The organism is Pseudoxanthomonas winnipegensis, from assembly GCF_004283755.1.
In the GTDB taxonomy this organism is placed as follows: domain Bacteria; phylum Pseudomonadota; class Gammaproteobacteria; order Xanthomonadales; family Xanthomonadaceae; genus Pseudoxanthomonas_A; species Pseudoxanthomonas_A winnipegensis.
The window spans coordinates 173,015-287,585 of the sequence record NZ_SHMH01000006.1 but is presented as its reverse complement, the minus strand read 5'-3'; the positions used below and the strand labels follow the sequence as shown (position 1 = coordinate 287,585).

The window sequence follows — 114,571 nt, the reverse complement described above, 5'->3', positions numbered from 1 at the left end:
CGTACCGCAGCGCTGATGATCCAGATCGCCACCGGCGATCCACGCCCCATCGTGCGGCAGATCACCGATGCGGTCCGCATGCGGATCGCGACCGGAGAGTTGGCCCACGGGCAGCAGCTGCCCAGCGTGCGCGGGCTGGCGCAGCAGCTGACGATCAATCCCAACACCGTGGCCAAGGCCTATGCCGAGCTGGTGTCCGAAGGCTGGCTCGATTCGCGGCAGGGCATGGGCTTCTACGTCGCACCGCCGCGGCAACGGCTCTCCGATGCCGAGCGCGAACGCCGGCTGGATGAGGCGGTCGCCACGTTCGTCAACGACGTCGTCCCGCTCGGACTGCCGGCCAAGACCGTGCAGCAGCGCATCGCCGACGCGTTCGAGCGCGCGCTTCCGCGCAAGCGTGCGTGATGGAGACTTCCGACACGTTCGGCGCCAGGGACGGCGCGCGCGATCTGGCGATCGAAACCGTGCGGCTGAGCAAGCGCTACGGCGACAAGTTCGCGCTGGACGGGCTGGACCTTCGCATCCAGCGCGGCCAGATCCACGCCATGGTGGGCGCCAACGGCGCAGGCAAGTCCACGTTGTTCCGCATCCTGCTCGGTTTCCTCTCGCCCAGCGGCGGACAGGCGCGCATCCTGGGCCGCGACAGCCAGCGGCTGACGCCCGGCGACCGCGCCCGCATCGGCTTCGTCAACGAAGAACACACGCTGCCGGGCTGGATGCGGGTCGAGCAGATCACCGCGATGCAGCGCCGCCAGTATCCGCAGTGGCGGCAGCCGATCTTCGATGAGGTCATCGGCCACTACCGGCTGCTGCCCACGCAGAAGATCGCCCAGCTCTCGCGCGGCGAACGCGCCGGCTTCAACCTGGCCCTGAGCCTGGCGCAGTGTCCCGAACTGCTGATCCTGGACGAGCCCACCCTGGGACTGGACGTGGTCGCCAAGCGCGCCTTCCTAGAATCGCTGCTGCACAGCAACGCCATGGAAGACCGCACGGTGATCTATTGCTCGCATCAGATGGAAGAGATCGAGCGCGTCGCCGACAACCTCATCCTGCTCGAGGATGGCAGGCTCAGGCATATGTCGGCGCCGGAAGGCTTCTGCGAGCGGGTCACCTACTGGATCGCGGATATCCCGTTCAAGGGTCCGCCGCACGAGACGATTCCCGGCCTGATGGAAGCGCGCCGGCTCGACGGCCTGCATCACTATCTGGTGCTGGATCAGGACGAGACCTTCGCCGACTTCCTGCGCGCCGCGGGCGCCCGCTCGATCGACGCCATGCCGGTCAGCCTGGACCGCGCGGTCAACGCCTTCCTGTCGATGCGCCACGCGGCCCCGCCCGCCCACTGACGCCAGTCCTGGAGACACATCATGTGGAGCCTGTTCAAGGTCGAATGCGTGCGCTTCCGCACCTGGACCGTCATCGCCGCGCTCGTGCACCTGTGCGCGCTGGGCTTCGGCACCCGCCTGATGGATCTGGCGCAGCAGACTCTGCCCATCCATCGCGCCATCGGCGGCGTCTACGCGCTGGCCGGTGCGCTGCTGGGGCTGTATCAGATAGGCGGCTATCGCCGCGGCAGTCACTGGGTCACGCTGCTGCATCGCCCTGTGCCGCCGACGCGCATCGCGCTCACGCTATGCGGCGCGGCAGGCGTGGTCCTGCTGGTCGCGGTGCTGCTGCCAACCTTGCTGCTTGCCGCCTGGCAGCAGGGCACGACCGCGCGCGTGGTCGATCTGCGTCATTGGCTGCTGCCCTGCGCCGCATGGCTGAGCGCGATGGCGGGCTATCTGGCGGGGGCCTTCTGGGCTTTGCGCGGGCCGCGGACCGCGCTGGCGGCCGTGGCGCTGCTGGCCTGGCTCGCGTTCGCCGATGCGACCGGCATCGCGATGCTGGCGGTCGAGCTGCTGGTAGCCGCCTGGCTGCTCGCCCTGTTGCTGTGCGCCTTCAGGCCCGATGTCGAGGCCGCGCCGCGTGGACCGTGGGCGAGCGCGCTGCTGGCACTGCCCCTGAGCGCGGGCGCATATCTGGTCGTGCTGCTGATGCTGTTCGGCGTGGAGTTCCTGTGGATCGCGCAGGGCTCGCATCCCCTCAACACCGCCGTGCCGCCGCCCGGCGGCCACACGGAGGCGGAGAAGATGGAGCCGCGCGCGCGCATGCTGAGGGCGCTGCACGACGCGCGGCCTGCCGATCTGGAGCGGCTGCAGGCTGCGGTCGCGGCGGGCAAGCCGCAGGGCCTGACCGTTCGCTTCCGGCAGCTGCCCCAGCGCAACGCATTGAGCAACCTCACATCCCTGCAGTTCGACGATCCAGAGCGCCACGTCCGCTGGACCTTCAGCCATGACCGAATGCGCCTGCAGGGCGAGAACCTGCTCAACGGGCGCGCCGTCGGCACACTCGGCATCGGACCGCAGCGGGAGGCGTTTCCGTACGTCGCCGTGCCGATCGGTCACATGCCCGGCCTGCCTGATGACGACACGGCGCTGCTTGCTGGCGACACCTTGTACCGTTACGACAGCGCCGACCAGACCATCACGCGCTGGCTCGGTGTGCCCAACGAGGAAAGCATCGCAGGCGTCGGCCGCATCGATGGGCGATGGGCCCTGATGAGCGACAAGGCACTGTACTTCTTCCGTGCCGATCCGGACCTGGATGGGGCGGCTTCGCCGAAACTCCTGACGCGCATCGCGTTACCTACTCCAACCGCACGACTGAGCAGCCTCGACATGATCGCCCTGAGCGACGGCGTCCTGGTCTGCCTGGTGGACTCGGAACTGGCGCATACCGAGGACGGCACGCGACCCGCGCTGTTCCTGCTGCGCGGCTTCGATGACGGGCGCCCCCCCGTGCTGCATTCCACGCCCCTGTCCTTCGACTACCCCGCCCTGCACCGCTATCGACGCTGGTGGCCCTCGCCGGCGCTGCACGCTGCGCTGGAGCAGGCGCGCGCCGTGTTCGCGCCCACCTCGCCATTGTCCGCTGCGACGCCTGCGCCCATGCCCATGCCGATCATGGCGTTCGCAGGGTGCCTCTTGTTGGCTTCCGCCGCGTGCGCCGCCTACTACGCGCATCGCGAAGGTCTTGCAGGACGAGTCCGCCTCGCCTGGATCGTGTTCTGCGGATTCGTCGGTCTGCCGGGGCTGGCCGCCATGATGCTGATGAGGCCGCGCGCGCGGGCCAGCGTCTGACTGTCTGCCAGAGCACTGTGTCGACCGAAGCCGTTGGGGCGCCTGCTGGCGAATGCCCGGTCAGGGCCCACGGTCGCCCGAGGATGCCCAAGCTGCAGTCGTCGCCGGTTCCCGCACCGACGGATCGAGCCTGGTCGTCGTGGGACCTATCGCTCGGCTGCGAACAGGGCGGTGTAGCGTCGCTGCATCTCTTCCGGGGTGACCGACTCAGTCGCATGGCCGATCAGCCAGCGATGTCCGAAGGGATCGCGCACGGTCCCGGAGCGCTCGCCGTAGAAATGGTCCTGCATCGCACGCTCCAGCGTTCCGCCCGCCGCCACGGCACGGGCCACCAGCGCATCGGCATCGTCCACATGCAGATGCAGCGTGACCGGCGTGGCACCAAGATGCTCGGGACTGCGAACCCCCATGTCGGGATACTCCTCGGACAGCATCAGCGTATGCCCATCCAGATCCACCTCGGCATGGCCGATGCGACCGTCCGGTTCGGTGAGGCGGAACAGCTCGCGTGCGCCGAACGCGCGGGCGTAGAAATCCATCGCTGCGACGGCATCGCGCACGCACAGGTAGGCATAGAGTTCTTGGATTGCCATGCGCATTCCTCGTCTGGGTAGGTCCCTATTCTGTGACGCTGCCCTTGCATCGTCTTGCAAGGAATTGACCTGGGCGCGGCTCAGCGCGGCACGTGCCTTGGCGCCGCAGGATCGGCCAGCCGCCGCCAGGCAGAGGGTGTCAACCCGGCCACATCGCGAAAGGTATTGGCCAGATGCGCCTGGTCGGCGAATCCGCACGAGGCGGCGATCTCGGCCCAGCTCGAAGCCTGCCCGCACGCCAGGTCTATCGCATGGGAGAAGCGCTGCAGCCGTAGCCATTGGCTAGGCGCCAAACCGGTCGCCTGCCGGAACATGGCGATGCAATGACGATGGCTGAGCCCGCTGGCGCGCACCAGGTCCTCGACGCGCAGATCCGCGCGCCAAGGCCGCCGCAGCACGACCGCCAGTGCCGGATGCAAGATCGGCCGCTGGCCGCCGGCGCGCCGGATCAGCCAGCCCTCGAACGCCGCCAGTCGCGCTGACCCGTCGCCGCAGGCATGCAACAGCGCAAGCAGTGCGTCGACCTCGCCAGCGGGAAGCAGCAGCTCCAGCGAGGTGTGATGCCCGGCCACGGCGGATTCTGGCGCGCCGAACAGTGCCGCGGTGGCACCCGGGCGCAACATCGCACCGACCGAGATGGACGGCTGCGCGACATCGCGCACGTGGTAAGCCGTGCGCACGCCTCCTACCACCGCGTGGCCCAGAAGATGACCACACCGATCCGAAGCATGATCGAACACCCGCAATGGCGCGCCACCGATGCGCACCGCCAGATGCGTGGCACCGGTCGGCAGCACATGTTCGCGCATCGTGGCCGGCGCATCCGTCCTTGGCGCAGCGGGTTCGTGCGCCCACACCGATGCCACCAGGCCGCGCAGCGCAGGGACGGGGAGCCGCTGGAGGGAAGCCATCGGCGGATCCTACGCCAGGCACGTCGGGTGATGCATGTCCCAGCTCCCGGCGGGCTTAAGAAAAGAGGGGCACCTACGAAAACGCTCGTCGACGACACGCGCCCCGTGCCTTACGGTCACGTCGATACCCAGGGTTACCGCCGACCATTGTTGAGGCACGCATCTTCGCAATATCCGCTTCCAAAACTTCCTGGCGATGCGTGTACGATCGGGCGCGGGGAGGCGGCGCGACACGGACGGGGACACGCAGGATGGATCCAGTACGGTCCAAGACGGCACTGCTGTACAGCACGGTCAGGCGCGCCCTGCAGTCGGGGCGCTATGTCCCGGGCGAACGCATCGACCCGGCATCGCTCGCCCACGAGTTTCATATGAGCCAGACACCCGTGCGATGCGCGCTGTATCGCCTCGCGGGCGAAGGCGTGATCGTCGATCACCCACGCCACGGCTTCCAGGTGCCGCTGCCCACCGAGCTGGGTCTTCGCGACCAGTACGACTGGATGGAGCAACTGCTGGTCATGGCCTGCGCCTCGCCTGTACGCAAGGAATCGGCGCACTTCAATGTGCTGGCCGCCGTCGACGACGACCTGCCGAAGCGGACGTGGAAACTGTTCGACGCGATTGCGCGCAGCAGCGGACAGTGGTCGCTGCATCAGGCCGTGCGCCGCGCCAACGACTGCCTGGCGCCGATCCGCCGCGCCTCGTTGGAGTTGAAGATCGACGTGCCGGAGGAGCTGGATCGACTCAAGCAGCTCTTCGTCGCCCATGACCTCCGACGCCTGGAACAGGCGCTGCGCGACTATCACGCCCATCGCAGGCAACTGGTCCCGCAGATCGTCGCCCTGCTGGCCGAGCGCCGCGACCGGCTGCACTAAGCGAGCGAAAAGAATTCTTCAAATACACAACAGAAATTACTTGAGAACACACCCTCGCCATCCCAGGCTGATCCTGTCATGGAATCGCCATGACACAACCCAAGGAGACAGCGATGGACACCAACGAGAAGGCACGCGACACCGCGTCCACGGACATCATCGAGCTGGGCGTGGCCAGTGTGGAGACCAAGGGGGCGGGCATGACGACCAATGAAATCGTCGGGCACCGCCAGGATGTGGGCATTTCTGACTGAGTGGGGCCGCGAGGCGCACGGAAGTGCGCCTCGCTTCCTCTGCCAAGCACATGTCCGGCTATCAGCTTCGTGAGCACCTCTCGTTCTGCCTGATCGATGGCAGGCCGTTCTTTCTAGACGCCAGAGCAGATCGATACTTCAGGCTATGCAACGAGATGGAGCACCTGTTTCTTTCGCTTCTCAATGACCCGAGCGACTCACACGCCGGTCGGGTGCTAGTCGAATGTGGCGTTCTTAACGATGCCGAGGACGGCTTGCCCTGCACAGCCCAGGCAGAGCTCACGTCGTTCAGCGTGCTGGAAATGCCGTCGATGGAACAGCGCCACGGTGCTTTGCTGTTCTTCGAGGTCGCCGCCATCGTTCACCAGACCAAGCGGCGGCTCAACAAGTACGGCCTTGAGCCCACACTCAGGTGGTGCGTCGCTTGTTCAGCGAATAGGTCCAGCACCCAGGATGCCGCCGTACAGCTGGATATGGCCCGTTGGTCAGGCGCTTTTCTAAAGACCAGGAAGTATGTGGCTACGCCCACCCGGTGCCTTCTCGACTCTTTGGCGATGATGAAGTTCTTAGGCAGACGCGGCTTATACCCAAAGCTCGTATTCGGGGTCACAGGCGAGCCTTTCACCGCGCATTGCTGGCTTCAGGCGGGACAGACCCTCCTGAACGACAACGTCGGCAATACCCGGGCGTACACGCCCATCAAGGTGGTCTGATGGCGATCAAGTACTTCGTCCACGTTGCTTGCGGCCATCAGCATTCGTCTCGTCGGGCAGCAATCCGTGGGAGGCTCCAAACAATGGGCCTACGGGCTCTCGCCGTGTTGGGTGATGGCATCGTCTATGTCTCCGAAGCAGACGATGTCCTGCGATTCGCGAACGGTGACTTGGTGCTGGGTGAACTGTTCTCCCGCGATGGAACGCGAATTACCGACGCGACCAGATTGCTCGGGGCAGCCTCATCCAAGGCGGCTCTTGAGTTTGTACTGACTGCATGTTGGGGAGACTACGTCCTCCTGCAACAAGTCCCGGGTGACGACTACGCGATCACGCTCATGCGCAGCCCCAGCCCAGCGAGCGCCCTACAGTGCGTTTACTCGCTAGGGGAGGCGGAAGGGTTCATCACGTCGGATATCACCCTCGCCATCCGATTGGGGCTATATGAACGGCGTGTCGATCCAGCCGGGATCGTCCGCTCCCTTGCTTATCCCAATCTGAAGTCATCTTCGACCGGGCTGCTGAACGTCTCCGAGCTGCCTCCCGGAAGCGTACTGCGCGCCTCACGCGAAGAACACCGTGTCACATGCGTATGGTCACCTTGGGATTTTGTCGGTGGCGACCAGCGCTGTTCGAACTTCAAAGATGCTGCGCTTCTGGTCAGGCAATCGATTGACATGGTGGTCCGCGCTTATGCGGGGCGGCACAAGAATGTATTACTCGAACTTTCAGGTGGGCTTGACTCCTCCATCGTGGGGATAAGCCTAGCGAAGACCTCTGCCCGAGTCGCGTGTCAATCACTGATCACGCCTCTACCAGGGACTGACGAAACGGACTACGCGCAGTCGGTCGCAGACATGCTTGGCGCTCCGTTGTCCGTGCTTGAGCTTGGTTACGACGAGGCACCCTTCAACTACCCAGTACCTCGTGAATTCTGCGGCCCATGCATCGGGATGCTTCAGTTCGCGGTCAATCGTGTCATGGGCAGAACAGCACAAGCGTGCGGGTGTGACGCCTACTTTTCAGGTGCAGGTGGTGACAGTGTGTTCTGCTTCCTCTCCACCGCATCGCCCGCTGCTGACGCCTTGCGGAGCGCGGGCCTGGGCGAAGGTTTGCGCACCGTGCGCGATCTTGCGGAGTTTCATCAGTGTACTGTCTGGAAGGCAGGCCGCCTTGCGATACGTCGACTTCTCGTTGAGCGGCCGCCGGTTTCCGCAAAGACAGACTTCCTTAAGAAGGGCGTTGAAGTCCGCGATCCGGAAGCGCATCCCTGGAATATCGGGCCCAATGCTGCACTGGTCGGCGATCGCGAGCGCATTGCGGAGCTGGCGTCGACCCAATTGTTTCGGGAGGGCTGCGCTCGCGGCTTAGTCCGCCCGCTTCGTATGCCGCTTCTAGCTCAGCCGGTCGTTGAGGCCTGCCTGCGCGTACCGAGTTGGATGTGGTTTCGCGAAGGACAGAATCGAGCGGTGGCGCGGCAGGCGTTTGCAGATCGATTGCCAGGCAACGTCCTTAACCGGAAGAGCAAGGGCACCTTCACTGCCTACCTGGGAGCAATCTATAGGCGTCGCAGCCCCGACATGCTGCGATTCCTCACCGAAGGTTTCCTGCAGGCTCAAGGGATTCTTGACGCAGATGCATTGCGAGCTCTCGCGACAACAAGCGAGCCTGCCAGCGAAGCCACCTTCATGCGCGTGTTCCACCTTTGCGCGGTCGAGAACTGGGTGCAACAGCAGTCCTGCTCGAAGCAGAGCTAGCGCGAAGGGTGGCGCTGCGCGTCGAGGATTTCTCGCCAGTGAGCGTACTGGCTGGCTTTCGCCGGATCGGGATCTGCCAAGTCAAGCAACCAGAAGCGAAACCAGTCCAGATTGCGCTGGTATACCGCCAACTTGTGCCGCGGCTGGAACTTCTGATGCGGCTCGTTTGGGAAGACATATGCGTCGGCTCGCCTGCTCTTGATCATGGGCACCGCGTAATCCAGTGAGACCCGAAACTCCTGTTCGGACATCTGCATCAGCACGGGCGTCTTGACGCGCGCGGGGTCGTAGGCAGGCGAGAGCTTGCGCCAGCGCTCCGCAGTCTGCTCCGGAGACCCGACCTGCCAGAAGCGTTGCATGCGATCCGCGTTGTTGCCTGCCCAGAGGCCCATGAACGTCCAAAGCGAGGGTGACGCAACCGGCGTACTGATCGAAATGGCGCGGGGAATGTCTGAGTACATGGCGGCCCACATCGAGACCTCTGCGCCAAAGCTCAAGCCTCCAAGCCCCACATGGGATGGATCGATCTCGCGGGCCTTAGCGAGAGACTGCACAATCCTCTCGATTGCGCCGGTGGCCTGGTCGTAGCGAACCAAGGCGTCATCGACGTGCGGCGCGCCATTAACGCAGAGTGCGGCGATTCCTTGCTGGGCCAGCACCGCGAGCGGCCATTCGTCACCCATTCCTCCGCGCAGAAAGCCCGCGCATCGATAGTATGCGATGAACAGCGGCGATGGCCGCGCATCGACTCTCGATGCTGGGTAGAACTGGCCCGAGTATCGGATTCCCTGCGCGTCAGTCCATTGGATCAGGCGAACCCGAGGAGCTTGCGCCAGGTCCCTCGCGAGCAGCTGATTGGGTTCGAACAGAATGTGACGCTGGCCGTTACTCAGATCGACGCGCTCCAGTCGTGGTGGCTGGTCCGCGCTGGCCGCGACACAGATCATGGCAGCCCGTGTCGCCGCGCAAGCGCCGGGATCCAGCCGGTTCCCATCCGAGAGTTCGCCCACCGAGTCGGCGACGCGCCGCACCTCGCCAGTCAGCACATTCCATCGGAAGATTGACTGCGCAAATCCTGCCTCGCGCGAGGTGGTGGTGAACAACACCTCGTCACTCGCGGGACGCCAGGTGATCGCCGTGATCACCCTGCTGATACATGCGCTTGCGTCACACGTGGCGGGATGCCTGTCGCCATCAGTCCGAAGGGCCACCAGATTGGGATGGGCCTCGCGCTCGCCGACAGTGCTCTGCCCCTGTCTTAGCGCCGCAATCCGACCGCCGCCCGGTTCCCGAACAGATGCCGAGAAGCGTTCGTCGCCTGGATTTGGTTCGACAACCACTGCCATCCCGCCCGTAGTAGCGTCTTTCGCCAATGACACCACGTTGCCGTCAGACAGGTTCAACAGCTTCCATCGATCGGCCTGGTCGGCGAGGAGCGGGCGGTACTCTCCACTCCGATCCTGCCGCTGGGTGGCCAGACGACCCTCCTGAAAGCCCGAGCGGAACAGGCCGTCGGCCAGCGATACGCTTCCGTCAAGGTGAATGCCATTGTCGTATTCCGCCATCTCGGCACTGGCTACCTCGTCGCGCGAGGCGCCCACGCTGTAGCGGAGCGACCTCCCGTCAACCCCCAGATCGAAGGCCCTGACGTTGGCCGGATCGTGGGTGATCTGCTCGGTGCGGGATCCATCGGTCGCCGCACGCCACACGTCGATTCTTCCGTCTATCGCCGCGCGATAGAACAGCCACTTGCCATCCGGTGACCACTTGGGCGGCTCCCGCCTTGCATAGCCACCAGTGTCGCGCAGCGCCTCGCCCCCGTCGCCCAGCCTGCGGGGCGGCGACGAGCCGTCGACGGGCTGTACAAACCAGATCGTCTGATAGGTGTTGCGTTCGATTGAGGCCCGCTCGGTGCGGAACGCCACGAGTTGGCCGTCCGGCGAGATCGATAAATTGCCGATGTCCACGACCTCAACCAGCTCGCGGATCGTCGTCGCGTAGGACACTTGTGCGTAGAGGATCAGAGTGATCAGCAGTGCGCCGATTCCATTCCTGACGTTGGCTTGAGGCAATCCAGGCATGACGTCTTCTCTATTCTGTTGACCGACACATGAAGTCCTGGACCGCTCCTACCAGCGCCGCGAAACCGACAGACTGACGAACCGCCCGATGGCCGAGTAGTTGGTCGAGTCGTACGGCGGGCGGTCGGGAGACAGTGCCCTATAGGATGGAGGCGCTCTGTCCAACAGGTTCTGCAGCGCGAGCGCGATTTCGATGCCCGAGATGGGACCGGAACCGCCCAAAGGCACGTACCGCACCGTCGCATCGAAAGTGGTGAACGAAGCGGTCTTTCGGCGACTCGCCGTGTCAGTGACACCACCGGTGTAGTTGGCGAAAGCCGAAAAGCCCAGTTCGGCAAGATCCCAGACGGCCCCTACTCTCGCGTTAAGCTTGGCTGGGTTGAAGAGGCGCCCGGATACGTCATAAGGCGAAGTGGAATCCGAGTTCTGTTGCGTGCTATTCAACCAAGTGCCCGCGCCGCGCAGCGTCACCCGACCTGCGTCCAGATCCATTCGATAGCTTGTCGACAGGTCGACACCCTTGATGCGCTGTCGAGCGACATTGACGTATTGCGCAGCGAGTATCGCCGACACGTTAGAGGAGTCGTAAGGTTGTCCAGTCTCGTTGTAGAACGTGCCGCCAGCAGCCAGGACCTCCGCCTGGCGCTGTGGTGCAGGCGCATACTCGATGAACTGCGCGTAGTCCGGATTCCCCAACGCGTTGCCGTAATCGGTGATGGGCTGGACTACACGCCCGCTGTAATCCACGTCAAACCATGTGAGCTCCGTCTCGAAGCCTGGCCATGACTTGGGGTGGACGGCAAGCGAGAGAGTGCGCGTAAGAGCGCGTTCCGGCCGCAAGTCGACTTCACCCCCGAAGGTCGCGAGGACCGGCGCCGCATCGTCCGCTCCGCCATACCAGGCCGCGGGGTCCAGGAAGACGGTGCGCGACTGGTAGCGCTGGAACAGCGTGGGGGCCTTGAACGACTTGCCCCAGGAGCCCTTGAGCGTGAGCGAGTCGTTGGGATCGTAGATGATGCCGAGCTTGGGCACGGTCACCCGACCGAAGCTGCTGTAGTCCTCAGTGCGCAGTGCGGCCGTCAGGGCCAGCCGACGCACGCCCACGACCCCTTGCGACACTCCGATCAGGGGCACACTCAGTTCCGCATAGGCAAACCGGTTGTGCTCCTCGCCCCGCGCGACATCCGAGTCGTTTATCAGGTCGTGGTAGGTGAATGCGTTCTTTCTGCCGCCGATGCCCAAGGCCAGTCGCGTTTCGCCCGCTTGCGCAAACCACAGTGGGCCTTCCACGTCCGCATCCCATGCACGGACCTCGTTGCAGTAGCACTCGCGCACCACCAGCTGGGACGCGCCGGTCGCGTTATCCACGGTCGATTGATGCTGGACCGTCTCGTCCTTGCCCCAGCCCCCGGATAGGGACGCCGTCCAGCCTCCCGATAAACGGAAGTCGACCGAAGGCGAGAGATACGCAACGCGCGAATCTGGCGTGGTGCGATAGTGGTAGGACGTCAATCCGGTGTTCCACGGGTAGACTTGCTGAGCCCTGTTGGTCCGAAGCGCATCCAGATGAAGCTCAGCCACCCCGTCGAGCGCCTGGTGCAAGGTCACTAGCCCACTGCGCAGATCGCTGCCCGGATACAGCGTGCTGGGATCGAACATCTGCCGCGTGTAGTCACGTTGGCGCGCATAGATCGGATCGACCGAGGTGCTTTGCCCGGCGACGAGCAGCCCGCCGCCGGACCAAGTCATGCCGGCGGTGGCGGTATACTCGCGCGTGTTCAGACCGCCATCGGTCGCGCCACCGTAACGCCAACCAAGCTTGGCACCCTGGTAATCGCGCTTGAGGATGACGTTACCCACACCCCCGACCGCGTCGGAGCCGTAGAGCGCGGACGCGCCATCCGGCACGATCTCGATACGATCGACCGCCTCGAGGGGAATCGCGCTGATATCCACCGCCTGGACGAAGCCACCGTACGACAGACGCCGGCCGTTGAGCAGAGTCAGTGTCGCGTCCGGGCCGAGCCCGCGCAGGTTCAACGCGGAGCCGCCGGTGACATTCTGGTTGGCCAGGCCTCCTGCGCCCGCCGTTGCACCCACCGCTACCCCCGGATTCTGTCCGCCCCCGAAGTTCTGCGGCAGGCTGCGGATCACTTCGCCCAGGTCGGTGAAGCCTTCCTCGCGGATGCGCGTGCTGTCGATGGTGATCACCGGCGAAGGCGTGGTGCCGCCTTTGATGCGGGTGCCGGTGACCTGGACGGTGTCGAGTTGGACGGCAGACTGGGTCGACGGGTCGTCCTGCCCGGAGTCCGTGGGCTGCTTTTCGCTCTTGCGTGTGACTTCCTGTGCGTCGACCGCGCCGCTCAGCGCGACGGCGATCCAGAACAGCATGCTGCGAACGACATGTCGTGATTGCCGCGAATCCATGATGCGTCTTCCCCGTTGGCATCCGACAGGCACGACCTGAGCGTTGCGGCTGTCGGACAGCCGCAAGCGAAGGCGTATTCCCGTCTGTTGACTTGCTTTCCCCACGCCCACGCCGAGCGGCGGCCGCACGCGCCAGCTCTCAAGGCGAAAGGTCCCATGGCTACGATATACGTAGCATCGTGAACACTACGTTTTACGTAGTATCGATGTCAAGCGCCGTTTCTGAAGCTTCCGCATATCGAGGACTGATATGCACGCATGACGCGGAAGCCGCCAGGCAATGTCTACGGCCGACGCCTGCGCGAGGCGCGGGATTTCTACGGGTTCTCCCAGATCCATCTGGCGGTCGCCGCGCGCCTGGATGAGTCCGGTGCCAGTGCGCGGATCAGTCGCTATGAAACCGGCGTCCATCAGCCCAAGCTGGGGCTGCAGAAGCTGTTCGCCGACGTGCTGGCGCTGCCGATCAGCTTCTTCTACATCGAGGATGACGCGGAGGCGCTGAGCGTCCTGGACGCGCATCGGAGTGAGGAGCCCTTCCGCACCCTAGCCAGGGTCATGCGCCAGCTGGGACAGGCCTGATCTTCGAGGAAGTTGATCGCGGGAGAGGTCTGACGACGCGGACTCGACGGCCACGTCGAAGCCATGGGCCGACCGCTTCCCCAAAGAAGCGCTGAAACAGTTCTGCTCTAGCAGAGTCAGCAAGCATCAGGCCACGACATGCGCCTCGGCGCGTGCAGCCGCATCGCGACCGACCAAGACAAACTTGGCTGCACGCCGCGTTCTACTTGCGCAACTTCATCGCCGCGCTCGGTAGGCTACGTTAATCGTAGTATCGAGGCAGCCCGGGCGACCGGAAGCTTTCCTGCATGGAAGGCACACAAGTACGCGCCCGTGGCTGACAAGCCGCCGCTCCCTGTCTACAGCCGCAGGCTACGCCAGGCGCGCGAGGCGCATGCGATCTCGCAGCGCGCCCTCGGCATCGCCGCCGGGCTGGACGAGTTCGTCGCCAGCACCCGCGTGAACCGCTACGAGACCGGCGTCCACCAGCCCGACCTGCAGACCCTGCAGCGGCTCGCCGCCGTGCTCGAGCTGCCTGTTGCCTACTTCTACGCTGAGGACGATGACCTCGCCCAGCTGATTGCCGAGTTCAAGAAGGGGCCGAGGAGCAGGCGCTAGTCCGAAGCTGCGACGCTTGCCGGGCCTCGCGCGTTCCGTCCCGCGCAACGGGCCGCCAGCGGGTGTCGATGAAACGCCCTTCCTGTCGTCCCGATTGCCGCGTGCTTCATGGTCCGGGCTTAGGCGTGTCGTCCCGCCGTTCGAAAACAAAAGCGCCCCGGCGGGGCCGGGGCGCTTGGTGGGTCAGGCTTCCAGGCCCCACTTGTCGGGGTCGGCGGGCTTTTGCTTGTAGATCGTGCCGGCGAAGTCGACATGCAGTTCGGTCCAGTCGCCTTCTCCCTGATAGGCGAGCACTTCGAAGTGCTTCGGCTTGCGTTCCGGCTTGCCGTGGGTGGTCCATCCGGCCTGTTTGACGGCGGCCAGGGCGGCTCGCGGATCGGCGGGCACATCCGGGTGGTGATGGTGGTGATGCTTGGGGCCGTGGTGGGGCTTCTTGTGCTCCACCTCGACGAAGCGTCCACCCTTCTTGCTGATGCGGGTGACCTTGATCTCAGAGGGGCGTTGTTCGCCTTCCAGTCTCACTGCGAGGCCCTGCTGGAGGGGGAAGGCTTCGGCGCCTTTGGGACCCAGGTCGGCCAGGTGAACCTGGTCGCCGGACTGCAGGGTGAAGCGATGCGCGAAGACGTGTTCGATGACGCCGGTCAACGCGACGGTTTCATGGTGCGGCATGCATTTCTCCTAAGAGCGCCCAACCGCGGGCGCGGCAAGGGAATGCGTGCGGGCTGGGGCTGTTTCAAGCGCGGGGCTTGGCGCGGTTGGCGGGCGTGCAGGTTTGTGGTGTGGGCGCGCGGAGATGCTGGAGGCGGAGCTTTTTCTTCACGGCGTTGCGCGAGAAGACGTGCCCGGCCTGGCTACGGGACAGGTGACACGATAGGCCAGGCGCGAGGAAGACTGCGCGGAACACGGTGCCCGTAGATCGCGGGGAGTGAGCGGTACGTCCATGGATTCCCGCTTTCGCGGGAATGACGGGCTGATGGGTCTTGTGGGAGCCGCCATGGCGGCGATGGGGCTCTCAAGGTGATGAGGCCCTCGAGGTGAAGCCTCATCGCCGCCATGGCGGCTCCCACAGTGCGGTCGGCGACCGGATCATCCCGGCGCGGCCGGGCGCTCCGGCTCGGCGCAGGCGCGCGCGACGAGTGGAGACTCGCGACGGGTTATCCGAACCTGCCCCCATGCGGTGGAGGTGGGGCGATGCCTGGGGCCCAGTAGATGCCTGGACCCGGTATACGCCAGGGCCCCGCGTTGCGCGGGGTCCGACCGGCTTACTCGCCCTCGCCGCGGTTGGCCAGTTGCTCGCGGATCTGGGCGTCGACCGCGGCGATGGCGGTCATGTTGAGCAAGCGGCGCGGGGTGGCGCTGGCGGTGAGGATGTGGACCGGCTTGGACACGCCCATCAGGATCGGGCCGATGGCCACGCCCTCGGTGAACACGCGCACCAGGTTGTAGGCGATGTTGGCGGCCTCCAGGTTGGGCAGCACGAACAGATTGGCGCGGCCCTTGAGCGTGCTGTTGGGCATGATCTGCCGGCGCAGGGTCTCATCCCAGGCGGTGTCGCCCTGCATCTCGCCGTCCATGTTGAGGTCGGGCCGGCGCTTGAGCAGCAGTTCGCGCACCGCGCGCATCTTCAGGGCATCGCGCGAGTCGTGGCTGCCGAAGTTGGAGTGCGACAGCAGCGCAACCTTGGGCTCGATGCCGAACAGCTTCAGGCGGAAGGCGGCCTGCAGCGTGGCCTCGGCGATCTGCTCGGCGGTCGGATCTTCCTGCACGTGCGTGTCGACGAAGAAGAACGCGCCCTGCTGGTTGATCACGCCGGTCATGGCCGAGGTGGAACTCACGCGCGGTTCCAGCGGGATGACGCTGCGTGCGTAGCCGAGCTTCTTGTGGAAGCGTCCCACGATGCCGGTGAGCATGGCGTCGGCCTCGCCGCGGGCCACCATCACCGCCGCGATCAGGGTCGGACGCGAGCGCATCAGCTCCTTGGCCGCGGCCACGGTCACGCCGCGGCGTTCGGTCAGGGCGTGGTAGGTCTGCCAGTACTCGTTGAAGCGCGGGTCGTCGTGGATGTTGGTGACTTCGAAGTCCTGGCCGGCCACCAGGCGCAGGCCCATGCGCTTGATGCGCTGGTCGATCACCTCCGGGCGACCGATCAGGATCGGGAAGGCCACGCCTTCATCGACCACGGTCTGCACCGCGCGCAGCACCACTTCCTCCTCGCCTTCGGCGTAGACCACGCGCTTGCGATCGGCGCGGGCGCGGTCGTAGACCGGCTTCATCATCAGGCTGGTGCGGTAGACGAACTGGCTCAGGGTGTTGCGGTAGGCCTCCATGTCCTCGATGGGGCGCTCGGCGATCCCTGAGTCCATCGCCGCCTGCGCCACGGCGCTGGACAGCTCCACCAGCAGGCGCGGGTCGAGCGGGCGCGGGATCAGGTAATCGGGGCCGAAGCTGGGCGTCTCGCCGCCATAGGCCGCGCCCAGGTCGGAGGCCTCACGCCGGGCCAGGGCGGCGATGGCGCGCACGCAGGCGACCTTCATCGCCTCGTTGATGCCGGTGGCGACGCAGTCCAGCGCGCCGCGGAACAGGTAGGGGAAGCACAGCACGTTGTTGATCTGGTTCGGATAGTCCGAACGACCGGTGCCGATGATCGCGTCCGGGCGCGCCTCCTTGGCGACCTCCGGCATGATCTCCGGGTTGGGATTGGCCAGAGCGAAGATGATCGGCTGCGGCGCCATCGACTTGACCATTTCGGGCGTCAGGATGCCCGGGGCCGACAGGCCCAGGAAGATGTCCGCGCCTTCGACGATCTGCGCCAGGGTGCGCTTGTCGGTGTCGCGCGCGTAGCGCTGCTTGTCCGGATCCAGGTCGGTGCGACCGGTGTGGATGACGCCTTCGCGGTCCAGGGCCAGGATGTTCTCGGGCTTGAGGCCCAGCGAGACCAGCATGTTGACGCAGGAGATGCCGGCCGCGCCCATGCCCGTGGTCGCCAGCTTGACCTCCTCGATCTTCTTGCCGGTGACGATCATGGCGTTGAGCACCGCCGCGCCGACGATGATCGCGGTGCCGTGCTGGTCGTCATGGAACACCGGGATGTTCATCTTCTCGCGCAGCGTGCGCTCGACCTTGAAGCACTCCGGTGCCTTGATGTCCTCCAGGTTGATGCCGCCGAAGGACGGTTCCAGCGAGGCGATGATCTCGATCAGCTTGTCCGGGTCGGTCTCGTTGATCTCGATGTCGAACACGTCGATGCCGGCGAACTTCTGGAACAGCACGCCCTTGCCTTCCATCACCGGCTTGGCCGCCAGCGGGCCGATCGCGCCCAGGCCCAGCACCGCGGTGCCGTTGGTGATCACCGCCACCAGGTTGCCACGCGCGGTATAGGTGCTGGCGGCCTTGGGATCGGCGGCGATCTCCTCGCAGGCATAGGCCACGCCGGGCGAATAGGCCAGGGCCAGGTCGCGCTGGGTGATCATCGGCTTGGTGGCGATGACCTTGATCTTCCCGGCGGGCGACTGGCTGTGGTAGTCCAGCGCGGCTTGCTTGAATTCTTCTTTGGACATCGGCGTGGTGGGCATCTTCGATGGGGGTTGGATTCTAGCGCCGCGATCCTGAGTGGACCGGCAGTGGCGGCGGCGGGAGGTCCCACCAGGCGGGAACCGGGCGCTTGCGCTCGGTCATGGCGTCAGACGCAAGAGGCCGGGCTTGTGGGCCCGGCCTCTTGAGGCATCTGGCCCGGCAGGGCCTTACGCGGTGATCGGCAGGCGGTCCGGATCGGACTCCAGCTTGCCGTCCAGGGCCGCGTTGAGCTTGTCGCGGTCCAGCGCGTTCTCCCAGCGCGAGACCACGATGGTGGCCACCGCGTTGCCGGTGAAGTTGGTCAGCGAGCGGCATTCGGACATGAAGCGGTCCACGCCCAGGATCAGCGCCATGCCGGCTACCGGCACCTCAGGCACCACCGACAGCGTGGCGGCCAGGGTGATGAAGCCTGCGCCGGTGACGCCGGCCGCGCCCTTGGAGCTGAGCATCGCCACCAGCAGCAGGGTGATCTGGTGGCCCAGGGTCAGCTCGGTGTTCGTCGCCTGGGCGATGAACAGCGCGGCCAGGGTCATGTAGATGTTGGTGCCGTCCAGGTTGAACGAGTAGCCGGTCGGCACGACCAGGCCCACCACCGACTTCTTGCAGCCGGCCTGCTCCATCTTCTCCATCAGCGAGGGCAGCGCCGACTCGGAGGAGGAGGTGCCCAGCACCAGCAGCAGTTCGGCCTTGAGGTAACGGATCAGCTTGAGGACCGAGAAGCCGCACAGCCGGCAGACGATGCCAAGAATCACCAGCACGAACAGCAGCGAGGTGATGTAGAAGCTGCCCACCAGCCAGGCCAGGTTGGCCAGCACCGCCAGGCCGTACTTGCCGATGGTGAAGGCGATCGCGCCGAAGGCACCGATCGGGGCGGCCTTCATCAGGATGTGCACCAGGCGGAACACCGGGGTGACCAGCGCGTTGAGGAAATCGACGATGGGCCGGCCGCGTTCGCCGGTCATCGCCAGCGCGATGCCGAACAGCACCGCCACGAACAGCACCTGCAGGATGTTGTCGCCCACGAACGGGCTGATCAGCGTCTTGGGGATGATGTCCATCAAGAAGCCAGTGACCGTCATGTCGTGGGTCGCGTTGACGTACTGGTCGACCTTGGTGTGGTCCAGGTCGGCGACGTTGACGTTCATGCCCGCGCCCGGCTGCACGACGTGGGCGACCACCATGCCCACGATCAGCGCCAGCGTGGAGAAGAACAGGAAGTAGATCATCGCCTTGCCGAAGACCCGACCCACGCTGCGCAGATGGGTCATGCCGGCGATGCCGGTGACGATGGTCAGGAAGATCACCGGGCCGATGATCATCTTCACCAGCTTGACGAAGGCATCGCCCAGCGGCTTGAGCGCCTCGCCCAGCTTGGGGTCGAAGTAGCCGACCAGCACGCCGATGATGATGGCCACGATCACCTGGAAGTACAGGTGCCGGTAGAACGGGAGCGGCTTGGACGGCGCCACGCCGGCGCTGGGAATGTGCATGGTCGGTGGACTCCTGAGGAGAGAGGCGCGGGCGGACGGTACGACCCACGGAACGAGGCGCACGGTAGCCCCTGCCGCGGCGGCGGGCATTAGCACATTGGTACTAAGCGCTACCAGGGAAATGTCCACGGTCTGATCCAAGGAGCGAAGACCCATCCCCCATGCGGGAGATGCCCGACGGCCGTCCTTCAACGCTGGCGACCGCGGCCGGACTCGTTGCAGCGCGTCGCGCCGGTCGCGCGAGCCAGCGCGATCGGCGGACGCAGGATCTCGCCGCCGGTCGCGGCGGCAGCGACGGTACGTCGCGGCAGTCGACGTGCATTCTGCCGCCGGCCCCTTGGTACCCCCTCGAGCTGGGGTCGTGAAGCTGGACAGCCGGCTGACGGCATGCGTGGACTCGATGTAGACGCGCTTCGTCCATGGCGCTCGACGGTTCGCCGATGCGTATCACGGCCCGACATCGTGGCTTGGCAATGCCCGGATATGGGCTGCTGGTCGCTTGAAGCGTCGCCGCTATCAACTCTCGCAGTGCACACCAGGCCGCCGAGTGGCGGGCATAACACGGCGTGATTGTGCAGGGCAGCAGGCCGACCGCGTGGCCCGGTTCTTGCACGCCCACTGCAGGCAAGGCGAAAGGCGGGCTGCACCCCCGGCTTGAACAGCGTCGGGACTCGCCCCGACTTCCGTTTTGCTGACGTTAAACTTCGTTAATCTTCCCGTTCTTCCCCAGGCCTTTAACCCATGACGATTTCCCGCCGCCCGCGCTGCTGCGCGCTGGCGCCTCTGTTGTTCGTATTTCCCTGCGTCGCGGCTCAGGTGCTGGCCACTCCCTCGGTGTCCGCACAGGCGATTGATACCCCGGCCGCGCAACCGACCGTTGCAGCCTCCATTACGGTCCAGGCGATACGAGTGACAGGCGCGGGCACGCATGCCCGCCAGGGCATTGACACGCAGCACCTGCAGGCACTGGCCGATGCGCAGCTTCGCGCACTTGGCGGCGACCGCCTGCCCGCTCACGTCAGCTTCGCACAACTGCAGCAGATCGCCGACACGCTGACCCAGGCCTATCGCAAGGCCGGCTTCCTGGTCGCCCGTGCGTATCTGCCGGTGCAGACCTTGGGGCCGGACCAGGTGGTCGAGATCCGCGTGGTCGAAGGCCGGGTCGGCAAGATCACCGTCGAGGGCGCACACCGCTACGACGACCGCCTGATCGCCAGCCCTGCCCAGGCCCTGCAGGGCCAGATCCTGCGCCAGCAGGATCTGCAGTCGGCGCTGCTGTATACCCGCGACCTGCCGGGCGTGTCCGCCACGTCCGTGCTCAAGCCCGGCGCCAACCCCGGCGAGACCGACGTGGTGATCCAGGCCAGCGAGGAGCGTCCGCTGCACAGGTCAGCGTCGGCGCCAGCAACTACGGCACTCCCAGCATCGGCCGCTACCGCGCCCAAGTCGGCGTGGACTGGAACAACCCGCTGGGCCTGGGCGACCACCTGTCCGCCAGCTACGCCTATGCGCTGGATCCGGCCAATACCTGGCAGGGCAGCTTCGGGTACCAGGTGCCGATCGCCGGCGTCGATGGCCTCAGCGCCAGCGCGTCCTACACGCGCAGCGTGGTGAACCTCGACAGCGGCGCGTTCGCCGCGCTCGATATCCAGGGGCCGACCGAGCAGACGGCGCTGGGCCTGGACTGGAAGTTCGTCAATTCCGACGCCTGGCGCGTGCAGAGCTGGCTGCATCTTGTCAAGGAAAGCTCGCGCCTGCAGGGCCTGGGCGTGCTGCTGTCCAAGCAGAAGTTCGACGTGGCCGAGCTCGGCACCAGCGTGCGCCACGACGACCGCCAGCGCCACGCCATCGACCTGCTGCAGCTCAGCGTGCGCGGCGCGCTCGACGACGATTCGCCGCAGACCGACTACCTGTACGCCCGCCACGACCGGCACTTCACCGTCGCGCGCCTGGGCTACACCCGGCTGCAGGGGCTGACCGCCACGCAGCGTCTGCAGTTGCGCGTCAACGGCCAGTACAGCGACGACACCCTGACCCCGCTGGAGCAGTTCTCGCTGGGCGGACCGACCAGCGTGCGCGCCTTCCCGCTCGGAGGGGCGCTAGGCGACCGTGGCTTCGACTCCGGTCTGGAGTACCAAGTGGACGCACCGGGCTTCGCGACCGCAGCCTCGCCGTTCGGTGGTCGCACCTGGGGCCAACTGCTGACCGCCAGCGTGTTCTACGACTACGGCCGGGTCTACCCCAACGGCGCCAACCGCGCCGTGTACGACAGCGTCACCACCTTCGAAGGCGCGGGCGTCGGCATCGGCTTCCGGCTGCCCGACTGGCACGGGCTCTCGTTCGATCTGGCCGCGGCCAAGCCCACCGGCACCACCAAGCCGGGCGAAGGCAAGGATGTGCGCTACTGGGCCCGCTTCGGCCTGACCTTCTGACCTGGGGATCACCATGAACCGCATCTACCGCCTCGTCTTCAATCGCCATCTCGGCGTGCTCCAGGTCGCCTCCGAAGTCGCCGCCGGCCACGCCGGCGGAACCGGAGCCGGCGCCGGCGCTGCGCGCCTCGCCGCGCCGCTGCTGCCCTTCGCCTTGGCCTGCGCCCTGGCCGCGCCGGCCTACGCCAGCGGCGTGCCGTCGCTGGCCAGCGCCACAGGCGCCACCGTGTCGCAGAACGGCAGCACGCTGCACATCGACCAGAACGCCGCCAAGGCCGTGCTGAACTGGAACAGCTTCAACGTCGGCAAGGACGCCAGCGTGGTGTTCGTGCAGCCCTCCAGTTCGGCGGTGGCGCTCAACCTGATCGACGCCAGCCGCGGCGCCAGCGTCATCGACGGCAGCCTGCGCGCCAACGGCAATGTGTTCCTGATCAACTCCGCCGGCATCCTGTTCGGCAACCACGCGCAGGTGAACGTCGGCGGCCTGGTCGCCAGTTCGCTGGGCCTGGCCTGCGACGATGACCACGGCTACCTGCTCGCGCGCGGCGACCATGGCGCTGCCAGCGTGGTCAACCGGGGCAGCATCAACGCCGGCAACGGCGGCTCGGTGAACCTGGTCGGCAACCATGTCGACAACCGCGGCAGCATCACCGCCGATGGCGGCGCCATCCGCCTGCTCTCCGCCGACCAGGTCAAGGTGACCATGGACGCGGCCGGCGCGATCGGCATGCAGATGGTCGCGGCCGCCAGCCAGTCGGTGGACGGCGCGGCGGCGGCGGTGGAGAACAGCGGCACCCTGCGCGCCAACGGCGGGCAGATCCTGCTGCAGGCGGGCAGCACCGGATTGTCACAGTTGCTGGTCAACAACACCGGCACGCTCGAAGCCACCGGCATCGACACCTCCGGCGGCAGCGTGCGCCTGATCGGCAGCGGCGGCGACGTGGCCAGCAGCGGCCGCATCGATGTCTCCGGCACCCAAGGCGGCAGCGTGCAGTTGCTGACCGATGGCGCGGTGAACGTCGATGGTCGCATCGATGCCCGCGGCAGCGCGGCCGGCGGCATCATCCGCGTCGTCGGCGGCTACCAGGGCGGCGAGCAGTTGCAACACGCCAGCGCGGCCACCGTCGCCAGCGGCGCGACGCTCAACGCCAGCGCGACCGGCCAGGGCAACGGCGGCTCCATCGTGGTCTGGTCCGACGGCCACACCGCGGTGCATGGCGCACTGCGCGCCGACGCGGCCGGCAGCGGCAACGGCGGCCTGCTCGAAACCAGCGGCCACACCGTCGACTTCTCCGGTATCGCCGTCGGCGCCAAGGGCGCCGGCCCCGGCAGCGCCGGCACCTGGCTGGTCGACCCGGAAGACCTGACCGTGGACAGCGCGGCGGCCAGCACCATCAGCGGCGCGTTGAACGGCGGCACCAATGTCACCCTGCTCGCCACCCTGACCAACGCCAGCGGTCCGGGCAACGTGAGCAGCGGCGCCGGCGACATCAACGTCAATGCGGCGATCGGCTGGAGCGGCAACTCCACGCTGACCCTGGACGCGTACCACAGCATCTATCTCAACGCGCCCATCACCGCGACCGGCGCCAACGCCGGCCTGGTGCTGAACTACGCCGGCTATACCGACAACGGCAGCGTCGGTGCAGGCGACTACTACGTCAACACGCCGGTCTCGCTCGGCGGCGCACACGCCAGCCTGGCGATCAACGGCCAGGCGTACACGCTGATCCACTCGCTGGCCGACGCGGCCACCTATTTCAACAGCCCTGGTTCCTACGCGCTGGCGCAGGACATCGACCTGGCCGGCGTCACCCGCAGCAGCGCCCTGGTGTCCTCCTTCCAGAGCAAGCTAGCCGGCCTGGGCCACAGCATCAACAACCTGACCATCTCCGGCGCCAGCGGCTACGTCGGCCTGTTCGGCACCACCAGCAGCAACAGTGTCATCCGCGACCTGCACCTGGGCAATGTCTCCATCTCCGGCGGCTATTACGTCGGCGGCCTGATCGGCTACGGCCAGGGCGCGATCAAGAACGTCACCGTCGACGGCAGCGTGACCGGGAGCTCCGGCGGCGTCGGCGGATTGGCCGGCTACAACCTGGGCTTGATCGACGGCAGCGCGTTCGCCGGCAGCGTCAACGGGCAAAGCGCCGTCGGCGGCGTGGCAGGCAACAACGTCAGCGGCACGATCAGCAACACCCACAGCACCGGCAGCGTGACCGGCAGTTCCTCCAACACCGGCGGCCTGGTCGGCTACAACGACGGCGGCAGCCTCACCAACACGTATTCCACCAGCAACGTGAGCGGCACCTACTATGTCGGCGGCCTGGTCGGAACCAACCAGAACGCCGGCACGATCAAGAACAGCTATGCCAGCGGCAGCGTCATCGGCACCAGCTCCATGGTCGGCGGACTGGTCGGCATGAACTACCAGAGCGCCATCGCCAATACCTACGCCACCGGCAGCGTCACCGCGCCGACCTCGGTGGGCGGGCTGGTGGGCGTCAACAACCCGGGCGGCGCGGCTGTCACCTCCGCCAGCGTCAGCACCAGCTACGCCACCGGCGCGGTCAACGGCACCAACAACGTCGGCGGGCTGATCGGCGCCAATCAAGGCAGCGTCAGCAATGCGTCCTGGGACGTCGGCAGCACCGGCCAGGCCAATGCCATCAGCAACAGCGGCAGCGGCAGCGTCACCAACCTGACCAGCTTCGGCAGCGGCAACCGCTACAACCACGCCACGTACGGCAATCTCGGCACCTGGTCGCTGCTCGCCGGTAGCAGCAACGTCTACGTCGCCAGCGATGGCGTCGGCAGCCCGGCCTGGATCATGATCGAGGGGCAGACGCGCCCGTTCCTGGCCAGCGAGTACAGCACCACCATCGGCAACGCGCACCAGTTGCAATTGATGGCGTACAACCTGGCAGCCAACTACAGCCTGTCCGCCGACATCGATGCCAGTCAGACCGCAGGCAGCAATGCCAGTAGTATGTGGAGCAGTGCGGGCTTCAGCCCAGTCGGCGACAGCAACAGCGCCTTCGCCGGCAGCCTGAGCGGCGCGAACCATACGATTTCCGGGCTGACCATCGCCCGCGGCAGCGCGTCCTATGTCGGCCTGTTCGGCAACACCGGCGCCGCCAGCCGGATCGGCAATCTCGCCCTGACCGGCGCCACCGTCACCGGCACCGCGTACGTGGGCGGCATCGCCGGCTTCAATGCCGGCACCCTCAGCGGCATCCGCGTCAACGGCAGCATGAGCGGCACCGGCAACTTCATCGGCGGCCTGGCCGGCTACAACAACGCCGGGACGATCGCCGGCGTGCAGACCAGCGGCAGCGTGGTCGGCAGCGGCGGCGCCTACAGCGGCAACTATGTCGGCGGGCTGATCGGCAGCAACGCCAACGGCACGATCGGCACCTCGTCCTCGTCGAGCACGGTCTCCGGCGGCAGCAGCGTCGGCGGCCTGGTCGGCAACGACTACCAGGGCAGCTATAGCGACGCCTTCGCCACCGGCAACGTCAGCAGCACCAGCGCGACCACCGGCAACAACGTCGGCGGACTGATCGGCAACGCCATCCAGAGCACCCTACAGAACGTCCACGCCACCGGCAATGTCACCGCGACCACCTCGAGCGCTGGCGGCCTGGTCGGCATGGCCGGCGCCGGCAGCATCCAGAACGCGTATGCCAGCGGCAACGTGTCGGGAACCCGGAGCGTCGGTGGCCTGGTCGGACGCGGTTCCGCCACGATCACCACGGCATATGCGACCGGCGCGGTGACTGGCAGCTCGTCCGAGATCGGCGGGCTGATCGGTACCCTGGACCACGGCAGCCTCGCGTCGACCCATGCCACCGGCAACGTCTCCGGCAGCCGCTTTGCCGGCGGACTGGTCGGCTACAGCAACACCGGCAGCGTGGGCGCGTCCTATGCCACCGGCACCGTGTCCGGGACCGACTATCTCGGCGGGCTGGTGGGCTACAACGACGGCGGCAGCATCGGCAATGCCTACGCCACCGGCAACGTCTCCGGCAGCATGTATGTCGCCGGGCTGGCCGGCTACAACGACAACGGCACCATCGCCAACACCTACGCCAGCGGCGATGCCACCGGCACGGCGTATGTCGGCGGACTGGTCGGCGTCAACTACAACAACACCGTGCGCAACTCCTACGCCACCGGCAACGTTTCCGGCACTGGCGCGGTCGGCGGCCTGGTCGGCTCCAATTCCAACGGCAGCATCGTCGCCAGCTTCTTCGCCACCGACATCGGCGGCAATCCGCGGAACGTGGGTCTGAACACCGTCGGCAACAGCGGCGGTACCATTGATTCGATCAGCGGCGGCAGGTCCTGGAGCGCGCTGAACACGCTGTCCACCTTCACCGATGCCGGCTGGGCGATCGACGACCGCGGCGGCACAGGCCTGACCTGGCGCCTGTACGAAAACATGGGCACGCCGCTGCTGCGCAGCTTCCTGACCCCGCTCACGGTCAGCACCAGCCTGTCCGGCCTCGACAAGGTCTACGACGGCAGCGGCGCCAACGGCACGCTCGCGTCCTACACGGTCGGCGGCACCTTCGACCCCAGCCTGCTGTTCGGATCGTCGCTGCGCTACGCGACCGCCGGCAATGGCGTCGGCAGCTACACCACCGGCAACGGCACGCTGCAGATCGGTGGCCTGGCGTCCTCGCAGCAGGGCTACGACATCGGCTACGTGGTCTCCGGCGGCATCGCCATCACCCCGGCAGCATTGACGGTGACGGCCTCGGCGGCCTCCAAGACCTACGGCAACAGCGCCACGCTCACCGGCTACAGCGTCTTCGGCCTGGTCAGTGGCGACAATGTGTCGGGCGTGACCCTGGACAGCAGGGGCGCATCCGCCACGGCAGGCGTCGGTCAATACGCGATCAACGCCTCCGGCGCCATCGGCAGCGGCTTGGGCAACTACGCGATCACCTATGTCGACGGCACGCTCACGGTGGACCCGGCCTCGCTGCGCATCGTCGCCAGCGATACCAGCAAGATCTATGGCAACAGCGCCACGCTCACCGACTACAGCGTGTCCGGCCTGGTCAATGGCGACAGTGTGTCTGGCGTGACCCTGGGCAGCAGCGGCGCATCCGCCACCGCGGGCGTCGGTCGTTATGCGATCAACGCCTCCAATGCACTCGGCAGCGGCCTGGGCAACTACACGATCGCCTACGGCGACGGCACGCTCACGGTGGACCCGGCGACGCTGCGCATCGTCGCCAGCGATGCCAGCAAGACCTATGGCAACAGCGCCACGCTCACCGGCTACAGCGTCTACGGCCTGGTCAGTGGCGACAATGTGTCGGGCGTGACCCTGTACAGCAGCGGCGCATCCGCCACGGCAGCCGTCGGCGGTTATGCGATTAACGCCTCCAACGCGCTCGGCAGCGGCCTGGGCAATTACACGATCACCTATGTTGACGGCACGCTCACGGTGGACCCGGCCTCGCTGCGCATCGTCGCCAGCGATGCCAGCAAGACCTATGGCAACAACGCCGCGCTCACGGGCTACAGCGTGTCCGGCCTGGTCAATGGCGACAGTGTGTCCGGAGTCACGCTGAGCAGCAGTGGCGCATCCGCCACCGCGGGCGTGGGTCGCTACGCGATCAATTCCTCCGGCGCCATCGGCAGCGGCCTGGGCAACTACACGATCGCCTACAGCGCCGGCGCCCTTACCGTGGACCCGGCGACGCTGCGCATCGTCGCCAGCGATGCCAGCAAGACCTACGGCAACGTCGCCACGCTCACGGGCTACAGCGTCTCCGGCCTGGTCAATGCTGACAGTGTGTCCGGCGTGACCCTGGGCAGCAGCGGCGCATCCACCACCGCGGATGTCGGCCGTTATGCGATCAACGCCTCCAATGCCATCGGCAGCGGCTTGGGCAACTACACGATCGCCTATGTCGACGGTGTGTTGACCGTGCTGCCCGCAGAGGACGGCGTCCAGTTGCCGGCGTCGACCGTCCAGGCGATCAACCAGGCGGTCGCCGTCACGAGCACAGGGCAGGAGGCCGACAGCGTGCATGGCGACGACCAAAGTGAGGACCACATTGCCCGCGAGCTGGCCGCCGCCGCGCAGGCCGAGGCGAACGATGACGGCGTCACAGCCTTCGGTATCCAGGTCATCGACGGCGGCGTGCGCGTCCCGACGCCGGCCTGCACGGCAAGCGGCACCTCGGCCATTTCTTCGGCAGCGTGCCTCCGACAGTGAACCGCGGTGACCTGGAGATTGCATTGCGTACATTTGCGGCTCTGGTGGTCTGGTGCGTGTACCGGGGAAGGACCAGCTACGGCACGCTGACCTGAGCGTCCTCCCCTGACCGCAACGCGGATAGGGGAAGGTTGGCTTGGGATGCCAGGTGCGCGGGGCCAGAGAAGGAACGCAAAAGCACCTTTCCCTTCTCCGTCGCTAGCTGCGACTACGAGCTCTCGTTCGCCTGCAGCAAACGGGACGCGGCAGTTCATTGGCCCTCGATGGCTTTTTCGCCTGCGGCGGGGGGCGCCGCACCCCTGTGTTTGGCCGATGAGGTCCCGCCGAGGTCGGCACGACCTCCGCGATACAACCGGTCCGCGTCGGTGTGCGACCATGCCGCGCCCGTGCCCTGCGCGTTCGCCCCCATGCCTCAGCCGTGCCCCGCCTCTCTCCACGCCTGATCCGGATCGCCGGCTGGTCGCTGCTGGCCGTGGCGATCGCTTCCACCGCCATCGGCGCGGCGGTGCTGGCGCGCAAGGCCGCGCTGGAGAGCGAGCAGCGGGCGCTGGCCGACCAACTGCACCTGCGCGCGCAGTCGCTGCAGCGGCTGATCGAACGCTATCGGGTGATGCCCACGGTGCTGGCGCTGGATCCGGAGCTGCGCACGGCGCTGCAGCAGCCGCAGCAGGCGCGCGATGTGGCCGCGCTCAACCGCAAGCTGGTGGTGGCCAACGGCGCCACGCACGTGTCCACGCTGACCCTGATCGACCGCGACGGCATCGCCGTGGCGGCCAGCAACTGGGACGACCCCAGCAGCAACGTCGGCCAGGACTATGCCTTCCGCCCGTATTTTCGCAACGCGATGCGCGATGGCACCGGCACCTTCTACGGCATCGGCGTCACCACCGGCGTGGCCGGCTACTTCATCTCCGAGGCGATCCGCGATGCGCACGGGCGCCGGCTCGGCGTGATCGCGGTGAAGATCACCCTGGACGCGCTGGAGACCGAATGGCGCGACAGCCGCGACCTGCTGTTGCTCAGCGACAGCCACGACATCGTGTTCCTGGCCAGCCAGCCGCGCTGGCGTTACAGCGAGCTGCGCCCGCTGACCGAGCGCGACAACGAGGACCTGAACGCCACGCGCCAGTACGCGGGCCAGCCGCTGCATCTGGCCGGCCTGCAGGTGGTGGATACCCTGCCCGGCGGCGACCGCCGCGTGCAGCTGCGCAACCCCAGCGCACGCGGGCTGTGGCTGTGGAAGTCGCTGCCGCTGGACGGGCCCGCCTGGACCCTGCACGCGCTGCGCCGCGATCGCAGCGTCGCCGCGGCCTGGAGCGCGGTCGCGGTGGCGGTGGCGTGCTGGCTGCCGCTGATCCTGCTGGGGCTGTTCGTGCGCCAGCGCGTGCGCCTGGCCGAGCACCGCCGCCGCAGCCGCGAGGAACTCGAACGCATGGTCGCCCACCACGCCGAGGCGCTGCGCTCGGCCCAGGACGGGCTGGTGGATGCCGCGCGCGCGGCGGCCTCGGGCCAGTCCAGCCTGGAACACCTGCCGCAGGGCGTGAGCGTGGTCGATGCGCAACTGCGCCTGATCGCCTGGAACAGCCGCTACCAGGAGATGTTCCAGTTCCCGGCCGAGATGATGCAGGTGGGCCGGCCGATCGAGGACTTCTTCCGCCACAACGCGCGCAAGGGCTGGCTGGGGCCAGGCCAGGTCGAGGAGGCGATCCAGCGCCGCCTGGACCATCTGCGCAGCGGCGGGGCGCACATGCACGAGCGCGAGCTGCCCAACGGCCGCGTGCTGGAGATCCGCGGCAATCCGATGCCCGACGGCGGCTTCGTCACCAGCTTCGCCGATATCACCACCTACGTGGCCGCCGCGCGCGACCTGCGCACGCTGGCCAGCACGCTGGAGCGGCGCGTGGAGGAGAGCACGGCCGACCTGCGCGCGGCCACCGCGCTGGCGGAGAACGCCAACCGCTACAAGGCGCGCTTCGTCGCCTCGGCCGTGCACGATCTGCTGCAGCCGCTCAACGCCGCGCGCATGTTCCTGGGCGCACTGCGGGGCAAGCTGCACGGCGAGGAGGAGCGCGACCTCATGCAGCGCGCGCAGACTGCGCTGGCCGCGCAGGACGACCTGCTGGCCTCGATGCTGGAGGTGTCGCGACTGGAGGCCGGCGTGCTGCAGCCCAAGCTGGAGGACGTGGCGCTGGGCCCGCTGCTGGCCGGGTTGGCCGAGCAGTTCGGCATCCTGGCCCAGGCGCAGGGCCTGGTCCTGCACACGGTCGGCACCCGCGCGCGGGTGCGCACCGACCCGACCCTGCTGCGCCGGGTGCTGCAGAACCTGCTGTCCAACGCGTTGCACTACACCCCGCACGGCAAGGTGCTGCTGGGCTGCCGCCGCGTGCCCGGCGCGGTGCGCGTGGAAGTGTGGGACACCGGCGTGGGCATCCCGGAGAACAAGCACGCGGCAATCTTCGAGGAGTTCGCGCGGCTGGACAACGGCCTGCGCCACGACCGCCGCAGCGCCGGGCTGGGCCTGTCGATCGTCGAGCGCACCGCGCGGCTGCTGGAGCATCCGCTGTCGCTGCGCTCCTGGCCCGGACGCGGCAGCGTGTTCGCGATCACCGTACCGCTGGCGGCGGCGACCCCTGCGGCGACCGTCCCACGCGTTCCGGTGCCGGGCGCGCTGGCCGCACAGCCGCTGCAGGGCACGCGGGTGTGGTGCCTGGATGCCGATGCGCAGGCCTGCGAGGCGCTGACGGCGCTGCTGCGCAGTTGGGGCTGTCAGGTCGCCTGCGGCAGCGCGCCGCAGGCGCTGGAGGCGCTGGCCGGCCAGGAGGCGCCACCCGACCTGGTGCTGATGGATCTGCGCTGGCGCGACGGGCACGGTGCGGCGGCCGTGGCTACGCTGGAGCCGGTGCCGCCGCTAGTGCTGATCGGCGCGCCCGGCGAGCGCGCCGAGGCGCTCGAGCACGGCCACGGCTTTCTCGCGCGGCCGATCACGCCGGCCGCGCTGCGTGCGGTGCTGACCCAGCGCCTGATGGCGAGTGGGAGGCTGCGCTGAGGCTGGGGGAGCTGGTCTTGTCGCCGGGGATGATCAAGCTTTCCCGGTAAAGCCTCATCGCTGCCATTGGCCGAAAAGGCCACAAGGGCGGCACCCTCTGTAGAGCGGAGCTTGCTCCGCTGCGCTTCGTTCGGTTCGTAGGGAAGGCCCCAGCGGAGCAAGCTCCGCTCTACAGGCAGGATGCTGCGAGATTTGAGGACACAGTTGCCCCCACCAAGGCCCTACAAGGCGTCGTCGGGGCTGGGGACGTCGTCCAGCTCGAGGGAGCGCGCCATGACGGCGGCCTGGGTGCGCGAGCGGCAGCCGAGCTTGGACAGCACGGCGCCGACGTGGATCTTGACCGTGTTCTCGGCCAGCCCCAGCGCGGCGGCGATCTGCTTGTTGAGCAGGCCCTCGGCCACCAGCATCAGCACGCGGAACTGCTGCGGCGTCAGCTGCGCCAGGCGCGCGGCCAGCTGGGCGTCGGCCTCCGAGCGCGCGGCGGTCAGCGGCGGGAACCAGGTGCCGCCCTCGAGCACCGTGGCCACCGCCTCGCCGATGGTTTCCACCTGCGAGGACTTGGGGATGAAGCCGGCCGCGCCGAACTGCTGGGCGCGGCGGATCACGCGCGGATCGTCGTTGGAGGAGATCACCACCACCGGCAGCTCGGGGCGCTCGCCGCGCAGCAGCGCCAGCGCCGACAGGCCGCGCGCGCCGGGCATGGCCAGGTCCAGCAGCACCAGGGCCACGTCCGGATGCTGCTCCAGGGCCACGCCCAGGGTGGAGACGCTGGAGGCCTCGACGGTGGACACGCCCGGGAAGCGCGAAGCCAGCGCGTGCAGGACCGCGGCGCGGAACAGCGGATGGTCGTCGGCGACGAGCAGGGTCGGTGGCGTCATCCGCACAGTCTAGGACACCGCGGGCGGGCGGCGCTCAGGCCGGCGTCGCGCGCAGATGTCGGATTCGCCATGTGGCCGGACCCACGAGTGCGGCTTGTTGTGGATTCGTAAAACGCGCCGGACATGCGCAGGCATCCCGTGGACAAATTTTCGCCACGCCGAAGTTGCTCGCACTTGCTGCAGTAACGCTTCGCGTCGTTGAAGCCGATGTAAAGAATCCATGAAGCGTCGCCAGCGTGATCGTCGCGATGGACTGCGCTTGTCATGCAACGTTCATGCATCGCTTGTCGACCCTAGAAATTCGTGGCTAGTCTCGGGATGTCGCTTGTACGGAAAGACACCCAACGCATGACCTCGTTCGTCCTGACCCTTGCCCTGCTAGCGATGGCCTGTCTGTTGTTGATGTCCGGCCGCGGGCGAGTGTGGAAGGCGTGCGTGCTCTCGCTCCTGGGCGTGCTGCTGAGCACGTGGTGGTTCATCGACCGGCTCAGCGGCGATGGCCTCAACGCGGCCACGCTGTATCACCTCAGGGCCGGGATGGAAGGCGCGGGCGTCTCGGATTTCGCGGGCGACATCGCCGCCTATGTCGCGTTGCTGCTGGCCTCGCTGCTGCCGCTGGGTCTGGCGCGCGTGCGGCGCTGGCGCCTGCATGACCAGGCGCGCGCCACGTCCGCTGCCTTCCTCGCCGCTGCCGCGATCGCCGTCACCGCCAGTCCGCTGCCGCGCGATGGCATGCGCCTGTATCGCCTCGGTCAGCCGGTCGATGGCAGCGTGGTGGCCGGCGAGTACCGCGTCCCGCGCGCACCGCTGCCTACGCGCAAGAACATCGTGTGGATCTATGGCGAGAGCCTGGAGCGCACCTACTTCGATCGGAAGGCCTTCGGAGGGATCACGCCGCACCTGCAGCAGCTGGCCAGCGAAGGGCTGGACTTCCGCAACGTGACCTCGGCCGACGGCGGCGGCTGGACCATCGCCGGCATGGTGTCCTCGCAGTGCGGCGTGCCGCTGACCGCCGCGCCGGGCGATGAGAACAGCTTCGGCCGCATGCACAGCTTCCTGCCCGAGGCGCAGTGCCTGGGCGACTATCTGCGCACGCAGGGCTATCGCAACGATTTCATCGGCGGCGCCGATGGCGCGTTCGCCGGCAAGGGCAGCTTCCTGGCCAGCCATGGCTACGACGATGTGCGCGATCTGGCCTGGTTCGAGCGCCAGGGCATCGATCGCCGCCACTTCTCGGCCTGGGGCGTGCACGACGACGTGCTGCTGGATCAGGTGTGGGACAGGTTCCAGGCGCTGTCGCGCGCGGGCCGGCCCTTCATGCTGACCACGCTGACCATGGACACCCACCATCCGGCCGGGCACCTGCCGGTGGCGTGTCAGCGCCAGGGCCAGGACGCGGTGAGCATGCGCGAGGCGATCGCCTGTTCGGACCGATTGATCGGCGAGCTGGTCGCCAGGATCCGCAGCAGCCGCTGGGCCGACAATACGGTGGTGGTGGTCGCCTCCGATCACCTGGCCCTGCCCAACGAGCTGGCCGACACGCTGCGCACGCTGCACCGCGAGAACCTGCTGCTGATGCTGGGCCCGGGCATCGCGCCCAAGCAGGTGGATACGCGCGGCGGCAGCACGCTGGATTCCGGTGCCACGCTGCTGTCGCTGCTGGATCCGGCGCTGGGCGCGATCGGCTTCGGCCGCTCGCTGCTCGACCCGCACGCCAAGCCCAGCGCCAGCGCCGCCTTCGCGCAGGCCGACGGCCGCGACTATCGCCGCTATCTGGCCTACGCCAACCAGCTGTGGACCGGGCGGCAGACGCGCACGCTGCGTGTGGACGACGATCGCCTGGTCGTCGGCGTGCAGGAGCTGCGCCCGCCCGTGCTGCTGGATTACGACAGCAGCTGGAACCTGAAGAACATCACCCTGGAAGACACGCCGCGCCGCTTCCGCAAGGCCAGCCCGGAAAACACCCTGGCCTATGTCGACCGCTGCACCGCCTTCGACAACGACTCACCCGACAGCGGCTGGTGCGCGCTGCTGATCAACAACGCCCGCGATGCGCGGCTGTACCGCAGCGGCGAGCTGGCGCACGGCGTGCGCGTGGACGCGCCGCTGCAGCGCATGGCCGGCGCGCGGCTGGAGCCGCGCCAGCCGGTGATGGTCGGCTCGGCGCTGCGCCAGACCGCGCCCGGCCACTACCAGGTCACGCTGACCACCTCGCACCGGCCCAGCCACGCGTTCTGGATCGAGGCCATGGATGCGCAGGGCAAAGTGCTGGCCCAGCACTGGGCGCTGCCCGATCCTTCCGGCCGCATCGAGATGAGCCTGGACCTGGACCGCGAAGTGGACGACATGCAGATCCGCGCCTGGCTGGGTTCGCCCGACGACATCGGCGTGGACCACGATGTGGCCCTGGTGCCGGCGCCGACGCGCAGCAAGCGCTCGTAACCGCACTCAGTAGGTATAGGTGATCGCCCAGACCGCGCCGGGCTCGGTGCGGCGCACCAGCAGCGGGCTGCTCTGCACCTGGCCCCCGTAGCGCGTGGAGGTGAGCTGGGTCGTGGAGGTCCAGTGCGTGTCGAACTTGTGTTCCCAACCCAGGCCTAACGAACCAGCGTACAGCCCGGCATCGGCCTGGAACGGCGCGAAGTCCGAGTGCGCGGCCTGGGCCGGCGTCACGCCGAACCAGGCCTGGTTGTAATGCGCATCGCCCCACCAGGCATCTACGTCCACGGCCATGCCGTCGTGCGCGGTCTGGAACAGCCCCAGCTCGGTGCCCAGGTGGAACTGGGTGCGCGGCGCGGACTGGCGCAAGGTGCGCTCGGCCTCGGCGCTGACCGACAGCCAGGGCGTGAACTGCGCCTCCAGCATGGTGTGCGAGGTGAAGGCGTCGGGCACCTGGCCCATGCCGGCCAGGCGCGTGCTGCCGGAGCGCCAGCGGCTGTCGTGATCGACGCGGCCGAAGTCGTAGGCCACCGACTGCGACAGGGTGAACACCGGCCCGAGCTGGAACTGCAGGCCGGCGCCGTGCTCCTGATCGGCGAACAGCACGCCGTGCTGCAGCGAGAACACCGGCATGGGCGCGAAGCGACTGCCGCCGCCGCCCGGATAGCGCGACTCGAGCTGGGCGGCCATGCCGATCACCTGTTCGTTATCGCTGGTCGGCTGGGTGACGGTCGCGTCCTGCGCTCTGGCGGGCAAGACCGCCAGCGCGCCGAGGGCCGGCACCGCCAGCAGGAGAGGAATCAAGCGCACATGCATGGTCTAAGGTCCTAGGCGGCCAGGCCTCGCCGGCGGCCTCCCGCCGGGCGAGGCGTGGGTCGGCGCGGCGCGAATCCGCTGGCGAGCCCAGGCCTATCGGTGACCATTTTCTGGCAGAAGATGTCGGGACGATGTCGTACTTGCCGGAGCCGGAACGGTTCCGTTCATGCCCCGCGCGCGTCCGCTGCGGCGCGCGATCGGCCTCAAGGCGCCTGCGGCTGGACCAGCGCGCGCCAGTTCTCCAGGAACTGGCGGCGCTTGAGCGTATCCAGGTACACCAGCAGGCCGGGCCCCAGCGCGATCGGCCGCAGCGCCTCGCCGGCCGGCAGGACCGAGCCCAGGCGCGCCTGCTCGGTCAGCACGCGCTGGCCGCGCGGCGAGAGCAGATAGTCCAGGAAGGATTGCGCCTGCGCGGGGTGCTGCGCCGTGCGCGGGATCACCGCGGTGCGCAGCGCCAGCAGCGTGTAGTCCTCCGGCTGCACCAGACCCAGCGGCGCGCCGGCGTCGATGCGCGCCTGCGCATAGGAGCCCAGCACGTTGTAGGCCAGCAGCAGCTGGCCGCGCGAGACCCGGTCCAGCAGCGGGCCGGTGCGCTCCTCCAGCTGCACCGCGTTGCGGCCCAGCGCGGCCAGCAGCGCGGTGGACACGCTGCCGCGCTGCGCGTCCTGGGTCGCGAACAGATAGCCCACGCCGCTGCGCGCGATGTCGTAGGTGCCCACCCGGCCGCGCAGCGGCGCGTCGGGATCGCGCAGCAGGTCAAGCAGCTGGCGGCGCGTGCGCGGCACCTGGTCCGGCTTGAGCAGGCGTGTGTTGTAGACGATGGCCACCGGCTCGGTGCTGACCGCGAAGACCTCGTGCCGCCACTGCGCCCAGTCGGGCAGCGCCTCGGTCTGCGGCGAGCGATAGGCCAGCGCATGGCCGTCGTTGGCCAGCTTGGTCTGCAGGTCCATGCTGGCGCTGATCATCAGGTCCGGGCCTTGCGCGTCGTTCGGGGCGCGCAGGTAGCGCGCGTACATCTCCCAGGAGACCACCTCCTCGTACAGCACCTCGACGTCCGGATGCAGGCGCTGGTAGTCGGCGATGACGCTGGCGAACACCGGCAGATCGGTCGAGCCCTGCACGCGCAGCTGCGCCCCGGCCTTGCCGGAGGGCGCGGGGAAGCGGCGTGCCTTGTCCGACTGCGCCCAGGCCAGGGGCACCACGCACAGCAACAGCAGCACGGCGAACAGACGCATCGGGCGCATCAGGCGATTCTCGGCAGGCGCAGCGTCACCACCAGCCCGCCCTCGGGCCGGTTGGACAGGTCGATGTGCGCGCCATGGCTGTCGGCCACGCGCTTGACGATGGCCAGGCCCAGGCCGGCGCCGCCCCGGGCGGCCTGCGCGCCGCGGGCGAAGCGTGCGAACACGGTGTTGGCCTCGGCCGCCGGGATTCCGGGCCCACGATCGGCGATGGTCACCACGCACTGCGCCGGCTCCACGCGCAGCGCGATCTCCAGCGGCCCTTGCGCGCCGCCGTGCTTGAGCGCGTTGTCGATCAGGTTCTTCAGGGCCTCACGCAGCAGCAGCGCATCGCCGCGCACGTACGCTGGCGCCGGGTCCATCTCCAGCACCAGGACCGGCTGCGGGCCGACCGCCGGCAGCGCGTCGTGCAAGGCCTGGCGCAGCGCCTCGGCCAGGTCGCAGCGCGTGAAGTCCTGCAGGTTGGAGCGGTGCAGCACGCTGGCATCGCTGAGCAGCTGGTTGAGCAGGCGGCTCATGTGGGTCGCATTGCGCTCTACCGCGATCAGGCTGCGGCGCATGTCGGCCGGATCGTCCTCGTCCAGGCCCAGCTGCGCCTGCGCGCGCAGCGCGGCCAGCGGCGTGCGCATCTGGTGCGCGGCCTCGGCCATGAAGGCGCGCAGGTTCTCGTTGCTGGCCTGCAGGCGCTGCATGAAGCGGTTGAGCGCACCGACCATCTGCTGCATCTCCTGCGGCGCGCCCTCGGGCAGCGGGCGCAGGTCGGAGGGCTCGCGCCGCGACAGGTCGCCCTCCAGCCGCGCCAGCGGCCGCAGCGCGCGCTGCACGCCCAGCCAGACCAGCGCAGCACTGAGCAGCGAGAGCAGCGCCAGCGCGGCCAGCGCGCGCAGCACCAGCTCGCCGGCCAGCGCCTCGCGCGCGCGGCGGGTGTGCCCCACCTCCACCAGGACCTGCGCCTGCGCGGCCGGCGTGGTGATGCGCCGCGCCACCGCCGCCACGCGCACCGGCTCGCCGCTGTAGCGCGTGTCGAACAGCACCGGCTGCCCGTCGCGCGGCGGCCGGCGCGGCATCGGCAGGTCGCCATAGCCGGTGATGGTGCGGCCGCTGCCGTCGAGCACGCGGTAGAAGACGCGGTCCTCCGGCGCCATCGACAGCATGTCCAGCGCCGCGTACGGCAGATCCACCTGCCACTGGCCATCGGCCAGGGCGACGCTGTCCAGGATCGACAGCGCCGAGGACACCAGCAGGTGGTCGTAGGACTGGTTGGCGGCGCGGTTGCCATAGGCGCGTGCGGCGAAGAACAGCACGGCGATGGCCAGCGCCGAAAGCGCGCCCAGATACAGCAGCAGCGTGCGCCGCAGCGAAGGCGCGGCGCGGCTCATGGCGCGGCGGCCTCTGCCTTGTAGCCCACGCCGCGCACGGTGGTGATGCGCAGCGGGCCGTGTTCGCCCAGCTTGCGGCGCAGGCGGCCGATGTACAGCTCGATGGCGTTGGGCCCGGCCTCGTCGTCGAAACCGAACAGGCCCTTGGCGATCTCGTCCTTGCTCACCACCTGCTCCAGCCGGCCCAGCAGGATCTCCAGCAGGCGGAACTCGCGGTTGGGCAGCTCCAGCGCCACGCCATCCACGTGCACCGTGTGCGCGGCGGCGTCGAACACCAGCGTGCCCACCTGCACCGCGGCGGTGGCCTGGCCGCGGCTGCGCCGCAGCAGCACCCGGCAGCGCGCCTCGAACTCGCGGAAGTCGAACGGCTTGGCCAGGTAGTCGTCGGCGCCCACGTCCAGCGCGTGCACGCGATCCTCGATGCCGTCGCGCGCGGTGAGCATCAGCACCGGCGTGGCGTCGCCGCGCTCGCGCAGCTCGCCCAGCACGGTCAGGCCGTCCATGCGCGGCAGGCCGATGTCCAGCACCACCAGGTCGAAGGCCTGGTAGCGCAGCACGCTGGCCGCGCCCAAGCCGTCGCGCTGCCAGTCCACCGCGTGGCCGCTGCGCCGCATGCGTCGCACGATGGCATCGGCCAGGTCCTCGTTGTCTTCGACCAGCAGCAGGCGCATCGGCACGGCCAGCACGGCATGGGGCGCCGCAGGACTCCATCTGCGCGCGGCCGCGTCCATCCCACCTTTGCTGCGCCGCAGCGACAGGACCATGACAGCTTGCGGCCCCTAGCCTGCCTCGCAACCTCGGCGCCCGGGCTCGATCCGCGGCGTCCGATCCGAACCTGGGAGGGTCCGTGTCCACCACCACCAACACCATCGCCGCGCTGGCCGCGGTCCTGGGCGCCTGCGTCGCCGCACCGGCCTTGGCCGCGGACGAGGACACGCGCCCGATCACCGCCGAACTGGGCGGCCGCCTGCACTGGGACTTCGCCGTGTTCGACAACGACGAGCGCGGCGTGCCCAACCGCAACGACACCCAGTTCCGCCGGGTCTGGCTGGATGTCTCCGGGCGCTTCTACGGCTTCATCTACAAGGCCGAGGTCGATCTGGCCGGCCTGCAGGATGCCCCGGGCAGCGCCGGCATCGTCGCGCGCGATGTGTACATCGCCAGAGCGTTCGACGCCGGCACGCTGACGGTGGGCCAGTTCAAGCAGTACTTCAGCCTGGACGATCGCACCGGCTCCAACTACGGCGCGTTCCTGGAGCGCGGCATGGGCCCCAGCACGCTGGCGCCGATCTACCGCAAGGCGGTGTCCTGGCAGGCCACCCTGCCGCATGGCACCTGGGCGGCGAGCGCCTACAGCCTGGAGAGCATCGACAACAGCGCGACCAAGGGCGCGGCGGTCGGCGGGCGCGCCACCTAGCTGCCGCTGGATGCGGGCAGCACGCTGCGGCACCTGGGCCTGTCGCTGGCGCACGAGGCCTACGACCATCCGGGCACGCGCCGGGCCGCCGCGTTGGTGCTGCGGCCGCGCCCGGCCAACGACCTGGCCGACAACAGCCGCCTGACCCTGGCGCGCTTCGACGCCGGCCGCGACACCGACGTGGACAAGTGGTCGCTGGAATACGCCGAGGTCCACGGCCCGCTGTCCTGGCAGGGCGAATACAGCGGCGCGGTGCTGGACGACGGCGCGCAACAGGCGAAGGTGCAGGCCGCCTACGGCTTCGTCAGCTGGTTCGTCACCGGCGAGTCGCGCGGCTACGACCGCAAGACCGGGCGCTTCTCGCGCGTCAAGGCCATGCGCCACCGCACCGGCGCGCTGGAACTGGCGCTGCGCTACGACCGCATGTGGGGTCGGCAGCATCCCGACGGCATGGCCGACACGATCGATGCCTCGATGCGGGCGGTGGCGCTGGGCGCCAACTGGTACTTCCAGCCCAACCTGCGGGTGATGTTCGACGTGATCGACAGCCGCAACCGCGACCACCGCACCGGCACCAGGCTGGACCACACCCTGGCCTACACCGGACGCTTCCAGTACCGCCGTACCGCCGGTGCGGCCTTCAACCCTTGAGGAAACGCGAATGCTGACGCTGCTCGGCTTCGGGATGGTCATCGCCTTCATGTACCTGATCATGTCCAAGCGGCTCTCGCCGTTGGTGGCGCTGATCACGGTGCCGATCGTGTTCGCGCTGCTGGGCGGCTTCGGCGGCGGCATCAACGAGATGATGCTGGAGGGCATCAAGAAGATCGCGCCGACCGGCGTGATGCTGATGTTCGCCATCCTCTATTTCGGCGTGATGATCGATGCGGGGCTGTTCGACCCGTTGGTCGGACGCATCCTGCGCCTGGTAAAGGGCGATCCGCTGAAGATCGTGATGGGCACGGCGATCCTGGCGATGCTGATCTCGCTGGACGGCGACGGCTCGACCACCTACATGATCACCGCCTCGGCCATGCTGCCGCTGTACCACCGGCTGGGCATGAACGCGCTGCGCATGACCTGCGTGACCATGCTCGCCAGCGGCGTGATGAACCTCACCCCGTGGGGCGGGCCGACCGCGCGCGCGGCCACCGCGCTGCACGTGGACCCGGCCGATGTGTTCGTGCCGCTGGTGCCGGCGATGGTCATCGCGCTGCTCAGCATCCTGGCGCTGGCGTGGTGGCTGGGCCTGCAGGAGCGCCGCCGCCTGGGCGTGATCCAGCTGCCGCCGGGCCAGGACTGGATGGACGCCTCGGTGGCCGAGGACGGCAGCGACGCCCTGCCCACGGTCGAGGATGTCGAGCACATCAAGCGGCCCAAGCTGCTGTGGGTCAACTTCGCCCTGACCTGCGCGCTGATGGCGGCGCTGGTGGTGGGCGTGCTGCCGATGCCGGTGCTGTTCATGATCGGCTTCGCCATCGCGCTGGTGATCAACTACCCGGACCTGGCCGAGCAGCGACGCCGCCTGGTCAACCACGCCGGCAACGTGCTGTCGGTGGTGTCGCTGATCTTCGCCGCCGGCATCTTCACCGGCATCCTATCCAACACCGGCATGGTCGAGGCGATGTCGCGCAGCTTCCTGGCGGTGATCCCCGATGCCTGCGGCCCGTACCTGGCGGTGATCACCGCACTGGCCAGCATGCCCTTCACCTTCTTCATGTCCAACGACGCCTTCTACTTCGGCGTGCTGCCGATCCTGTCGCAGGCCGCGGGCGAATACGGCATCACGCCGGTGGAGATGGCGCGCGCCTCGCTGGCCGGCCAGCCGGTGCATCTGCTCAGCCCGCTGGTGCCTTCGACCTATCTGCTGGTGGGCCTGGCCAAGGTGGAGTTCGCCGACCACCAGAAGTTCACCCTCAAGTGGGCGGTGCTGGTCTCGCTGGTGCTGATGGCGGCGGGGTTGGTGTTTGGGTTGTTTCCGTTGGTGGCTTAAGGGGTGGGATTCGGGATTCGGGATTCGGGATTCGGGATTCGGGATTCGGGATTCGGGATTCGGGATTCGGGAATCGGGATTCGGGAATCGGGAATCGGGAATCGGGAAAGCAAACGCCACTGACGCTTCACAGGCCACGCTCGCTTTTTACGGGGCCCGGTTTCCGGGTTCCGACACCTCTTCGAATACTTCCAAGGTCCATCCAATGACACTTCGCATCGCTTACGTCACCAGCGGCATGGGCAGCCTCGGCACGGCCATCTGCCAGAAGCTGGCCCATAGTGGACACACCGTGGTGGTCGGCTGCGGGCCAGACTCGCCGCGCAAGGCCGGCTGGCTGCGCGAGCAGCGCGCGCTGGGCTTCGACTTCATCGTCTCGGAGGGCAATGCGGCCGACTGGGACTCGACCGTGGCCGCCTTCGACCAGGTGCGCTCGGAGGTCGGCGAGATCGACGTGCTGGTCAACAACGCCGGCGGCCACCGCGACCAGCTGTTCCGGCAGATGCAGCGCGCGGACTGGCAGGCGGTGATCAACGGCAACCTCAACGCGCTGTTCAACGTCACCAAGCAGGTGATCGACGGCATGACCACGCGCGGCTGGGGACGCATCGTCAACATCGGCTCGGTCAGCGCGCACCGCGGGCAAATCGGCCAGGTCAACTACGCCACGGCCAAGGCGGCGATGGGCGGCTTCACCCGTGCGCTGGCGCAGGAAGTGGCCACACGCGGGGTGACGGTCAACACGCTCTCGCCCGGTTACATCGCCAGCGCGGCGATCAGCGGCTTCCCGCCCGACATGCTGGAGCGCCTGGCCTCCAGCGTGCCGGTCCGCCGCCTTGGCCAGCCGGCCGAAGTCGCCGGCCTGTGCGCCTGGCTGGTCTCCGACGAAGCCGCCTACGTCACCGGCGCCGACTACGCCGTCAACGGCGGCCTGCATATGGACTGAGCGCGACTCCTGCTCGGTGGGAGCAACTGTCTTCTCAAGTCCCGCAGCGGTCCTCCTGTAGAGCGGAGCTTGCTCCGCTGAGGCCTTCCCCACGAACCGAACGAAGAGCAGCGGAGCAAGCTCCGCTCTACAGGTGGGAGCCGCCATGGCGGCTCCCACAGGGTTTGCGAGGACTGTGCGCACGGCATGGCCCATGTTGTGCCATGCCCTGTCGGGTCGAGGCTCTGCGGCTGACAGGTCAGGATTTCTTTCGAGCCGAAGTCATGAGACATGAAGCGCGCCGCAGCGGGCCGGCGGGCAGTGGCCGCGACGAGCGAGGCAGGAGGCCGAGCGCCCGAATCAGGGCAGGATGCCCCGATTGAGGGGAAAGCGGACGCCGCCCGCCGGACCGCTACCCCTTTCCAAGTCGCAATGCCCACGCGCTGCAATCCCTAGCGCGACAAGAACAAAAAAGGACGGCCAGAAGCCGTCCTTTTTCATATCTCCCGCCAGAACTCGGCAGAAAAACCCGCCTCACTTCAGCCCGCGATTCTCCAGCAGCGGCGCGACGCTGGGATCCTTGCCGCGGAAGTCGCGGTACAGCGTGGCCAGGTCGACCGTGTTGCCGCGCGAGAGGATCTTGTCGCGGAAGATGTCGCCGTTCTTGAGGCTCAGCCCGCCATGCTCCTTGAACCACTCGAACGCATCGTCGTCCAGCACCTCGGCCCAGAAGTAAGCGTAGTAGCCGGCCGAATAGCCGCCGCCCCAGATGTGGTCGAAGTAGGTGGTGCGGTAGCGCGGCGGCACTTCGGCCAGATCGACCTTGTACTTCTTCAGCGAATCGGCCTCGAACTTGTCCACGTCCTGCAGCGGCGCGTCGGCCGGCAGGGTGTGCCAGGACAGGTCCAGCAGCGCCGCCGACAGGTACTCGGTGGTGGCATAGCCCTGGTTGAAGGTGCGCGACTTCTTGATTTTCTCCACCAGATCGGCCGGCATCGCCTCGCCGGTCTGGTAGTGCTTGGCGTAATGCGCGAACACCTTCGGATCGGAGGCCCAGTGCTCGTTGAACTGCGAGGGGAACTCGACGAAGTCGCGCGAGGTGGCGGTGCCGGCCAGGGTCGGATACTTCACGTTGGAGAACATGCCGTGCAGCGCATGGCCGAACTCATGGAACATCGTGGTGACGTCGTCGAAGCTCAGCAGCGCCGGCTGGCCTGGTGCGGGCTTGGTGAAGTTGCAGACGTTGTAGACCACCGGCTTGGTGCCGCTCAGCCCGTTCTGGCCGACGAACTCGTCCATCCAGGCGCCGCCGGACTTGCTGTCGCGCTTGAAGTAGTCGGTGTAGAACAGCGCCAGCGACTTGCCGTCCTGGTCGAACACCTCGTAGACCTTCATCCCGTCGTGGTAGGTCGGGATGTCGGTGCGCTCCTTGAAGGTGATGCCGTAGAGCTGGGTGGCGGCGTAAAACACGCCGTTCTTGAGCACGTTGTCCAGCTCGAAGTACGGCTTGATCTGCGCCTCGTCCAGGTCGTACTTGGCCTTGCGCACCTGCTCGGCGTAGAAGTCCCAGTCGGCGGCGGTGAGCTTGAAGCCGCCCTGCTGCGCGTCGATCACCTTCTGCATCTCGACCGCCTCGCTGCGCGCCTTGGCGGTGGCGGCGGGCACGGTGTCGGTGAGCAGCTTCAGCGCGGCATCCGGCGTCTTGGCCATCTGGTCGCTGAGGCTGTAGGCCGCATAGCTGTCGAAGCCGAGCAGCTTGGCCTTCTGCGCGCGCAGCTGGGCCAGGCGCTGCACGGTCTGGCGGGTGTCGTTGGCGTCGCCCTTCTCGGCGCGCGTCTGCGAGGCGCTCATCACCTGCAGGCGCAGGTCGCGATCCTTCAGCGAGGCCAGCACCGGCTGCTGGGTGGTGTTCTGCAGGGCCAGCAGGTACTTGCCGTCGAGCTTGCGCGCGGCCGCGTCCTGCGCGGCCGAGGCGATGTCGCCGTCGGACAGGCCGTCCAGCTTGGCCTTGTCGTCGACCACCACCGCGCCGGCGGCGGCGGCCGCGACCAGCTTGGTGTGGAACTGCGTGGCCAGGGTGGTCTCTTCGATGTTGAGCTTGCGCAGGGTGGCCTTGTCGGCGTCGGACAGCTGCGCACCGGCGCGCACGAACTCCTGGTACTGGTACTCGACCAGGCGCTTCTGCTCCGGGTCCAGGTTCAAGGTGTCGCGCTGGTCGTAGAGGCTCTTGATGCGCGCGAACAGCTTCGGATCCAGGTTGATCTCGTCCTGGTGCGCGGCGAGCTTGGGCGCGATCTCTTCCTGGATCTTCTGGCGCGCATCGTTGGTATCGGCCTGGACCAGGCCGAAGAAGATGCGCGAGACACGGGTCAGGGTCTCGCCGCTGCGCTCCATCGCCTCCAGCGTGTTGGCGAAAGTGGCGGGCTCCGGGTTGTCAGCGATCTTGCGGATCTCGGCCAGGTGCTGCTGCATGCCTTCCTCGAAGGCCGGCAGGTAGTCGCTGTCCTGGATCTTGTCGAAGGGCGGGGCCTGGAAGGGCAGCGTGCTGGCGCTCAGCAGCGGGTTGGCGCGCTGCGGCGCGGCTTCGGCGGCCGGGGTGGACGCGGCGGGTTTCACGGCATCGGCCTCCGTTTGTGCGTGGCAGGCGGCCAGCGCCAGGCTGATGGCGGTGGCAAGAGCGAGGGTGCGGGTCATGCGGGATCCAGCCATTGCGGAAGAGCCGCGCACGCTACCCGATCTGCCGTTCGGTGGCACGTGCCGGACGCTGGCCGATTGGGCCAAAGGTCAGCGTCAGGACGCATCGGCGCCCGGGCCCGGCCTGCCCGGTCCGGGCGCCGGGCCAGCCACGCCTAAGGCGCCGCCTGGCCGGCCGGCAGCGGCAGTGCGTCGTCCTTGTAGATGGCCACGTGCGGCACGCCGTCGGCGCCGATCCAGCCGCGGTACATGCCCTCGGTATTGAACGGGAAGGCGACCACGCCATCGGCGGCCAGCCCGATCGCACCGCCGTCGCCGCCGGCGGCCGGGATCTCGCGGTTGATCACCGTCTGCGCCGCGCGCACCAGCGACTGGCCGGCGTACTTCATCCGCGCGCAGATGTCATAGGCGGCCACCGCGCGGATGTAGAACTCGCCCCAGCCGGTGCCGGACACGGCGCACTGCGCGTTGGCATAGGTGCCGGCGCCGATGATCGGCGAATCGCCGACCCGGCCGTAGCGCTTGTCGGTCATGCCGCCGGTAGAGGTGCCGGCCGCCAGCCGCCCGGCGCCGTCCAGCGCCAGCGCGCCGACGGTGCCGAAGTGCCTGGCCGTGGCCAGGTCCTCGTGGGCCAGGCCCAGGCGATCTTCCTTCAGCGCCTGCTGCAGCTGCTGCCAGCGCTTTTCGGTGCGGAAGTACGACGGATCGACCAGCGTGATGCCCTGCTCGCGGGCGAAGACCTCGGCGCCATCGCCGACCATCATCACGTGCTGGGAGTGGTCCATGACCGCCTTGGCGAGCAGGATCGGATTCTTGACCCGGTGCACACCGGCGATCGCGCCGGCCTTGCCGCTGGCCCCATCCATGATCGCCGCGTCCAACTCGTTCCTGCCGTCGTGGGTGAACACCGCGCCCTTGCCGGCGTTGAACTGCGGCGAGTCTTCCAGCACGGTGATCGCCGCGGCCACCGCTTCCGGCGCCGGCTTGCCCTGGGTCAGCAGCGCATGGCCGGCCTGCAGCGCGGCGGTCATCGCCGCGCGCGCCTCGGCCTCGTCGGCCGGCGTCATCCCCTTGCGCTCCACGCCCGCCCCGCCGTGGATCACCAGCATCGGCGCATCCAGCAGGACCAGCACGCCGTCGCGCACCGCGTAGCGGCGCTGGAAGACCGGCGCGTCCACCGTGCCGGCCGGCAGGTGCAGCACCGAGCCGGCGCCCACGCCCAGCGTGCGCACCTGCGCCAGTTGCATCGGGCTGTCCTCGGCCTGGCGCTCGGTGAAGCCGCCCTGCACCACCGTCGCGCCGGCGCCGGGCGCGGTGGCGTACACGCGGGCGCTGCCGTCGCCTTCCACCGCCACCGCCGCGCTCTCGTCCACGCCCAGGCCGATCAGCGGATGCCCGGCCAGGGTCTCGGCCTTGGCCACGAAGCCGATCAGCCGGCCCAGCCGGTTGCGTTCGCTGAAGTGCGTGTCGGTGACCACGCCCTTGAGCGCGGCCAAGTGCAGGAAGCCGGTCTCTATGGTGTTCTCCGGCCCCAGCGGATCGGCCAGCGCGCGCGGGCTGGTCTGGCTGCCGCCGTCCATGGCGCCGTACAGATACTCGCCCTGCATGGCCAGGCCGGCGCTGGTGCCGCCCAGCGGCTTGCCCGCGGCCACGTGCGCATCCAGCGCGGCGGCCACCGGCGTGTCCTTCCAGAAGCGCACGTAGCGCGACTGGTCGCCGCCGGCGATGAAGATGCCGTCGGCCCGCTTCAGGGCCTGCAGCATCTTCGGGTCGTAGGCCGCCTGGCGGTCGTGGAAGACGAAGGTCTCCACCGACACCGGGCCGCCGACCTCGCGATAGAACTCGTCGCCCACCTCGCCGGCCTGCGAGGCGCGCAGCACCACCAGGTGGCCGTTGCCGGCCTTGGCGAAGAACCAGCGCAGGGCGTCGTGGTTGCGGTCGCCGCCGCCCATCAGCAGCAGGCCCGGCTGGACCTTGCCCGGCGTGGCGGCCCTGGCGTCGCCCAGCAGGTAGTGGTCCAGCGAGGCCGGCGCGGCCATCGCCACACCCGACCACAGCAGCGCGGCCAGCAGCGGCCAGGACTTGCGCGAAACGGACGGCATGGGCAGGGGTTCCTTTGGAGGGCGACAGCCATGCAGGACGAACGAACAGCGCCAATCCCCCCGTGGGCAACAGCGCGCCCGCTCGGCTATGGTGCAGGCCATGCGCACCGCCCTGGACGACTGGTTCATCCGCGAGATCCTGATCCACGAGGCGTCGCTGAGCGCGTATCTGCGCCGCAGCTGGTCGCGGCCCGACGAGGTCCACGACCTGCGCCAGGAGATCTACGTGCGCGTCTACGAGGCCGCCGGCAAGGCGCTGCCGACCGCGCCCAAGTCCTTCCTGTTCGCCACCGCCCGCCACCTGATGACCGACCGGCTGCGCCGCGGGCGGGTGGTGTCGATCGAGGCAGTGGGTGATCTGGACGCCTTGCACGTCTTGGTGGATGAGGCCTGTCCCGAACGCGTGTGCGGCGGACGGCAGGTGCTCAGGCGGCTGGCCGAGGCGTTCGACCGGCTGCCGGACCGCTGCCGGGAAGTTGTGTGGCTGCGGCGGGTGGAGGAACTGTCGCAGAAGGAGGCGGCCATGCGCATGGGCATCAGCGAGAAGACCGTGGAGAAGCACCTGGCCAAGGGCATGCGCCTGCTGGCCGGGGCCTATCACGGCGGCGGCCCGGCGCGCCCCGCCACCACCGCATCGCAACCGACCGGACACCGGCATGTCGACGGACAGCGCCAGGATTGAGTCGCGCGCGGCCGCGTGGCTGGCGCGGCGCGACTGCGGGGACTGGGACACCCAGGCACAGGACGCGCTGGAAGCCTGGCTGGCGCAGGCCACCGCGCACCGCATCGCCTTCCTGCGGCTGGAGGCGGCCTGGGAGCAAAGCGGGCGCCTGGCCGCGCTCGGCGCCGGGGTGGCGCCGGGCACGGTGCCGCCGCGCGGCGCCTGGTCGTCCACGGCGGCACCGCCCACCGCACCCGCCGCGGCCCCCGGCCCGGGCGCCGACCTGTCGCAGGTGGTCTTCGCCCCGCGCCCCGCGCGCTCCCACCGCCGCTGGCCTGCCCTGCTGGCCGGCGCGGCCGTGCTGCTGCTCGCCCTGGGCGTGGCCGGCGCCGGCTGGAGGCACTACGCGGTCACCGAAAGCGCGAGTTATGCCAGCGCGCTGGGCCAGCTGCAGCCGGTGGCGCTGTCCGACGGCTCGCGCGCCACTCTCAGCAGCGACAGCCTGATCGAGGTCGCGCTGTCGGCCGCGCGCCGGCGCATCGCGCTGAAACGCGGCGAGGCCTACTTCGAGGTGGCCAAGGACGCCGACCGGCCGTTCGTGGTCGAGGCCGGCGAACGCCGCGCGGTGGCGGTGGGCACGCGCTTCTCGGTACGCCGCGACGGCGCCACCACCCGCGTGGTCGTCACCGAAGGCACGGTGCGGCTGGAATCGGACGACCACGGCGACCGCCCCGCCCCGACCACGCTGCTGCCGGCCGGCAGCATCGCCATCGCTGGTCCGGACGGGGTGCTGGTGCGCAGCGTGCCGGTGGCCGAGGCCGAGGCCGCGCTGGACTGGCGCGGCGGCCTGCTGAGCTTCCGCGACACAGCCCTGGGCGAGGCGGTGGCCGAATTCAATCGCTACAACGCGCACAAGCTGGTGGTGGCCGACGCCCGCGCCGCCGCGTTGCGGGTGTCGGGCACCTTCCAGTGGGACAACGCCGACGGCTTCGTGCGCCTGCTCGAACGCGGCTTCCCCGTGCACGCCGAACGCCGCCCCGGGACGGTGCTGCTGCACAGCCGCTGAGCACGCCGCGCGTCGATCGCGTGGGGGGAGTGGCGGACTTGTTCGTCCTGAGCCTTGCATGGGCGCGCCCCCCGCACGCCCGCCACTCTGGGGAGAGTCGAATGCATTCCAAGCTGCGAACGCTGCTGTTGAGCGCTGCCTGTGCGGCGGCCCTGTCCGCCCAGGCCCAGGCCGCCAGCCAACTGGACATCCCGGCCGGCAGCCTGGACGGCGCCTTGCAGGCGCTCTCGCGCCAGACCGGCGCGCAGCTGCTCTACCGCCCCGAGCAGCTGGCCGGCCTGCAGACCCGCGGCGTGCGCGGCGAGCTGAGCCCGGCGCAGGCCGCCGAGCGCCTGCTCGAAGGCAGCGGCCTGGTCGCCCGGCGCGACGCCTCCGGCGCCCTGCTGATCGCCCGCCAGGACGCGACCCCGCGGCCTGCGCCCGGCGCGCGCCCGAAGCCCGCGCCCGCGCCGCAGGCCGACAGCGACGCCCCGACCGACCTGGAGCGCCTGCAGGTCACCGGCTCGCGCATCCCGCGCGCCCAGGTCGAGGGTCCTGCGCCGATCACCACCATCACCGCCGAGGACATCAAGGCCAAGGGCTTCACCACCGTGCCCGACGTGCTGCGCGCGATCACCCAGAACGGCGGCGAGACCCAGAGCCAGCAGTCGGCCAACGGCGCGGACTTCTCGCCCGGCGCCCAGCAGGTGGACCTGCGCGGGCTGGGGCCCAACCACACCCTGGTGCTGGTCAACGGCCGCCGCATCGCCGACTTCCCGCTGCCGTTCAAGGGCCGCAGCAACTTCACCGACATCTCCAACATCCCGCTGGGGATGATCGAGCGCATCGAGATCCTCAGCGGCAGCGCCTCGGCGGTGTACGGCTCGGACGCGATCTCCGGCGTGGTCAACTTCATCCTGAAGAAGCACGCCGACGGCACCACCGTGGACTACCGCTTCGGCACCACCAGCCGCGGCGATGCCGACTCGTTCGACCTGAGCATCTCCAGCGGCTTCGAGCGCGGCGCCTTCAGCGCGGTGTACGGACTGGAGTACACCGGACAAAACCCGCTGTGGGCCTATCAGCGCGGCATCCAGGACTCCTCGCAGGATTCCCCCGTGGCCAGCGGCCGGATCGCGCGCCGCGGCTTCCTGCGCACCGACTACTACGACACCTACCTCGACCCGGGCCGGGACACCTGCGAGGCGCTGGCCCGCTTCAACGGCCACTCCACCTACTACGCCTCGCGCCCGCGTTACGGCGACTACGATCCCGCGCTGGACGACTACGGCCCCGGCTACTACTGCGGCAGCGACAAGGCGATCGGCTACGGCACCATCATCAGCAAACGCGAGGGGCTCAACGCCTACGGCAGCTTCAACTACGACTTCGGCGACGGGCTGCGCTGGTTCGCCGACGTGCAGGCCGGCTACCACACCATCGACCTGTTCCGGGACGTGCGCAGTTGGTCCTACCAGCAGCCCAACGGGCAGAAGGACGGCTACTTCTACAACCAGGCCACCGAGCAGGTGGAGTACTGGCAGCGCCAGTTCACGCCCGAGGAAATGGGCGGGCTGAACACCGGCACGGTCCGCAACCGGCAGAAGACCTTCAGCCTCACCACCGGCCTGGCCGGCCGGTTCGGCCAGGCCTGGGACTGGGAGGCCTCGCTGTCGCATTCGCAGTACTCGCTGGCGGTGAGCTGGCCGCAGATCGTGGCGTCCAAGGCCAACGACCTGTTCCTGGGGACGATGCTGGGCATCGACGAGGACTCGGGCTATCCCATCTACAACGCCGATCCGGCGCGCCTGTACACCCCGCTGACCCGCGCCGAGTACGACGGCATCTTCGCGCGCTCCACCTACCACCCCGAGTCGCGCAACGACACGCTGGCCTTCACCCTGACCAACACCGCGCTGTTCGGCCTGCCCGGCGGACCGGCCGGGCTGTCGGCCACCGCCGAGCTCGGCAGCCAGGGCTACGACCTCAAGCCCGATCCGCTGGCCACGCAGGACTACTACTACAGCTGGAAGGACTCCGACGGCCACGGCAGCCGCAACCGCTGGGCGGTGGCCAGCGAACTGCGCCTGCCGCTGCTGGAGCGCCTCAACCTGAGCCTGGCCGGGCGCTTCGACCAGTACCGCTTCGCCGGCCGCAGCATCGACAAGCCGACCTGGAGCGCGGGCGTGGAATGGCGCCCGATCGACGCGCTGCTGCTGCGCGGCTCCTACGGCACCGCCTTCCGCGCGCCGGACCTGCACTACCTGTTCGCCCAGGAAGGCGAGGACGAGACCTCCGGCGTGGACTACTACCGCTGCGACACCGAGGAGGCCGGCACGCCGTACGAGGACTGCAGCTACGGCGACGAGGGCATCGTGCGCACGCGCGTGGGCAACCGCGACCTCAAGCCGGAGACCAGCACCGCGTGGACCGCCGGCCTGGTGTTCTCGCCCACGCCAAGCTTCGACATCTCGCTGGACTGGTTCGACATCGACATGCGCGACCAGGTGCAGGACCTGCGCGTGGACGTGGTCCTGCGCAACGAGCGCGACTGCCTCACCGGCGCGGTCCCGCTCAGCTCGGGTACCTGCGTGGACGCGCTCTCGCGCGTCACCCGGCTGGCGGACGGCAAGCTCTACGGCGTGTCCGTCGAACCGATCAACATCGCCCGCGAACGCACCTCCGGCGCCGACCTGGCCGCGCACTGGAAGCTGGACACCGGCCTGGGCCTGTTCACGCTGGGCCTGGACTACACCTGGGTGCACCGCCACGACATCCAGGTCTATGCCGGCGATCCGATGGTGGACGAGTTCGCCATCAACAGCGGCTACGACATCCCGCGCACCAAGACCAGCGCCAGCCTGGGCTGGAGCAAGGCCGCCTGGTCGGCCACCGTGTACGGCCAGCGCCTGGGCAAGCTGCCCAACTACGCCTCCTACGACCAGGACTTCGACGAGGACTCGGGCCAGAGCCCGTGGGTCGAGGCGACCTGGCGCTACAACCTGTCGCTGTCGCGGCAGTTCGGCGACCGCGCGCGCCTGTCGCTGACGGTCAACAACGTGCTGGACAAGATGCCGCCCAAGGACGCCAGCTACACCGCCTATCCGTACTACGACGTGTCCTGGTTCGATTCGCTGGGGCGCAGCCTGTATCTGGACTTCACCTACAAGTTCGGCGGCAAGGCCTTGTGAGAACCGCGTGCTGAGGAACGAGGAACGCGCGCGCGCGCCAGAGCGCGGGTCGAAGCTCCGCGCTCACTCGCGCCTCGTTCCTCTCCGCCGGTTCCTCAGACAGTGCCGCGCGTCTTGCCCATCCACGGCCGGTACCAGGCGCGGATGGCGGCCATGTCGGCCTCCATGTCGGCGCTGGTGTGGAACACCGGCCCCAGGCCGATGATCTTCTCGGGGTAGTGGAAGTAGGCCATCAGCACCGGCACATCGGCGGCGCGGGCGATCTTCCAGAAGCCCGCCTTCCACTTGTCCACGCGGTTGCGCGTGCCCTCGGGGGTGACCACGAACCAGATGCGCTCGCTGCGGCGGATGGTGTCCACCGCGGTGCTGACCACACCGCCGGCGTTGGCACGATCCACCGGCACCACGCCCAGCTTGTGCAGCAGGATCGACAGCGGCCACCAGAACAGGCTGGCCTTGGCCAGCACCTTGACCTCGAAGCCCATCGCGATCTTGGCCGCCATGCCCCACAGCCCGTCCCAGTTGGACGAATGCGGGGCCACGATCATCACTAGCTTGGGGATGTCCGGCAGCTCGCCGGCGATGCGCCAGCCGCTCAGGCGCAACAGCGTGCGCGCGCACCAGCGGTTGAAGCGGTTGGGCTTCACACGCGGCATGTTGCGGGGGGGGGCCGGCATCTGGCCCGGCGGCCTCGGGGTCGGGTCAGTCCCAGTCACGTGCGGTCCGGTTGCGCTTGATCTGGCCACGGGTCTTCTTCTCATCCAGCCGGCGCAGCTTGGAGGCGCGGCTCGGTCGGGTCGCCACGCGCGCCTTGGGCACCGACAGGCTGGCGGCGATGATGTCGGCCAGGCGCTCGCGTGCGTCCTGGCGGTTGCGGTCCTGGGTGCGGAAGCGCTGCGCGTCGATCACCAGCACCCCCTCGTCGGTCAGGCGCCGGTCGCGACGCGCCAGCAGGCGGCTGCGCAGGGCCTCGGGCAGCGACGGCGAGCCGGCCACGTCGAAACGCAGCTCCACCGCGCTGGACACCTTGTTGACGTTCTGCCCGCCGGCGCCGCTGGCGCGCACGAAACGCTCGACCAGCTCCTCCTCGGGGATCGACAGCGCAGGGGTGATCTGGAGGGAACCGGCCGGCATGGCCGCGATTGTAGGACAAGGCGATGACACGCCGTGCGATGCCGCGACATGCGGGCCGGCGCCCATCGCGGTCCTGAACCCCGGCCCGCGCGCGCACCTGACGAGTCTGTCATCGCGCTTTGCGAGCGAGGCGAACCGACGCAGAATCGCCGCCCTTGCTTAGTGAAATTTTTACACGCACCCCGCGCCGGCTCGGCACCATCGCCGGTCACGTTGCGCGCCTTTTCGAGATCCACATGCCACGCCGTCGATTCACGTCCGTCCTGTTGTTGCTGTCCCTGCTGGCGGCGGTCTGCGCGCCCGCGCTGGCCCGCGTGCCGACCGACGAGGAGATCGACCGACTGCTGGCCGCCTCGCGCGCGCAGAGCATGCTGGCGGCGATCCAGCCCCAGGTCGAGGCCATGCAGCGCGAGCAGTTCGCCCAGCTGACCCAGGGCAAGACGCTGACCCCGCAGCAGCAGGCCGAGATCCAGCAGATCCAGGCCAAGACCTCCGAGATCGTGCGCCAGTCGCTGGCCTGGGAGCAGATGCGCCCGGTCTATCTGGACGTGTACCGCAAGACCTTCGACGACGACGACGTCAAGGCGATGACCAAGTTCTACGAGAGCAAGGCCGGCCAGCGCCTGCTGGACCGCACGCCGGCGGTGATGCAGAGCCTGATGGTCGGCATCCAGCAGAAGATGATCCCGCAGCTCGAGGCGCTGCAGGCCGAGGTCAAGACCGTCTCGGCCGAGCCCCTGCCCGCCCCGCCGGTGTCCCCGCCGGAGGAGCGCCGCAAGTCGGCCACGACCAGCAGCACCCGCAAGAAGGCCACCTCGACCAGCAAGAAGTCGAGCACCAAGTCGAGCACGAAGAAGTCCAGCTCCAGCAAGTCGAGCAGCAGCAAGTCCGGCTCGACCAAGGCCAGCACCACCAAGAAGGCCACCACCAGCAAGACCCCGGCCAAGAAGACCACCACGACCAAGAAGGCCTCGTAGCGCCGCACCCGGCGCAGGGCGGCAGCCCTGAAGACGGCGTCCGCGAGCTTGCCGCCAGCCGCAGCCGCAGCCGCAGCCGCAGCCGCAAAGCCTCACACCTTTCTCGGCACGCAGACGAAGCGGAGCCACCCACAGCCCCCCTCGTCCCCCCGAAGTCCAGAACAGCCCCTCACCTTTCGCGAAGCGAAGGGGGAGGTTGGGAGGGGGTGCTCTTGCTTTTGACTTCCCCGCGAAGAGCACCCCTCCCCATCCCTCCCCTTGGCCTGCGGCCAAAGGGAGGGGGCAGAAGCAGAATGCGAGCGCCTCAGGAAAAGGCTGAGCAAGAAGTCGTTCCCCGCCAAGCGGGAAACAACAGAGGCGCTTCTACCGGAAGCCCTAAAGCGCCAACTGCGCCCGCGGCGGCAGACGCCAGTCCACCGCCCCCAACCCATGCCGATCGAGATACTCGTTGGCCTGCGAGAAATGCCGGCAGCCCAAAAAGCCGCGGTGCGCCGACAGCGGCGAAGGATGCGGCGCCTTCAGCACCCGATGCCGGCGCGGATCGATCACCTTGCCCTTGGCCTGCGCATAGCTGCCCCAGAGCAGGAACACCAGATGCTCGCGCTCCTGCGCCAGCGTCTGGATCACATGGTCGGTGAAACCCTCCCAGCCCTTGCCCTGATGCGCGCCGGCGCGGCCCTCCTCGACCGTCAGCACCGAGTTGAGCAGCAGCACGCCATGGCGCGCCCACGGCATCAGGCAACCGTGATCCGGCGGAGTGAAGCCGATGTCGCTGGCCAGCTCCTTGTAGATGTTCTGCAGCGACGGCGGCACCGGCACGCCCGGCAGCACCGAGAAGCACAGCCCGTGCGCCTGCCCGGCGCCGTGATACGGATCCTGGCCCAGGATCACCACCTTGACCGCCTCGAACGGCGTGGCATCGAACGCCGCGAAGATCCGCGGCCCCGGCGGAAACACATGCGCCCCGGCCTGCTTGCGCTGACGCAGGAACGCCGACAGCGCCTGCATCTCCGGCCGCAGCAGCCAATCGCCCACCCGCGCCTTCCACGAAGGCTCGAGCTGGATGCGGGGATTGGAAGCGTTGTCGTCGGTCATGTGCGAACAGGATCGCCAGATTCAGTCCAGTGGTGCCGAGAGCAGTTTGGCAAGTGAAGAACCGTCGGGATAGAGGATGTCGTCAATGCGCCAACCGTCCGCAGTCTTCGCTACGCGGAAAGACAGGGCGATGTGTTCGCGCGTTGACGGAACCATGTACTGAACCCGCACGGTGTCGCCATCGGCGGACGTGAGCGTGAGCGCTTCTGCGGATGGATCCTGGGAGCCCCAAAGCGGCGCGAAATCCAGGCGGCAGATCTCTCGGCGCCGCGCCGCGCATGCCGCATCCTCCGCGATGAGTCCTGCCAGACGAGCGGTGAAGTAGCGCCGCAGCACGTCTTTTGATTGCTCGGCCAGGCCCGGCGTATCCGATTCCAGGACAGCCTCCCAGGCGAAGTCCTGATACAGCCTTTCCACGACGGCGCGCGGCTGCCGGTCGGGCGTCGCAGCCACCGCTGTCGCGCCGACGAGCATCGGCAAGCTGCTGGCGGCAATGCACATGGCCAATCGTGCGCCTGAAAGACCCGACTTTCGTCTGGTCGGTGTCACGCCACCGCCGGCAGCGTGGCCATGTCCCAGCGCGGGGTGACGTGAACCTGCGCGTCGCTGCACTGGCCGGCTTCCAGGCGCAGGGCGCCGGCGAAGGCGATCATCGCGCCGTTGTCGGTGCACAGCGCCGGGCGCGGGAAGCAGGCGCGGCCGCCGCGCTGTTCGCACATGGCCTGCAGCCTGGCGCGCAGACGCTTGTTGGCGCCCACGCCGCCGGCGATCACCAGCGTGTCGCTGCCGGCCGCCTCCAGCGCGCGCTGGCACTTGATCGCCAGGGTGTCGACCACCGCGTCCTCGAAGCCGCGCGCGATATCCGCGCGCGTGGTCTCGGACTGGTCGCTGTCGCGCCAGGCCAGCAGCACCTGCGTCTTCAGGCCGGAGAAGCTGAAATCCAGGCCCGGGCGGTCGGTCATCGGCCGGGCGAAGGTGTAGGCCCCCGGCGTGCCGGTCTCGGCCAGCCGCGCCAGCTGCGGGCCGCCCGGATACGGCAGGCCCATCAGCTTGGCGGTCTTGTCGAAGGCCTCGCCGGCTGCATCGTCCAGGGTCTCGCCGAGCAGGCGGTACTCACCGATCCGGTCCACCGCCACAAGCTGGGTATGCCCACCGGAGACCAGCAGTGCGACGAACGGCGCCGCGGGCGGGTCGTCCTCCATCAGCGGCGCCAGCAGGTGGCCTTCCATGTGGTGCACGCCGATGGCCGGCAGGTCCAGCGCCCAGGCCAGCGCGCGGGCCACGCCGGCGCCGACCAGCAGCGCGCCGACCAGGCCGGGCCCGGCGGTATAGGCCACGCCGTCCAGATCGCGGGTGGACAGGCCGGCCTCGCCAAGGGTCTGGCGGATCAACGGCAGCAGCTTGCGCACGTGGTCGCGGCTGGCCAGCTCCGGCACCACGCCGCCGTACTGGGCGTGCAGGGCGATCTGGCTGTAGACCGCGTGGGCGCGCAGGCCGGCCGCGCCGCCCAGGGCGGTGTCGTAGACCGCCACGCCGGTCTCGTCGCAGGAGGTTTCGATGCCGAGGACTTTCATGGCCACAGGATGCGCCCGGCGCAGGTCCTTTTCCAGCCCGCGCGCTTGCACGGCACCGGACGAGCCGCTATAGTGCGCGGCTCACCGGGTCAGAGCCCGGTCATTTTGTGTCCCGGAGATTCCATGCCCAGCGTCAAAGTCCGCGAAAACGAGCCGTTCGAGTTTGCGCTCCGTCGTTTCAAGCGCACCTGCGAAAAGGCCGGCGTGCTGGCCGAAACCCGCAAGCGCGAGTTCTACGAAAAGCCGACCCAGGAGCGCAAGCGCAAGGCCGCTGCCGCGGTGAAGCGCCAGCTGCGTCGCTCCTCGCGCGACGTCACCAAGCGCCAGCGCCTGTACTGAGCGAAGGCGGGTCGTTGCGTCGGCCACCGCTTCGCGCGGTGGCTCGGCGGCAAGCCAGACCAAGAGCCGGCACGCGCGAGCGTCGCCGGCTTTTTGTCGTCCCTTAGATTCCTGTTCCCGCGCGGGTCCAACCCGCGCGCCCTGCCCCGGAGGATGGCCATGAGCCTCAAGCAGCAGCTGACCGAAGACATGAAGACCGCCATGAAGGCCGGTGAGAAGGATCGCCTGGGCGTGATCCGCCTGATCAACGCGGCGATCAAGCAGCGCGAAGTCGACGAGCGCATCGAGCTGGACGACGCCGCGGTGCTGGCCGTGCTGGAGAAGATGGTCAAGCAGCGCAAGGACTCGGTCAGCCAGTACGAAGGTGCCGGCCGCGAGGACCTGGCCGCGATCGAGCGCGCAGAGCTGGCCATCATCGACACCTACCTGCCCGCCAAGCTGGACGAGGCCGCCATCGCCGCGGCGATCGATGCGGCCATCGCCCAGACCGGCGCCGCCGGTCCGGCCGACATGGGCAAGCTGATGGGCGTGCTCAAGCCGCAGCTGGCCGGGCAGGCCGACATGGGCCTGGTGTCCAAGCTGGTCAAGCAGAAGCTGGCCGGCTGAGCCCGCGCCCCGGCGCGCCGCCTGCGGGCCGCGCGCCGTCCGCCCGCCCCGCGCGGGCTGCAATCGAAAGCCATTCTCATCTACACTTCCCAGGCTGGGTGCAAGCCTCTCGCCGCGCCCGCCAGCAGGTCCGCCTTGCAAGGACCTCCCGGGGAAGTTCCACATTTCCGCTCCCACCCACCGCGCCGGCCTGCGCCCGACGTTGTTGACCCTGGCCGTGTTGGCGACCCTGCCCGCCGCGGCCCAGCAGGCGCCCACGGCGGCCACCGCCACGGACCTGGACAAGGTCACCGTCAAGGGCGAGAAGACCGACCGCTCGCTGCAGGACACCGCCTCCAGCGTGGCGGTGACCACCAGCGCCAGGATCGAGCAGGAGAACCTGCTCTCGCTGTCGGACCTGATCAACCGCACGCCCAACGTGACGCTGATGTACGGCCAGCGCGGCTTCACCATCCGCGGCATCGCCGACGAATCCGGCGCGCCCAACCCGCTGGCCACCATCTATCTGGACGGCGCGGCGCTGCCCAGCCAGGCCAGCGACAGCCTGCCCACCGACCTGTGGGACCTGTCCCAGGTCGAGATCTTCCGCGGCCCGCAGTCCACCATCCAGGGCCAGAACGCCCTGGCCGGCGCGATCGTGATGCGCAGCGAGGACCCGACCATGGACTGGAGCGGCCGCGCCCGCGTACTGCTGTCCGACCCGTCGGACAAGCGCTACGCCGTCGCCGGTGGCGGCCCGCTGGTGAGCGACGAACTGGCCTTCCGCGTGGCCGCCGAGAAGCGCGATTTCGACGGCTACGTGTGGAACCCGACCCGCCAAACCGGCGAGGACGCGCTGGAGAGCACCAATGCGCGCTTCAAGCTGCTGTGGACGCCCAAGGGGCTGCCGGGCCTGACCGCGCGCCTGACCTGGATCAACGACAACCGCGACGGGCCGTACATGTACACCTACGCGCGCAGCGATGCGCGCGACCCGTTCGACCATCCGATCAACACCTCCGACTTTCCCAACACCACCCGGTCTCACGCGCAGATCGGCACGGCGCAGGTGGACTACGACTTCGGCTACGCCTGGACCCTGTCCTCGGTGACGGCCTGGAGCAAGGTGACGACCGCACGCAGCGCCGACAACGACCTGGGACCGGTCGATTCCGCCCACACCCTCACCGACGGCGACTACCGCGGCCGCTCGCAGGAGCTGCGCGTGCACTACGCCGGCGAGCGCCTGGACGGGCTGCTGGGCGCGTACTGGTCGCGCGCGGAGGATGGCAACATCCAGTCCAGCCGCACCAATGTGACCACGCCGGTGACGACCATCGCCGGGGTGCTGCGCGCCTCGGGCTTCCCGGCGGCCAACGCCACGGCCATCGCCACGCGCTATGCGCAGGCGCTGCCGGTGATCCCGGTGGACTACGACAGCGATGCGCCGACCGAGTCGGAGAACAAGGCGCTGTTCGGCGATGGCCAGCTGCGGCTGGCGCCGGCGTGGACGCTGCTGGGCGGGTTCCGCTACGACCGCCAGGACTACACCTTCTCCAACGACACCAATGCGGTGTTCGCCGGCACCCTGCCCGATCCGGGCGGCTTCGGCGCGGCCGGATCGCTGCTGTACCGGGCGGTGGTGGGCATCAATCAGGCGGTGCTGGGCCTGGTGCGTTCGGCCAGCGGCGGCTACGTGGCGCCGACCACGCGCAGCTTCACCGCCTTCCTGCCCAAGGCCGGGCTGCGCTGGGACTTCGCCGCGGACAAGTCGCTGGCGCTGACGGTGCAGCGCGGCTATCGCTCGGGCGGTTCGAGCTTCAACATCGCCCGCAGCCAGGTGGTCGCCTACGACCCGGAATACACCTGGAACTACGAGGCGGCCCTGCGCACGCAGTGGCTGGACGGGCGCCTGACCTTCAACGCCAACGCCTACTACATCGACTGGAAGGACAAGCAGGTCACCGCCTACTTCGGCCTCAACACCTACGACTACAACACCGTCAACGCCGGCCGCGCGCACCTGTACGGGCTGGAAGCCGAGACGCGCTACCGCGTGAGCGAGGGCTTCGACCTGTACGCCTCGCTGGGCGGCACGCGCACGCGCTACGACGAGTTCCAGACCATCCAGGGCGCGACCATCACCGACTACAGCGGCCAGGAGTTCGCCTATGCGCCGCACTGGACGCTGGCGGCCGGCGGCAACTGGCGCTGGGCGCAGGGCTGGTTCGGCAACCTCAACGCCAACTTCCGCGACAGCGTGAAGTTCAGCGTGGGCAGCGGCGCCGAGGGCGCGCCCTCGCGCACGCTGGTCAACGGCAAGCTGGGCTACGGCAACCTGGACTGGAGCGCCTACGTGTTCGGCAGCAACCTGCTGGACAAGGGCTATGTCCAGTACGCCTGGGCCGATCAGCCCAACATGGTGATCGGCGCGCCGCGGGTGGTCGGGATCGGGTTCGAGGCGTACTGGTGAGGCGATGAAGCGCATGCGCGAGGCAACCCGATGACCGTGCTGTACCTGCTCGGCGGCCTGCTGGCCGCGCTGGCGTTCTACCTGGCCTGCGCGCATCAGCGCCTGCGGCCATCGTTGCGCGCGCATGCGCGCGCCCTGCGCGTGGCCGGCTGGCTGCTGTGCGCGGCCTGCCTGGGACTGGCGATCGCGGTGCTGGGGCCGTGGGCCGGTGCGTTCGCCGCATTGAGCGCGGTGATGCTGGGCCTGGTCGCGCTGCCTTACCTGGATGCCTGGCGCCAGGCGCGCAAGGTGGCGCCATGACCGGCAAGTGGCTGGCGGCGATCCTGCTGGGCCTGCCGCTGTCCACCGGCGTGGTCGGGCTGGCGGCGCTGCTGTGGCCCGGCCGGCTGGAGGTGCACACCTTGCCGCTGTTGCTGCTGTCCTTCCCGGTGTGGATCGGGACGATGTCGGCGGCCTTCGCCTGCCGCAGCGGCGCGCGCGCCTGGCTGTGGCTAGGAGGGGCCACGGTGCTGGCCTACGCCGCGCTGTATGCGGCCAAGGCGCTGGGCTGGGCCGCGGAGCTGCCGGCATGAAGGCCGCGACCCTGCGCAGCTTCCTGTCGCTGCATACCTGGGCCGGGCTGCTGGCCGGGATGGCGCTGTTCATCGCCTTCTATGCCGGCGCCTTCAGCATCTTCACCCACGACTTGAACGACTGGGCGCCGCGCCCGGCCGTGGCCGACGCCAAAGACGCGGACCCGGCGCAGACGCTGGCCCGCGCGCAGGCGCTGGTGGACACCATGCAGCGCCAGCATCTGGATGCGCGCGATGCGATGTTCCTGGTGTTGGCCGGCGACCACGGCCCGGTGCCGCGCGTGTTCCATCAGCCGCCTGGCGGGCGGGAGACCTTCCAGTACCGGCTCGACGAACACGGCGCCCTGCAGCAGCTGCCGCAGCGGGTGGGCTTCGTCGATTTCCTCTACGACCTGCACTTCACCGCCGGCCTGCCGCGCACCTTCGGCACCTACCTGTTCGGCGTGGTGTGCGTGCTGTACGGGCTGGCGCTGGTGTCCGGCGTGGTGGCCTATGCGCCGGTGCTGTTGAAGGACCTGTTCGCGCTGCGCGTGGGCAGCAACCTCAAGCGCCTGTGGCAGGACGCGCACAACGTGATCGGCATGCTTTCGCTGCCCTTCCATGTGATCTTCGCCTGGTCGGGCGCGGTGCTGACGCTGGGCCTGGTGCTGCTGGCGCCGTTCCAGTACCTGGTGTTCGGCGGCAAGCTGATGCAGGTGCTGGCGTCGGACTTCGAAGTCGTCCCACACGTCGCGCCGGCCAAGGTCGCCGCGCCGACGCTGCCGGTGGCCGAGCTGATCCGCCGCGCGCAGCTGGCGCTACCGGGCATGGAGGTGGACTCCATCACCTACCACGACGCCGGCGATGCCAATGCCCAGATCGAGCTGTACGGCGAGATCGACCAGCGCCATCTCAACACGCTGGCAGTGGTCGCGCTCAACGGCGCCAGCGGCCAGGTGCTGCGGGTGGTCGATCCGCGCGCGATGTCGCCGGGCACGGCGATGCTGCGCGGGCTGCAGGCGCTGCATTTCGGCAACTACGGCCACGGCGCGGTGCACTGGCTGTACTTCGTGCTGGGCCTGGGCGGCGCGTTCCTGTTCTACAGCGGCAACCTGCTGTGGATCGAGGCGCGGCGCAAGCGGCGCACGCCGCAGCAGCCGACGCGCACACAGGTGATGGCGCGGCTGACGCTGGGCGTGTGCCTGGGCTGCGTGGGCGGGGTCTCGGCGCTGTTCATCGCCGGTGCCCTGCTGCCCGAGGCGCAGGCGAAGTTCGCCTACTACGCGGTGTTCTTCGCGTTGCTGCTGTGGGCGCTGCTGCGTGCGCCGGCCAGGGCCGGTGCGGAGCTGCTGTTCGCCTGCGCGACGCTGACCGCGCTGGTGCCGGTGGCCGGGTGGATCGGCACCGGCGAGCATCTGTTCGCCGCGCTGTTGCACGGGCACTGGACGCGCTTCGGCGTGGGCGCGATCGCGCTGCTGCTGGCGCTCGCGTACTGGCGCATGGGCCTGGCCGCGCGCCGTCGCGCTCGTGCCGGCGAGGCCAACAGCGTGTGGTCGGCCCAGACACCCGCCAGCGCGGGCTGATCCATTCGATCACCGACTGGTGACACCCCTGCGGGGCATGCTGATCGGCAACCGTCGCAACGCCGATCAATGCCATGCATCTGCCCTCGTCCGACAAACTGAGCCGTCGCCTGCAGAAGCTGCAGGACAGTTTTCCGGTGGCGCTGGCCAAGCGCTTCTCCGAGAGCGACCTGATGACCCAGGCCGCGGCCCTGACCTTCTATGCGCTGCTGTCGCTGGCGCCGCTGCTGGTGCTGCTGCTGTGGATCGTGGCCTCGCTCTATCCGCCGGCGCAGGACGAGCTGCTGCGGCAGATCGCCGGGTTGGCCGGCCCGCAGGCCGGGGCCGTGGCGCGCACCGTGCTGACCAACGCCAAGGCCCAGCCCAGCGTGGGATCGCTGGCCGGGCTGTGGAGCACGCTGCTGCTGTTCGTCGGCGCCACGGCGGTGTTCGCGCGCCTGCAGGCCGCGTTGAACCTGATCTTCTACACCGACCGCACCGCGCTGACGGGCGGTGTATGGGATTTCCTGAAGAAGCGCGTGTTTTCCTTCGGCGTGGTGCTGGGGCTGGGCTTCCTGCTGATCGTCTCGATGATGGCCGCCACCGCGCTGCAGGTGGTGCTGGCCAGCGTGCCCTCGCTGCTGCCGGTGCTGGGCAATGCGCTGACCTTCGTGCTGTACGCGGCCGCGTTCGGCTTCCTCTACCACTATCTGCCGGACCGGCCGGTGGAATGGCGCCAGGCGCTGCTGGGCGGGGTGATCACCGCCGGGCTGTTCATCGCCGGGCGCTATGGCATCGGGCTGTACCTGGCGAGCACCGACCCGGGCAGCGCCTACGGCACGATGGGCGCGATGGTGATCATGCTGGTGTGGCTGTACTACGCCACCGTGGTGTTCTTCGTCGGCGCGCTGTTGACCGCGGTGATCGACGAGCGGATGGACGCCCGGGCCGCGCACCGGGCCGCCGAGCGCGAGGCCGTCTTGCGCCAGAGTTCCACCGAGCGCCCCGAGGCGGTCGATCCCGACGCCCAGGCGCTGCCGGCGCAGGAGCTGCCTTCGCATCAGGATGGGGCGCCGCGGGTCTGAGGGTTGTGGGGCGCGCCTCGGCGCGCTGGCTGCTTTAGGAATCGCTGGGTCTTTGCCTCTTTGCGGAACGCGGGAGAAGGAGGCTGGTTGGGACGGTTTGTCGCGAAGAGCGACCCCTCCCCCTCAGTCGCTGGCTCGCGACTTCGAGCTCCCCTTCGCCTTCGGCGAAAGGGAGGGGGCCGAAAACGGGCTGGCGCGAGGGAGAGGGCACGCGCGACCGGGTACAAGGGAGGGCCGGGGCGGCTTGGCTTGACGGGCGTGGCATCCTAGTCGTCTGCCATGGCCCGTATCCCTGACGCTTTCATCGATGACCTGCTCGCCCGGACGGACATCGTCGAGGTGATCGGCACGCGCGTGCCGCTCAAGCGGCAGGGCAAGGAGTACGCGGCGCGCTGCCCGTTCCACGACGAGCGCTCGGCCAGCTTCACCGTCTCGCCGGTCAAGCAGTTCTATCACTGCTTCGGCTGCGGCGCGCACGGCACGGCGATCAGCTTCCTGATGAACTACGACCGCCTCGAGTTCCTCGATGCGGTCGACGAGCTGGCCAAGCGCGCCGGCATGGAGGTCCCGCGCGAAACCGCCCAACGCAACCAGAGCGACGACAGCCGCGAGCTGTACACGATGCTGGAGGCCAGCGCGCGCTTCTTCCAGCGGCAGCTGGAGGCCAGCGACAAGGCCAGGGCGTACCTGGACGGGCGCGGCGTGGACGCGGCCACGCGCGCGGCGTTCGGCATCGGCTATGCGCCCGACGGCTATTCGGCGCTGAAGGACGCGCTGGGCACCGACGCGCGCAGGATGCAGCTGCTCGAACGCGGCGGCATGTTCTCCAAGAACGACCGCGGCCATGTCTACGACAAGTTCCGCGACCGGGTGATGTTCCCCATCGCCGACCGGCGCGGGCGCACCATCGCCTTCGGCGGGCGCGTGCTGGACAAGGACGACGGGCCCAAGTACCTCAACAGCCCCGAGACCGCGCTGTTCCACAAGGGCCGCGAGCTGTACGGCCTGTGGCAGGTGCGCCAGGCCAACCAGAAGATCGAGAAGCTGGTGGTGGTGGAGGGCTACATGGACGTGGTCAGCCTGTTCCAGTTCGGCGTGAAGTACGCGGTGGCCACGCTGGGCACGGCGACCACGCCGGACCATGCCGAGCTGCTGTTCCGCAATGCGGCCGATGTGTACTTCTGCTTCGACGGCGACGCGGCCGGGCAGCGCGCCGGCTGGCGCGCGCTGGAGTCGGTGCTGCCGCGGATGAAGGACGGGCGGCAGGCGTTCTTCCTGTTCCTGCCCGACGGTGAGGACCCGGACACCATCGTGCGCAAGGAGGGCGCCGAGGGCTTCGCCGCGCGCCTGGCCCAGGCCACGCCGCTGTCGGAATTTTTCTTCGACGAGCTCTCGCGCGAGATCAACCTGGGCACGCTGGACGGCAAGGCGCGCCTGGCCGAACGCGCCAAGCCGCTGCTGGCGCAGATCCCTGACGGTGCCTTCGGCGACCTGATGCGGGCGCAGCTGGCGCGGATCACCGGCGTGGGCGCCAACCCGCCGCCGGCGCCCGCGGCGGCGCGCCCGGTCGCGCGGCGCGCCCCGTCCGGCCCGCAGCAACGGCCCAGCCTGGTGCGCAGCGCGATCCTGCTGCTGCTGCACGCGCCGTCGCTGGCGCTGGAAGTGCCGATGCCCTACACCTTCGCCGGCCTGCGCCTGCCCGGCATCGCGCTGCTGACCGAACTGCTGGACATCATCCAGGCGCGCCCGGAAATCACCCCCGGCGCGCTGCTGGAGCACTTCGCCGAACGCGAGGAGCTGCCCGCGCTGCAGAAGCTGATGATGCAGGCCCTGCCCGGCGAGGAAGCCACCTGGCGCCAGGAGCTGCACGATGCGGTGGTGCAGCTGGAGAAGCAGACCCTGCAGCAGCGCCTGGACGAACTGCTGGCCAAGCAGCGCGCGCAGGGCCTGGACGACACCGACAAGTACGAACTGCGCGAACTGCTCAAGGCGCGCGCATCGGGGCATTGAGCGCCCGCTGCCACCCTCCGTCGTCCTTCCCGCGAAGGCGGGAATGACGAGACTTGGTGTGGAGCAACTGTCTCTCAGGTCGAGTCGCAGCCTCCTTGTAGAGCGGAGCTTGCTCCGCTGCTCTTCGTTCGGTTCGTGGGGAAGGCCCCAGCGGAGCAAGCTCCGCTCTACAGGCGGGCCGCTCCCACCTACAGCTCATGCTCCAAAGCGCTCGGACTCATCGACAGGGCCGGTAGAATCGACGTCCCCACCGCTCCACCGCCCCGCCCGTGAACCTGCTCAAGCGTCTGCGCATCGACACCTTCACGCTTTGCCTGCTGGGCACGGTCCTGCTGGCCTCGCTGCTGCCGGTGCGCGGCACCGCGGCGGGGTGGATGGACGACATCACCGATGTGGCCATCGCCGCGCTGTTCTTCCTGCACGGTGCGCGGCTGTCGCGCGAGGCCATCGTCGCCGGCATGACCCACTGGCGGCTGCATCTGACCATCCTGGCCTGCACCTTCGTGCTGTTCCCGCTGCTGGGCCTGCTGGTGCATCCGCTGGCCGTGCACCTGCTGACGCCGGGGCTGGCGCTGGGCCTGCTGTTCCTGTGCGCGCTGCCGTCCACGGTGCAGTCCTCGATCGCCTTCACCTCGATGGCCGGCGGCAACGTGCCGGCCGCGGTGTGCGCCGCCTCCGCCTCCAGCCTGCTGGGCGTGTTCCTGACGCCGGCGATCATGACCCTGCTCGCCGGCACGCAGGGGCAGATGGCCGATCCGCTGCAGGCGATGTTCAAGATCCTGCTGCAGCTGCTGGTGCCGTTCGTGGCCGGTCACCTGCTGCGCCCGCTGATCGGCGGCTGGGTCGAACGCCGGCGCGCGGTGCTCAAGTACACCGACCAGGGCACGATCCTGCTGGTGGTCTACACCGCCTTCAGCGCGGCGGTGGTCGAGGGCCTGTGGCAGCACACGCCGCTGCTGGCGCTGCTGGGCGTGGTCGGCTTCGCCGCGGCGCTGCTGGGCGTGGCCATGGCCCTGATCACGCTGCTGGCGCGCCGGCTGGGCTTCGCCCGCAGCGACGAGATCGCCATCGTGTTCTGCGGCTCCAAGAAGAGCCTGGCCACCGGCGTGCCGATGGCCAAGGTGATGTTCGCCGGCGGCGCGCTGGGCGCGATCGTGCTGCCGGTGATGATCTACCACCAGGTGCAGCTGATCACCTGCGCGGTGGTGGCCCAGCGCTATGCGCGCGGCAAGGCGCGCACCGACGCGCCGATCGCCGACTGAGCAGGCGCGCCGCCTTTCCCCTGATCCCTGGCCTCCGACCCCTGGCCCCTGCTCCTACTGGCTCAGATTCTCGGGCGTGATCAGGCGGAAGCGCGTGCGCTGCTCCGGGGCGCGCTCGAGTTCCTCGTTGGCGTGCAGCAGATGCTGCAGGCCGGAGAGGATCTGCCCTTCCGGGTCCTGGTCGATCACCGCGGCCAGATCGCCGGCGCGCAGCAGCTCGGCGTGTTCGCGCGTGGCCTCGTGGCCGATCCACACCGGCGCCACCGCCAGCGGATGGCGGCGCAGCGCGCGGCGGATGCCGCCCGAGCACGCGCCGGTGCTGTAGATCGCCACGATGTCGTGGCGCTGGCGCAGGGTGTCGTGCAGCAGGGCGTGAGCGCGCTCGTTGTCGTCGGCCACTTCCACCGGCGGCAGCGGATCCAGGTGCGGGAACTGCTCGGCCAGGATCTGGGTGAAGCCTTCCACGCGATCCAGCTGCGAGCGGAAGTCCAGCGAGGCCACCGGCATCCACACCTTGCCCGCCTGGCGGGTGAAGCGCCCGGCCAGGTAGCCGGCGGTGCGCCCGGCCAGCACGTTGTCGATGCCCACGTAGGCCAGGCGCTGGATCCCGGACACGTCCGAGGTCATGGTCACCACCGGCGTGCCGGCGGCATTCACCGCGCGCAGGGCCTGGCCGATGCGTGCGTTGTCGCGGGCCACGATCAACAGGCCGTGGCGCGGATACGGCGGATTTTCCAGGAACTCGGCCAGGCGTTCGTCGTCGCGTTCGCCCCAGGCGCTGCGATGCACGGTCACGCGCGGGCCGATCAGGTTGGCGTAGCGGTCCAGCGCGTTGTTGAAACGCTGGAACAGCGCGATCTCGCTGTGCACCAGCACCACGTCGAAATGCAGCACGCCATGGCGTACGTCCGGCAGCAGGCGGTTGGTGCCCAGGCGCTTGGCCGCCTCGACCACCTTGCGGCGCAGCGCGTCGGACACGCTGCCGCGCTCGTTGAGCACGCGGTCGACGGTGCTGGGGCTGACCCCCGCCTCGAGGGCGATCTCGGTGAAACGGGGGCTGCGCTTGGTGCGGCGACGCTCGACACTCATGGAATTCAGACGATCACTCGAAGGGACGTGGCGGCGGCGGGACGGCACCGCCGCGCGGCCATCCTCCCGCGCGCATGGCGCCGGCGCAACGGGCTCACAGGCTGCGCCCGGCGATGCCCGGCAGCAGCGGCGCCAGCCAGTGGTCCACCAGCAGGAAGGCGAACAGCGCCATCAGGTACACGATCGAATAGCGGAAGGTGCGCATGGCGAAGAATTCGTCCGGCGGATCCAGCAGCTTCCACGCGTACCACAGGAAGCCCGCGCCCAGCACCAGCGCCCCGCCCAGGTAGAACAGGCCGCTGAGCCCGAACAGCACCGGCAGCAGCGTGGCCTCCACCAGCAGCACGGTGTAGAACAGGATCTGCCAGCGCGTATAGACCACGCCGTGGGTGACCGGCAGCATCGGGATCAGCGCCTTGGCGTAGTCCTCGCGGCGGAAGATCGCCAGCGCCCAGAAGTGCGGCGGCGTCCAGACGAAGATGATCAGTACCAGCAGCAGGCTGTGGCCCCAGTCCCACGGCCCCTCCATGCCGGTGACCGCGGCCCAGCCCAGCATCGGCGGCGTGGCCCCGGCCAGCCCGCCGATGACGATGTTCTGCGGCGTGGCGCGCTTGAGGTAGACGGTGTAGATCACCGCGTAGCCGATCAGCGAGAAGAACGTCAGCACCGCGGTGATCACGTTGACCCACAGCACCAGGATGGCCATCGAGATCACGGTCAGCACCAGTGCGAACACCAGCACCTGCCAGGGCTGCACCTTGCCCACCACCAGCGGGCGCCACGAGGTGCGCGCCATCTGCGCATCGATGCGCGCATCGAGCAGCTGGTTGATGGCCGCCGCCGCCGAGGCCGCGATCCAGATGCCCACGAAGCCCAGCAGCCCGTGCCGCACCTGGGTCGCGCTGGGCAGGCCGGGGATCGCCAGGATCATGCCGACGAAGGCGGTGAACACGATCAGGGCGACCACGCGCGGCTTGGTCAGGTCCCAGTAGTCCTTCGCCGTGGCGCGCACGGCGCTCATTCCGGCGTCCTCAGCCGCGCCAGCAGCGAGACCAGCACGAACAGCAGCACCACCGCGCCGGCGTTGTGCAGCACGGCCACGCCCAGCGGCAGGGCCAGCTTGACGTTGAGGATGCCCAGGGTCACCTGGGCCAGCAGCGCGACCAGCAGCCCGGCGCCCCAGCCGCGCATGCCCGGCTGGCGCCACAGCCGCAGCGCGCAGAACGCCAGCCAGCAGGCCAGCACGATGGCCATCAGCCGGTGCGCCATCTGGATGGCGATGCGCGAGGCGCCGTCGAGCACGCCGCCTTCGTAGTCCACGCCGATGCCGCGCCACAGGGTGAACCCCTCGTGGAAGTCGTGCGGCGGCCACCACTGGCCCACGCACTGCGGGAAGTTGGCCATGCGCCAGCTGCCGCCGCCGCAGGCCAGCGCCGCGTAGTTGGCGCTGACCCAGCCGCCCAGCGCGATCTGCACCACCAACAGCGCCAGGCCCACGCCCAGCACGCGCTTGAGCGCGCGCGCATCGACCAGGGTGATCGGCAGCTGGGTCGCCCGCCAGGCCATCCACACCAGCAGGCCGAAGGTCGCCAGGCCGCCCAGCAGATGCCCCATCACCACGATGGGCTTGAGCAGCCAGGTCACCGTCCACATGCCCAGCAGGGCCTGGAAGATGATCATCGCCAGGGTCAGCATCGCCACGCGCGCAAGATCGCCCGCGCCGCCAGGCGCGGACGCCGAAGACCAGCGCCACGCCGCGACCAGCAGGATGCCCTCGCCGATCAGGGCCAGCACGCTGGCCGCCACGTGCTGGCCGCGCATGTACAGCGGGATGGCCAGCGCCACCAGGACCGCGGCCACGATCACCTGCGCGACGCCCAGCCGGCGCCGGCGCGCGGCCATCAGCGCCAGGGCGAAGATCTCGATGCTGAGCATGCCGGCCAGGAAGCGGTGCACCTGCTCGCGCCAGGCCTTGTGCGTCTCCAGCGGGCGGATCTTCAGCTGGGCGTGGTCGATGATCTCCGAAGGCGCCTGTGGCCAGGCCGCGCGGCCATAGCAGGTCGGCCAGTCCGGGCAGCTCAGGCCGGCATCGGACAGGCGCACGAAGCCGCCGAAGACGATCGTGCTGGCGGTCATGATCGCCGCCAGCCAGGCGATGCGGTGGAAGTGCCGGAACGGCAGGCGTGGGAGGACAGGCATTACGGTGGGGTTCGCTCTAAAGGAGTTTCAGCAGCTTGGCGACGTCGCTGCGCAGGTCGGCCGGGTCGAAGCCCGGGGCGAAGCGCTGGATCACGAAGCCGTTGGGATCGATCACGTACACCGGCACGCCCGCGCCGTCGTCCACGTCGGGCAGCGCGGCGCGCAGCGGATCGCCGGCGGCGATCACGCGCAGCGACACGGGGCGCGCCGCGCCCGCCGGCGGCGGACCGATCCACAGGATGTGGACCTGGTCGGCGTTGTGGCCGAACAGCTGCCAGACCGTGTCCAGCTGGTGCGACAGGGCCACGCAGTCGGCCACGCAGTCGGCCGGCGGCGCCAGCACGATGCGCCAGGTGCGCTGCGGCTGCCGCCAGCTGTAGGTGCCGCCACCGGCCAGCGCCGGCTGCAGCGCGCGCACGTCCACGGGCGGATGCAGCAGCGCCCCGTGGTTCTTCAGCCCGGCCGGCTGCCAGCCGGCGAAGCGCAGCACGCCGGCCGCGCCCACGCTGCCGAAGAACAACACGAACAGGCCGAGCAGGATCCACCGGCCACGGTTTCGGCCAGGAGCGACGTCGGAAGGGGTCATGCCCCCATTTTCTCACGCGCGGCGCGTCTGCGCCGCCACGTGAGCACGCCGGCGGTGATCAGCACCGCCAGCGCCAGGCCGAACCACTGCACCGCATAGCCCAGGTGGCGCTCCGGCGGCAGCGTGTTGGGCAGCACGTCCAGATCGCGCGGAAAGCCGACCGGCAAGGCCGGATCGAGCTTGAGCACCCGCTGCGCCAGCGCCGGCTGGCGCAGCGGCGCGGCCAGCGCGGCCGGGTCCAGCACCACGGCGAGCAGGTCGCCGTTGGCCTGGGCCTGCGCGGGCGCCCGCAGCAACCCGGCCGAGGGCGGCGGCGCCAACAGGCCGGCGACGCGATGCGTGTCGGCCAGCGCCGGCACCGGCGGCAGCTGGCGCTGCGCGTCCAGCGGCTGCCAGCCCAGGTCCACCAGCAGCGGCGCGCCGCCGGCATCGGGCACGAACACCCGGTAGACGCGCACGCCGGCCTGGCCTTGGTGGGTCTGGTTGTCCAGCAGCACCGCCGGGCCCGGCGCGAAGCGACCGCTGCCGGCCGCCCAGTCGAACTCCTGCGCGCGGGCGTGCTGCGCCGCGTCAGCCAGCGGCCGCGGCTGGCGGTCGTGCAGCACCTGGGCGACCTGCGCGAGCATCGCGCGTTTTTCCTTGGCACGCCCGAGCTGCCAGGTTCCCAGACCGCAGAAGGCCGCGGCCACCAGCAGCGCCAGCGCCCAGCCGGCGGCGGTAGGCAGACGCCGGCTCACGCCCATCCGCCCGGCGGCGACGATAATCGGTGCGTGCGGCACACGGCCGCCCGAGAGGTGCGCATGAACGACTCGCTCAAGACCCTGCTGATCGTCGCCTTCCTGATCATGATCGTGTGGAACCTCGGCGCCGGCCTGTACTACCTGCTGATCGACCGCGGCCAGACCACGCGCACGGTGCGCTCACTGACCTGGCGCATCGGGCTGTCGGTGACCCTGTTCGCGCTGGTCGTACTGGGCATCTGGAGCGGCTGGATCAAACCGCACGGCATCGGCGGCTGAAAGCAAGGAACGCGCGCGCAGACACTGAGGAGTGAGCAAAAGCGCTGGGCTTCCGCTCACGCGTCGCCACGCGCCCCTGCCTCAAAGCACGTAAACGAACAGGAACAGCGCCAGCCACACCACGTCGACGAAATGCCAGTACCACGCGGCCGCCTCGAAGGCGAAGTGGTGGTCCTTGGTGAAGTGCCCCTTGAGCACGCGCAGCCACATGATCGCCAGCATCAGCGTGCCCAGGAACACGTGCGCGCCGTGGAAGCCGGTGAGCATGAAGAAGGTCGAGCCGTAGATGCCCGAGCCCAGCGTCAGGTTGAGCGCGTGGTAGGCATGCGCGTACTCGGTCACCTGGAAGTACAGGAAGGTCAGGCCCAGCAGCACGGTGATGCCCAGCCACAGCAGCACGGTGCCGCGCTGCGCCGCCTTGAGCGCGTGGTGGCCGATGGTCAGGGTCACGCCGGAGGTCAGCAGGATCAGCGTGTTGATCAGCGGCAGGCCCCAGGCCGGGATGGTCTGGAAGGTGCCGCCAACCATCGCCGGGCCATTGGTCGGCCAGCCGGCCGAATAGCCCTCCCACAGCAGCGCGTTGGTCATCACCCCGTCGCCCTGCCCGCCCAGCCACGGCAGGGAGAAGGTGCGGGTGTAGAACAGCGCGCCGAAGAAGGCGGCGAAGAACATCACCTCGGAGAAGATGAACCACACCATCCCCATGCGGAAGGACACGTCGACCTGGCCGTTATAGCGACCGGCGACCGACTCGCGGATCACATCGCCGAACCACATGAACAGCGTCGCCGCCAGCAGCATCACGCCGACCAGGAAGGTCCATTTGCCCCAGGCCGCGTCGTTGAGCCAGCTGGCCACGCCGATCATCAGCACGAACATCGCGATCGAACCGACAAAGGGCCACTTGCTCTGCGCCGGGACGAAGTAGACATCGGCATCCTGGGAGTGGGTCTGCGCCATCACGCGTTCCTTTGAGGGTCTTGGGCAATCAAGGCGCCGAATGCGCCGTCGGACTCGCCGCCGCGCCCGCCAGGGCGGTGGTCAGCGCATCGTTCTTGAAGAAGGTGTAGGACAGGGTGATCGTGGAGACATCGCTGGGCAGATGCGGGTCGACCATGAAGCGCAGCGGCATGTCGCGGCTCTCGCCGGCCTCCAGCGTCTGCGCGGTGAAGCAGAAGCACTCGGTCTTGACGAAGTACTGCGAGGCCCGCGCCGGCGCCACCGACGGCACCGCATTGCCCACGATCGAGCGCTTGCCGTCGTTGCGGGCGAAGAACTGCGCCTCGTACAGCTGGCCCGGCACCACCTGCATGCGCTGGACCTCCGGGTGGAAGGCCCAGGGCAGCTTCGAATTGACGCCGCCATCGAACTCCACCGTCACCAGGCGCTTGCTCGCCGCCACACCGGCCACCTGGCCGGCCGCGGCCGGCCCCTTGTCCAGGCGGATGCCGAACACCTTCTCGCAGGCCAGCCGGTACAGCGGCACCAGCGAGAAGGTCAGCACGAACACCACCACCGCCACGCCGATCAGCCGCGGCAGGCCGGCGGTGCGCCGATCCGGCGCCGAAGCGGTGGCGGCGTCCCGGGCGTTCATGCGCGCAGCACCCCGGACAGGATGAAGGCGGCATAGATCGCGATCGCGATGCCGCCCACCACCAGCGCGGTGATGCGCGTGCCGCGCCGCCGCCGGGCGGCCTCGGCCATGGTCTGCAGCGGGGCGCGCGGGCTGTCCATCAGTGACCGATGTCCTCGTGCGCCAGGTCGCCCGGCTTGATCACCGGCGGCGTGGTGAAGGTATGCGCCGGCGCCGGCGAGGGCACCGTCCACTCCAGGCCCCTGGCGTTCTCCCAGGCGCGCGCGTCGGCCGGCGCGCCCTTCTTCAGCGACCAACCCAGGATGGCGGCCATCATGAAGGGCGTAAGGAACATGCCGAAGGCGCCGATCGAACTGACGAAGTTCCAGTCGGCGAAGACCACGTTGTAGTCCGGGATGCGGCGCGGCATGCCGGCCAGGCCCAGGAAGTGCTGCGGGAAGAACAGCACGTTGACGAACACCACCGTCCACCAGAAATGGAACTTGCTCCAGAACTGGCTGTACATGCGCCCGGTCCACTTGGGCCACCAGTAGTAGGTGGCCGCGATGATCGAGAACACCGCGCCGGTCACCAGCACGTAGTGGAAGTGCGCCACCACGAAATAGGTGTCGTGGTACTGGAAGTCGGCCGGCACGATGGCCAGCATCAGCCCGGAGAAGCCGCCGATGGTGAACAGGATGACGAAGGCCACCGCCCACAGCATCGGCGTCTCGAAGCTCAGCGAGCCCTTCCACATAGTCGAGACCCAGTTGAACACCTTCACCCCGGTGGGGATGGCGATCAGCATGGTGGCGAACATGAAGTAGATCTCGCCGCCTAGCGGCATGCCCACCGCGAACATGTGGTGCGCCCACACGATGAAGCTCAGGAAGGCGATCGAGGCGGTGGCGTAGACCATGGCCTGGTAGCCGAACAGCGGCTTGCGGCTGAAGGTCGGGATGATCTCGCTGGCCACGCCGAAGGCCGGCAGGATCATGATGTAGACCTCGGGATGGCCGAAGAACCAGAAGATGTGCTGGTACATCACCGGGTCGCCGCCGCCGGCGGCGTTGAAGAAGCTGGTGCCGAAGAAGCGGTCGGTCAGCAGCATGGTCACCGCGCCGGCCAGCACCGGCATCACCGCGATCAGCAGGAAGGCGGTGATCAGCCAGGTCCACACGAAGATCGGCATCTTCAGCAGATCCATGCCCGGCGCGCGCATGTTGAGGATGGTGGCGATGATGTTGATCGCGCCCATGATCGAGCTGATGCCGGCCACGTGGATGGCGAACACGCTGAAGGCCACGTTGGCGCCGCCCTGCAGCGACAGCGGCGGGTACAGCGTCCAGCCGCCGGCCGGCGCGCCGCCGGGCAGGAAGAGGGTCATCAGCAGCAGCGTGAAGGCCACCGGCAGGAGCCAGAACGACCAGTTGTTCATGCGCGGCAGCGCCATGTCCGGCGCGCCGATCTGCAGCGGGATCATCCAGTTGCCCAGGCCGACGAAGGCCGGCATGACGCCGCCGAAGATCATCACCAGCGCGTGCACGGTGGTCATCTGGTTGAAGAACTCGGGCTTGACGAACTGCAGGCCCGGCTCCATCAGCTCGGCGCGGATGATCACGCTCATCGCCGCGCCGATGACGAACATCACGAAGGAGAACAGCAGGTACAGCGTGCCGATGTCCTTGTGGTTGGTGGAGAAGAACCAGCGCTCGACGAAGCCCTGGCGATGGCCGTGGTGATCGTCGTGGTGCTCTGCGGCGGCGTGGGCCATGGGCGTGTTCCTCGAAAGCAGCGGGTGTCGCGAGAAGAGATCAGGCCTGCGCGGGGGCGGGCGCTGCTTCGGTGGCGGCGGGCGCGGCGCTGGCGCTGGCGTCGCCGCCGGCCGGCGCGGCCTGCTCCGGCGTCACATCGGGCGCGGGCGAGCCTTCGGCCGGGGCCGGCGGCACCGGCGCGGCCGGCTTGCGCGCGGCCAGCCACTTCTGGAAGTCGGCCTTGGACACGGCCTCCACCACGATCGGCATGAAGCCATGGTCCTTGCCGCACAGCTCGGCGCACTGGCCGCGGTAGGTGCCCGGCACCTCGATATTGGTCCAGGCCTCGTTGATCAGGCCGGGGATGGCGTCCTGCTTCCAGCCCAGCGCCGGCACCCACCAGGAGTGGATGACGTCGTCGGCGGTGATGACGAAGCGGATCTTGGTGTCCACCGGCAGCACCAGCGGGTGGTCGACCTCCAGCAGGTAGTGCGGGTTGCTGGCGGCGTCGGGCACCTTGCCGGACTGGCGCATCTGGTCGGAGCTGCGCGCCAGGCGGCTGGTGAACTCCACGCCCTGGCCCAGGTACTCGTACTTCCACATCCACTGGTAGCCGGTAACCTTGATGGTCATCTCCGAATCGCGCGTGTCGTACATCGCGATCAGCTTGGCCGTCGCCGGCCAGGCCATGGCGATCAGGATGATCACCGGCACGATGGTCCAGATCAGCTCGGCGGTGGTGTTGTGGCTGAACTGCGCGGCGACCGCGCCCTTGGACTTGCGGAACTTGAACATCGCATAGCCCATCGCGCCGAACACGATGATGCCGATCGCCACGCAGACCCACAGCGCTACCATGTGCGCCTCGTAGGCCATGCGCGCGGTGTGGGTGACGCCCCGGCCCATGTTGAGCTGCCAGGGCTTGGGATCGGCGACCTGCGCCAAGGCCAGGCCCGGCAGGCCTGCCAATGTCGCCAGCAGCGCGACGCGGCTGCCTCCCCTTGTCTTGCCTTGCGTCATTGCCTAGACCCCGCCTTCAGTGTCATCGGTCACGGCCGCACTGCGGCCGCAAGTGAAACGCGTAACTGCCTTGCCAGTTCCTGCCGCTCGGCCGGGCCGAGCAGCCTTCCCACTTCCACCTGCCGGCCACTGGAGGACAGGGTGACGCACGCATCGCCACCGACGCCCAGCCGCACCCAGTACGGATGCGCCCGGAACGCGGCATCGCGCTGCGCGCGCCGCCGCACCTCCACCAGCTCCGGCGCGATCGCGATGACCTCATCGCGCTCGCCGGCCCGCCACGCCGCCCGCAGCGCCAGCCCGACCAGGCCGCCGTGCAGCACCGCGAACACCGGGGCGAAGGCGTTGCCCGCCAGCCAGCCCAGGATCGCCGCGCCCCACATCAGCCCGGTGCAGGCCACGAACAACGTCACGAACTGCCGCCCATTCAGCGCCCGCGGGGGTCGCAGCGTCAGCCGCGTTCCCCGCCCTTCCGGGCCCTGTGTCGCCACTTCGATCATCGCGCCTGCCGCACCCTTGGCTGCGGAAAACGCCTGAATGGTAGCCCCGCGATCCGGCGCGCGGCAACCGACAAGAAATTGTGCAAACGCACATAAAAGCGTTTCCGGCTCAATGACTTGCACCCGGCCTCGATCGGCGCGCCCGGGTCCTGGCAGGTCGCTGCGACGATGGTCGTAGTCGGGCGGCCGACCCGTCGCCCGTGTACAACGGACAGGCAGACGTCAGCACGGCCGGATGCGCGTGAGGAAAACCACTGGCACGCTTTGTGCTGCACTGCGGGTAAGACCAATGATGAGGGACCGGCGCGCGGGGGTACGCCGGGATCGAAAGGGGAGTCGTCGCCATGGACAACTCGGTGTTCTTCAGCCTGATCAGCGACTGCCTGCTGGCGCTGGTGCTGTTCGCCCTGTTTTCCTACGTGGCCCACGTCTCGCGCACGCTGTACGGCATCGCGACCTGGGGCCTGGCGCACCTGGCCTACACCTTGGGCGCGGACAGCATCGATGTCCTGGCCAGCGCGCTGCACCAGGCCGGCCATCCGCTCGTGGCCATGCTGGCGATCAACCTGGGCGCGATGCTGGCCTGCGCCGGCATGGCGGGGCTGGCCTGGGCGCTGGTGCAGTTCATCCAGCAGCGCCGCCTGCACCGCTGGGAGCTGGCGTGGATGCCGCTGAGCCTGGTGCCGCCGGCGATCGCCTGGCTGGCGGCCGGCACCACCGATGCGCAGGGCCTGGCCCTGAGCCTGGTCGAAGTGGTGGCCCTGCTGACGATGATCTGGCAGCTGCGTCGGCTGCGCGGCTCGCTGGACAAGGTGCCCGCGCGCATGATGATGGTCACCTGCGCGCTGCTGATCTGCATCTACAGCAGCGGGATGTCGGACTGGTTCGAAGGCCAGGGCCACTACGACATCAATGATGTGTGGGTCAGCGCGGATCTGGCGCTGTGGTTCATGCTCAACTTTTGCATGCTGATGCTGAGCAGCTTCCACGCCGCCGAGGCGCTTCGCCGCGGCGCGCTGGTCGACCCGCTGACCGGCGCGCTCAATCGCCGCGGCCTGAGCGACAGCCTGGACGAGCGGCGCACGCCCGGCGGCGCCGCCGCGCCCTACGGGCTGTCGGTGCTGGCGCTGGACCTGGACCGCTTCAAGCAGATCAACGACAGCCACGGCCACCGGGTCGGCGACCAGGTGCTGCAGGCGTTCTCCGACACGGTGCGCGCCTGCATCCGCCAGCACGACCTGTTCGCGCGCACGGGCGGCGAGGAATTCGTGGTGATCACCGCCGGCATGAGCTGCGAGGAGGCCATCCGCCTGGGCGAGCGCATCCGGCAGTCCACCGGTGCGCTGCGTCTGCTGCCGCACCTGGGCCTGCGCGTGAGCGTCAGCGTCGGCGTGGCCTGCGCGACGCGACGCATCGCCGTGGAGGACCTGATGGACCTGGCCGACCAGGCGCTGTACGAGGCCAAGCGCGGCGGCCGCAACTGCGTGGTGCACCTGCACGAGGCGCCCTAGGGCCTCATCGACGCCGGTTGCGCCGCGCACAAAAAGCGAACCCGCACAAGGCGGGGTTCGCGAACGTCGGCTTGCAGCGTGGATCAGAACTTGTAGGTGTACGACCCGGCCAGCACGTCGCCGCCCACGTCGAACGCACCCACCAGCGAGCTGCCGGTGACCGCGGTCTCGTTGACGGTCGGGTCGGAGACGAACAGGTGCGTATAGCCCACGTTCCACTCGCTGCTCGGCGACGGCGTCCAGGTCAGGCCCAGCGACACCCACTTGCGGGTGTTGTCCGGCACGCGCACGTCGCGGTACCGCGCCTGGGTCGGGGTCTGGTCGTAGGCCAGGCCGCCGCGGAAGGTCAGCGTGTCGCTGTACTTGTAGTCCGCGCCGATCGAGCCGAACGTGGTGTCACGGTAGTTGAACACCAGCGTGTTGTCGGCCTGGGCCGAGTCGAAGTCGACAGTGATCTTGTCGAACTTGCTCCACGCCGTGCGGCTCACGTCCGCCATCACCGTCCAGCGGTCGTTGATGATGTGGGTGAAGCTGGCCGTGGCGCTGGCCGGCATGATGATCTTGGCGCTGCCGCCGGTGTTGACGTACTGGCCCGGCGCGGCCACGGCCAGCACGGCCTTGGCGAACGGCGGCACGTCGAAGGTGGCCTTGCCGTCGTCGATCTTGTGGTCCACGCGCGAGCGGTAGGTGAAGCCGATGTGGGTGTTCTCATCGACGCTGAACAGGCCGCCCAGGGTGAAGCCGACCTCGGTGCTGTCGCCCTTGACGCGGGCGAAGCCGTCCTGGCTGCCCGGCGTGGCGCCCGGCACGCGCTGGGCGTAGAGGGCGGTGCCGAAGTCGATGGCGTTGGTCAGGTCCACGTCCAGACGCTCGGCGAACACCGAGGCGCCGAAGGACACCCACGGATTGACGTCGTAGGAGAACGCCAGGCCGGCGTCGATGGTCTGCAGCTCGGTCTTGATGCCCTGGTAGCGGCCGACCCAGTCGCGGTCGTATTCGGTTTTGAAGCCGAACGGCACGGTCAGCGAGGCGCCGAAGTGCATGTTGTCGCCCACCGGCATGGCGAAGTACACAGCCGGCAGCGCGGCGATGGTGCCGGCATCGCCACCGTCGCCGCCGCTCACCGGCGCGCCGGTGCCCGGGCCGGTCGCGCCGACGTAGCGGCCGGAGCCCTTGAAGTCGGCGCTGAAGCTGATCGCGCTGGCGCCGATGGACAGCTGGCGGCCGTCGAGCAGGCGCATGGCGGCCGGGTTGTTGGCGACCACGGCGACATCGCCCGGGGCGCTGGCCGAACCGGCGAACGCGCGGCCCTGGCCCTTGGCGCTGTTTTCCTTCAGCTGGAAGGCGGCGGCGTGGGCGTGGCCGCTGGCCAGGGCACCGGCGACGCCGGCGGCCAGAAGCGAAATTCTGAATAGGTTCGAGGACAGCATGTGCATGGACTCCGGAAGACGAAAGAAAAAACGCCTGCGCCGCAACAAGGGCCGGCGCGGCCAGACGGCCGCCGGACTTCCGTGCGCCGGAAATTCCCTCCCCGACATACGACGCCGTATGCAAGTATATCCCCCGCAATCTAACGGCGCCGTCAGCTGGCCGGTTAGATTTTAGTCGCGTGTGCGCGACGATGGCACGCTGCCATTCCCGACTCTTCGAAGCCCTGCCTTGCCCGTGTTCGTCGCCACGCCTTCCCGCCGCAAGCCCTCCGTGCGCTGGGCCACGCCCGTGCTGTTCGCCCTGCTGTGGCTGGCCTTCCTGTGGGCCATCACTCGCCCGGTGGGCATGTACCGCGGCCTGCTGCTGCAGTGGGGCGCACTGACCGGCGGCCTGGACAGCCTGCAGGAGTGGCGCACCGGCCTGACCGACGGCTCGATCCTGCGCCTGTTCACCGCGCTGTTCCTGCATGCGGACTGGGCGCATCTGCTCGGCAACCTGGTGTTCCTGCTGATCTTCGGCCTGCCGGCGGAGCGGGCGATGGGGCCATGGCGCTTCCTGGTGCTGTTCCTGCTCGGCGGGGCGGTGTCCAATCTGGCCGCGGTGCTGGCGATCGGCGCGCCGGACCGGGTGATCATCGGCGCCAGCGGCGCGGTGTCGGCGGTGATCGGCGCCTATCTGGCGCTGTTCCCCGGCGCCAAGCTGGGCGTGGTGGTGCCGCTGGGCCTGTTCCTGCAGTTCGTGCGCGCGCCGGCGGCGGTGCTGATCGGGGTCTGGGCGGTGCTGCAGGTGGTGTTCGCCTACATCGGCCCGGCGTTCGGCGCGGTGGCCTGGTCGGCGCATCTGGCCGGCTTCCTGTTCGGGGTGGTGTTCGCGCTGTTCGTGCGCGCGGCCATCGCCCGCCGCCTGCGCCGGCGCTACGGTTTCTAGCGGGCGAGGCGCCCGGCGCGAGGTTGCAAAGCGCCGCCCGTGCCCAGATCTTGCCGACCTTCCTCCATCGCCTTTCGCATGCCGCAATGTCCAAGCCGCTCTACAAGGTGACCTTCCTCAACCACGGCAAGGTCTACGAACTCTATGCCCGCCGCGTGGCCAGCTCCGACGCGCTGTGGGGTTTCACCGAGGTGAGCGAGCTGGTGTTCGACGTGCACGACGGACTGGTGGTGGACCCGACCGAGGAACGCCTGCGCGAGGAGTTCGGCGACACCCGCGTGCTGCACCTGCCGATGCAGAGCATCGTGCGGGTGGAGGAAGTGGAGAAGAAGGGCGCCAGCGCGATCCGCGATGCCGCCAGCGGCGAGAGGGTGGTCACGCCGTTCCCGATGCCGGGCAAGCCGCGCTGAGCGCGATGCGCGTCCTCATCGCCGACGATTACCAGCGCGCCACCACGGCGCTGCCGGCACTGGCCGCGCATGCGCAGGGGCTGGACGTGCAGGTGCTGGGCGCGCTGCCCGAGGCCCTGGAGGCGCGCGCGGCGCTGCTGCAGCCGGCGCAGGCGCTGCTGCTGATCCGCGAGCGCACCCGCATCGACGCGGCGCTGCTCGAGCGCCTGCCGCAGCTGCGCCTGATCAGCCAGACCGGCAAGGTCGGCGCGCACGTGGATGTGGCCGCCTGCACCGCGCGCGGCGTGGCGGTGGCCGAAGGCGTCGGCTCGCCGATCGCGCCGGCCGAGCTGACCTGGGCGCTGCTCATGGCCGCGATGCGGCGCCTGCCCGCCTATGGCGCGGCGCTGCAGGCCGGCCGCTGGCAGGACACCGGCGATGCGGTCCTGGGCCGCGCGCTGCACGGGCGCACGCTGGGCGTGTGGAGCTACGGCAAGATCGGCCGTCTCGTGGCCGGCTATGGCCGCGCATTCGGCATGCAGGTGCTGGTGTGGGGCGGCGAGGCCGCGCGCGCCGCCGCGCAGGCCGATGGCGTCGAGGTGGCGGCCTCGGTGGAGGCGCTGTTCGAACGCAGCGACGTGCTCAGCCTGCATCGTCGCCTCGTGCCGGCCACGCGGCACCAGGTCGACGCGGCGCTGCTGGCGCGCATGCGGCCCGATGCGCTGCTGGTCAACACCAGCCGCGCCGAACTGATCGCCCCGGGCGCGCTGCTGGCCGCGCTCGAGGCCGGCCGCCCGGGCATGGCGGCGCTGGATGTGTTCGAACACGAGCCCGCGGTGCCGCAGCGCGAGCCGCTGCTGACCCATCCGCGCGTGCTGGCGATGCCGCACCTGGGTTACGTCGAACAGGACAGCTACGCGCTGTACCTGGGCACGGCGCTGGACAACGTGCGGGCGTTCGCCGACGGCACGCCGCGCAATCTGGTCAATCCCGAAGCGCTGACGCGCAAGCGCTGATCCCGGCAATCCCTGTGGGAGCCGGCATGCCGGCGATGGGGCCTTACCGGGAAAGCCTCATCGCCGGCATGCCGGCTCCCACCAGGCTACGGCGTCGCCGGGACTTCGGCCGGCTTGGCCGGCGTGGGGGCGACAGGCTTGGCGGACGCAGGGGCGGTTGGCTTGGCGGCTTCCGGCACCGGCGCTGGCGCCTTCGGCGCGGGCTTGGGCTTGGCGGCGGCCGCCTTGGCCGCGGCGGCCTGCTGCGCGGCTGCGACCGAGCCCGGGTGCTTCAACTCGGCCAGCGCCTCTTCGATCGGCTTGTCGCCATTGAGCACATCGCCGGCCGCATAGCCCTCGGCGCCTTCCTGATCGCCGCGCAGGTGACCGGGCAGCTTGGCCTCGCTGTAGTCGGCCAGCGAGGGCGGGATGTCGCGGTCGGTCGCTTCGTCCGGCTTGAGCACCACATCGGGCACGATGCCGGTGGCCTGGATCGACTTGCCGCTGGGCGTGTAATAGCGCGCGGTGGTCAGCTTGACCGAATCGCCGTTGTCCAGCGGCAGCACGGTCTGCACCGAGCCCTTGCCGAAGGTGCGGCTGCCGATGATGCGCACGCGGTCGTTGTCGCGCAGCGCGCCGGCCAGCACCTCGGCCGCGCTGGCCGAACCGGCATCGACCAGCACCACCACCGGCACGCCCTTGAGGCGATCGCCCGGGGTGGCGTCGAACTTGGCGTCGCTGATGGCGATGCGCCCGCGCGTGGTGACGATGGTGCCCTTGTCCAGCAGGTCGTCGGCCACCTGCACCGCGCTGGTCAGCAGGCCGCCGGGATTGCTGCGCAGGTCCAGCACCACGCCCTTGAGCGGGCCCTTGGCCTTGAGCCCGTCGACCGCCTTCTGGAAGTCCGCGCCGGTGTCGGCCTGGAAGGCGCTGATGCGGATGTAGCCATAGCCCGGCTCGAGCAGGCGCGAGCGCACGCTGGCCACGCGGATGGTCTCGCGGGTCAGGGTCTTGTCGAACGGCTTGGCGACCTTGTCGCGCACGATGGTCAGGGTGACCTGGGTGCCGACCTTGCCGCGCAGCGGCTCCATCGGATCGTTCATGCCGCCCAGCGGCTTGCCGTCGATGGCCACGATGGTGTCGCCGGACTGCAGGCCGGCGCGCGCGGCCGGCGTGCCGTCGATCGGCGAGATCACTTTGAGCGTGCCGTCGGGCTGGGCCAGCAGCTCCACGCCGACGCCGTCGTAGGCGCCGTTGGCCTGCTCGTCGAAGTCCTTGGCGTCTTCCTTGTTCAGGTAGGCGCTGTGCGGGTCCAGGTCCAGCAGCAGGCCGCGGATGGCCGAGTGCATCAGCTTCTCATCGTCCACCGGCTCGACATAGGCCTGCTTGACCGCGTTGAACACCGAGACGAAGCGGCGGATCTCGTCCAGCGGCACCTCGGAGGTCTTGGCCTCGGTGCCGTCCGGATCGTCGCTGGAGGGGACGGCCGGGGCGTCCTCGTCGCTGTCCTGGGCCGCCGGCTTGGCTGGCGCAGCGGCCGGCGCGGGCGCGGATTGCGGCGTGTCCTGGGCGGCGGGCGCGGCCTGTTGGGCCAGGGCCGGCGCGATCGCCAGCAGCAGGGACGACAGCAACAGGGACACACGCATGCGGCGACTCCGGGTGGATCGTGAGGGACCTAACGCCCCGGATTATGCGGGAAGCGGGAGAAAGGAAAGCGCAGCGGGCGAGGCGGCGTCAGGCGCGCGCAAGCGCAGGAGCAGCGCGTGCTTGCGGCGGCACCGGCTCACCGCGCGCTCCGCTTCACTCGCTGCTCTCCCATCAACGCCGCTGCAGCCACGCCCCCGGATCCACCGGCGAGCCGCCCTTGCGCAGTTCGAAGTACAGCGCCGGCGTGCCCCAGCCGCCGGAGCTGCCGACCTTGGCGATGGGATCGCCCTTCTTCACCACCGCGCCGGCGTCGCGCAGCAGCGCCTCGTTGTGCGCATACAGGCTCATGTAGCCGTTGCCGTGGTCGATGATCAGGATCATGCCGTAGCCGGTCATCCACTCGGAGAACACCACCGTGCCATCGGCCACCGCCGAGACGGTCGAGCCCACCGGCGCGCCGATCAGCACGCCCTGGCTGGTGCGGCCATCGGGCAGCTGCCCGCCGAAGCGCGCCAGCAGGTTGCCCGAGGTCGGCCAGCTCAGGCCGCCGACCTTGAGCGCCGGCGCGCTCGCCACCACCGGCGGGGGCGGGGCGACCTTGCGCGGCGGCGGCGGCGGACGGCCTTCCGCCTTGGCTTCGGCGCGGTCCTTGGCCGCCTGCTCGCGGGCGGCGGCCTCGCGCGCGGCCTGCTCGCGCCGCGCACGCTCGGCGGCGGCGCGGCGTTCGGCCTCGGCCCGCGCGGCGGCCGCGCGCAGGTTGGCCAGCAGGGTCTCCAGGGCCTTGGCGTCGCGACCCAGTTCCTGGGCCCGGTCGCTGCGGTCCTCGTAGCGTTCGTCCAGCTGGGCGACCAGCTGGGCCTGGGCGCTGCGGTCGCGCTGCAGCTGAACCACTTGGGTCTGCTGGCGCTTGTGGGCGTCCTGCAGCGCGGCGCGGCGCGCCTGGATCTCGCGCTCCAGCGTCTGCAGCTCCTGCAGCTGGCCGGTGAGCGCGGCGATCTTGCCGGCCACGTCGCCCTGCACGTAGCGGTGGTAGACCATGGCGCGGTTGGCGTCGGCCACGCTGTCCTGCGACAGCAGCACCTTCAGCGGTGCGTTGCTGCCGGCCATGTAGGCCGCGCGCAGCAGCTGTTCCAGCTCGGCGCGCTGGCCGGACAGGCGCTGCTGCATCTGCGCGCGCTTGTCCTGCAGCTGCGCCAGGGCGGCTTCTTCCTTGCGCAGCGCGGTCTGGGTCTGGGTGAGCTGGCGGCTGGACTGGCCGACCTGCTCATCGGCGGCGCGCAGCTTGCGCGAGGCCTCGCCGCGCTTGCCCTCCAGGTCGCGGCGCTCGGCGGCGATGGACTTGAGCTCCTTGCGGACGGTCTCGAGCTTCTTCTGGGCTTCCTTCTGACTCTGCGCCCAGGCCGGTGCGCAGGCGCCCGCGGCCAGGACCAGCAGCGCCGCCAGCGTGGCGCGGCGGGCAGGCGTTGAGCGAAGCGACTGGGGCACGGATGGATCTTCGGCGACGGAGCAGGCCTCGATTGTAGCCAGGGCCGCCGTCGCATCCTGTCCAGGCGCCTTCCGCGCGTTTAAACCCTGGGCACGATGGGCGCATCCAAGCCCGTACATCACCCGCACAGGAACCGCATCCATGACCGTCTCGTTCTCCCGCCCCGCCCTGGTCGCGCTGGGCATCGCCCTGGCCCTGGCCGCCAGCGGCGCATCGGCCCAGCAGTCCATCGACAAGGTCCTGGGCAGCATCACCGCGCAGTCCGGCCAGGCCTACGGCGACCTGGAAACGGTCAACGGCAGCATCACCATCGAGGCCGGCGCCACGGTCAAGGAAGCCGGCACCGTCAACGGCTCGATCAAGGTCGAGGACAAGGCCGTCACCGGCGACCTGGAGACCGTCAACGGCAGCCTGAGGCTGGGCCGCCAGGTCACCGTCAACGGCAGCCTGGAGACCGTCAACGGCAGCGTCTTCGTCGACCAGGGCGGCAAGGTCGCCAAGGGCATCGAGAACGTCAACGGCGCCATCGGCATCGTCGCCACCGAGGTCGGCGGCAGCATCGAAACGGTCAACGGCGATCTCACCGTCGGCGCCGGCTCGCACGTGCGCGGCGGCATCAAGATCGAGCGCAACCAGGGCTGGTCGAGCCGCAAGCAGGAGGGCAACCCGCCGCGCGTGATCATCGGCCCCAACGCGGTGGTCGACGGCGCGCTGGTGTTCGAACGCCCGGTCAGGCTGTACGTGCATACCAGCGCCAAGATCGGTCCGGTGACCGGCGCCACGCCGATCGCCTACAGCGGCAACACCGCGCCGACCGAGTAAGCCGCGCCTGCCGCGTCCCCGTTCCCGGCGGGAACCCCGTGCCTTGGCCCTCTCTCTCCAAGATCACGGGGTTCCCGCTTCCATTGCGACTACCGGTTCGCCTCCGCCCCAGGCGGACGTCCCGCGCGGCCCTGTCCGGATCGACAGGCGCCGCGCGCCGAGGATCGGCCCAGTCTGGCTAGAATCCCGGGTTCCCGTTCACCGCAAGGAACCCGCATGTCCCGCACGCTGCTGCTGGGCCTGGCCACGCTGACCGCGCTGGCCGCCTGCAAGAAGCCGGACGCGCCGCCGGCGCCCGCCGCCTCCACGCCCGCCCCCGCCCAGGCCGCATCCGCGCCTGCGCCGCATGCCTTCTCGCCGAAGATCGATGCCGGCGATTTCGGCGAACTGGTCAAGACGCTGTCCTCCGATGCCTTCGAGGGCCGCGGCCCCGGCACGCCGGGCGAGGACAAGACCGTGGCCTACATCACCGAGCAGATGCAGCGCATCGGCCTGAAGCCCGGCAACGGCGACAGCTGGACACAGGACGTGCCGATGGTGGAGACCACGGCCGATCCTTCGACCACGCTGACCATCACCGAGGCCGACGGCAGCACGCAGACGCTTGCCTTCGGCGAGCAGATGGTGATCGGCACGCGCACCGGCAAGCCGGAGATCGACGTCAAGGACAGCGAGCTGGTCTTCGTCGGCTACGGCGTGGATGCCCCCGAGCGCAAGTGGAACGACTACGCCGGGACCAAGAGCTGGAAGGGCAAGACCGTGGTGATGTTCGTCAACGACCCGGGCTTCCACACGCATGATGAGACGCTGTTCGACGGCAAGCGGATGACCTATTACGGCCGCTGGACGTACAAGTTCGAGGAAGCCGCGCGCAAGGGCGCCGACGCGGCGATCATCATCCACGACAGCGAAGGCGCCAGCTACGGCTGGGACGTGGTCAAGAACTCCTGGGCGGGCAAGCAGTACGACCTGCCGGCCGCCGATGATCCGTCGCCGCGAATCCCGGCCCAGGGCTGGATCACCGGCGAGGTGGCGCGCACGCTGTTCGCCAAGGCCGGGCTGGATCTGGACCAGGCCTACAAGGACGCGTCCAAGCCCGGCTTCAAGCCGGTGCCGCTGAAGGCCAAGCTGTCCTTCGACCTCAAGAGCACGATCGGCCAGGCCAAGTCGCGCAACGTGATCGGCGTGCTGCCCGGCAGCAAGCGTCCCGACGAGGCGGTGCTGTACATGGCCCACTGGGACCATCTGGGCAAGCACGACAACGAGGACGGCGACAACATCTACAACGGTGCGGTGGACAACGCCACTGGCGTGGCCGGCATCCTGGAGATCGCCGATGCCTTCGCGCATCAGGAGCCCAAGCCCGAGCGTTCGGTGGTGTTCCTGGCGGTGACGCTGGAGGAGTCGGGCCTGCTGGGTTCGAAGTACTACGTCGCCCATCCGACCTTCCCGCTGAGCAAGATCGCCGGGGTGATCAACATCGATGCGATGTCGGTGGCGGGCAAGGCGCACGATGTCACCGTGACCGGCATGGGCGCCTCGCAGCTGGAGGACCTCCTCAAGCCGCTGGCCGCCGCGCAGGGCCGCACGCTGCATGCCGAGGCCTCGCCGCAGAACGGCTCGTACTTCCGCTCTGATCACTTCAACTTCGCCAAGGCTGGCGTGCCGGCGCTGTACGTAGATGGCGGCGAAGACCTGATCGAGGGCGGAGAGGCCGCCGGCAAGGCCGCCGCGAAGGAATACGGCGAGCAGCGCTACCACTCGCCCGCCGACGAGTACGACCCGGACACCTGGAAGCTGGACGGCACCATGCAGGACCTGGAGCTGGTCTACGGCGTGGGCCGCGAGCTGGCCGGTGGCGACCAGTGGCCCAACTGGTACGACGGCAATCCGTTCAAGGCCGCGCGCGATGCGATGATGAAGGCGCCGGCCAAGCGATAGGCCCGCGGTTCGAGTCGAGGAAAAGGCGCCGCGTGGCGCCTTTTCCTTTTCCGCCGATGAAAGCCCTCGTGCTCAGCGCGCGTCGTGGTCCCAGCCGAACAGGTCCAGGGCGCGCATGAACTGCGCATCCAGCGGCGCCAGCGCTTCGATGCGTGCACCGGTGTGCGGATGCAGGAAGGCCAGCCGGCGCGCATGCAGCAGCATGCGATGCACGCCGCGCATGCGGAAGGCGCGGTTGTGCCGGCCCTCGCCGTGGCTGGTGTCGCCGATCAGGGGATGGAAGGCGTGCTTGAGGTGGCGACGGATCTGGCGGAAGCGCCCGGTATGCGGACGCGCGCGCAGCAGCGCGTAGCGCGAGGTCTCGAAGCCGCCGGACGGCACGTCCAGTTCGCCGCTGGCCAGGCGCACGAAGCCGGTCATGGCCGGCTTCTTCTCCGGCTTGCCCGGGCCGCCGTCCAGGGCGTGGTCGATGGTGAACTCGGCCTCAGGCCAGCCGCGGCAGACGGCCAGGTAGTCCTTCTCCACCTCGCGCGACATGAAGCCCTGGCCGAGCACCGAGGCGGTGTCGCGGTCGAAGGCCACCAGCAGGCAGCCGCTGGTGGCGCGGTCCAGGCGATGGATCAGGAAGATCGGCCGATCCAGCTGCGCGCGCAGCAGATCGGCCAGGAACACCTCCTCGCCGCGGGCCAGGCCGCTGTCGTGGACCATCAGCCCGGCCGGCTTGTCGACCACGGCCAGATGGGCGTCCTGGTACAGGAGGGCGATGGGCGGCAGGGGCGAATCGGAAGCGAAGCTCATCGCGCCATTGTCCTCGGCCGACTGGCGTGGCGCGAGTCGGGTTGTCCGGCCATCGAGAAGTCCTTGCAGAATGCCGCCCGATCCGTGGGAGCCGCCATGGCGGCGATGAGGCTCTACCGGGAAAGCCGCATCGCCACCATTGGCCGCTCCCACCTGTAGAGCGGAGCTTGCTCCGCTGCTCTCCGTTCAGTTCGTGGGAAAGGCCCCAGCGGAGCAAGCTCCGCTCTACAGACAGACCACTGCGAAATGTGAGGAGACGGTTGCTCCCACCGAAGCATGAGGCGCGGCCAATCCTCTCCCATCACAGAGTCGGCCAGGAATGGCGACTGAGCCGAGGCGCGCGCCCGGTCTGGGCGAAGCTGGCTACCGAAGTGTGGGGCCAGCCTCGCACTCCAGCGAAGACCCAATCCAACAAAAAGGGCGATGCCAGATGGCATCGCCCTCGTGATCGCCAGGGCGTCCAACGCTCCGGCGCATGCGGCCTGTGCTTAGAAGTGCAGGCCCATCTTCACGCCCACGGCCATGGCGCTGTTGTCCTTGAACTCGCCGGCGTAGCTGTGCGCGCCGGTTTCGGCGGTGGCATCGCCCAGCCAGAAGTACTTCACGCCGGCGCTCAGGTCGATCTTGGGCGTGGGGCTGTAGCGCAGACCGACGCCCACGTTCCAGTAGCCGTCCGTCGGGCCCAGGGTGGTCACCGGGTTGCCGGCGCCGCCGTCCCAACCCACCGAGAACGAACCGGACACCGTTTCGGTCAGCTTGCGGCCCAGGCCCAGGTTGGCCGACCACTGGTCCTTGGAGTAGTCGACCAGATTGAAGCCGTCCGGCTTGCCGATCAGCGGGCCGACGGCCTCGGCGAGCTGGCCGAACTGGGCCGGACGCACCGCGAACTTGGACCACTGCACCCAGCGCACGTTACCGAACAGCACGGTGTCGGCCATGATGCCGGTCTGGAAATCCAGGTTGACCGACTGCGGCGTGGTGATCGAGGTGGTGCCGCCGCTCAGGCCGCCCAGCGAGCCCAGCGTCCCGGCCAGCGCCTGACCGGTGGCCGCCGGGAGGCGGCCGGCCAGCACCAGCTGCTGGATCAGGCCGGCCAGCTGCGCGCGGTTGGCGCCCAGCGCGGTGACCAACGGCATGGACTCGTTGGCGTTGATGTCGTAGTCGATCTCCGAGCGGTAGGTCAGCGAGACCTGCAGGGCGATCTCCGGCTTCTGGTAGGCGATGCCGGCCAGCCAGCCCCAGTCGCGCTTGGACGGGATCGACAGGTCGTAGCCGTTGAAGGCCGAGTAGGTCGAACCGCGCAGCGACACCTGGCCCTTGATCTCCTGGTACACGCCGCCGGCGTAGAGGTTCCAGTTCTCGGTCGGCTGGAAGCCCACCAGCGCAGACAGGCTCTTGGTGCGCACTTCCACGTCGGTATCGCCGGTGATGCCGGCATTGAGGCCGTAGGCTGGCTGCCCGTTGCTGATGGTGCTCGGGCCGGTCACGATCGGCAGGCCACTCAGCACCACGTCGCGCGGGTTGGCGGTGAAGGCGTTGGCGCCGTGGTACTCGGCCGACGCGCCGAAGGGCTCGTCGTAGATGAAGCCGAAGGAAAACTTCTCGGTGGGCTGGAACTTGATCGCGCCGCCGACGAAGTTGTAGCTGTTGGCCACGTTGCCGGTGTCGGTGCCGTTCTTGTCCTTGCCGTCCACCTTGGGGTTGAGGAAGCTGCCGCCGTACTCGGCGTAGTTGCCTGGCTTCAGGAACGGCGCGATGGACTGGCCGGAGCGGTCAAGCGCCGAGGCGAAACCCGCCCCGCTGGCGGCGGCGCAGATGGCGCCCACGGTGATGGCCAGCGCATTCTTCTTGTTCAACATGTATCCCCTCCGGATCCACGAGTTTGTCATTGTCTTGCATGCCGATCGGCACGCGTCCTTGATTCATTTCATCTGCAACTTGTTCGACCGCGGCGTGCCTAGCCCTCGCCGTACGCCACGGTACGGGGCCATTCTGGCCCAGCGGGACTGCGCAGGCTACTTACAAGAACAAAAGATTTACATTTTGGGCTTCGACTTTAGTCGTAGGCCGCGGCATGCCCGCCCCCGCCACGCCGCGTTCCACACATGCGTGCGCTGGGCCATTGACGCCGGGGACCCGGTCCGCCAACCATCGCCGTTCCCTTCCCCATTGGCCCGTCCACCATGAAGCGCTTGATGCCAACCCTGCTGTTGCTCGCCGCCGCCGGCGCCGCCCTGGCCGCCGACCTGCCCTACAACCCGCAGGCCAACGCCAAGGCCGAGGTCGCCCAGGCGCTGGCCGCCGGCAAGCAGGCGCACAAGCCGACCCTGCTGATCTTCGGCGCCAACTGGTGCGGCGACTGCCGGGCGCTGGATACCTCGCTGCACAGCGAGAAGAACGCCGCCCTGGTCAACCAGCACTTCGAGGTGGTCAAGGTCGACGTGGGCAACTGGGACCACAACCTGGACATCGCCAACACCTACGGCAACCCGATCGAGAAGGGCATCCCCGCCGCGGTCGTGGTCTCGCCCACGGGCAAGGTCGTCTACACGACCAAGGCCGGCGAGCTGGCCAACGCCCGCAAGATGAGCGACGAAGGCATCTACGACTTCTTCAGCAAGGTCGCCAAGGGCGGCTGAGGACGCTCAGTCGGGCGCGCGCACGGCGACCAGTTCGCCCTTGCCCACCGGCAGGAGGGCGCAGGTGAACGCATCGTCCGCGCGCAGCATGGTCTCGAACGCCGCCAGCTCGGCGGCGTGCGAGATGGCGTTGTCCACCACCAGCGTGCCGCCGGGGCGCAACACCCGGCGCAGGTCCGGCCACCAGGTCGGATAACGGCTGCGGTCGGCGTCGAGGAACACCAGGTCGGCCGACGCCGTCTGCGCCGCTGCCAGCCATCCACCCGCGTCGCCCTGCACCGAAGTAATCGTCCCGGCCAGGCCGCTGCGCGCGAACGTGGCCTGCGCCAGCTCCCACTTGTCGGGCGCGAATTCCAGCGTGGTGACCCGTCCGCCGAGGGCCGCGGCCGCTTCGGCCAGCCACAGCGTCGAATAGCCGTTGGAGGTGCCGATCTCCAGCACCCGGCGCGCCTGGGTGGCGCGCACCAGCACCGCGAGGAACTCGCCGGTGTCCGGCGTGATGTTGAGCATCCGCGCGCCACGCGCCTGCTGCACGGCGTCGTTACGCTCGCCGTGGGCGAACAGCTCGGCCTTCAGGGCTTGCAGCGAGGCGTCGGCGCGCATTGTCGCGGCGCCTTCAGCGCCGCAGCCAGGCCGACAGCAGCGCCAGCGTGCCCAGCGCGCCGGTGAACCAGGTCCACAGCGGCACACCCCACAGGCTCGGGCCGCCGACGCCGAAGGCGTGCAGCACCGCGGCCACCACCAGCAGGCCCGCGCCGCCGATGGCGGTGACCACGCGCCGCTGCAGACGCTGCAGGGTCAGGTTGAGCGCGGCCAGATCCTTCGAACGCATCGACAGCTCGTGCTGGCCATCGACCTGCTGCTTGAGCCAGGCATGCACCAGCCGCGGCATATCCGGGGCGTGGGTCATGATCTCCGGGATGCGCTTGCGCAGCTCGTTGATCGCGTGCAGCGGGCTGTAGCGCTTGACCAGGATGCGCTGCAGCACCGGCTTGGCCACCGCCCAGATGTCCAGCTGCGGATCGAGCTGGCGGCCGACGCCTTCGATATTGAGCAGGGTCTTCTGCAGCAGGATCAGCTGCGGCTGCAGGGTCAGCTCGTACTTCTGCGCGGTGCGGAACAGCTTGATCAGCACCTGCGCCAGCGAGATCTCCGACAGCGGCCGGGTGAAGTACGGCTCGCACACCGCGCGCGCGGCCGCCTCCAGCTCGTCGATGCGCACGGTGGCCGGCATCCAGCCGGCCTCGACGTGCAGCTCGGCGATGCGCCGGTAGTCCTTGTTGAAGATGGCCATGAAGTTCTCGGCCAGGTAGTACTGGTCCTGCTGCGAGAGCTGGCCGACGATGCCGAAGTCCAGCGCGATGAAGCGCGGGTCGTCCTTGCGCAGCGGATCGGGATCGACCCAGATGTTGCCGGCGTGCGCATCGGCGTGGAAGAAGTTGTCGCGGAACACCTGCGTGTAGAACACGCGCACGCCCTTGGCCGCCAGCGCCTTGCGATCGATGCCGGCCGCGTCCAGCGCGACGATGTCGTCGGACGGAATGCCGACCACGCGTTCCATGGTCAGCGCGCGCTCGGCGGTATGGGTCCAGATGATCTCCGGCACGTAAAGGTCGGGCGAGTCCTGCCAGAAGCGGCGCATCACGCTGGCGTTGGCGCCCTCGCGCTGCAGGTCCAGCTCGGCGGCGAGCGTGGCCTCGATCTCGGCGACGATCTCCTTGGGCCGGATCTTGTCGGCCGACGGATGCGCGTAGTCCACCAGCGCCGCGCCGGACTTGAGCAGCGCGATGTCGCCGGCGATCTGCGCCTCGATGTCCGGGCGCAGCACCTTGACCACGACCTCGCGGCCGTCGTGCAGCGTGGCCGCATGCACCTGCGCGATCGAGGCCGAGGCCAGCGGCGTGGTGTCGAAGTGGGCGAAGGCCACCTCGATCGGCACGCCCAGCGCCTGCTCGACGATGGCCTGGGCGCGCTGCCCGTCGAAGGGCTTGACCCGGTCCTGCAGCAGGGTGAGTTCCTGCGCGACGTCCGGCGGGATCAGGTCACGGCGGGTGGAGAGAATCTGGCCGAACTTGACGAAGATCGGCCCCAGCTCCTGCAGCACCAGGCGCAGGCGCGCGCCGCGGCTGAGCGCGGCCACGTCGTCGCGCGCGCGCGGCACGAACGGCCGGGCCAGCCTCAGCCACGGACCGGCCGGCGTGTCCTCCAGCAGCGCGTCCAGGCGGTAGCGGATCAGCACGCGGCCGATCTTGTTGGCGCGCACGGCGGCGCGCACGCTCTTCATCCCCGGCCACGCCATGCTCATGCGCGCGCCGCCAGGCGCGACAGGCGCGCGGCCAGGCGCTCGACATCGTCGCGTAGGCCGTCGACCTCATCGTGGAAGGCTTCCAGCTCGGCCTTGGCGACCACGTCGCGCGATTCCTCGGTGACGAACTCAACGGCGCTGCCGGCCAGCTCGCTGCCGGTCTCGCGCAGACGCAGCAGGGTGGTGCGCAGCGCGCCGGCGATCTGCACGCCCAGCACCGGGCCGAATACGCTCACCAGCGGCTGCGCCCAGTCCGGGTCGAAGCGCTTGGCCAGCGTCTGCAGGCGCCGCGCCAGGTCGGCATCGCCGGACACGCGCAGCTTGCCCACCGGCGCGGCATCGTCGCGGCGCAGGAACGGCAGCTGGCCCAGCAGGCCGCCCAGCGTGCTGCGCACGGCCAGGTCCGGCTCGCTGGCCGGATCGACCGGCCCCACGTGCAGGCGCTGGGCCTCCACGGCGATCTCCAGCGCCAGCGGCGGGGAATCCAGCGCGATGGCGATGCGTCGGCCGGCCAGCGGCGCCAGCGCATCGCGCGTGTCCGGGTCGAGCGCGACGGCACGGTTGAGCGCGGCTTCCAGCGCGCGGCCGGCCAGCGGTTTGAGGGCATCGAAGGGGGTGGGCGACATGGCGGGCATTCTAACCGGGGGATGCGCACGGCCCGTGCGGGAACAAGGGTTACCGGAGCATTCGAGATGAAATGGAAGCGATGCGAGGCCGAGGCAGGGCCGACGCACCCGCCCTGACGCGCAACTCAAGACAGGCAAGCCACACGAAACCTGACCCTCAGCAGGACTTCCCAGCTGAGTGACTTCAGCTTCCCATGCCCAAGGCTGTGCAGCGGCCAGCCGCCAGGGCCATGCTGTGCGCCCCCCGAGCAGCAGTGGAACGATCGATGGGCAATGCGCACGTGAAAAAGTGCTTCGGAGGCATTTGGGCCTCACGCGTCTTGGCATTTCAGCGCTTTGCATGCGCCAACGGCGAGCTTCGCAGCACGGGGCTGTGCAAGTGAGCGAGGCCATGCCACTGCGAGACGTTGCCCCGACCGATCTGCCGGCCCTGCTGGCGCTCAACAACGCCCATGCCGCGGCGCTGTCCTGGCAGACGCCGGGACAGTTCGCGCAACTGATCGGGATGGCCTGCTTCGCCCGGACCTGCGGCCAGGCCGATGCCTTGCTGATCGCGCTGGAACAGGACGCGGCCTACGACAATCCGAACTTCGCCTGGTTGTCGGCGCGCTTCGAGCGCTTCGTCTACATCGACCGGGTCGTGGTGGCCGAACACGCGCAGGGCCGCGGCCTGGCCGGTGCACTGTATGAGGCGTTGAAGCACCAGGCGCGCCTGCAAGGGCAGACGCGCCTGGTGTGCGAGATCAATCTGGACCCGCCCAATCCCGGCTCGGTCGCCTTCCACCAGCGACTGGGCTTCGAGCAGGTCGGCCAGGCCGATCTGCCCAGCGGCAAGCGGGTCGGCTATTTCGCCTGCCCGCTCTGACGCGGTCGCCTACGCTTTTTTGCGGAAGAACGAGATCACGGCCAGGATCAGGAACACCACGAACAGGACCCAGGCGATGCTGGAGGCGGTTCCGGCGATGCCGCTGAAACCCAGCACGCCGGCGATCAGCGCAATGACCAGAAAGACGATGGCGTAATGAAGCACGGCGGTGATTCCTTGTGGCGCGCCGGATCGGCGTGCGACCAGCCTGTGGCCTGGCGCATCGCGGCCGCGTGAGGATTCAGCCGGATTCGCTCCACGCGCTCTTCAGGCGGGCCAGGCCCTCGGTCATCGACACGCGCGGCACGTAGCCGAAGTCGCGCCGCGCCGGCTCCATGCTGTACCAGTGCGGCGTGCACAGCTGTTCGGCCAGGAAGCGGGTCAGCGGCGGTTCGCCCTTCAGCGGCAGCGCCTTCCACAGCACCTCGCAGGTCGCGCCGATGCGGTAGGCGGTCTTGAACGAGAGCGACTTGCGCACCGGCGGCGTGCTAGTGGCGGCCAGCAGCGCGTTCAGGACCTCGCGCATCGGCCAGGGCTCGCCGTTGGAGATGAAGTACGCCTTGCCGGCGCAGACCGCGCCCGGCGCCAGGTGATCGAACGCGTCCAGATGCGCCTGCGCGGCATTGTCGATGTAGGTGGTGTCGACCTTGTTCATGCCGTCGCCGATCAGGCGCAGGCGGCCGCTGCGCGCGCGTTCGACCAGACGCGGCAGGATCTGGTGATCGCCCGGCCCCCAGATCAGGCGCGGACGCAGCGCGATGGTGGCCAGCGAGGCGTCGTTGGCCGCCAGCACGCGCTGCTCGGCGATGGCCTTGGTGGCCGCGTAAGGCGCCTGGAAGTCCTCGCCGTAAGGCACCTCGTCGGCGCTCAGGCCTTCGACCGGATGGGTCGCGCGATGGGTGACGCTGGGCGTGGAGGTGTACACCAGCCGCGAGGTGCCGTGCGTGCGGCAGGCGGCGATGACGTTGTCGGTGCCGACCACGTTGGCCTGGTGATAGCTGTCGTAACTGCCCCAGGCGCCGGCCTTGGCCGCGTTGTGGAAGACCGCATCGACGCCAGCCACCGCGTGGCGGACCGCATGCGCATCGGCCAGGTCGCCCTGGATCTGGCCCACGCCCATCGCCGCCAGCGCCGGGTAATGCCCGCGCTGGAAGCTGATGACCTCGTGCCCGCGTTCGAGCAGGCCGCGGCACAGCGCTTGGCCGAGGAATCCACCACCTCCGGTGACCAGCAGCTTCATGCGGGTATCGCTCCTTGTTCGGCGGCCCAGATCGCCAGCTTCTCGCGGCCGATCTTGGCGTTGTGGCGGATGTCCACCGGAAATCCCGGATGGCGCAGGAAGGTGGCGATGCCGCGCAGATGCGCGTGGCGCTGGGCGCTGGCGCGCAGGTCGGCGGCAATGGCATCGGCGCGCTGCGGCGAAACGCCCGGCAGCAGTTCGAAACACAGCACCGGCACCTGCGCGCCCGGTGTCCCGACGCCGACCAGCGCGGTGCGGCGCACCTCGCCGTGCACGTTGAACACCGGTTCGGCCTGCTCGGTGTAGAGCGGCCCGCCGGCGGTTTCCACGCGCTGGGTCTTGCGGCCGCAGAACCACAGACGGCCCTCGGCATCGAAGTAGCCGACATCGCCCATGCGATGCACCACGCGCGTGCCGCCGTCGGCCAGCGTCTCGCGGATCTTGGCGCTGCGCGTGGCGGCGTCGCGGTTGAAGTAGCTGTCGGTGGCGGTCGGGCCGGCGACGGTGATCTCGCCGACCTGGCCAGGCGGGAGTTCGCGCACGCCGTGCCACTCGGGAATGGCCGCATCGTCGATGGCGATGATGCGCACCAGGTTGGGCTCGACCGGGCGACCGACGCAGGTGCCGGCGCCGGCCTCGGTGGCCTGGCGGGTGGCGTCCAGTTCGCGACCTTCGATCACCGCGACCGGCAGGCACTCGGTGGCGCCGTAGGGCGTCCAGAACTGGCCATCGTCCGGCAGCAGCGCGCGGATCTTTTCCACGATGTCCGGCGGCACCGGCGCGCCGGCGGAGGTCACGCGCTTCACCGTCGGCAGCGGATGGCCGTACTCGGCCAGCACCCGCATCAGCGCCGGCGAACCGAACAGCTGGGTCACGCCGAAGCGGCGGATGGCCGCGTGCAGCTTGGCCGGGTCGGCCTTGGCCGGGCGCGTGGGGTCCATGTCCGGGATGACGCTGGTCAGGCCCAGCGCCGGATCGAACAGCGCGAACGGCGGAAAGGTCGGCAGGTCCACGCCGCCGGGCACCATGCCGAACGCCTTGCCCAGCAGCTCGATCTGGCCGACGAAATGCCGGTGCCGGTACACCACGCCCTTGGGCACGCCGGTCGAGCCGCTGGTGAACAGGATGCCGGCCACGTCCTCGCCGTCGGTGGCGGCCAGCTGTGGGCCGGCGCCGGCGCCGTCGCGCTCGACCTGGGCAAGGGTGACGCCGCCCCAGCCCAGCCTGGGGCCGACGGTGACGATCCGGGTCGCGCTGCGCGCCCAGCCCAGCAGCAGGCGCGCGGCCTGCGCCAGGGGGATGCCGATGAAGCCTTGCGGCTGCGCCTCGTCCAGGCACTGCTTCAGCGCGCGCCGGTCGATGCCCGGGTCGACCAGCACCGGCACCGCGCCGGCCTTGAACAGCGCGAACATCAGCAGGAAGAACGCCGGCGAGGGCCGCACCATCACCACCGTGCGCGTGCCCCGGCCGATGCCGTGCCGGGCCAGGCCCGCGGCGATGGCGTCGCTGCGCGCGTCCAGCTGCGCATAGGTCAGTGCGATGTCGTAGCGCCCGCCGCGGCCCGGGCAGCGCAGCGCGATCTGGTCGGGGCGCTCGCGCGCCAGTTCGGGCAGCCGTGCGGCAATGTTGCAGACGGTGGTCATCGCGCCATTGTCGCCGATGGCGCTGCCGCGCACGCCGTCGCCGCTGCGCGCGGATCGCGGCAGCCCATGGCGCACGGCCGGGCGTCTGCCCACAATGGCCGCGGGCGCCCCCTTCGCGGTAGACCGACGATGCACGCATCGACCACCTACACCGCGGCGGAAGGCGCAGGCTACGAGCGCAACATGGGCCGCTGGAGCCGCCAGCTCGCGCTGCCCTTCCTCGACTTCGCCGGGACCGGCGCGCGCGAACGGGTGCTGGACGTCGGCTGCGGCACCGGCGCGCTGTCGGCGCAGTTGCTCGCCCGCGAGGCGTCCTGCGAGGTCCATGCGGTCGACCTCACCCCTGCCTATGTCGCCCACGCGCACCGCCATCTACCGCCGCCGCGCCCGGCCCTTGCCGTCGGCGACGCCTGCGCCCTGCCGTATCGGGACGGCGTGTTCGACCGGGTGCTGTCGCTGCTGGTGCTGCACTTCGTCCCGCGGCCCGCGCAAGCCGTTGCGCAGATGGTGCGCGTCGCCCGACCCGGCGCGACGGTGGCGGCGGCCGTGTGGGACGCCCGCGGCGGCTTCGTCGCCGGCCGGATGTTCTTCGACACCGCCGCCGCCCTGGACCCGGGCGCGGCGCAGCAGCGCGCCCGCAACTTCACCCGGCCGATGACGCGGCCGGGCGAGCTGGCCACCGCCTGGCGGGAGGCCGGCCTGGTCGAGGTCGAGCAGACGCAGGTCGGCATCCGCATGGCCTTCGCCGACTTCGAGGACTACTGGAGCCCGTACCTGGGCAAGGACGGCCCCGGCGCCGCCTACGTGAGTGGCCTCGACGCGGCCGCGCGCGCAAGGCTGGAAGCGGCGATGCGCGCGGCCTATCTGGACGGCGAGGCGGACGGCCCGCGTGCCTACGCAGCGCTTGCCTGGGCGGTGAAGGGCCGGGTGCCGCCCGCCTGAGCCAAGCGCAGCGCTTGCGCGCGCCGGCGGTTCGGGCAGAATCCGCGCCCTTGTCCGACCTCGCCGCGCGCCGCCCGGCAGCCCCCATGCATCCCTGCCTCAGCTGCGGCGCCTGCTGCGCCTATTTCCGCGTGAGCTTCCACTGGAGCGAGGCCGAGCCGACCCTGGGCGGACACGTCCCCGTCGAACTGACCGACTCCCTGCGCACCCACGAGCGCGTCATGCGCGGCACCTCGCAAAGCCATCCGCGCTGCATCGCGCTGGACGCGGACATCGGCCGCTACAGCCGCTGCACTATCCACGATCGGCGCCCCTCGGTATGCGCGGCGGTGCCGGCGTCGCTGGAGTTCGGCCAGCGCAGCGCGCAATGCGATAAGTCGCGGCTGGCGCACGGCCTGCATGCGCTGACCGAAGCCGACTGGATCGGCGTCAGCGACATCGAGCGCAATCCGCTGCCCGCGGACTGAGGAAACCTCAGCCTTGTGGGTGGGAGCCGCCACGGCGGCGATGGGGCCTTACCGGTGGAGCCCCATCGCCGCCGTGGCGGCTCCCACCGAGCGCACCGCTAGGCGAGTCCCGTCACCGGATGCGCATCGAGGAAGGCGCGGATCTGCGGCACCAGCACCGCGTGCTTGTCTTCCAGCACGTAGTGGCCGGCATCCTCGAAGGCGACCAGCTGCGCCTCCGGCAGCGCCTTGCGGAAGCCATCGAGGAAATGCCGGTCGAACACGAAGTCCCGCAGCCCCCAGCCGATGAAGGCAGGCCGATCGGCGAAAGACGGCAGCGCACGTCCGGCGGCCTCCAGCAAGGGCCAGGCGCGATCGGCCGGCGAGAGCGGGATGTCTTGCATGAAGCGCACGGTCGAGATGCGGTGCGCCCAGCTGTCGTACGGCGCCACATACGCCCGACGCACGTCGGGAGGCATCTTCCTCTCCACGCCCACGCGCGAGGCGCCGCTGGAGAAGGCGTTGAACGCGCGGATGAGAAATGCGCCGAACAGCGCGTCGCGCCCCAGCGCGATCTGCCACGGCATCGCCTTGGCCGCCGGCAGCGGGAACGCGGCCGTGTTGGTGATCACCAGCCGCCGGACCTGCGCCGCATGCGCCAGCGCCCAGCCGAAGCCGATCATGCCGCCCCAGTCGTGCACCGCCAGCGTCACCGGCGTGGCATCGTCGATGCCGGCATGCCGCAGCAGCGCCTGCAGGTCGTCCACGCGCGATTGCAGGGTGTAGTCGTAGGCCGGCGGGCGGCCGTGCGCATCGGGCCTGCCGTGCGGATGGCGCAACCCGCCGCCGTCGTCGGGCTTGTCGCTCAGGCCCATGCCCACATGGTCGGGCACGATGCAGCGATAGCGATCGCGCAGGCCCGCCACCAGATGGCGCCAGTAATAGCTCCACGACGGATTGCCGTGCAGCATGACCACGACTTCGCCCTCGCGCGGGCCCTCGTCCAGGTAGTGCAGGCCGATGCCGGGGCGCACCTCGAAGCGGTGGCTGCTGAAGTCGTAATCGGGGAAGCGCACGCGGGTCTTGAGGGGCGTTTGCGGGTGCGCATTGTAGCGGCCGGCCCCGCGCCACGACACGCGCGTCCCCGATGCGCTCTACCATGCGCCTCCTCACCGACCCTGTGCCGCCTCCGCCATGTCCACCCCCACCGCTCCTCCCGCCTACCTCGACGACGCCCAGATCGAGCAGCTGTCCGACCTGCTCGACCAGCGCGCGGTGCCCTTCAAGGGCTTCAATCTGGAGGCGCTGGACGGCTTCCTGTCGGCGCTGGCCGTTTCGCCGTCCACGGTGCCCGTGGAGGAATGGCAACCGGTAGTCTGGGGCGGCAAGGTGCCGCGCTGGGACGACGCGGAGGCCGCGGCGCAGGTCCAGACCCTGCTGATGGGCCACTGGAACATGGCCAGCGCACGCACCCGCCACGACGAGGACAGCCTGCCCGACCACCTCGCGCCGCTGCTGTGGCTGCCCGAGGACCCGGAGCTGACCGGCGAGGAGGCCCTGCACGAGGACGAACTGGACGTCGGCCACGACTGGGCGCTGGGCTTCTTCACCGCCGTGGAGCTGCGCGAGGCCGAATGGGACCAGTGGCTGGACGAGAACGAATGGATCGAGGAGATCTTCGACCAGCTCGATCGCCTGGCCAGCGGCGAGGCGATCAACCCCGACGACCCGAGCGCGCCGGGCACGCCGATCGGCTATCAGGAACGGCTGGCGATCGTGGCCAGCCTGCCGGGCATGCTGGCCGACCTCAACCACCACCGCGTCGACGCCCTGACCCCGCGCACCCCCATCCGCCGCGACACCGCCCCCGGCCGCAACGACCCCTGCACCTGCGGCAGCGGGAAGAAGTACAAGAAGTGCTGCGGCGCGCAGTAAGCGCGGCAGCGTTGCGCAGGTGCGGGCAGCGAGCTGCCAGGCATTCGATTGCGGAGGTCGTGGTGGCTCAACGACAGGCGCTCGGTGCGCTCACAAGGGCTGTGCGCCTTCGCTGAGGATGTCCAGGTAGCGCTGGTAGGCGAAAACGCGGTGGCGTTGCTGTCCGGTCAACTCGTTGACGATCTCCAGGTCTTCCAGCGCGCGTACCGCCGCGCGGATGGTCGGGCGACTCAGCGCCAGCCGCGGGGCGACCTGGGGCACGGTAAGCACCACGCGCCGAGCGAACTGCTCGAACACCAGGCCGACATTGCCGGCGCGCTGGCCCAGGGCGGCGATGCGGGCCCGGTCGCGGGCCAGCAGCGCCAGCAGGCGCTGCGCGGTGTCCACGGCCTGCTGCGCGGTTTCGGCCACGCCGTCGAGGAAGAATCCCAGCCAGCCTTCCCAGTCACCGCTCGCGCGCACCGCGTTGAGTCGATCGTAGTAGTCGGCGCGGCGGCGCTTGAAGTATAGGCTCAGGTACAGGCTAGGGTCTCGAAGCACGCCCTCGTTGCACAGGATCAGCGTAATCAACAGGCGACCGAGCCGCCCGTTGCCGTCGCTGAAGGGGTGAATGGTCTCGAACTGCACGTGCGCCAGCGCTGCCTTGACCAACGGCGGCATCTGTCCGGGCGGCGCATGCAGGAATCGCTCAAGCGCGGACAGGACCTCAGGTAGCACTTCCGGCGGTGGCGGGACGAAATGGGCCAACGCAGGCGAGCTGCCTCCGACCCAGACCTGACCTTTACGAAATTCGCCCGGCTGCTTGCCGGCGCCACGCCCACCCTTGAGCAGCAGCGCGTGCATTTCGCGGATCAAGCGCAACGACAGCGGAAAGTCGTCCTCGCGCATGCGGCGCAGGCCGTGGTTGAGCGCCGCCACGTAGTTGGAGACTTCCTCGACATCGTCGATGGGCACACCCGGCGGTGCGTCCACTTCGAACAGCAGCAGGTCCGAGAGCGAAGACTGCGTGCCTTCGATCTGCGAGGACAGCAAGGCTTCCTTGCGGACGTACTGGTAAAGGAACAGCTCCGGGTCGGGCAGCATCATGGTGATGCCGTCCAAGCGCCCCAAGGCCTGGTCGGCCCGCTCTTTGCGCGGCACCAGGTCCGCCAGGGAAAAATCCAGCGGCGGGCTGGGCGGCAACGGATCAGGCACGAAGGCCTGATAACGGCTCCCGGCGAGGGAGCCGGAGACGTAATGCCCGGTCGTCTTGCGCGCCATGAAATTTTCCTTGGAGGCGCAGTTCACCGCCTCAAGGAAATTTATACGCCGTATTTTTACCTAAGAATAGCGTCGCGCCAGGGCAAGGAAGATCCCCGCCTTGGCTCCGCGCCTCACCACACCACTTCGGCCATGGTGCAGTTCAGGCCCGAGCCGATGCCGAGCAGCGCGATGCGGTCGCCCTTCTTCAGGCGGCCCAGCTCCTTGAGCTTGCTCAGCACGATCGGCACCGAGGCCGGGCCGATGTTGCCGTGCTCGCCGAAGATGGTCATGACCTTCTTCGGGTCGATGCCGAAGGTCTTGATGAAGGCCTGGGTGTGCGGCTGGCTGACCTGGTGGATGATGAACTGGTCGATCTCGTCGACCGCCCAGCCCAGCACCTGGCGCGCGGCCACGAAGGTCTTCTGCGCCAGCTTCATGCCCTCGATCAGCAGCATCTTGGTGTCGGTGACCATGCGGTCCAGGTTGCCGCGGCACAGCTTGTTCCACTCGGTCGCCGAGCGGGTCACGCCGCCCTTGTAGACCGGCGCGTCGGGCACCAGCTCGCGGCGCGCCATCACCATGGCCACCGAGCCGCAGCCCAGGGTCAGGGCGGCCAGCTCGTCGCGGAACTCGGCCTCGGTGACGTTGGGCGCGGTCATGCGCTCGAGGGTCTTTTCGTAGACCAGGTTGGCGGTCTCGCCGTCCACGACCAGGGCGTACTCGATCTCGCCCCGCTCGATCATGCGCGCGGCGATGTCCATGCCGTTGATGAAGGCCAGACAGGCATTGGCCACGTCGAAGGCCATGCAGTGGTCGCCCACGCCCAGGTTGCCCGAGACGATCGAGGCCGTGGACGGTTCCAGGAAGTCGCGGCTGACCGAGGTGTTGACCAGCAGGCCCAGGCGCTCGGCGCCGATGCCGGCATCGATCAGCGCCTTCTTCGCCGCCAGGGTGGCCGCATCCGAGGACTGCACCTCGTCGTCCCACAGGCGGCGCGCGTGCACGCCGGCCACGTCGTTGAGCACGTCGGTGCGGATGCCCAGCCGGTCGAAGGTCGGCTGCAGGCGTTCGTTGATTTCCTTGGAAGTCAGCACATGCGGCGCATCGACATGCGCCAGTCCCGCGATGGAGACGTTCTGGAAAAGCATTGGACGAGTGCCCAGGCTAGAGGCGAAGGGGCGCCAAGGGTAGCGGTTTCCCACCCTTAACGCATCTTTGACGCAGCGCGCAATGCCGCGTGCGCGCGCCTTACGTCGCCGTACGGGCTCGTATCGTGAACGTATTCAGTCAGAACTGTCAGCGGCAGCGCAGTCCGACGAAGCGCTGCTCGCCATCGGTGGGCGCGGTCAGGGGCTGGATGGCGTCGGCCTGCAGGGTCAGGGCCTCGTTGCGGGCCAGGGTTTCCAGCTCGTCGCGGACCTTGAGTTCGTTGCGCTCGTAGAAGGCCACCTTGTCCTTTACCGAGACCGAGATCTCGCCCAGCTTCTGGCAGCTGCTCGGCGTGCCGGCCGGCAGCACCTTGATCGCGCTGGCCTGCGGGGTCAGTTCCACCCAGGTGCAGGCGGTCAGGACGGGCAGCAGGGCGGCGGACAGGACGAGCAGGCGCATGGGAGCTCCGGTCGAAGGCAAGGACGGATGGAAGGCCTGCATGGTGCCGCAGCCTGGGTGAATGGGGAAGGCGAAAACCCGGGTGCGCGCGCCCTGTAGAGCGGAGCTTGCTCCGCTGGGGCCTTCCCCCACGAACCGAACGAAGAGCAGCGGAGCAAGCTCCGCTCTACAAGGAGGCCGCAGCCTGACCTGAGAGAAAGTTGCTTCCAAATAAAGAGGTGCCGCAGAAAGCCCCATAGAAGCGCTTGCGGAACGTCCTGACAGCAAGACAAGGCCCCGGCCCGCACTGGGCGGACCGGGGCCTTGGGTCACGCAGCGCGGCGGCTTACTTGCCCGTCACCGGCTTGCCGTCGGCGTCGACCACGCTGACCTCGCCCAGCTTCAGCGCGCGCACCGGGGCCTCGATCTTGGACAGATCGCCCACGATCACCCAGGTCAGCGCGTTCGGATCGATGCCCTTGGCCGCGGCGTTGGCCTGTTCGGGCGTGAACGCGGCGACCTGCGCATTGCGCACCTGCACCCAGTTGTCCGGGCGCCCGTAGCGCACGATGCTGCCGATGGTGCCCATCACCGCCGAGGCGGTCTCGTAGGCACCGGGCTGGCTGCGCAGTTCGTTGGCCACGACCTTGTCGACCTCGGCCTCAGTTGCCGGCGCCTTGCCGGTGGCGTAGTCGGCGATCTCGCGCTGCATCTCGGCCACCGACTCGGCGGTCTTGTCGATCTGCACCGGCGCGATGGACAGGAACGGGCGCTGGCCCAGTGCGCCGGCCAGTACGGTGCGGGCACCGTAGGACCAGTGCTTGTCCTCGCGCAGGTTCATGTTCAGACGCGAGGTGAACGAGCCACCCAGGATCTCGTTGCTCATCTCCAGCTTGACCGCGCCGGGATCCTTGCTCGAAGGCAGCAGCTCGCCGGCGTAGATGTTGGCCTGCACCGCGCCGGGCTGGTCGATCAGGTACACGCGCGGCTTGGCCGGACGCTTGGCCTGCGGGATGTCCACGCCGGCCTTGGCGACGCCCTCGCCCTTCCAGTCGCCGAAGTACTTGTCCAGCACCGGCACGATCTGCGCCAGCGTGGTATCGCCGACCACGATCACCGTGGCCTTCTCCGGACGCAGCCACTGCTGCTGGTAGTTCAGCAGGTCCTGGCGGGTGAGCGAGGTGATCGCCGCTTCCGTGCCCGAGCCGGTGAACGGGATGCCATAGGGATGCGTGTCGCCATACAGCAGCGGCGGCAGCACGCGCAGCGCGGCGGTCTGCGGACGCGCCTTCTCCTGGGCGATGCCGGCGATCCACTGCGCCTTGACGCGGTCGATCTCGGACTGCTCGAAGCGCGGCGCGCGCAGCATGCTGGCGAACAGACCCACCGACGCATCCAGGTTCTCCTTCAGCGCCGACAGCGAGGCGGTGGCGCCGTCGAGCGAGGCGCCGGATTCCAGCGACGCGCCCAGTTCCTCGGCGCGCGACTTGAAGGCCAGCGCGCCCAGATCGCCCGCGCCTTCACCCAGCATCTTGTTGGTGAAGCCGGCCGTGCCCAGCTTGCCGCCGTGGTCGCTGGCGTAGCCGCCGTCGAAGTCGTAGGCGATGTCCACCACCGGGATCTCGTGGCGCTCGGCCAGGACCACGGTGCTGCCGTTCTTGAGCGTGGCCCGCTGCAGAGCCGGGAACTTCAGCGCCGGGAAGCTCTCCACCTTGGGCACGCCATCCTTGCGGTCCACGGTGCTGGCCAGGGTGGTGTACTTGGGATCGGGCTTGGGCGCGTTGAACGGCGTCGGCTTGGCGGAAGGTTCTTCCACCAGCGGCGTGCGCGTGCCCGGCTTGACCACGAAGGTGTGGCTGGGATTGCCCAGCCACTTGGCGGCCGCGGCGCGCACGTCGGCCACGCTGGCCCCCTCGATGTTGGCCAGCGACTCGCGGAAGCAGCCCGGATCGCCGGTGAAGGTGGCGCACGAGGCCAGGGCGTCGGCCTTGCCGCCGAAACCGCCGATGCGCTCGATGCCGCGGATGAAGCCGGCGCGGTAATTGGTCTTGGCGCGGGCCAGCTCCTCGGGCGTGGGGCCCTGCTTGATCAGGCGCTGCAGCTCCTCGTCGATGACCGCCTCGACCTTGGCCGGATCCACGCCCTTCTTGACCAGCGCGTTGACATAGAAGTTGCCGCCCAGCTGCGAGCCGTAGTTGGCCGTGCCGATGTTGTCCACCAGCTTGTCCTGGTGGGTCAGGCGCGCGTCGAGCCGCGAGCTGGCGCTGCCGCCCAGCACGTCGGAGACCAGGTCGAGCAGGTCGGCATCCCTGGTGCCGAACTGCGGCACGTTCCACATGCGCCGCACCATCACCTGCGGCACCTTGTCCTCCAGCTCGGTGCGGCCGGACTGCTTGAGCACGGCCACGTCCACCTTCGGCTGGGCCATGGTCGGCGTGGCGGGAATATCGCCGAAGTACTTGGCCGCCTTCTCCTTGGCCGTGGCCAGGTCGATGTCGCCGGCCAGCACCAGCACGGTGTTGTTGGGCCCGTACCAGGTCTTGAACCAGGTCTTGACGTCGTCCAGCGAGGCGGCGTTGAGATCGTTCATCGAGCCGATCGTGGTGTGGTGGTACGGGTGGCCCACCGGATACATCGTGCGCGCGATGACTTCGCGCAGCTGGCCGTAGGGCTGGTTTTCGCCCTGGCGCTTCTCGTTCTGGACCACGCCGCGCTGCTCGTCCAGGGTCTTCTGGTCGATCGCGCCGACCAGATGGCCCATGCGGTCGGACTCCATCCACAGCGCCATGTCCAGCGCGGTGGTGGGCACGTTCTCGAAGTAATTGGTGCGGTCGGTGTTGGTGGTGCCGTTCATGTCGGTGGCACCGGCCTGCTCGAACGGGGCGAAGAACTCGCCCGGCGCGTTTTCGCTGCCGTTGAACATCAGGTGTTCGAACAGATGCGCGAAGCCGCTGCGGCCGGCCGGCTCGTCCTTGCTGCCCACGTGGTACCACAGGTTCACCGCCACGATCGGCGCCTTGCGGTCGGTGTGCACGATCACGCGCAGGCCGTTGGGCAGGGTGAACTGCTCATAGGGGATGTCGACCTTGGCCGGGGCGGTCGCCGTGGTGGCCGGTGCCTGGGCGACGGCGCCGGTGGCCACGCCGCCGAGCAGCGCGGTGGAAAGGGCCAGGGCCAGCAGGCGGATCTGGGGACGCGTCGAAGTGCGCATGGAACTCCTTGTGGATGCAGTGCCCGCGGCGGCGCGATGCCGGGCGGGTAGACGAGGAACAGCCCAGCGATGCTAGGCGCGGGCGCCGGTGTTTTCACTAGGCCACAAGCCATGCGGGCGCTGACGATGGCGACAGCCGCAGGCGCGCCGCCTGCCGGCGCAAGGGTCTGGCCGGGATCGGGGTGTTCGCCCCCTGCCCGTCGCAGATTCGACGTCTGATCTGGCGTTCGGCGGGCATGCCGCCGGCGATTCAAGCCCGTCCGATCCAAACCCTCGGACAGTTTCGCGCATCGGAGCAGGTGTTCGCGGACACCGCTGCGGACACCGGACACTCCACCGCTCGGCGGAATTCCATTCAAAAACAATCATTTGGAGTTGGCACGCGTCCTGCGTCGCTCTTTCCCGCACAACACCGCCCTCTCGAAACTTGAACATTTGCTGAACACAAGCGAAGTCCGATCACTTCTCGCTTGACCGAACTGATTAGGTGTTTTACTTTACTACCACACCACCTGACGACATCACTACGGAGACCCACCCATGAACACCAACACCCTGCTCCCGCTGGCCGCCGCTTCCCTGTTCGCCCTGTGCGCCGGCTCCATGATCCTGTCCCGCCACGGCGCGCCGGGCTCCGCGCCCGTCGCCCAGGCCAGCCAGGCCGCCCACGTCGTCGACCTGCCGACCGTCAGCGTCCGCCCGGACCCGGCCGACCTGGCCTACTTCAACGCTACCCGCAGCGCCCGCGTGGTCGATCTGCCGGCGGTGAAGGTCACCCCGGACCTGAGCGATCTGGCCTACTACCAAGCCTCCCGCGGCGCAGAGCGCGTGGTCACCCTGGCCGCGGTCACCGTGCGCCCGGCCGCCGAAGACGTGGCCTATTACATGTCCCAGCAGGCCGGCCAGGTCGCCGCCGTGCAGGCGCAGCAGGTCAACGCCCAGCTGGCCACGCAGGCCGCCAGCCTGATCAGCGGCGCCGCCTCGCGCTGAAGCCGGTTCGCGCAGTCCTTCTGTAGTTCGCACCTTCTGTAGTTCGCAGCACCTGAGCATTCGCCGAGGGTCGGAAGCCCCCAAGGCAGGTTGACGATGGCAGCGCTCGCGCGGGTTGTCGCAAGCCGTACGCAACACCCCTCGACGCGGGCGCTTGGCAGGCCTATCGATGCTGAGCAAGTTTCGCAAGGCGCCGTGCTAGTGGCAGATCCCTTGGCCTGGGCCAGCGCAGGTTTTCAATTTACCGCTTCATCCTGACGATCGTCCGGCTCGTCCGGCGCCCCACGAGGGCGTTGTGGCAGGGAAAGGTCGGCAACGCTTTGAAGTCGCGCAAGCGCCGCATGCAATACCGTTCGCTTGTCGGGTCCGCGCGATGCAAGCTTGATCGCAAGACCTTCAGCGCGATGCGGGATCCGGCGCGCGCGCCTCGAGATCGGCGGGCAGCCTAGACTTGTTGGCCCTTCGCCCCTCGGCTCACGCAGCATGGCTCTTTCGCACTCCGGCGTCCTTCGCTATACGGTGACCGCCTCTCGCCTGGGTGCCGCATGAGTGCGCCGTTTCAGCTCGATGTACTGCTCTACCAGCCGGAGATCCCGCCCAACACCGGCAACGTGATCCGGCTGTGCGCCAACACCGGCGCGCGCCTGCACCTGATCCGCCCGCTCGGCTTCGCGTTGGAGGATCGCCAGCTCAAACGGGCCGGACTGGACTACCACGAATACGCCGCGCTCCAGGTCCACGACGACCTGCCGGCCGCGCTGGCCGCGATCGCACCGCGCCGCCTGTTCGCCCTCAGCACCCGGGGCCGCCAACGCTACGACACGATCGAATACGCCCCGGGCGACGCCTTCCTGTTCGGCCCGGAGACCCGCGGCCTGTCGGCCGAGGTGCTCGACGCGCTGCCGGCCGAACAGCGCCTGCGCCTGCCGATGCGGCCGGACAACCGCAGCCTCAATCTGTCCAACACCGTGGCGATCATGGTGTTCGAGGCCTGGCGCCAACAGGGGTTCGCCGGCGGTGCCTGAAGCCCGGCAAAACCTGTCGCTTGCAATTCAATCGCGTACGATGTAATTTACGCCTCATGGACTCCTCGGACACATCCCGCGACCTGCTGCAGCTGGACAACCAGCTGTGCTTCGCGCTGTATTCGACCAATCTGGCGCTCAGCCGCACCTACCGCGGCCTGTTGGCCGCCCTGGGACTGACCTACCCGCAGTACCTGGTGATGCTGGTGCTGTGGGAGCGCGACGGGCAGACCGTCTCGTCCATCGGCGAGAAGCTGTTCCTGGATTCGGCCACGTTGACGCCGCTGCTCAAGCGCCTGCAGTCGGCCGGCCTGGTGACCCGCACCCGCGCCGCACAGGACGAACGCCAGGTCGAGATCCACCTCACCTACGCCGGCCACGCCCTGCGCAGCCGTGCCCAGTCCGTCCCCGAAGGCCTGTTCTGCGCCATGGACTGTTCCCCCGATCAGCTGCGCACGCTCAAGGCGCAGCTGGAAGACCTGCGCGACAAGCTCGCGCGTGCCACCCCCACCGCTTGAACCGCTCCACCCTCCCCTTCGTCGTTCCCATGAAATCGCACGCGATTCAATCGCAAACAATCCAGGAGTTCGCCATGAAGCCCGACAAGATCCTCTACACCGCCACCGCCATCGCCAAGGGTGGCCGCGAAGGCCGCGGCATCACCCCCGACGGTCCGCTGGACCTGCAGCTTTCCACGCCGAAGGAGCTCGGCGGCGCCGGCGGCCCCGGCACCAACCCCGAGCAGCTGTTCGCCATCGGCTACGCGGCCTGCTTCATCGGCGCGATGAAGGCCGTGGGCGCGCGCGAGAAGATCAAGGTGCCCGATGACGTGGCTATCGAAAGCAAGGTCGGCATCGGCCCGGCCGGCAGTGCCTTCGCCATCGCCGTCGAGCTGAAGATCGAGCTGCCCGGCCTGGATCGCGAGACCGCGCAGAAGCTGGTCGACACCGCGCACCAGGTCTGCCCGTATTCCAACGCGACCCGCGGCAACGTGGATGTGGTGCTGACCCTGGTCTGATCGGCCTGCACCGCCTCACAACCGGACACGGCGCCCCAGGGCGCCGTGTCCGTCACTGCTCTTGTGTTTTGTGGGAGCCGCCATGGCGGCTCCCACCAAGCAGGAACCGCAGAGCCTCAGCACCGTCGTTCCCGCGAAAGCGGGAACCCAGCGGCTTTCGCGGGAAGCGCACAAGGCACCGGATTCCCGCCCGCGCGGGAATGACGGCTTGGCCGGCTGCCTTAAATGTCCAGATACAGATCCGCGCTGTTCTTGACCTCTTCCATCACCGCATAGGTGCGGGTCTCGCGCACGCCGGGCAGCTTCCACAGCACGCGGCCGGCGATGTCGCGGTAGTCGGCCATGTCGGCCGCGCGCAGCTTGATCAGGTAGTCGAAGCCACCGGCGACCAGGTGGCACTCCATGACCTCGGGCTGGTCGCGGATCGCGGCCTGGAACTCCTCCAGGATGTGGGGCGTGGTGCGGTCCAGCAGCACCTCGACGAAGACCAGCATGCCGGCGCCGAGCTTGTGCGGATTGAGCCGCGCGCGGTAGCCGATGATGTAGCCCTCGGTGGTCAGGCGCTTGACCCGCTCCAGGGTCGCGGTGGGCGACAGATGCACGCTTTCGGCCAGCTTGAGGTTGGTGATCCGGCCGTCGCGCTGGAGCAGGGCGAGGATTCTGCGGTCGGTCCGGTCCAGGGCGGCAGGAAGTTGGCTCATCCGCGGATCATAGCCCGCCTAACGGAGATTCATCCGCCGCATCGCCGATCAGAATGCACATCCTCAAGTTCATTCTGCCCCAGGTGGTCATTTATGCGGTTGCCCATCCCTTATCGGCCCGAAGCCGACGTGCTCGCCCCCCTGCTGCAGCGCCTGCAGGACCTGGACTGGGCCCTGGCCAGCGGCGATGCGATCGGCTGGATCGGGCAGGTCCGCGCGGCCAAGCCCTCGGCCTTCGCCATGGAGACGCTGCTGCGCGAGTTCCCGCTGTCCAGCGCCGAGGGCCTGGCCCTGATGCGCCTGGCCGAGGCCTTGCTGCGCGTGCCCGACGCCGACACCGCCATGACCCTCACCGCCGACCAGCTGGGCCGCGCCGATTTCTCCGGCGCCTCGCAGTCGTGGCTGGCCACCCTGTCCAACCAGGCCATCAGCCTGTCCAAGAAGATGCTGGGCGAGGACGGGCAGAAGGCCGGGTTCCTGGCCAGGATGGGCGCCAAGGCCGTGGTCGCCGCGACCGTGCGCGCGGTGCAGCTGATGGGCAAGCAGTTCGTCATGGGCGAGACCCTGGACGAGGCACTGGACGATGCCCGCAAGCAGCGCAAGGCGCGCAAGGGCCTGCGCTTCTCCTACGACATGCTGGGCGAAGGCGCGCGCACCGACGCCGATGCGCAGGCCTACATGCGCAAGTACCACGCCGCCATCGCCGCGCTGGCCAAGTCGCGCGATCGCAGCGTGCCGGTGGAACAGGCCGACGGCATCTCGATCAAGCTCTCGGCCATCGACGCGCGCTACGAGGCCGTGCAGCACGACCACGTCATGGCGCTGCTGGTGCCGCGCGTGTGCGAGCTGGCCGAGGCCGCGGCCCAGGCCGATCTGAACCTGACCATCGACGCGGAGGAAAGCGAGCGCCTGGAGCTGTCGCTGGAGGTGTTCGAGGCGGTGGCCACGCGCACCGCGGCCCGCTACCCGCAGTGGAACGGCTTCGGCCTGGCCGTGCAGGCCTACCAGACCCGCGCGCTGGAGACGATCGAGGAAGTCGCCCGCATCGCCCGCGCGCTGAAGGTGCGCTTCATGGTGCGCCTGGTGAAGGGCGCCTACTGGGACTACGAGATCAAGCGCGCCCAGGAGCTGGGCCTGGCCGCGTTCCCGGTGTTCACCCACAAGCACCACACCGACCTGTCCTACCTGGCCTGCGCCCGGGCGATGCTGGCCATGCCCGATGCGATCTATCCGCAGATCGCCGGTCACAACGCCGGCACCATCGCCGCGGTGCTGCACCTGGCGCGCGCGGCCGGCGCGCCGTTCGAGCTGCAGCGCCTGCACGGCATGGGCGATGCGGTGCACGAGGCCGCGCACCGGCAGTACCCGGACGTGGGCCTGCGCGTGTACGCGCCGGTCGGCCCGCACAAGGACCTGCTGGCCTATCTGGTGCGCCGCCTGCTGGAGAACGGCGCCAATTCCTCCTTCGTCCACCAGCTGGCCGACGAGACGCTGCCGGCCAGCGCGCTGGTGAGCTCGCCGCTGCACATCGCGCCGCAGAGCGCGGTGACGCTGCCGGCCGACATCCTGGGCGTGCGCCGCAACACCGCCGGCACCGACGTGAGCTGCGAGCCGATGGCCAGAACGCTGCTGGCCGCCTATCCGGCCGCCGCGCTGCCGACGCCGGCGCTGACCCCGGTCGCGCAGATCGACGCCTTGGTGCACACGCTGGCCAAGGGTCAGAAGCGCTGGAACGCCACGCCGGTCCAGACCCGCGCCGCCGCGCTGGAGCAGGCCGCCGACGCGCTCGAACGCGACCTGGCGCAGTGGTGCGCGCTGATCGTGCGCGAAGGCCATCGCACCTGGGGCGATGCGGTGTCCGAAGTCCGCGAAGCCGCCGACTTCTGCCGCTACTACGCGCTGCAGGCGCGCGGCCTGATGGCCCCGCAGCTGCTGCCGGGCGTCACCGGCGAGCGCAACACCTATGCGCTGGCCGGGCGTGGGGTGTGGGCGTGCATCTCGCCCTGGAACTTCCCGCTGGCGATCTTTACCGGCCAGGTGGTCGCGGCGCTGGTCACTGGCAACGCGGTGGCGGCCAAGCCGGCCGAGCAGACGCCGGGCGTGGGCGCGGCGATGATCGCCCTGCTGCACCGCTGCGGCGTGCCCGAGGACGCGCTGGTCGGCGTGTACGGCGCCGGCGAGACCGGCGCGGCGCTGGTGGCGCATCCGAAGATCGCCGGCGTGGCCTTCACCGGCTCCACGCCGGTGGCCAAGGCCATCGCCCGCACCCTGGCCGGAAAGGACGGCCCGATCGTGCCGCTGATCGCCGAGACCGGCGGCCTCAACGCGATGATCGTCGACTCCACGGCGCTGCCCGAGCAGGTGGTCGATGCAGTGGTGCAGAGCACCTTCCGCAGCGCCGGCCAGCGCTGCTCGGCGCTGCGCGTGCTGTGCGTGCAGGACGACATCGCCGATGGCGTGATCGAGATGCTGGCCGGCGCCATCGCGCTGCTCCAGGTCGGCGACCCGTCGCGCCTGTCCAGCGATCTGGGCCCGGTGATCGACCAGGAGGCCTTCGACAAGCTGCAGGGCCAGGTCGCCGCGCTCGAGGGCCGCGCGCGGCTGATCGCGCGCGCGCCGCTGCCGGCCGACGCGCCGGTCAACAGCATCGCGCCGGTGGCCTTCGAGATCGGCGCGCTGGAACAGGTGCGCGAGGAAGTCTTCGGCCCGGTGCTGCAGGTGCTGCGCTGGAAGGGCGAGGTCGAGACGCTGGTCGAGCAGATCAACGCGCTCGGCTACGGCCTGACCCTCGGCGTGCAGACCCGCATCGACACCCGCGCCCAGGCCATCGCCGCACAGGCGGAGGTCGGCAACGTCTACGTCAACCGCAACATGATCGGGGCGGTGGTGGGCGTGCAGCCCTTCGGCGGCGAGGGGCTGTCCGGTACCGGTCCGAAGGCCGGCGGACCCAACTACCTGCCACGCTTCTGTTCCGAGTCTGTCGTCACCGTCAACACCACGGCGGCGGGCGGCGACGTGGACTTGTTGATGGCCTCGCACTAGCGGTCTTGCGTGACGCGCGCGGACACACCGCGTCATGCGAATGACACCGGGCCTAGAGTTCCCAAACTGTCGCCTGAATTAATAAACGGTTAAGTACAATATTCACGTGGGATTTCGGCTCTGGCGCCGATAGTGGTCCCGTGGTCGCTGGGGTGGCTCTGGCGATCACGGCGAGGCGGTGCGACCTCTCTCCCGCATCCGACCTCCGCAAAGCCCGGCCTTTCAAGGCCGGGCTTTTTTATTGGGCTTTCCGCGCCAAGCCATCTCGGCAGCACCCATGTTGCACCGCAGACCGTGGAGGCACAGCACGCGACTCAGGCGTCAAACGCGTGGCGGATGGGCGTCCTGACGGCGGCATCACTTCCCAGGCGCGATGTTCGGTCTGAAGGGGTGCAGGTTTCGTCGGACGTCGCGCGATGCCGGGCTGTCAATGCCGTCATGTGACGCGTCGCCTGCGAATCCTCACCCTGCCTTGTGCGCGAAGCGCGCGCTGCTGGCGAGCAGCCTGCCGCAGTTGCCGTTCACGCCTGAAGGCACCATCCATTAAGCGCGCCGCCCCCGCGTCGCGGGCGCGGCCAATCGCATGACAACCCAACAGGAGGTGGAAGATGCATGTCATGGCAGACCGTATCCGTCAGGCTCGACGCTTGAAGACCCTGTCGCAGACCCAGCTGGCCGAACAGGTCGGCGTGCAGCGCAGCGCCGTGGCGCAGTGGGAGCGGGTGGGCGGCACGCATCCCAGCGTGGAGCATCTGGCGCAGATCGCGGTGATCACCCAGGTCCTGTTCGAGTGGCTGGCCACCGGGCGTGGTCCGATGACCAGTGAGGCCACGCAGGTCGAAGCGGCGCCGGGCGCGCCGACGACGCCTCCGGCCGAGCGGCTGGCGCGCGATGAGGTGGAAACGCATGTGCTGCAGCTGATCCGTCGCCTGTCGCCGCATCGGCGTTCGGACGCCTGCGATCTGCTGCGCTCGATGGTGGGCTGACGAACACCGCGCCGGCGCGCTGACCATCGCGTCGCGTGGCCGGGCGCGGGTGTTCGAGCCCAGGGAAAATTTATCTACTCGCGATCGGGGGATTGCTTCGGCTGAGCGTTGTGGGTTCGGAGGGGCAGAGGTCCGGCGGGCGGTGGCCGCTTATCCCTCAATCAGGGCATCCTGCCCCGATTCGGGCGCTCGGCTTCCTGCCTCGCTAGGCGCGGCCACCGCCCGCCGGATCGCTGCCTCGAGCGTCGAGCTAAACCGCTTCGTT

General features: G+C 69.0%; 93 protein-coding genes and 3 pseudogenes (1 of these 96 only partly in view). 48 read left to right on the top strand and 48 right to left on the bottom strand.

Going from position 1 to position 114,571, the window contains the following annotated elements; genetic code table 11:
- The 3 genes in view from EAT51_RS13440 to EAT51_RS13430 are tightly spaced (at most 21 nt apart) and all read left to right on the top strand, a layout consistent with a single transcriptional unit that may run on beyond the window.
- Positions 1-405 carry the 3' portion of a GntR family transcriptional regulator gene (locus EAT51_RS13440; protein ID WP_205953642.1) on the top strand. The gene continues 6 nt to the left of window position 1, outside the view, so 405 of the gene's 411 nt are visible here — the last part of the coding sequence; its start codon lies beyond the left edge, outside the window; its stop codon occupies positions 403-405.
- On the top strand, positions 405-1,346 hold the full coding sequence (locus tag EAT51_RS13435; protein ID WP_130521599.1) for an ABC transporter ATP-binding protein: 942 nt from the start codon (positions 405-407) through the stop codon (positions 1,344-1,346). Before EAT51_RS13440 ends, EAT51_RS13435 begins: the two co-directional genes overlap by 1 nt.
- Before the next feature lie 21 nt (positions 1,347-1,367).
- Complete coding sequence (locus EAT51_RS13430; protein WP_130521597.1) at positions 1,368-3,182, top strand: hypothetical protein; 1,815 nt, start codon at positions 1,368-1,370, stop codon at positions 3,180-3,182.
- Positions 3,183-3,328: 146 nt separating this feature from the next.
- Here EAT51_RS13430 and EAT51_RS13425 read toward each other — a convergent pair whose 3' ends face one another.
- Positions 3,329-3,775 carry a VOC family protein gene (locus EAT51_RS13425; protein ID WP_130521595.1) on the bottom strand — a complete coding sequence of 149 codons (447 nt, stop codon included), beginning with the start codon at positions 3,773-3,775 and terminating at the stop codon, positions 3,329-3,331.
- Positions 3,776-3,855: 80 nt separating this feature from the next.
- Positions 3,856-4,686 carry a helix-turn-helix domain-containing protein gene (locus tag EAT51_RS13420; protein ID WP_130521593.1) on the bottom strand — a complete coding sequence of 277 codons (831 nt, stop codon included), beginning with the start codon at positions 4,684-4,686 and terminating at the stop codon, positions 3,856-3,858.
- A 251-nt stretch (positions 4,687-4,937) separates the two neighbouring features.
- Between EAT51_RS13420 and EAT51_RS13415 the strand changes: the two genes are divergently transcribed.
- From EAT51_RS13415 to EAT51_RS13400, 4 genes are all read left to right on the top strand, one after another.
- A complete protein-coding gene (locus EAT51_RS13415) occupies positions 4,938-5,561 on the top strand; it encodes a GntR family transcriptional regulator (RefSeq protein ID WP_130521591.1) in 624 nt (207 codons plus the stop codon).
- Between the two features lie 113 nt (positions 5,562-5,674).
- Complete coding sequence (locus tag EAT51_RS13410; protein ID WP_130521589.1) at positions 5,675-5,815, top strand: benenodin family lasso peptide; 141 nt, start codon at positions 5,675-5,677, stop codon at positions 5,813-5,815.
- A gap of 50 nt (positions 5,816-5,865) precedes the next feature.
- Entirely contained in the window at positions 5,866-6,528 is a 663-nt protein-coding gene (locus EAT51_RS13405) for a lasso peptide biosynthesis B2 protein (RefSeq protein WP_130521587.1), read from the top strand.
- Positions 6,528-8,285: an asparagine synthase-related protein gene (locus EAT51_RS13400; RefSeq protein WP_130521585.1), complete on the top strand. Its 1,758-nt coding sequence runs from the start codon at positions 6,528-6,530 to the stop codon at positions 8,283-8,285. Before EAT51_RS13405 ends, EAT51_RS13400 begins: the two co-directional genes overlap by 1 nt.
- On the opposite strand, the gene EAT51_RS13395 is transcribed toward EAT51_RS13400, so the two are convergent.
- Both EAT51_RS13395 and EAT51_RS13390 read right to left on the bottom strand, forming a co-directional pair.
- The gene (locus EAT51_RS13395; RefSeq protein WP_130521582.1) at positions 8,282-10,366 is read right to left on the bottom strand and encodes an Atxe2 family lasso peptide isopeptidase; all 2,085 of its coding nucleotides are present in this window, start codon (positions 10,364-10,366) and stop codon (positions 8,282-8,284) included. The genes EAT51_RS13400 and EAT51_RS13395 overlap by 4 nt on opposite strands.
- A gap of 48 nt (positions 10,367-10,414) precedes the next feature.
- The gene (locus EAT51_RS13390) at positions 10,415-12,757 is read right to left on the bottom strand and encodes a TonB-dependent receptor plug domain-containing protein (protein WP_228257936.1); all 2,343 of its coding nucleotides are present in this window, start codon (positions 12,755-12,757) and stop codon (positions 10,415-10,417) included.
- Between the two features lie 294 nt (positions 12,758-13,051).
- Between EAT51_RS13390 and EAT51_RS13385 the strand changes: the two genes are divergently transcribed.
- Positions 13,052-13,372: a helix-turn-helix domain-containing protein gene (locus EAT51_RS13385; RefSeq protein WP_205953641.1), complete on the top strand. Its 321-nt coding sequence runs from the start codon at positions 13,052-13,054 to the stop codon at positions 13,370-13,372.
- Between the two features lie 312 nt (positions 13,373-13,684).
- Positions 13,685-13,969: a helix-turn-helix domain-containing protein gene (locus tag EAT51_RS13380; protein ID WP_130521578.1), complete on the top strand. Its 285-nt coding sequence runs from the start codon at positions 13,685-13,687 to the stop codon at positions 13,967-13,969.
- Positions 13,970-14,152: 183 nt separating this feature from the next.
- Here the strand turns inward: EAT51_RS13380 and EAT51_RS13375 are convergent, their stop codons facing one another.
- From EAT51_RS13375 to EAT51_RS13365, 3 genes are all read right to left on the bottom strand, one after another.
- Positions 14,153-14,638 (bottom strand): hypothetical protein, encoded by a 486-nt coding sequence (locus EAT51_RS13375; RefSeq protein WP_130521576.1) that lies wholly within the window; start codon positions 14,636-14,638, stop codon positions 14,153-14,155.
- A gap of 593 nt (positions 14,639-15,231) precedes the next feature.
- Entirely contained in the window at positions 15,232-17,526 is a 2,295-nt protein-coding gene (locus EAT51_RS13370; protein WP_130561728.1) for an NADP-dependent malic enzyme, read from the bottom strand.
- Between the two features lie 183 nt (positions 17,527-17,709).
- A complete protein-coding gene (locus tag EAT51_RS13365; protein WP_130521572.1) occupies positions 17,710-19,032 on the bottom strand; it encodes a dicarboxylate/amino acid:cation symporter in 1,323 nt (440 codons plus the stop codon).
- 741 nt (positions 19,033-19,773) lie between these two features.
- Here EAT51_RS13365 and EAT51_RS20675 point away from each other — a divergent pair.
- From EAT51_RS20675 to EAT51_RS13350, 4 genes and pseudogenes are all read left to right on the top strand, one after another.
- A pseudogene (locus tag EAT51_RS20675) lies at positions 19,774-20,130 on the top strand (POTRA domain-containing protein); the annotation flags it as partial.
- 326 nt (positions 20,131-20,456) lie between these two features.
- The gene (locus tag EAT51_RS20670) at positions 20,457-21,464 is read left to right on the top strand and encodes a ShlB/FhaC/HecB family hemolysin secretion/activation protein (protein WP_228257940.1); all 1,008 of its coding nucleotides are present in this window, start codon (positions 20,457-20,459) and stop codon (positions 21,462-21,464) included.
- Between the two features lie 13 nt (positions 21,465-21,477).
- Entirely contained in the window at positions 21,478-27,702 is a 6,225-nt protein-coding gene (locus tag EAT51_RS13355) for an MBG domain-containing protein (RefSeq protein WP_130521571.1), read from the top strand.
- 418 nt (positions 27,703-28,120) lie between these two features.
- Positions 28,121-30,748, top strand: a complete 2,628-nt coding sequence (locus tag EAT51_RS13350) for a hybrid sensor histidine kinase/response regulator (RefSeq protein WP_130521569.1) — start codon at positions 28,121-28,123, stop codon at positions 30,746-30,748.
- 221 nt (positions 30,749-30,969) lie between these two features.
- On the opposite strand, the gene EAT51_RS13345 is transcribed toward EAT51_RS13350, so the two are convergent.
- A complete protein-coding gene (locus EAT51_RS13345; protein ID WP_130521567.1) occupies positions 30,970-31,626 on the bottom strand; it encodes a LuxR C-terminal-related transcriptional regulator in 657 nt (218 codons plus the stop codon).
- Positions 31,627-31,974: 348 nt separating this feature from the next.
- On the opposite strand from EAT51_RS13345, the gene EAT51_RS13340 reads away from it, so the two are divergent.
- Entirely contained in the window at positions 31,975-34,068 is a 2,094-nt protein-coding gene (locus tag EAT51_RS13340) for a phosphoglycerol transferase I (RefSeq protein WP_130521565.1), read from the top strand.
- A 6-nt stretch (positions 34,069-34,074) separates the two neighbouring features.
- Here EAT51_RS13340 and EAT51_RS13335 read toward each other — a convergent pair whose 3' ends face one another.
- The 4 genes from EAT51_RS13335 to EAT51_RS13320 form a co-directional block, all read right to left on the bottom strand.
- Positions 34,075-34,869 carry a MipA/OmpV family protein gene (locus EAT51_RS13335; protein ID WP_165422014.1) on the bottom strand — a complete coding sequence of 265 codons (795 nt, stop codon included), beginning with the start codon at positions 34,867-34,869 and terminating at the stop codon, positions 34,075-34,077.
- Between the two features lie 215 nt (positions 34,870-35,084).
- Positions 35,085-36,116, bottom strand: coding sequence for an ABC transporter substrate-binding protein (locus tag EAT51_RS13330; protein WP_130521667.1), 1,032 nt, complete (start codon positions 36,114-36,116; stop codon positions 35,085-35,087).
- Between the two features lie 8 nt (positions 36,117-36,124).
- Positions 36,125-37,501 carry a sensor histidine kinase gene (locus EAT51_RS13325; protein ID WP_130521560.1) on the bottom strand — a complete coding sequence of 459 codons (1,377 nt, stop codon included), beginning with the start codon at positions 37,499-37,501 and terminating at the stop codon, positions 36,125-36,127.
- The gene (locus EAT51_RS13320) at positions 37,498-38,172 is read right to left on the bottom strand and encodes a response regulator transcription factor (RefSeq protein WP_130561757.1); all 675 of its coding nucleotides are present in this window, start codon (positions 38,170-38,172) and stop codon (positions 37,498-37,500) included. The genes EAT51_RS13325 and EAT51_RS13320 overlap by 4 nt, the downstream gene beginning before the upstream one ends.
- A 176-nt stretch (positions 38,173-38,348) precedes the next feature.
- On the opposite strand from EAT51_RS13320, the pseudogene EAT51_RS13315 reads away from it, so the two are divergent.
- From EAT51_RS13315 to phbB, 3 genes and pseudogenes are all read left to right on the top strand, one after another.
- Positions 38,349-39,569 (top strand): annotated as a pseudogene (locus tag EAT51_RS13315) (OprO/OprP family phosphate-selective porin).
- A gap of 10 nt (positions 39,570-39,579) precedes the next feature.
- The gene (locus EAT51_RS13310; RefSeq protein WP_130521558.1) at positions 39,580-40,911 is read left to right on the top strand and encodes a CitMHS family transporter; all 1,332 of its coding nucleotides are present in this window, start codon (positions 39,580-39,582) and stop codon (positions 40,909-40,911) included.
- 205 nt (positions 40,912-41,116) lie between these two features.
- Positions 41,117-41,857 (top strand): acetoacetyl-CoA reductase, encoded by a 741-nt coding sequence (gene phbB / locus EAT51_RS13300; RefSeq protein WP_130521557.1) that lies wholly within the window; start codon positions 41,117-41,119, stop codon positions 41,855-41,857.
- Between the two features lie 513 nt (positions 41,858-42,370).
- On the opposite strand, the gene dcp is transcribed toward phbB, so the two are convergent.
- The 3 genes and pseudogenes from dcp to EAT51_RS20660 form a co-directional block, all read right to left on the bottom strand.
- The gene (gene dcp / locus EAT51_RS13295) at positions 42,371-44,530 is read right to left on the bottom strand and encodes a peptidyl-dipeptidase Dcp (protein WP_130521555.1); all 2,160 of its coding nucleotides are present in this window, start codon (positions 44,528-44,530) and stop codon (positions 42,371-42,373) included.
- A gap of 155 nt (positions 44,531-44,685) precedes the next feature.
- Positions 44,686-45,639: an isoaspartyl peptidase/L-asparaginase family protein gene (locus EAT51_RS20665; protein ID WP_228257939.1), complete on the bottom strand. Its 954-nt coding sequence runs from the start codon at positions 45,637-45,639 to the stop codon at positions 44,686-44,688.
- 237 nt (positions 45,640-45,876) lie between these two features.
- Positions 45,877-46,293, bottom strand: a pseudogene (locus EAT51_RS20660) (cyanophycinase); the annotation flags it as partial.
- Positions 46,294-46,732: 439 nt separating this feature from the next.
- Here EAT51_RS20660 and EAT51_RS13285 point away from each other — a divergent pair.
- From EAT51_RS13285 to EAT51_RS13275, 3 genes are all read left to right on the top strand, one after another.
- On the top strand, positions 46,733-47,314 hold the full coding sequence (locus tag EAT51_RS13285; protein WP_130521553.1) for an RNA polymerase sigma factor: 582 nt from the start codon (positions 46,733-46,735) through the stop codon (positions 47,312-47,314).
- Entirely contained in the window at positions 47,289-48,359 is a 1,071-nt protein-coding gene (locus tag EAT51_RS13280; protein WP_130521551.1) for a FecR family protein, read from the top strand. Before EAT51_RS13285 ends, EAT51_RS13280 begins: the two co-directional genes overlap by 26 nt.
- 101 nt (positions 48,360-48,460) lie before the next feature.
- A complete protein-coding gene (locus tag EAT51_RS13275; protein ID WP_130521549.1) occupies positions 48,461-51,529 on the top strand; it encodes a TonB-dependent receptor in 3,069 nt (1,022 codons plus the stop codon).
- Between the two features lie 95 nt (positions 51,530-51,624).
- Here EAT51_RS13275 and EAT51_RS13270 read toward each other — a convergent pair whose 3' ends face one another.
- Positions 51,625-52,185, bottom strand: coding sequence for a lysophospholipid acyltransferase family protein (locus EAT51_RS13270; protein WP_130521547.1), 561 nt, complete (start codon positions 52,183-52,185; stop codon positions 51,625-51,627).
- Between the two features lie 46 nt (positions 52,186-52,231).
- Positions 52,232-52,663 carry an alternative ribosome rescue aminoacyl-tRNA hydrolase ArfB gene (gene arfB / locus EAT51_RS13265; protein ID WP_130521545.1) on the bottom strand — a complete coding sequence of 144 codons (432 nt, stop codon included), beginning with the start codon at positions 52,661-52,663 and terminating at the stop codon, positions 52,232-52,234.
- Between the two features lie 266 nt (positions 52,664-52,929).
- Between arfB and EAT51_RS13260 the strand changes: the two genes are divergently transcribed.
- Positions 52,930-53,640, top strand: coding sequence for a DUF2059 domain-containing protein (locus EAT51_RS13260; protein WP_228257934.1), 711 nt, complete (start codon positions 52,930-52,932; stop codon positions 53,638-53,640).
- Between the two features lie 375 nt (positions 53,641-54,015).
- Here EAT51_RS13260 and ung read toward each other — a convergent pair whose 3' ends face one another.
- From ung to tsaD, 3 genes are read right to left on the bottom strand one after another with little or no spacing between them, the layout of a single operon-like run.
- The gene (ung, locus tag EAT51_RS13255; RefSeq protein ID WP_130521542.1) at positions 54,016-54,735 is read right to left on the bottom strand and encodes a uracil-DNA glycosylase; all 720 of its coding nucleotides are present in this window, start codon (positions 54,733-54,735) and stop codon (positions 54,016-54,018) included.
- Between the two features lie 21 nt (positions 54,736-54,756).
- On the bottom strand, positions 54,757-55,236 hold the full coding sequence (locus tag EAT51_RS13250; RefSeq protein WP_130521540.1) for a DUF3828 domain-containing protein: 480 nt from the start codon (positions 55,234-55,236) through the stop codon (positions 54,757-54,759).
- 44 nt (positions 55,237-55,280) lie between these two features.
- Positions 55,281-56,309: a tRNA (adenosine(37)-N6)-threonylcarbamoyltransferase complex transferase subunit TsaD gene (tsaD, locus tag EAT51_RS13245; RefSeq protein ID WP_130521538.1), complete on the bottom strand. Its 1,029-nt coding sequence runs from the start codon at positions 56,307-56,309 to the stop codon at positions 55,281-55,283.
- A 123-nt stretch (positions 56,310-56,432) separates the two neighbouring features.
- Between tsaD and rpsU the strand changes: the two genes are divergently transcribed.
- The 9 genes from rpsU (at position 56,433) to EAT51_RS13200 (ending at position 66,176) form a co-directional block, all read left to right on the top strand.
- Positions 56,433-56,648, top strand: coding sequence for a 30S ribosomal protein S21 (gene rpsU / locus EAT51_RS13240; RefSeq protein WP_002808376.1), 216 nt, complete (start codon positions 56,433-56,435; stop codon positions 56,646-56,648).
- A 159-nt stretch (positions 56,649-56,807) separates the two neighbouring features.
- Positions 56,808-57,254 carry a GatB/YqeY domain-containing protein gene (locus EAT51_RS13235; RefSeq protein WP_130521536.1) on the top strand — a complete coding sequence of 149 codons (447 nt, stop codon included), beginning with the start codon at positions 56,808-56,810 and terminating at the stop codon, positions 57,252-57,254.
- Between the two features lie 217 nt (positions 57,255-57,471).
- Entirely contained in the window at positions 57,472-59,706 is a 2,235-nt protein-coding gene (locus EAT51_RS13230) for a TonB-dependent receptor (protein WP_228257933.1), read from the top strand.
- 30 nt (positions 59,707-59,736) lie between these two features.
- The gene (locus EAT51_RS13225; protein ID WP_130521532.1) at positions 59,737-60,006 is read left to right on the top strand and encodes a hypothetical protein; all 270 of its coding nucleotides are present in this window, start codon (positions 59,737-59,739) and stop codon (positions 60,004-60,006) included.
- Positions 60,003-60,278 (top strand): hypothetical protein, encoded by a 276-nt coding sequence (locus EAT51_RS13220; RefSeq protein WP_130521530.1) that lies wholly within the window; start codon positions 60,003-60,005, stop codon positions 60,276-60,278. Before EAT51_RS13225 ends, EAT51_RS13220 begins: the two co-directional genes overlap by 4 nt.
- On the top strand, positions 60,275-61,840 hold the full coding sequence (locus EAT51_RS13215) for a PepSY-associated TM helix domain-containing protein (protein WP_130521528.1): 1,566 nt from the start codon (positions 60,275-60,277) through the stop codon (positions 61,838-61,840). The genes EAT51_RS13220 and EAT51_RS13215 overlap by 4 nt, the downstream gene beginning before the upstream one ends.
- A gap of 74 nt (positions 61,841-61,914) precedes the next feature.
- Positions 61,915-62,904 (top strand): YihY/virulence factor BrkB family protein, encoded by a 990-nt coding sequence (locus tag EAT51_RS13210; protein ID WP_130521526.1) that lies wholly within the window; start codon positions 61,915-61,917, stop codon positions 62,902-62,904.
- A 279-nt stretch (positions 62,905-63,183) separates the two neighbouring features.
- Positions 63,184-64,914, top strand: coding sequence for a DNA primase (gene dnaG / locus EAT51_RS13205; protein WP_130521525.1), 1,731 nt, complete (start codon positions 63,184-63,186; stop codon positions 64,912-64,914).
- Positions 64,915-65,183: 269 nt separating this feature from the next.
- Positions 65,184-66,176: a bile acid:sodium symporter family protein gene (locus EAT51_RS13200; RefSeq protein ID WP_130521523.1), complete on the top strand. Its 993-nt coding sequence runs from the start codon at positions 65,184-65,186 to the stop codon at positions 66,174-66,176.
- 54 nt (positions 66,177-66,230) lie between these two features.
- Here the strand turns inward: EAT51_RS13200 and EAT51_RS13195 are convergent, their stop codons facing one another.
- From EAT51_RS13195 to EAT51_RS13175, 5 genes are all read right to left on the bottom strand, one after another.
- Positions 66,231-67,265 carry a LacI family DNA-binding transcriptional regulator gene (locus EAT51_RS13195; protein ID WP_130561727.1) on the bottom strand — a complete coding sequence of 345 codons (1,035 nt, stop codon included), beginning with the start codon at positions 67,263-67,265 and terminating at the stop codon, positions 66,231-66,233.
- Positions 67,266-67,359: 94 nt separating this feature from the next.
- Positions 67,360-68,286, bottom strand: a complete 927-nt coding sequence (gene cyoE / locus EAT51_RS13190; protein WP_130521519.1) for a heme o synthase — start codon at positions 68,284-68,286, stop codon at positions 67,360-67,362.
- On the bottom strand, positions 68,283-69,464 hold the full coding sequence (locus EAT51_RS13185; RefSeq protein WP_130521517.1) for a COX15/CtaA family protein: 1,182 nt from the start codon (positions 69,462-69,464) through the stop codon (positions 68,283-68,285). Before EAT51_RS13185 ends, cyoE begins: the two co-directional genes overlap by 4 nt.
- A 16-nt stretch (positions 69,465-69,480) precedes the next feature.
- A complete protein-coding gene (locus EAT51_RS13180; RefSeq protein ID WP_130521515.1) occupies positions 69,481-70,050 on the bottom strand; it encodes a thioredoxin domain-containing protein in 570 nt (189 codons plus the stop codon).
- Positions 70,047-70,787 (bottom strand): SURF1 family protein, encoded by a 741-nt coding sequence (locus tag EAT51_RS13175; protein WP_425478254.1) that lies wholly within the window; start codon positions 70,785-70,787, stop codon positions 70,047-70,049. The genes EAT51_RS13180 and EAT51_RS13175 overlap by 4 nt, the downstream gene beginning before the upstream one ends.
- A gap of 63 nt (positions 70,788-70,850) precedes the next feature.
- Between EAT51_RS13175 and EAT51_RS13170 the strand changes: the two genes are divergently transcribed.
- The gene (locus EAT51_RS13170; RefSeq protein ID WP_130521513.1) at positions 70,851-71,069 is read left to right on the top strand and encodes a twin transmembrane helix small protein; all 219 of its coding nucleotides are present in this window, start codon (positions 70,851-70,853) and stop codon (positions 71,067-71,069) included.
- A gap of 81 nt (positions 71,070-71,150) precedes the next feature.
- Here EAT51_RS13170 and EAT51_RS13165 read toward each other — a convergent pair whose 3' ends face one another.
- From EAT51_RS13165 to EAT51_RS13145, 6 genes are read right to left on the bottom strand one after another with little or no spacing between them, the layout of a single operon-like run.
- A complete protein-coding gene (locus EAT51_RS13165) occupies positions 71,151-72,029 on the bottom strand; it encodes a cytochrome c oxidase subunit 3 (protein ID WP_130521512.1) in 879 nt (292 codons plus the stop codon).
- A gap of 28 nt (positions 72,030-72,057) precedes the next feature.
- Positions 72,058-72,663 carry a cytochrome c oxidase assembly protein gene (locus EAT51_RS13160; RefSeq protein WP_130521510.1) on the bottom strand — a complete coding sequence of 202 codons (606 nt, stop codon included), beginning with the start codon at positions 72,661-72,663 and terminating at the stop codon, positions 72,058-72,060.
- On the bottom strand, positions 72,660-72,803 hold the full coding sequence (locus EAT51_RS20310) for a hypothetical protein (RefSeq protein WP_165394652.1): 144 nt from the start codon (positions 72,801-72,803) through the stop codon (positions 72,660-72,662). The genes EAT51_RS13160 and EAT51_RS20310 overlap by 4 nt, the downstream gene beginning before the upstream one ends.
- Complete coding sequence (gene ctaD, locus EAT51_RS13155) at positions 72,803-74,416, bottom strand: cytochrome c oxidase subunit I (protein WP_130521508.1); 1,614 nt, start codon at positions 74,414-74,416, stop codon at positions 72,803-72,805. The genes EAT51_RS20310 and ctaD overlap by 1 nt, the downstream gene beginning before the upstream one ends.
- A gap of 40 nt (positions 74,417-74,456) precedes the next feature.
- Positions 74,457-75,416 carry a cytochrome c oxidase subunit II gene (coxB, locus tag EAT51_RS13150; protein WP_130521506.1) on the bottom strand — a complete coding sequence of 320 codons (960 nt, stop codon included), beginning with the start codon at positions 75,414-75,416 and terminating at the stop codon, positions 74,457-74,459.
- Between the two features lie 29 nt (positions 75,417-75,445).
- Positions 75,446-75,916, bottom strand: coding sequence for a DUF2244 domain-containing protein (locus tag EAT51_RS13145; protein ID WP_130521662.1), 471 nt, complete (start codon positions 75,914-75,916; stop codon positions 75,446-75,448).
- 344 nt (positions 75,917-76,260) lie between these two features.
- Between EAT51_RS13145 and EAT51_RS13140 the strand changes: the two genes are divergently transcribed.
- The gene (locus tag EAT51_RS13140; protein WP_130561726.1) at positions 76,261-77,427 is read left to right on the top strand and encodes a GGDEF domain-containing protein; all 1,167 of its coding nucleotides are present in this window, start codon (positions 76,261-76,263) and stop codon (positions 77,425-77,427) included.
- Between the two features lie 83 nt (positions 77,428-77,510).
- On the opposite strand, the gene EAT51_RS13135 is transcribed toward EAT51_RS13140, so the two are convergent.
- Entirely contained in the window at positions 77,511-78,857 is a 1,347-nt protein-coding gene (locus tag EAT51_RS13135; RefSeq protein ID WP_130532689.1) for an outer membrane protein transport protein, read from the bottom strand.
- Positions 78,858-79,092: 235 nt separating this feature from the next.
- On the opposite strand from EAT51_RS13135, the gene EAT51_RS13130 reads away from it, so the two are divergent.
- The 3 genes from EAT51_RS13130 to EAT51_RS13120 all read left to right on the top strand — a co-directional run bounded on the left by EAT51_RS13130 (position 79,093) and on the right by EAT51_RS13120 (position 81,190).
- Positions 79,093-79,785, top strand: a complete 693-nt coding sequence (locus EAT51_RS13130) for a rhomboid family intramembrane serine protease (protein ID WP_130521661.1) — start codon at positions 79,093-79,095, stop codon at positions 79,783-79,785.
- An 86-nt stretch (positions 79,786-79,871) separates the two neighbouring features.
- A complete protein-coding gene (locus tag EAT51_RS13125; protein WP_130561725.1) occupies positions 79,872-80,195 on the top strand; it encodes a DUF1820 family protein in 324 nt (107 codons plus the stop codon).
- A gap of 5 nt (positions 80,196-80,200) precedes the next feature.
- The gene (locus EAT51_RS13120) at positions 80,201-81,190 is read left to right on the top strand and encodes a D-2-hydroxyacid dehydrogenase family protein (protein ID WP_130561724.1); all 990 of its coding nucleotides are present in this window, start codon (positions 80,201-80,203) and stop codon (positions 81,188-81,190) included.
- Positions 81,191-81,276: 86 nt separating this feature from the next.
- Here EAT51_RS13120 and EAT51_RS13115 read toward each other — a convergent pair whose 3' ends face one another.
- Both EAT51_RS13115 and EAT51_RS13110 read right to left on the bottom strand, forming a co-directional pair.
- A complete protein-coding gene (locus EAT51_RS13115) occupies positions 81,277-82,815 on the bottom strand; it encodes a S41 family peptidase (protein WP_130561723.1) in 1,539 nt (512 codons plus the stop codon).
- 172 nt (positions 82,816-82,987) lie between these two features.
- Positions 82,988-84,301 (bottom strand): murein hydrolase activator EnvC family protein, encoded by a 1,314-nt coding sequence (locus EAT51_RS13110; RefSeq protein WP_425599577.1) that lies wholly within the window; start codon positions 84,299-84,301, stop codon positions 82,988-82,990.
- 142 nt (positions 84,302-84,443) lie between these two features.
- On the opposite strand from EAT51_RS13110, the gene EAT51_RS13105 reads away from it, so the two are divergent.
- Positions 84,444-85,124 carry a DUF4097 family beta strand repeat-containing protein gene (locus EAT51_RS13105; protein WP_130561722.1) on the top strand — a complete coding sequence of 227 codons (681 nt, stop codon included), beginning with the start codon at positions 84,444-84,446 and terminating at the stop codon, positions 85,122-85,124.
- 216 nt (positions 85,125-85,340) lie between these two features.
- Entirely contained in the window at positions 85,341-87,065 is a 1,725-nt protein-coding gene (locus tag EAT51_RS13100) for a M28 family metallopeptidase (protein WP_130561721.1), read from the top strand.
- Positions 87,066-87,137: 72 nt separating this feature from the next.
- On the opposite strand, the gene EAT51_RS13095 is transcribed toward EAT51_RS13100, so the two are convergent.
- Together EAT51_RS13095 and EAT51_RS13090 are read right to left on the bottom strand one after the other, a co-directional pair.
- On the bottom strand, positions 87,138-87,863 hold the full coding sequence (locus tag EAT51_RS13095; RefSeq protein ID WP_130521490.1) for a pseudouridine synthase: 726 nt from the start codon (positions 87,861-87,863) through the stop codon (positions 87,138-87,140).
- Between the two features lie 488 nt (positions 87,864-88,351).
- On the bottom strand, positions 88,352-89,722 hold the full coding sequence (locus EAT51_RS13090; protein WP_130561720.1) for an outer membrane protein transport protein: 1,371 nt from the start codon (positions 89,720-89,722) through the stop codon (positions 88,352-88,354).
- 336 nt (positions 89,723-90,058) lie between these two features.
- On the opposite strand from EAT51_RS13090, the gene EAT51_RS13085 reads away from it, so the two are divergent.
- Complete coding sequence (locus EAT51_RS13085; RefSeq protein WP_228257931.1) at positions 90,059-90,502, top strand: thioredoxin family protein; 444 nt, start codon at positions 90,059-90,061, stop codon at positions 90,500-90,502.
- Between the two features lie 6 nt (positions 90,503-90,508).
- On the opposite strand, the gene EAT51_RS13080 is transcribed toward EAT51_RS13085, so the two are convergent.
- The 3 genes from EAT51_RS13080 to EAT51_RS13070 are packed head-to-tail and all read right to left on the bottom strand — an operon-like array spanning position 90,509 to position 93,433.
- Entirely contained in the window at positions 90,509-91,105 is a 597-nt protein-coding gene (locus EAT51_RS13080) for an O-methyltransferase (RefSeq protein WP_130521487.1), read from the bottom strand.
- 13 nt (positions 91,106-91,118) lie between these two features.
- On the bottom strand, positions 91,119-92,777 hold the full coding sequence (ubiB, locus tag EAT51_RS13075) for a ubiquinone biosynthesis regulatory protein kinase UbiB (protein ID WP_130521659.1): 1,659 nt from the start codon (positions 92,775-92,777) through the stop codon (positions 91,119-91,121).
- Between the two features lie 26 nt (positions 92,778-92,803).
- Positions 92,804-93,433: a ubiquinone biosynthesis accessory factor UbiJ gene (locus tag EAT51_RS13070; protein WP_130521485.1), complete on the bottom strand. Its 630-nt coding sequence runs from the start codon at positions 93,431-93,433 to the stop codon at positions 92,804-92,806.
- Between the two features lie 391 nt (positions 93,434-93,824).
- Here EAT51_RS13070 and EAT51_RS13065 point away from each other — a divergent pair, with 391 nt between their 5' ends.
- Complete coding sequence (locus tag EAT51_RS13065) at positions 93,825-94,298, top strand: GNAT family N-acetyltransferase (protein WP_130521483.1); 474 nt, start codon at positions 93,825-93,827, stop codon at positions 94,296-94,298.
- Between the two features lie 9 nt (positions 94,299-94,307).
- On the opposite strand, the gene EAT51_RS13060 is transcribed toward EAT51_RS13065, so the two are convergent.
- The 3 genes from EAT51_RS13060 to oleC all read right to left on the bottom strand — a co-directional run bounded on the left by EAT51_RS13060 (position 94,308) and on the right by oleC (position 97,181).
- Entirely contained in the window at positions 94,308-94,463 is a 156-nt protein-coding gene (locus tag EAT51_RS13060) for a DUF1328 domain-containing protein (RefSeq protein WP_130521481.1), read from the bottom strand.
- Positions 94,464-94,539: 76 nt separating this feature from the next.
- Positions 94,540-95,538: a 2-alkyl-3-oxoalkanoate reductase gene (gene oleD / locus EAT51_RS13055; protein ID WP_130521479.1), complete on the bottom strand. Its 999-nt coding sequence runs from the start codon at positions 95,536-95,538 to the stop codon at positions 94,540-94,542.
- Positions 95,535-97,181 (bottom strand): olefin beta-lactone synthetase, encoded by a 1,647-nt coding sequence (gene oleC / locus EAT51_RS13050; protein WP_130521658.1) that lies wholly within the window; start codon positions 97,179-97,181, stop codon positions 95,535-95,537. The genes oleD and oleC overlap by 4 nt, the downstream gene beginning before the upstream one ends.
- Positions 97,182-97,310: 129 nt before the next feature.
- Between oleC and EAT51_RS13045 the strand changes: the two genes are divergently transcribed.
- A complete protein-coding gene (locus EAT51_RS13045) occupies positions 97,311-98,123 on the top strand; it encodes a class I SAM-dependent methyltransferase (protein WP_130521477.1) in 813 nt (270 codons plus the stop codon).
- Between the two features lie 86 nt (positions 98,124-98,209).
- Complete coding sequence (locus EAT51_RS13040) at positions 98,210-98,590, top strand: YkgJ family cysteine cluster protein (protein ID WP_130521475.1); 381 nt, start codon at positions 98,210-98,212, stop codon at positions 98,588-98,590.
- A gap of 98 nt (positions 98,591-98,688) precedes the next feature.
- On the opposite strand, the gene EAT51_RS13035 is transcribed toward EAT51_RS13040, so the two are convergent.
- Positions 98,689-99,645 (bottom strand): alpha/beta fold hydrolase, encoded by a 957-nt coding sequence (locus EAT51_RS13035; RefSeq protein WP_130521833.1) that lies wholly within the window; start codon positions 99,643-99,645, stop codon positions 98,689-98,691.
- 118 nt (positions 99,646-99,763) lie between these two features.
- Here EAT51_RS13035 and EAT51_RS13030 point away from each other — a divergent pair, with 118 nt between their 5' ends.
- Positions 99,764-100,504: a UPF0149 family protein gene (locus EAT51_RS13030; RefSeq protein WP_130521834.1), complete on the top strand. Its 741-nt coding sequence runs from the start codon at positions 99,764-99,766 to the stop codon at positions 100,502-100,504.
- Between the two features lie 90 nt (positions 100,505-100,594).
- Here the strand turns inward: EAT51_RS13030 and EAT51_RS13025 are convergent, their stop codons facing one another.
- The 4 genes from EAT51_RS13025 to EAT51_RS13010 form a co-directional block, all read right to left on the bottom strand.
- Positions 100,595-101,764: a Fic family protein gene (locus EAT51_RS13025; RefSeq protein ID WP_205965175.1), complete on the bottom strand. Its 1,170-nt coding sequence runs from the start codon at positions 101,762-101,764 to the stop codon at positions 100,595-100,597.
- A 113-nt stretch (positions 101,765-101,877) separates the two neighbouring features.
- Entirely contained in the window at positions 101,878-102,894 is a 1,017-nt protein-coding gene (locus EAT51_RS13020; RefSeq protein ID WP_130521835.1) for a 3-oxoacyl-ACP synthase III, read from the bottom strand.
- A 148-nt stretch (positions 102,895-103,042) separates the two neighbouring features.
- Positions 103,043-103,354, bottom strand: coding sequence for a DUF4156 domain-containing protein (locus EAT51_RS13015; RefSeq protein ID WP_130521836.1), 312 nt, complete (start codon positions 103,352-103,354; stop codon positions 103,043-103,045).
- Positions 103,355-103,679: 325 nt separating this feature from the next.
- Entirely contained in the window at positions 103,680-106,544 is a 2,865-nt protein-coding gene (locus EAT51_RS13010) for a M16 family metallopeptidase (protein WP_130524631.1), read from the bottom strand.
- A 540-nt stretch (positions 106,545-107,084) separates the two neighbouring features.
- Between EAT51_RS13010 and EAT51_RS13005 the strand changes: the two genes are divergently transcribed.
- The 4 genes from EAT51_RS13005 to EAT51_RS12990 all read left to right on the top strand — a co-directional run bounded on the left by EAT51_RS13005 (position 107,085) and on the right by EAT51_RS12990 (position 109,577).
- A complete protein-coding gene (locus EAT51_RS13005) occupies positions 107,085-107,534 on the top strand; it encodes a hypothetical protein (RefSeq protein ID WP_130521838.1) in 450 nt (149 codons plus the stop codon).
- A gap of 545 nt (positions 107,535-108,079) precedes the next feature.
- A complete protein-coding gene (locus EAT51_RS13000) occupies positions 108,080-108,559 on the top strand; it encodes a tRNA (cytidine(34)-2'-O)-methyltransferase (protein ID WP_130521839.1) in 480 nt (159 codons plus the stop codon).
- 56 nt (positions 108,560-108,615) lie between these two features.
- Positions 108,616-109,077 (top strand): MarR family winged helix-turn-helix transcriptional regulator, encoded by a 462-nt coding sequence (locus tag EAT51_RS12995; protein ID WP_130521840.1) that lies wholly within the window; start codon positions 108,616-108,618, stop codon positions 109,075-109,077.
- 74 nt (positions 109,078-109,151) lie between these two features.
- The gene (locus EAT51_RS12990; protein ID WP_130521841.1) at positions 109,152-109,577 is read left to right on the top strand and encodes an organic hydroperoxide resistance protein; all 426 of its coding nucleotides are present in this window, start codon (positions 109,152-109,154) and stop codon (positions 109,575-109,577) included.
- Positions 109,578-109,798: 221 nt separating this feature from the next.
- On the opposite strand, the gene EAT51_RS12985 is transcribed toward EAT51_RS12990, so the two are convergent.
- Positions 109,799-110,278 carry an Lrp/AsnC ligand binding domain-containing protein gene (locus EAT51_RS12985; protein WP_130520851.1) on the bottom strand — a complete coding sequence of 160 codons (480 nt, stop codon included), beginning with the start codon at positions 110,276-110,278 and terminating at the stop codon, positions 109,799-109,801.
- Between the two features lie 93 nt (positions 110,279-110,371).
- Here EAT51_RS12985 and EAT51_RS12980 point away from each other — a divergent pair, with 93 nt between their 5' ends.
- Together EAT51_RS12980 and EAT51_RS12975 are read left to right on the top strand one after the other, a co-directional pair.
- Positions 110,372-113,320, top strand: a complete 2,949-nt coding sequence (locus EAT51_RS12980) for an L-glutamate gamma-semialdehyde dehydrogenase (protein ID WP_130520849.1) — start codon at positions 110,372-110,374, stop codon at positions 113,318-113,320.
- Positions 113,321-113,928: 608 nt separating this feature from the next.
- Positions 113,929-114,306 (top strand): helix-turn-helix transcriptional regulator, encoded by a 378-nt coding sequence (locus EAT51_RS12975; RefSeq protein ID WP_130520847.1) that lies wholly within the window; start codon positions 113,929-113,931, stop codon positions 114,304-114,306.
- The last annotated feature ends 265 nt before the right edge of the window (positions 114,307-114,571 follow it).

Excerpts from the sequence above, each read along its gene's own strand:
- EAT51_RS13345 (WP_130521567.1), bottom strand. The coding sequence starts at position 31,626 with ATGACGCCACCGACCCTGCTCGTCGCCGACGACCATCCGCTGTTCCGC.
- EAT51_RS13160 (WP_130521510.1), bottom strand. The coding sequence starts at position 72,663 with ATGAACGCCCGGGACGCCGCCACCGCTTCGGCGCCGGATCGGCGCACC.
- EAT51_RS13320 (WP_130561757.1), bottom strand. The coding sequence starts at position 38,172 with ATGCGCCTGCTGCTGGTCGAAGACAACGAGGACCTGGCCGATGCCATC.
- dcp (WP_130521555.1), bottom strand. The coding sequence starts at position 44,530 with ATGACCCGCACCCTCGCTCTTGCCACCGCCATCAGCCTGGCGCTGGCC.
- EAT51_RS13235 (WP_130521536.1), top strand. The coding sequence starts at position 56,808 with ATGAGCCTCAAGCAGCAGCTGACCGAAGACATGAAGACCGCCATGAAG.
- EAT51_RS13415 (WP_130521591.1), top strand. The coding sequence starts at position 4,938 with ATGGATCCAGTACGGTCCAAGACGGCACTGCTGTACAGCACGGTCAGG.
- EAT51_RS13180 (WP_130521515.1), bottom strand. The coding sequence starts at position 70,050 with ATGACCCCTTCCGACGTCGCTCCTGGCCGAAACCGTGGCCGGTGGATC.
- EAT51_RS13070 (WP_130521485.1), bottom strand. The coding sequence starts at position 93,433 with ATGTCGCCCACCCCCTTCGATGCCCTCAAACCGCTGGCCGGCCGCGCG.
- arfB (WP_130521545.1), bottom strand. The coding sequence starts at position 52,663 with ATGCCGGCCGGTTCCCTCCAGATCACCCCTGCGCTGTCGATCCCCGAG.
- EAT51_RS13105 (WP_130561722.1), top strand. The coding sequence starts at position 84,444 with ATGACCGTCTCGTTCTCCCGCCCCGCCCTGGTCGCGCTGGGCATCGCC.
- EAT51_RS13330 (WP_130521667.1), bottom strand. The coding sequence starts at position 36,116 with ATGCGTCTGTTCGCCGTGCTGCTGTTGCTGTGCGTGGTGCCCCTGGCC.
- EAT51_RS13365 (WP_130521572.1), bottom strand. The coding sequence starts at position 19,032 with ATGCACATTCCCAGCGCCGGCGTGGCGCCGTCCAAGCCGCTCCCGTTC.
- ung (WP_130521542.1), bottom strand. The coding sequence starts at position 54,735 with ATGACCGACGACAACGCTTCCAATCCCCGCATCCAGCTCGAGCCTTCG.
- EAT51_RS13065 (WP_130521483.1), top strand. The coding sequence starts at position 93,825 with ATGCCACTGCGAGACGTTGCCCCGACCGATCTGCCGGCCCTGCTGGCG.
- EAT51_RS13170 (WP_130521513.1), top strand. The coding sequence starts at position 70,851 with ATGAACGACTCGCTCAAGACCCTGCTGATCGTCGCCTTCCTGATCATG.
- EAT51_RS13210 (WP_130521526.1), top strand. The coding sequence starts at position 61,915 with ATGCATCTGCCCTCGTCCGACAAACTGAGCCGTCGCCTGCAGAAGCTG.
- EAT51_RS13095 (WP_130521490.1), bottom strand. The coding sequence starts at position 87,863 with ATGAGCTTCGCTTCCGATTCGCCCCTGCCGCCCATCGCCCTCCTGTAC.
- EAT51_RS13145 (WP_130521662.1), bottom strand. The coding sequence starts at position 75,916 with ATGATCGAAGTGGCGACACAGGGCCCGGAAGGGCGGGGAACGCGGCTG.
- EAT51_RS13120 (WP_130561724.1), top strand. The coding sequence starts at position 80,201 with ATGCGCGTCCTCATCGCCGACGATTACCAGCGCGCCACCACGGCGCTG.
- EAT51_RS13000 (WP_130521839.1), top strand. The coding sequence starts at position 108,080 with ATGAGTGCGCCGTTTCAGCTCGATGTACTGCTCTACCAGCCGGAGATC.
- EAT51_RS13410 (WP_130521589.1), top strand. The coding sequence starts at position 5,675 with ATGGACACCAACGAGAAGGCACGCGACACCGCGTCCACGGACATCATC.
- EAT51_RS13030 (WP_130521834.1), top strand. The coding sequence starts at position 99,764 with ATGTCCACCCCCACCGCTCCTCCCGCCTACCTCGACGACGCCCAGATC.
- EAT51_RS13115 (WP_130561723.1), bottom strand. The coding sequence starts at position 82,815 with ATGCGTGTGTCCCTGTTGCTGTCGTCCCTGCTGCTGGCGATCGCGCCG.
- EAT51_RS13225 (WP_130521532.1), top strand. The coding sequence starts at position 59,737 with ATGACCGTGCTGTACCTGCTCGGCGGCCTGCTGGCCGCGCTGGCGTTC.
- ctaD (WP_130521508.1), bottom strand. The coding sequence starts at position 74,416 with ATGGCCCACGCCGCCGCAGAGCACCACGACGATCACCACGGCCATCGC.
- EAT51_RS13395 (WP_130521582.1), bottom strand. The coding sequence starts at position 10,366 with ATGCCTGGATTGCCTCAAGCCAACGTCAGGAATGGAATCGGCGCACTG.
- EAT51_RS13310 (WP_130521558.1), top strand. The coding sequence starts at position 39,580 with ATGCTGACGCTGCTCGGCTTCGGGATGGTCATCGCCTTCATGTACCTG.
- EAT51_RS13010 (WP_130524631.1), bottom strand. The coding sequence starts at position 106,544 with ATGCGCACTTCGACGCGTCCCCAGATCCGCCTGCTGGCCCTGGCCCTT.
- EAT51_RS12995 (WP_130521840.1), top strand. The coding sequence starts at position 108,616 with ATGGACTCCTCGGACACATCCCGCGACCTGCTGCAGCTGGACAACCAG.
- EAT51_RS13220 (WP_130521530.1), top strand. The coding sequence starts at position 60,003 with ATGACCGGCAAGTGGCTGGCGGCGATCCTGCTGGGCCTGCCGCTGTCC.
- EAT51_RS20310 (WP_165394652.1), bottom strand. The coding sequence starts at position 72,803 with ATGGACAGCCCGCGCGCCCCGCTGCAGACCATGGCCGAGGCCGCCCGG.
- EAT51_RS13325 (WP_130521560.1), bottom strand. The coding sequence starts at position 37,501 with ATGAGCCGCGCCGCGCCTTCGCTGCGGCGCACGCTGCTGCTGTATCTG.
- EAT51_RS20665 (WP_228257939.1), bottom strand. The coding sequence starts at position 45,639 with ATGCTGGTGATCCACGGCGGGGCGGGCGTGGAGCGCAAGGGGATGACG.
- EAT51_RS13005 (WP_130521838.1), top strand. The coding sequence starts at position 107,085 with ATGAACACCAACACCCTGCTCCCGCTGGCCGCCGCTTCCCTGTTCGCC.
- EAT51_RS13015 (WP_130521836.1), bottom strand. The coding sequence starts at position 103,354 with ATGCGCCTGCTCGTCCTGTCCGCCGCCCTGCTGCCCGTCCTGACCGCC.
- EAT51_RS13275 (WP_130521549.1), top strand. The coding sequence starts at position 48,461 with ATGCATTCCAAGCTGCGAACGCTGCTGTTGAGCGCTGCCTGTGCGGCG.
- EAT51_RS13215 (WP_130521528.1), top strand. The coding sequence starts at position 60,275 with ATGAAGGCCGCGACCCTGCGCAGCTTCCTGTCGCTGCATACCTGGGCC.
- EAT51_RS13420 (WP_130521593.1), bottom strand. The coding sequence starts at position 4,686 with ATGGCTTCCCTCCAGCGGCTCCCCGTCCCTGCGCTGCGCGGCCTGGTG.
- EAT51_RS12990 (WP_130521841.1), top strand. The coding sequence starts at position 109,152 with ATGAAGCCCGACAAGATCCTCTACACCGCCACCGCCATCGCCAAGGGT.
- EAT51_RS13185 (WP_130521517.1), bottom strand. The coding sequence starts at position 69,464 with ATGCCTGTCCTCCCACGCCTGCCGTTCCGGCACTTCCACCGCATCGCC.
- EAT51_RS13405 (WP_130521587.1), top strand. The coding sequence starts at position 5,866 with ATGTCCGGCTATCAGCTTCGTGAGCACCTCTCGTTCTGCCTGATCGAT.
- EAT51_RS13100 (WP_130561721.1), top strand. The coding sequence starts at position 85,341 with ATGTCCCGCACGCTGCTGCTGGGCCTGGCCACGCTGACCGCGCTGGCC.
- EAT51_RS12975 (WP_130520847.1), top strand. The coding sequence starts at position 113,929 with ATGCATGTCATGGCAGACCGTATCCGTCAGGCTCGACGCTTGAAGACC.
- EAT51_RS12985 (WP_130520851.1), bottom strand. The coding sequence starts at position 110,278 with ATGAGCCAACTTCCTGCCGCCCTGGACCGGACCGACCGCAGAATCCTC.
- oleC (WP_130521658.1), bottom strand. The coding sequence starts at position 97,181 with ATGACCACCGTCTGCAACATTGCCGCACGGCTGCCCGAACTGGCGCGC.
- oleD (WP_130521479.1), bottom strand. The coding sequence starts at position 95,538 with ATGAAGCTGCTGGTCACCGGAGGTGGTGGATTCCTCGGCCAAGCGCTG.
- EAT51_RS13435 (WP_130521599.1), top strand. The coding sequence starts at position 405 with ATGGAGACTTCCGACACGTTCGGCGCCAGGGACGGCGCGCGCGATCTG.
- EAT51_RS13370 (WP_130561728.1), bottom strand. The coding sequence starts at position 17,526 with ATGTCCAAAGAAGAATTCAAGCAAGCCGCGCTGGACTACCACAGCCAG.
- dnaG (WP_130521525.1), top strand. The coding sequence starts at position 63,184 with ATGGCCCGTATCCCTGACGCTTTCATCGATGACCTGCTCGCCCGGACG.
- EAT51_RS13125 (WP_130561725.1), top strand. The coding sequence starts at position 79,872 with ATGTCCAAGCCGCTCTACAAGGTGACCTTCCTCAACCACGGCAAGGTC.
- EAT51_RS13400 (WP_130521585.1), top strand. The coding sequence starts at position 6,528 with ATGGCGATCAAGTACTTCGTCCACGTTGCTTGCGGCCATCAGCATTCG.
- cyoE (WP_130521519.1), bottom strand. The coding sequence starts at position 68,286 with ATGAGCGCCGTGCGCGCCACGGCGAAGGACTACTGGGACCTGACCAAG.
- EAT51_RS13355 (WP_130521571.1), top strand. The coding sequence starts at position 21,478 with ATGAACCGCATCTACCGCCTCGTCTTCAATCGCCATCTCGGCGTGCTC.
- EAT51_RS13090 (WP_130561720.1), bottom strand. The coding sequence starts at position 89,722 with ATGTTGAACAAGAAGAATGCGCTGGCCATCACCGTGGGCGCCATCTGC.
- EAT51_RS13250 (WP_130521540.1), bottom strand. The coding sequence starts at position 55,236 with ATGTGCATTGCCGCCAGCAGCTTGCCGATGCTCGTCGGCGCGACAGCG.
- EAT51_RS13020 (WP_130521835.1), bottom strand. The coding sequence starts at position 102,894 with ATGCTTTTCCAGAACGTCTCCATCGCGGGACTGGCGCATGTCGATGCG.
- EAT51_RS13425 (WP_130521595.1), bottom strand. The coding sequence starts at position 3,775 with ATGGCAATCCAAGAACTCTATGCCTACCTGTGCGTGCGCGATGCCGTC.
- EAT51_RS13025 (WP_205965175.1), bottom strand. The coding sequence starts at position 101,764 with ATGGCGCGCAAGACGACCGGGCATTACGTCTCCGGCTCCCTCGCCGGG.
- rpsU (WP_002808376.1), top strand. The coding sequence starts at position 56,433 with ATGCCCAGCGTCAAAGTCCGCGAAAACGAGCCGTTCGAGTTTGCGCTC.
- EAT51_RS13165 (WP_130521512.1), bottom strand. The coding sequence starts at position 72,029 with ATGGCGCAGACCCACTCCCAGGATGCCGATGTCTACTTCGTCCCGGCG.
- EAT51_RS13375 (WP_130521576.1), bottom strand. The coding sequence starts at position 14,638 with ATGCCGCACCATGAAACCGTCGCGTTGACCGGCGTCATCGAACACGTC.
- phbB (WP_130521557.1), top strand. The coding sequence starts at position 41,117 with ATGACACTTCGCATCGCTTACGTCACCAGCGGCATGGGCAGCCTCGGC.
- EAT51_RS13340 (WP_130521565.1), top strand. The coding sequence starts at position 31,975 with ATGACCTCGTTCGTCCTGACCCTTGCCCTGCTAGCGATGGCCTGTCTG.
- EAT51_RS13280 (WP_130521551.1), top strand. The coding sequence starts at position 47,289 with ATGTCGACGGACAGCGCCAGGATTGAGTCGCGCGCGGCCGCGTGGCTG.
- EAT51_RS13430 (WP_130521597.1), top strand. The coding sequence starts at position 1,368 with ATGTGGAGCCTGTTCAAGGTCGAATGCGTGCGCTTCCGCACCTGGACC.
- EAT51_RS13195 (WP_130561727.1), bottom strand. The coding sequence starts at position 67,265 with ATGAGTGTCGAGCGTCGCCGCACCAAGCGCAGCCCCCGTTTCACCGAG.
- EAT51_RS13080 (WP_130521487.1), bottom strand. The coding sequence starts at position 91,105 with ATGCGCGCCGACGCCTCGCTGCAAGCCCTGAAGGCCGAGCTGTTCGCC.
- EAT51_RS13390 (WP_228257936.1), bottom strand. The coding sequence starts at position 12,757 with ATGCTGTTCTGGATCGCCGTCGCGCTGAGCGGCGCGGTCGACGCACAG.
- EAT51_RS13270 (WP_130521547.1), bottom strand. The coding sequence starts at position 52,185 with ATGCCGCGTGTGAAGCCCAACCGCTTCAACCGCTGGTGCGCGCGCACG.
- EAT51_RS12980 (WP_130520849.1), top strand. The coding sequence starts at position 110,372 with ATGCGGTTGCCCATCCCTTATCGGCCCGAAGCCGACGTGCTCGCCCCC.
- EAT51_RS13140 (WP_130561726.1), top strand. The coding sequence starts at position 76,261 with ATGGACAACTCGGTGTTCTTCAGCCTGATCAGCGACTGCCTGCTGGCG.
- tsaD (WP_130521538.1), bottom strand. The coding sequence starts at position 56,309 with ATGAAAGTCCTCGGCATCGAAACCTCCTGCGACGAGACCGGCGTGGCG.
- EAT51_RS13385 (WP_205953641.1), top strand. The coding sequence starts at position 13,052 with ATGACGCGGAAGCCGCCAGGCAATGTCTACGGCCGACGCCTGCGCGAG.
- EAT51_RS13285 (WP_130521553.1), top strand. The coding sequence starts at position 46,733 with ATGCGCACCGCCCTGGACGACTGGTTCATCCGCGAGATCCTGATCCAC.
- EAT51_RS13085 (WP_228257931.1), top strand. The coding sequence starts at position 90,059 with ATGCCAACCCTGCTGTTGCTCGCCGCCGCCGGCGCCGCCCTGGCCGCC.
- EAT51_RS13040 (WP_130521475.1), top strand. The coding sequence starts at position 98,210 with ATGCATCCCTGCCTCAGCTGCGGCGCCTGCTGCGCCTATTTCCGCGTG.
- coxB (WP_130521506.1), bottom strand. The coding sequence starts at position 75,416 with ATGACGCAAGGCAAGACAAGGGGAGGCAGCCGCGTCGCGCTGCTGGCG.
- EAT51_RS13135 (WP_130532689.1), bottom strand. The coding sequence starts at position 78,857 with ATGCTGTCCTCGAACCTATTCAGAATTTCGCTTCTGGCCGCCGGCGTC.
- EAT51_RS13045 (WP_130521477.1), top strand. The coding sequence starts at position 97,311 with ATGCACGCATCGACCACCTACACCGCGGCGGAAGGCGCAGGCTACGAG.